The following is a 115,343-nucleotide window of genomic DNA, read 5'->3' on the forward strand; positions in this document are numbered from 1 at the left end:
ATATGTTCTAAATTCCTGCTTTCCGTCAACAAAATCATATTGCGGAAAGATAGAGTAATCTACCGTTTTAATTTGCTTGTCCTTTATCCCCATTTGATTTAATGCCCGCTTAATTTTCGTAATCAACTCAGCATTTTCTTCCTGAGCTAGCTTTAATGTTTTACTCTCGGTTGAAGCTCCCAATGTTACTTTAGCGTGATCAGGCTGAACAGAAACTTTTCCTTCTCCAATCACTTGAATGATCTCTTTTTTGTTTTCAAGAATTGTATTTGGGTATCGATAAGATTGATAATGCAAAATTGCCCCCCACTTTCAGTTATTTATTAATATGTACGGATGTTTTAAAAGAAAGATACAGGGAATGTGAAATTTAAATTAAAAGAAATTGTGGTGGGTACTAAGACCTAATTCGATTGACACTTTAATCCAGTAATGTTAGCATGTTAAAAAATAATTAACACTAAACCTATCGGAATTATAAAGAAAACAGAAAAAAACAAGTATATATCGCTATGAGATTAACAATCTAACTATTGACTATTGACGTAATATTATTTAGAATTCGAATAAACTGATAATATATTATCATATAGTAATAATGGATTATCTATATATGAGAAATAGAGGAGGGGCGGAAGTGGAACGAATTACGGCATTTCGCGGGACACAATTACGTTGCAAAGGATGGCGCCAAGAAGCATTGCTTCGTATGCTTGAAAATGTTTTGGAAAACGGAGAAAACCAAAAGGAATTGGTCGTATATGCTGCACTCGGAAAGGCAGCAAGGAATTGGGATGCTTATCATGCAATTGTGGATGCCCTTAAAAATATTGAAGAGGATGAGACTTTAGTCATTCAATCAGGAAAGCCGATTGGAATTTTGAAAACCCATGCATTTGCTCCTATTGTCATCATGGCTAACTGCAATATGGTCGGGAAATGGGCGACTAGTGATAACTTTTACGATTTGCAGGAAAAAGGTCTGATTATGTGGGGAGGTTTAACTGCGGCTGCATGGCAATATATCGGGTCGCAAGGTGTGATTCAAGGTACATATGAAATTTTTGCTGCTATTGCAAATAAGCATTTTAACGGGAGCTTGGCAGGAAAATTTATTTTAACAGCAGGACTAGGTGGAATGGGAGGCGCGCAACCTCTAGCGGGTGTGATGGTAGGTGCCGCTATTCTCGCAGTAGAAATGGATGAAGCTCGTGTCGATAAAAGAATTTCGGATGGTTATTTACAAAAGAAAGCCCATCATCTTGATGAGGCATTGGCTTGGATTAGAGAAGCAGTTTCAAAAGGAGAAAGTGTAAGTGTCGGCCTATTCGGAAATGCGGCTGATGTTTACCCAGAGCTTGTAAAACGGGACATCACTCCGGATATTGTAACTGACCAAACTTCTGCGCATGACTTGTTATATGGGTACATTCCGTCTCACTATACACTCGAAGATGTAAAACGTGTTCGTGAAAGCAATCCTAGCAAACTGGAGCAAGATGCAAGAGCGTCCATCGCACTGGAAGTTGCTGCTATGCTTACATTTAAAAAACGCGGTGCTGTTGTTTTTGATAATGGAAATAACATTCGAACCCAAGCATATCAATATGGAATTAAAGATGCGTTTGAGATTGATATTTTTACAGAAGCATATTTAAGGCCACTCTTCAGCCGTGCGATCGGTCCTTTTCGTTGGATTGCACTAACTGGAGAGCCAAATGATATTCATGCGATTGATCACTATATATTGGAAAATTTTAAGGAAAACAAAATTGCTACGAATTGGATTTCATTAGCAAATAAATATGTGCCGTTTCAAGGTTTGCCGGCACGAATAGGCTGGTTTGGGCATGGAGAGAGAACTCGTCTTGCTTTAGCGGTTAATGAAATGGTGAGAAATGGTACGTTGAGTGGGCCAATTGCGTTTTCAAGAGACCACCTCGATGCGGGTGCGATGACACACCCTAATATTATGACTGAGCGGATGAAGGACGGAAGTGATGCGATTTCTGACTGGCCACTTCTCAATGCTATGTTAAGTTGCTCATCGATGGCGGATTTAACAGCGATTCACTCTGGTGGAGGCGGTTATTCAGGGTATATGACAAGTGCCGGAATAACGCTTGTTGCAGATGGGACAGCTGAAGCAGATATACGGTTAAAACATGCGTTAGACAATGATACAAGCCTAGGTGTACTAAGATATGCAGATGCTGGATATGAAGAATCCTTCGATGAAATTGAGAAAAAGGGAATTCGACGAATCGAACTGTAAAAGAGAGGAGAAATCATATGCGTGTACTTACGATGGAAGATGTGAAAGCTGCTGTAGCAGGTGGTTCTGTTTATGCCTCTGGCGGCGGTGGATGGGTAGATCATGGGTTGGAAATTGGAGGAACTGCGGTTACTATTGGCCAGCCAAAACTAGTGTCGGTCGATGAACTTCCTGATGATGCGATTATTATTACGTGTACGGCGATTGGTGCACCAGCTGGAAAGACGGATTGGCAAATGCTAGGTGTAGATTATATAAAAGCTGTTAAATTACTAATGGAAAATTATGAAGGGAAAGTAGTCGGTGTCATGACTCCGCAAAATGGCATGTCCAGTTCCATTAATGGCTGGTTGCCTGCTGCGATGCTCGACTTAGTCGTTGTCGATGCTACTGGAGATATTCGCGCTCATCCAACTGGAAAGATGGGACAAATGGGAGTGGCAGCTGATCCGAATTTTGAAACAATCCAGGTTGTTGTCGGGGGAAAAAAGGAAACAGGTTCATATATTGAGCTTGTTGTAAAAGGTTCTCCTGGTAAAACTTCTAATATTTTGCGTACCGCGTCTGATATGTCGGGTGGCTTTATTGCAGCTGCTAGGCTCCCGCTTCCTGCTAGCTATATTAAAAAGCATGCAGCTATAGGCGGCATCTCAATCGCTATTAATCTTGGAAAAGCGATTATTGAGGCGGAACCAAATGGAGCCGAAGCGGTTATACAAACTATTTGTGAGCATACGAAAGGTGAAATATTGGGAAGAGGGAAAGTTGTCTCAACAACGGTTGAGTATTCCGGTGCCTTTGATTTTGGAAAAGTAGTTGTCGATGTAGGTGACAAATCATTAACGATGCATGTCATGAATGAATTTATGGCAGTGGATGATTCACAAGGCAATCGCCTGACAACTTATCCAGATGTCATTACTGCTATTTCGACTGAAACAGGTAAACCGTTGAGTGCAGGGGCACTAGAGCCAGGTATGGAAATTGCCGTATTCAGAATTCATAAAAACCATATTCCACTAAGCTCTAGTGTTAAAGATGCATCTGTATACCCAGAGGTTGAAGCTGCATTAGGCATTCAAATTGCCGACTATGCATTAAGTGAGTAAGTCTATCATATTAGTAAAACTGGCTTATTACGTTGTTAATTTTGATACGGAGTTGATTGGAGCGGAAATCAACATTCAATTTTAGCAAAGCCAAAATCATAAGGAGGGAGGGGTCGGATGGAGCTATTAATGAAAGCATATGATTATTTAATTGAAAACCATGTGCGATTTTTAGAGGAGCTGCAAGTTCACATCACTTTGAGTTTATCCGCTTTATTCCTTGGTTTGGTCATTTGTATTCCATTAGGCATTTGGTGTGCTAAAAATCAAAAAGTTGCCGCCACCATCATGAATACGGTCAATTCGATTCGCGTCATTCCGAGTCTAGCAATCTTAGTTATTATGTTGCCGTTAATAGGAACAGGATTTTGGCCGGCGTTAGTAGCACTAACGGTACTAGCATGCCCTCCGATCCTCATCAATACTTTTCTGGGGTTTCGAGGAATTGATCCTGCGATTCTTGAATCTGCTAATGGAATGGGGATGAGTCAGAAAGCGGTTCTCCGAAAAATCGAGTTTCCGCTTGCCATGCCACTTATGATTGCTGGTGCAAAAACAGCGAGTGTCGAAGTGCTTGCCAGCGCCTCTCTAGCGGCTTTTATAGGAGGCGGCGGACTTGGAACCTTTATCATTAACGGATTGAGCATGTATAAATTTCAAGTTTTACTCGTAGGTGCTATTCCAATTGCACTTTTGACTATTTTTTCTGAAGTAATATTTTCATTTGTTGAGAGAAAGACTACGAGGTATCAAAGAGATTCATAGAATCATTAAATAAACTTTTTGGGGGAATTAAGTTGAAAAGAAAATCATTTCTTGTTTTATCTATCTTGCTTGTTTTTTCAGTGCTTCTAAGTGCGTGCGGTGGTTCTTCAAAAATAAAGGTTGGCTCGAAGAACTTTACCGAATCCTTAATTTTAGGAGAAATGTATGCCTTGGCTTTGGAGGATGCTGGTTTTAAAGTAGAGCGAAAACTTAATCTTAACGGTACGCTTGTAGCACATGAAGCTCTTAAAAAGGGTGATATTGACGTGTATCCTGAGTATACAGGCACTGGGCTTCTAAATATTATGGAAGAAAAGCCTATCTCTGACCCGCAGCAAGTGTATGATATGGTATCAGATTTTTATAAAAAGAAATTTGATCTTGTTTGGTTGACGCCATCGAATGCCAACAATACCCAAGCGATTGCGGTTTCTAAAAAAGCTTCTGACGAATATGGAATCAAAACACTTTCTGACCTTCAAAAGAATGCCGCAAACATCGATTTTGCAGCTGTCCCTGAATTCGAGGAACGTGAAGATGGGCTGCTTGGTATGAATAAAGTGTATGGTGATTTTAATTTTAAAAGCTTAAAGCTTTATGACTATGGTGTAAAATATCGTGCTGTATTAAATGATGAAGTACAAGGTACAGTGGCTTTTGGAACAGATGGAGATTTGACGAATCCTGATCTCGTCCTTTTGGAAGATGATAAGCATTTATGGCCTCCATATTTCGTTGCACCTGTTATTCGCCAAGAAACATTGGATAAAGATGAGAAGATTAGACAGAAGTTAGATGAAATCTCTGCAAAGCTAGACAATGAAACGATGCAAAAGCTAAATGCTGAAGTAGACTTAAATCAGCGTGAATATGAAGATGTAGCAAAAGAATTCTTGAAAAACGAAGGTATTATTAAGTAATAAAGACGATGCTTTTCCCGATTTGATATCGGGAAAAGTCTATTTTTACAAGTAAAGCAAAAAGTAAAAAATTATGAAAGTGTCTAGCTCCAGCGCCTATCGACTAGCAAACTTCCTGTCCTTTTCCCTACGATAAGTCAACATCAATTCGCCTTGCAGGCTCATTGTGTTTCCTTTATCTCAGTCAAAGGCCCTGAAGTTTGTACGTCGATGAGCAAGGCGCTTACGCTTTTCTAATGAATTGAAGGTGAACGGTTTGACGAAAAACGCTATTGTTTTTGAAGACGTATCTAAACAGTTTCCTAAAGCGCCGAAACCGTCCGTGTATCCGACGAATCTCATAATTGAGGAAGGTAGCTTTGTCACTATATTAGGGGCTTCAGGTTGTGGAAAAACGACTTTGCTGAAAATGGTGAACCGTATTTATGATATGACATCTGGCAGGATTTTGGTTCATGGTCAAGATATAAAAAAGATGCCTGTAACAGAACTAAGAAGAAACATAGGCTATGTCATACAGCAAATTGGTTTATTCCCTCATATGACGATCGCTGAAAATATAGCGACAGTACCGAAAGAATTAGGTTGGGATTCGAAGGAAATTGATGAAAGAATAGATTTTCTGCTAGAGCTGGTTCACTTGCCTCCAAAAGACTATCGAAATCGTTATCCAAGACAGCTATCTGGCGGTCAGCAGCAGAGGATTGGGTTGGCACGAGCATTAGCAGGCAATCCTTCCATTATGTTAATGGACGAACCATTTGGTGCAATAGATGCGATTACACGAAGCTCCTTGCAAGATGAAATGATTCGTATTCAGCGCAAGCTCAATAAAACGATATTATTTGTGACCCATGATATCGACGAAGCATTAAAATTAGGAGATAAAATCGTTATTATGAATGAAGGTGTCATTCAGCAATTTGACACTCCTTTAAATATTATTACGAATCCAGCCAATTCTTTTGTCAGTCAGCTTGTACACTCAGAAGATATTGTGCAGCATTTAAGTTTGTTAAGGGCCGACCATGTAATGGAACCTCTTACGGATGAGCCGGTAGATGAAGAAGTAAAAGTAAAGCATGCCGAGAATTTAAAAAATGTTTTAACACATATTTTACAAGGACATGGCGATTCAGTCATTGTAACAGATGATGAGGATACTCCGATTGGAAGAGTTACTTTGTCTGGTTTAAAAGGTTATATTGCAGGGATTGGTTGATGATTGATTCTGCTTCTTAAAGCGGAGGTGAGGCTTAGACATGTTTTCATTTCTAATAAACTATTACGATCGTATATTAATGTTATTCTTTCAACACCTTATGCTAACTGCTGTTTCTTTAAGCTTAGCGTTGTTGATTGCATTGCCGATTGGGGTTTTTTTATCAAGATATAAAAAAATTTCCGTCCCGGTATTATCCATCCTTGGAATTCTTTATTCCATACCGAGCTTAGCGATGTTTGCATTCCTCATACCGTTTGTCGGATTAGGATTAAAACCCGCAATAATTGCATTAATTGCCTATAGTCAACTTATCCTCGTTCGAAATGTGATGGTCGGTTTTCAATCCATCGATCCTTCTATTATCGAGGCGGGAAGAGGAATGGGGTTAGGACCGTTTCGATTATTTTGGAAAATCGAATTTCCACTTGCATTACCTGTCATTTTAGGCGGAGTTAGGATTGCCACCATTTCCATTATAGGGATTGCAACGATTGCAGCCTGGATCAATGCTGGGGGATTAGGTGTTATTTTGTTTGAAGGACTTTATCAAAATCACACTCCTAAAATGATTTGGGGCACCATTTTTGTATCCTTGCTAGCCATCGTTTCCAATCAGCTATTATTAGCTTTAGAGAAGAGAGCAGCGTTGAAAGTTAGAGGAGAACTCGCAGCTAAATAATTGATTTTACATCGAATGAGGTAGATTGAAGTGACCGTTAATAAGAATCAGACGATCGAGAGAGCTTTGGATATTATTTTTTCATTATCCGAAGCGGAGTCTAATTTGACAGTGGGTGAGATTGCAGCAAAAGTAGATATTCCTGAAAGTACGGCCTATCGCCTCATTCAAACATTGGAACAGTATGGGATGGTCGAAAGGAAATCAGTAGGACAAATTAGATTGGGTATGCGCATATTAGATTTGGCTAGAAGCTTACAACAGCAGTTGGACCGAGAATTACTAACAATCGCCCGACCTATTATGGAAGAATTAACAGAAAAATATAATGAGACTTCCATTCTTTGTGTGAGGTCAGCATCACAAGTCATATGTGTGCAAAGTGTTGAAACACAAAGGATGCTGCGCCTCTCAGTAGAAATTGGGAAAATAATGCCACTCGACAGGGGAGCATCTGGCAAAGCCATACTAGCCTTTGAACAAAGACAAACAATGGATCAACTGATTAAATCAATTCCGGAAGCCAAGCTTAGACAAAGCATAGAAAAGGAAATAGACACAATAAGAGAACAAGGCTATTGTTTGACATTTGGTGAAGTTGACACGAATATTTTTGGATTGGCGGTTCCTATTTATGATATCAACAAGCGAGTCATTGCTTCGTTGACAGTGGCTGGACCAACGGAGCGTTGGGATCAGGAAAACGGTGAGGAATTTATCAAAGCAGTCGTTTCTTCAGCACATGAAATTACAAAGAAGCTTTCTCATATTTCCTAGACGGAGGAGAATGAATGAAAACACTTGATTTGCTTGTGAAAGGCAATGTTGTTTTGCCTGACCGGGTCGTTTACGATGCGACTATCGCTGTATCAAATGGAAAAATAAGCGGCATTTATGAAGGGGACAGCGGTCTATCTGTACAGGAAATCGTTGATGCGACTGGCTGTTATATCCTTCCAGGTGCAATTGATGCACATGTTCATTGTTTTAGCTCGCTGGATGAAGGTTTTACAAACGCTGGTCTTTCCGCTGCGGCGGGGGGCGTTACGACTATGATTGAAATGCCTTATGATGCAACAGGTATGGTTTGCACTGAAAAAATGTTTTTAGAAAAAATAGCTCGTTTGGAAAAAGAGTCCGTTGTCGACACTGCCCTTTTAGCAACCATTCAAAAAGAGGATGGATTGGATGAAATTGCAAAACTAACAGATGCTGGTGCATGTGGATTTAAAGTGTCAATGTTTAATACAGACTCTTTTCGATTTCCACGAATTGATGAAGGTCAATTATTAGATGCTTTCTCAACGATTGCCCAAACAGGTTGTCCCGTCGGTGTTCATGCTGAAAATGATGATATCGTTAGGCGTTATATTCAAAAATATGAACATCAAGGTAAAGAGGATCCGCGTACTCATGCATATAGTCGTCCAAAAGTGGCAGAATCCGTTGCTGCTTTAACCGCACTGGAGTTAGCATTTTATACTGGAGTCACATTGCATTTATATCACAGTACGTTTCAACGCGTATTCGATATGGTTGACTTTTATCGTACCCAAGGTGTTCAAGTAACAGCTGAAACATGTACCCATTATCTCACTTTAAGTGAAGATGATATGTTGGAGCTCGGCGCCAGAGGGAAAATAAATCCTCCGCTTCGTAAAAAGGAAGATATAGCTGATTTGTGGGAGCTCATCGTAAAAGGAAAAATTGATATGGTCACCTCGGATCATGCACCGTGGACACTGGATCGGAAAGAAAATGAAGATATTTTTCAAAATGCTTCTGGGGCACCTGGCGTAGAAACATTATTGCCCATCATGTATAGCGAAGGTGTAGCTACAGGTAAAATTACGATTCTAGATCTTGTGCGCATTCTTTCAGAAAGACCAGCCCAAACATTTGGTTTGGATTATTGTAAAGGGAGTATAGAAATAGGAATGGATGCGGATTTAGTCGTTTTAAATCCGAACCAGACATATATGCTCGACGAAGCCACTTTACATTCTAATGCGAAGTGGAGTCCGTATCATAATCGCAAAATGCTTGGGAAAATTACTCATACTTTTGTTCGTGGGAAAATTGTATACAAAGAAGACGGACATTTACTAGGAGAACCTAGTTTTGGACGCTTTGTAAAAGCGAGGCATACAATAGGTAAGGAGTGTTTGCCTTGAAGCCGTTATTTACTCTTCACCCTAATGAAGAACGGATTCGCAACAATATTGAAACGCTTGCATCGATGGTGGACGAGACGAAACCTGGATGGACGAGGAGACCATTTACTCCTTGGTACAAAGAAGGGCGCTCTTGGTTAAAACAACAGATGGAACAAGCAGGATTGCAAGTCAGTACCGATGCAGGTGGAAATTTAATAGGAAAGATAGCAGGAAAAAATGATGACCTCAAACCAATTATGATTGGATCTCATACAGATACGGTTATAGGCGGGGGGAGGTTTGACGGCATTATTGGGGTTATTGCCGGCATCGAAATTTCCCGGCGTTTACAGGAAACAGGAATGACCTTGAATCATCCTCTCGAAATCGTTGACTTTACGGGGGAAGAGCCAAGTGAATTTGGCATATCGACGATTGGAAGTCGAGCAATGGTAGGGAATCTGACACCTGAAATGTTAAACCGTACCGACCAAACTGGTCTAGTATTGGCAGATGGAATACGAATGATTGGTGGAAATCCTGACACGATAAAAGAACTTGCCCGAAAAAAAGGCGACATCAGCTTATATTTGGAGTTGCATATTGAACAAGGTCCAGTTTTGGAACAGAAAAATAAACGGCTTGGAGTTGTAACTGGAATCGTCGGCATTCATCGTTATCGAGTAATAGTAGAAGGAAAACCTAATCATGCTGGGACAACTCCGATGGATATGCGATTTGATGCGTTGACAGGGGCGTCTGAATTAATATTGGAACTCGAAAGATTATGTAAGGAATCTTACGCGGATCCAGTAGTTGGGACGGTCGGGAAATTTATAAATGAGCCAAACGGAGCAAATGTCATTCCTGGACGAACAATGTTTGAATTAGAAGTTAGATCGATAGATACAGAGATTATTGAAAAGATTATGAATAAGTTTTCTGATTTTGCTAATCTAATTGCTTCCGAACGATCACTTAACATCAGCTTGGATAACTTATCAAAGTCAGATGCCATACGCGTCCTTCCGGAAGTGCAGGACGAAATTGCTGCTGCTTGTTCTGCTACGGGCGAAACCCATTATTTGCCGAGCGGAGCGGGACATGATGCCAATCAACTCGCAAACATTGCCCCAGTGGGAATGATTTTTGTTCCTAGCCGAGACGGAAGAAGCCATTGTCCTGAAGAGTGGACGGATTTTGAAGATGTCGGAAAAGGGATAGAGGCTTTGGCTAGAGCAGTTATTCATTTTGATCAAAAAAATACCAATTAATTGATAGAAGGTGAAAGCCGGTGACTTGCGAATCTAAGAACCTCATTCTCGATGGATATTCTTTATCATATGACAAAATAGTAGAATTTATAGAATGTCCAAGCATACAAGTCGCATTATCGGCAGCAGCCATAGAGAGAGTAAAACATTATCGTTCTGCTGTTGATCAATGGTTGTTAGAAGATAAGAAAGCTATTTATGGGGTAACGACAGGGTTAGGGAAATTAAAGGATTATGTTGTTGATGAACATGACCAAAATGCTTTTCAACATAATATTTTTCTTTCCCACGCTGTTGGCCTCGGTCCCGATTTCCCTGAACAAATCGTACGCCTCGCTATGCTGTTAAGGGCAAATGTACTTGCACGCGGTCATTCTGGTGTCAGAGTCGAAATGATTGAAAGGTTATTATTACTGTTGAACAAAGGTGTCATTCCATGTGTTCCTCAAATCGGATCTTTAGGGGTTGGGGATTTACAGCCAATGGCACATATCGGTTTATGTATGGTTGGAGCGCCTGAAGGAAGGGCGTGTTACAAAGGGGAAGAAGGAAGAAGCAATGCCTTATTAAAAAAAGCTAATATTAATCCGGTTCAATTTAAGATGAAGGCAAAAGAAGCATTAGCTTTAATAGATGGAAGTACGATGGTATTGGCATCTTCTTTATTTGAATATTATCAAGTTGAGAAACTTATCAGTATAGCTGATATGGCGGCTGCAATGACAATAGAAGCAACTCGTGGAGAATTGGATGCACTCGATTCAAGGATTCATGAGGCAAATAATCTTTTCGCGGAACAAGAAACGGCCCAAATATTAGCTGAATTTTTAAAAGGAACCGAGTGGTGTACTCCAGAAGGAAGACAACGTTTAGGAGAATTTTCACCCCGTGTCCAGGATGCTGTAAGTATTCGTTCGACCGCCCAGGTTCATGGAGCGATCAAAGATGTCTTACAATACGTAAAATCTATATTAGTAAGAGAGATGAATGCATCAAAAGATAATCCGCTTATTTTTACTGATGGAGTGAAGTTTGAGAGCTTAAGTGGGGGCAATTATCACGCTGCCCACCTTTCCTATGCACTAGATTTTATGGGCATTGTGCTTACAGATATGGCCATTATTTCAGAAAGAAGATCTGCTCGTTTACTCGATCCTATTATGAGTTATGGTCTTCCAGCTAATTTAATTGCTGGGGCAGGACTAAACACTGGCTTTGCACTTGTTCACGCAAACGCTACTGCCTTGGTGAGCGAAATGAGAATATTAACTACTCCTGCTAGTGTAGGTTCAATTCCTTCTAAAGGAAATCAAGAAGACCACAATAGTATGGCAATGACTGGGGTTCGCAAGCTGATGAACATGATTGATTATGCCCATCAAGTTTTAGCGATTGAACTCCTATTATCTGCACAAGCAATTGATTTAATTGCTGAAAATATGGATGGGCTAGCGATGGGAAAAGGAACGACAATCCTCCACCGATGGATAAGGCAATCGATAGAGCCAATGTGGGAAGATCGTTATATTTTAGCGGATCTACAAAAAATGATTAGTTTTGTAGAAAGTGGAGAAATTTTAAAACAGTTTAAAATTGTCTCCCCGGTGTAAAACAAGAGCACATAAATGTAAAAGACCATTCAGGTGCTCTTGCTTATGTCTGATTTTGTTTTTGGATTTTTTTTCTTCCTATTTCTAAACAAAGCAATAAGCAGTAATAGAAATGGAAGAATTGTTTGTACAAAGAGAGCAAAGGGTGGAAAAACAATCATATTAACCATAACAAATCTCATTGCACTTGGAATCGACCAGAAGGTAAATTCTATAAGTAAAAGTCCGATTGGCCAAATGATCAGTTTGTAATCTGATAGATTAAGCCACTGTGCCGTTCCTAGCACAACAGCATAATAAAATACGGATATTTTCATAAAAGCCCCAACAATCCATACTGCCATTATAACGGATTCCAAGTTTTCAAAAAAATCGGCGTAGCTTATATAACGTCCCACGTTCATTAAAGGGTATACTTTAGTAGCAGTTACTATTCCAAGTACAAAAAGTACAGTGAGGTTTACGATTACTAAAGTAATCATGATTGAAAAAACATTAATTAAACTGTATTTTAATCCCTTTTTTTCATCTTTTAAAAATGGAAGAAGAAAAATGATAAGAAAAAATTCCGTAAACCATCCACCAAGTACAATAGAACCTTTTAGAGGTGGACCTATGCCGTTTTCTAATATTGGTAGGATATTCCCTACATCATAATTTGGAATTAATAAGATGCATAAAATGAGGAGTGGAAAGACAAAAAGTGGAAAAAACAATTGTGCAAGCCTACCTAATACTTCCAATCCTGCATGAACAGCCGCTGCACAAAGCAGAACCATCGACCCAACGATGACGACCATCGGGGTTTTAAATAAAAAAGAGCCAATGATGAATTCACTATAATCCCTAATAATTTGCCCAGTTGTTTGTATATAGAAAAATAAAATAATAAAGCTGATTATTTTACCTGGAATCTTCCCTATTATTTTTTCTATGGATTGAATTATTGTTTCTTTCGGGTAAAGTTTATAAAGCTTATATGCAATTAATACAGTTACAAAGCCAACTATCGACGAAAACATAGGTGAAATCCATAAGTCATGTGGAGCATACATTGCTGTTATGCTTGGAACTGAAAGGATAGCAGTAGCTACAATTGTAGGATACATCAACAAAGCCATCTGAAGAGATGAAATTCTTCCTTTCTCCATAACGAATGCTCCTTTCGTTAAAAAATATGTAGGATAACTTATTTTCTCATGAACTTTCCAATGTTGGGTCTAATAGTCTTTTAAATATTGAATTTGGTCCACTGCAAAATCAATGAAAATTCAGTCATTCATGTGCTCTTGCTAGTATTGGATGTTGTTTGCGTCTTCTTTTTCTTCCTATTCCTAAACAAAGCAATTAGAAGTAAAAAGAATGGGAGAATCGTTTGCATAAAGATTGAATAAGGTGCATACACGATAATAGCAATCATGAAATTCCTCATTGTGTTTGGGAGAGACCAGAAGCTAAATTCTACAAGTATTATTGCGATTGGCCATATGATGAGCTTGTAGTCAGAAAGATTCAGCCACTGTGCCGTTCCTATAACAAGGGCATAGTAAGCAACAGAAATTTTAATAAAAGCTCCGACAATCCATACCGCCATAATAACGGATTCTAAGTTTTCGAAGAAATCACCGTAGCTTATGTAACGTCCAACATTCATTAACGGGTATACTTTAGACGCAGTTGTAATTCCTAGTACAAAAAGAACTGTTAGATTCACCAAAACTAACGTAACCATGATGCCAAGAACATTCGTAAAATTGTGTTTTAATACCTTTTTTTCATCTTTCAAAAAGGGAAGAAAAAAAATCATAAGAAAAAATTCCGAAAACCAACCTCCCAGTACGATAGATCCTTTAAGAGGAGGGACAATGCCATGTTCTAAAATTGGAAATATATTCCCTACATCATAATTAGGAATTAATAAAAGAAACAATAAGAAAAGAGGTATTACAAACAACGGAAAAAATAATTGTGCTAGTCTTCCCAAAACTTCCACACCCGCATATATAGTTGCTGCACAAAGCAGAACCATCGTCCCAGTGATTACAACCATTGGGGTCTTAAACAAAAAAGATCCAACGATGAATGAACTATAATCTCTTAATATTTCTCCAGTAGTCATTATATAAAAAAATAAAATGAAAAAACCGATTATTTTCCCCGGAACCTTGCCGATTATTTTTTCTACGGATTGGATGATGGTTTCTTTTGGATAAAGCTTATAAAGTTTATATGAAATCAATACCGTGGCAAAGCCAACTATGGAAGAAAAAATGGGGGACATCCATAAGTCGTGTGGAGCGTAGTGTGCTGTAATGCTAGGAACAGAAAGGATAGCGGTGGCTACGATTGTTGGATAGATAAGCATAGCCAGTTGAAGAGACGAAATCCTTCCTTTCTCCATCACCATTTCTCCTTCCGATTTTAAAGAATTTAGTAGAAACGCTTATCTTCTCATGAATTTACCAAAGGTTGGGTCTAACAGTTTTTCAAGTATTGAATTTGGTCCTTCAATATATTGCAGATTAAATAAAGATAAACCCCAAGCAATGAAAAGAAGGATAAAAAATGCCCATTTATCTTTTTTGGGAGCTTGTTTCATTTTTTTCCATGTAATAAAGATGATAAAAACGATTATTCCAGCCACTATAAAGAAAGTTCCCCATCTCACAATTAATCACTCTTCTTTCTTCCAGCTGATTCATTTATATAACCCTGTCTTTTTATATGGGCTTTTACATCAATCACAACATCCACCTCTGGAAATTTTTCATTCCAGCGTTTTTCTACCCTTTCCCATTCTTTTGGATATTTGCGATGAAAATCTTTGGCAAAGTCTACAATATCGGCATTTAGCTTATTTTGTATTAAATCAATCGCTAACTGTACTCTTCCTTGAATTTTTTTTTCGTACGCTTTTTCTATTATTTTGATTGCTTTTTCACTTGTAATATCTAAATTTGTTGTGTTTAGTACGATAGAACCTTCCGTTTCTATTTTTACTTTCATGGTCCATTTATTATTTTGTATTTTAGGGATTAAATTGATGTTTGCAAATACAGGACTTAATGAAATTTCTCCATGGTCATCATTTACTCGAATCGTTACAGTGTAATCTTTTAATTCGTCTTTAAGCCAAAGTATGCCTCTTGTTTCTTTCTCTGACATTTTTCCAATCATTTTGTCATTTTTAAAAACAGCAGTTCCATAAATATGAGCATATTTACTAGTTTGTCCTTGCATTTGCTTTTCTTTAGAAATTTTCAAATAAGGGAGGGATGCAGCACTTGAATTTCCTATCAGCATTTCCTCAAGATCTTGCAAAGTTACTTTAATACCTGTGGTTAGTTTTGATTGCTCTTTGATTCTTTCTGATGAATAGCGCTCCAGCACAGCAGGCATTTCAAGGACTTCTTTTGCTTTACTCGCTACAAACATTAATGCTCTTTCTCTAGGTTGGGGTTGGCGCAGTAGATAGTCGATATGATTTTGTATGCCTCGTTTAGCTACTTTTTCGCCAAATATAAAAACTTTACATTGCCCCCAGAAAAGTTTGCGTGATAGCTTGCCTTGAATCTTAGATAATGCATCTGCAATATTATAGCCCTTTTGAGAAGTGATGAAGGTAACGGGACCAGCACTTCCTGGACCACCTGAACCACCAGTAGAAAAAGACTTTGGTATAAAAATCTGTAATGTGAGTTCGATTTTACCATTCTCTTCTATGTCAAAAGCTGCTGCCGTGATAATAGCCTGATCATTAATTTCAATTCTATCCCAACATCCAGTTAATAAAACGAGCATTCCCATGAAAAGTATTGAATGCAGTATTATCTTCATATTCCTCAATCAATCCCTTACGGATATCTTTAAGATTCCCCTCCCTTTTCGGGTCCAGGTTTCAGATTTTGTACTTGTCGGTACTTATTGTAACTTCCAGTGAGATGTGGCCGTTTGTCCATCTTCCAGAAAGGGGATCTCCATAAAACAGAATGCACCTCACTTTTTTGGATAGGAGCAAGCGGCGTTAAATAAGGAACTCCGAGAGAACGGAGACTGCAAAGATGAATGGCAATGGCAATTACTCCTAGCATGATCCCTAGTAATCCTAAAGAGCTTCCTAGTAAAATGATAGGAAAGCGTAGCATTCTAATGGCAATTCCGGCAACATATCTAGGGATTAAAAATGACGCAATTCCTGTAATCGCCACGACTATAACCATGGGAGCTGATACTAACCCCGCTTGAACAGCAGACTGCCCAATTACGAGTGCTCCAACGATACTGATAGCGGAACCAATTTGTTTCGGTAAGCGAATCCCCGCTTCCCTTAGCGCTTCAAAAGTTATTTCCATTAAAAGAACCTCAACGATTGCAGGAAAAGGGACTGTTTCTCTTGCAGAGGCAATACTAAACAACAATGTCCCTGGAATCATTTCTTGGTGAAAAGTCGTTATAGCTACATAAATTGCAGGAAGAAAAAGAGATATCCCTGTGAATAAATAACGTAACCAACGAATTAAAGAACTGATTATGTATCTTTGATAATAATCTTCTGGTGTTTGAAGCAAGGAAAAGAACGTAATGGGAGCAATGATAGAAAAAGGAGTTCCCTCAACTAAGATGGCTATACGTCCTTCTAATAAATTGCTGCACACTACATCAGGGCGTTCTGTTGAAAGAAACTGTGGAAAAGGTGAATAAGGGTTGTCTTCTATTAATTCCTCAATGTATTCACTCTCTAGAATCGCGTCTACATTTATTCGTTTTAGGCGATTTTCAACTTCCGTAACCAATGTTTGATCAACAAGTCCTTCAACGTAGGTAATAGCGACGGTTGTTGTTGTATACTTGCCAATTTTCATTGTTTTGATTTTCAATGCAGGACTTTTAATGATACGACGTATTAAAGATGTGTTAACCCCGAGCGATTCCACAAAACCTTCCCGTGGTCCTTTAATGACTGATTCACTCTCAGGTTCTTCTACTGCTCTCTTTTCGGATTTTGCTAACCCTAAAGATAATGCATAATTTTGCCCGTCAATTAGAATGATGGGATTGCCGCTTGAGATGGATTCTATGCAGTCCGCAAATAATTGTATTTTTTTAATTTTGCTGACGGGTAATTTATTAAAAACGAGTTCATTGAAAGGTTCATCTTTCGTTTGATTTTTCGTTAGTGGAGTCAATACATATTCTTCAATCCCCTCTACGTCGGAAAGACCTTCAATATATATAATTACGGCGAGATTTTTTTCAAATATAAGAAACGAGCGAATTACAACGTCATAGCAGTTATTGTAAATTTCACGAAACTTCACGAGGTTTTCATCCATGTTGTTTAGCAGGGCATCTTGCGGCTTGGGAGGTTGTTGCTTTTCCTTCTTTGTCTTTTTAAATAATCCATTAACATTGCGAATCAAGCAAAAAACCTCCTGTTTCTACAAATTGATATTTACCATTTTTATAATTCTTCTTTAAGGAAATTTTATACAGGCGTAAGGGATTTATATTTTCTTAATGTTCCAGATAAGTGCATCTACTCCTTGAGAATAGTGAAAAATGGGAGTTTCATTCTCAAAGTCAAAATTAAAAGGTCTACAAAGATCGTTTGAATGTATGGTAGCCTCTGCTCTTTGCAGAGGCCATGGATGATGGTGAATGTCTAGACAATAGACATTCGATTTTTGATTATGACTAAAAAAGCAATACCGTTCCGTTAGCCAATGGTCGAGCGTCATATTTTCAGGGTAAAAGATTTCCGATTTAGGAGTATAAGATCCTTTACAGATAATAGGGATATGATGATTTCGATTACTTTCAAAATGATAGGACTGTTCTATTTTCTGAAAAGATATTTTCGCTGGATGATAAGGCACATGAAGCCATCTTTTTGCCAGGCTACAGGAAGTCCAATCGTCAACATCTAAGGACAAAAAATAAATGCCCGGTTTATCATTGCATCTTACATAGGTTCGCAGATTGATTTCTGGAAATGCCGGACGTATAGAAACAGGCGGAAATCCACGCGGGAAAATACCATCAATTTTAAAAACAATCACACCTAACCAAGCATAGTCTTCGAAAGTGTCTATTTCTACAGCAGAAGGAATATATGGCTGTAATTTTTCAGGTTTGATAGGAAGATGCATGAACAACACATCTCTCCACTTCTGCCGCATGATCCAATATTTGGATGGAATCGGATAAGGACGATGTTCCGTTATTTTTAAGACATCCATGAAGATGTACTCCTTTTTTCCATAGTCTTTTCTCAGCCATACGTTTTATACGGCATAGACATATTTTTCCTGAGTACGGAAATAATAGGAGAAAAATATTGTGGAGAACAAACAATGAATACGTTTTTACTATTTGTGTTATTAGGGTTAGTTACGATCATGTTTTTGTTTTTCCTTTTTATGCTTTTCGGATGGCGTTGGATGATGAAAAAAATGGTAAAGAAAATCGGGAAAATTATTTTATCCGATAGCTACCAAGAAAACCTTATAGAAATGATTCCAGGGTTTAGGCATATCGGAATTCAAAATGTACTAGAAAACAACCTAAGAGCCGCATCAGGTGATTTACTTCATCGTCCTTTAGGATCATCTAAAACTTGGCCGAATTTTGATTCGATAACGTTTTTACCGGCACAAACATCTCCTTTTGCAGTTGATGGCGAAGATGAGGTCGATTTGAAAGTAACGATTGGCCCGAATGCCAAAAAACCAATGGACATTGAAATCCCACTTATGATTAGTGGAATGGGGTATGGGGTTGCCTTAAGTGAAGAGGTTCGCCTTTCTCTCGCAGAAGCGGCAAGTAATGTCGGAACAGCCATTAATTCCGGCGAGGGCGGTGTTATGCCGGAAGAACTTGAAAAAGCAGGGAAATATATTTTACAGTTTGGAAAAACGGAATGGGCAAAAGAAGAAGATTTAATCAAACAAGCTGATATGGTTGAAATTAAACTCGGTCAAGGCGCTATGATGGCGATGGGATTAAAGATTTCCCCTAAAAACTTAACTGGGAATGCCCGTAAAGTGATGGGATTAAAAGAAAATGAAACAGCTGTTATTCATGAGCATTTTTTTGAAAACCAAACATTAAAAGATATTAAGGAGCTTGTCGATGAACTTCGAAGTGTAACTGGCGGAGTGCCGATTGGAGTCAAAATGGGGGCTGGTGGAAAAATTGAAGAAGATATCGACCATTTGATTGAGATAGGTGTCGATTTCATTGCAATTGATGGGGCTCAAGCAGCTACTTTAGGCGCAGCGCCTATTCTATCAGATGATTTTGGGATTCCTACGTTGTATGCAGTTGTTAGGGCAATAAACCATCTAGAAAAAAGAAAAATGAAAGGTAAAATCAGCTTGATTGTGTCAGGGGGATTATTTGTACCAGGACATTTTTTAAAAGTACTGACGCTAGGGGCGGATGCTGTTTATATAGGATCTGCTATTTTGTTCGCCGTTGCACACGCTCAAATTTTTCATTCAGTTCCTTTTGAGCCTCCGACGCAGGTTGTGTGGAATGAAGGGAAATTCAAAGATGAGTTTAAAGTAGAGGATGGAGTGAAGGCGGCTGAGAAATATCTGACAGCTTGCACGGAAGAAATTAAAACAGCCTTAAGGGCAATGGGAAAGCGTTCCTTAAAGGATCTATCGAAAAAAGATATTGTTTCTTATGATGAAACGATTGCAAAATATGTCGGCATCCCATTTTCATTTGAGCCTTGGACGGATAAAACAAAAAGCAAATAAAAAGCCAGCTTTTTAGGCTGGCTTTCGCACACTGCTTTTAATCACAATGTAAAAATATAAAAGGATAGAACAAAGTACAGATATTGCAGCGACACTATAAATTGAGCTATAACCTAACCAATGGCCGATTTGTCCAAAAGCAATTGCTCCAATTCCAACACCTAAATCAAAAAACGAGAAGAAGGTTGCATTTGCCATCCCGCGGCGATTTGCAGATGATTCTTTTACAGACCATGCTTGCAGTGCTGGTTGCACCGTTCCAAAGCCCAATCCGTAAAGGATAGCTGCAGTGAAAAGAATCAAACTGTTCGGCAACCAAGAAAGGAGCAACATGGAAATGAGAATCAATAATGTGCCCGGTAGGAATACTGCCTTATGTCCTCTTGTATCGTACAATTTTCCGGCAAAGGTACGTGTGATCATTAATGCTGCAGCGTAAAGTAAAAAGTACCATTGAATCCCCTCAATTCCTTTTTGAGCTGAATATAGAGGTAAAAAGGATGCAATACCACCAAAAGTGACAGTGATGAAAAATAACAACAATGATGGCGGCAAGGCAGTTTTTTCGTAAAAATCCCATTTTTTCACCGGCGGAGTAGCTTTCGCTTCCACCTTTTTGAAGCGGATTCTAGAGGATAATAAAAAAGCTAATAAGCCAAGCAGAGCACAAATTAAAAATAATTGTGTAAACGAAATAACACCTACTAAAGCAAGTCCTAAAGAGGGACCGAATGCAAGCGCAATATTCCCTGAAAGACCATAATATCCCATGCCTTCCCCGCGTTTATTAGCGGGAATAAGGTCAGTGGCGATCGTTCCGGAGGCTGTCGTCGAAAAGCCCCATCCTAATCCTTGAATAATTCTCATAATAAATAAGAAAAGCAGACTTTTTACAAATCCGAAAGAACCGACCGAAAATATAAATATACCTAGTCCAGTTAAAAAAACGAAACGTCTGCCTTTCGTTTCTAAAGAATGTCCAGCGCTCGGTCGAATGAGAAGCGCAGAAAAGGTAAAAATACCAACAACGATTCCAATTAGCTGATCATTCCCACCTAGCTCTTCAACAAATAAAGGAAGAGTGGGTAATGTCATTTGAAACCCAAGAAAAACAAAAAAATTGGACAGACAGATCAATATAAAATCCCTAGTCCATATTTTATCGGAACTCTCACTCTGACGAGGAGCTTCCTTAGCGAGTGGACTACCCAAAACAATCTCCTCCTAATATTTAGTCTCCCGAAACATAGTTAATATTCTACACGACTTAACGTGAAAATAGAAATTATTTTTTCTGAGATTTTTTTTGATTTAACAGGTAAATATTCAGGTGGTAGGCTATAGTCCTTCATATAGTGTTTATTGCCGTTCTGGGATGCTCTATACCTGTTCATGGTGGATTCTATTGTCGCTCAAAAGGACTGTATTCCTGTTCGGGACGACTCTATTCCCGTTCAAGCGGATGCTATTCTCGTTCACCTTTATCTTACCTAGCTCTCAGAAAACGTGATGACCTTTCAGCGTCATTGGTGAAAAGTGTCCATTCAACTATAAACAAAAAGGAGCAATCTAAATTATGATTGCTCCAACAGTTTAGCGGTCCACGTTTCTCTATTTAAATAAAGATCACAATCAAATTCTGCATATGACTGAATCAGCTTTGTTTTCTCATCAAAAGTTAAGGTTTTTGTAACGTCATTTGGGATAATCAAACAGTTGATTCCAGCTCGAATCGCTGCTAATGACCCGTTTACAGAATCCTCGACTGCGACGGCTTCATCCGGTTTAATCCCTAGAGCTCCAATCGCTTTAATATATAGAGCTGGGTTTGGCTTTACTTCATCGACATCATCCGCCGAACAAATAATTGGGAAATACTCGGTCAAATTGTACTTTTCGAGAAATCCGACAATCCATTCACGGTGGGAACTACTGGCGATAGCAAGTTTGAGACCAGCATCTTGAATACGATGTAAAGTATCTAAAAATCCTTCTCTTAGTGGAAGTTCGTTTTTAATCTTTAAATAGTGAGCATGCGTTTTTTCCTTAAAAAGCTTGCGGTCCATTGGCTCATCGAGTGTACTGTCAATTAAATCAAATAACGTACCATTGGTTGTTCCTACAATTTTTACAAATTCTTCCAATGTAAGATCGAAGTTATAATCTTCTTTTAATACAGTCTGATAAATTTTAAACCATGGGGTTTCAGTATCAATGATCGTGCCATCGAAATCGAATATAACTGCTTTAATCATTTATTTCTCCTTTAAAAAGATAGTCTCTTTAAGTGTAACATATTAAGCACTTGCCTTGTCATCTGTCTTAAATATCATTTTCATCATAGGAGGGGTCACGATGGTTGTCACTAAAATAACGACTACTACAACAGCGAACATATCTTGCGTCAATAACATAGAATCTAAACCAATGGCCGCAAGTATTAATGCTACTTCTCCACGTGAAATCATTGCGGAACCTATTCCGAGAGAGCTCCTCCAACCAAAACCCGATAACTTTGCTCCAAATGCAGCACCGACCAGTTTTGTTACAATCGCTAAAATACTAAGTCCAACAATTAAACCTAGGTTTTGTGTGATTCCATTGAATTGCGCCATGACCCCAATTGAAGTAAAAAAGACAGGGACAAAAATGGAGTAGCTGATCGTTTCAACTTTTTCAAAAATCTCATGCTTAAACCCTGTAACACTGATGGCTACCCCTGCAATATAAGCTCCTATAATAGCAGCAACACCAGTATATTCTGCAAAATAAGCAAAAACAAAACAAATGATGAGAGCCGATGAAATGACGGTTTCCGTTACTTTTAATTTTGAAAACTTATTTATAAACCACGGAACAACCTTCCAGCCAACTAGGATAGCTCCAGCGAAAAACACTACTTTTTTCAAAATGACCACTGAAATATTTACATCCCCGCCGGCAAAACTCATTAAGAATGCAAGCGCGATAATAACTACGACATCATCAATGACAGCCGCACCTAAAATCGTTGTTCCTTCGCGGCTTTTTAATTTATTCATTTCTTTCAGAGCCTGAACAGAAATACTGACACTTGTTGCAGAAAGGAGAAGGCCTAAAAATAAAGCTTCAAATGTAGTAAGGCCTAAGACGATTCCTGCAGCGTACCCGAGTGCAAGTGGCGCAATAATTCCACCAAACCCTACATACGTCGCAGCTTTTCCAGTTCGCTTAAACTCATCAATATCTGTTTCCAGACCGGCGATAAACATAAGTAGAATAACACCAATTTGGCTAAGTGCTTGTAATGTATCTGTATTGGTCACTAAACCTAATACAGAGGGACCAAGTACAATTCCAATAAGGAGCTTGCCTAATACAGCAGGTTGTCCAAGTCTTACACTTATACTTCCTGCGACTTTCGAGGCCACCAAAATAATGGCAAGTTGAAGAATTAATATCATGTTATTTCCACCTTTCTTTTTTTAAAAACAAAAAGAGCCTGTCAACCAAAGGACATAGATATCCCTTGGTGACAGACTCCTCCAAGAACATTAATATTTGATTAAAAATATCATAACATATTTTTTAGGTTTTGTGTTATTTTTTTAGATAGAGGTGACGCTTAATGGATTTACCTAAGGATTTTTTAGTAAAAATGAAGGATCTTTTAAAAGATGAATATGAAGAATTTTATAAAAGTTATCATGAGCCAAAGAAGCAGGGGCTACGTGTTAATACTTTAAAAGTATCGATAGATGAATTTTTGGAAAAAAGTCCGTTTACTTTAGAAAAGATTCCTTGGGTTAAGGAAGGTTTTTTCTATAATGACGAGGAGCGACCAGGTAAGCACCCTTATCATGAGGCGGGTTTGTATTATATACAGGAGCCGAGTGCCATGGCGGTTGGAGAATTGTTGGATGCAAAACCTGGGGAAAAGGTACTGGATTTATGTGCGGCACCCGGAGGAAAAACAACGCATATCGCTGCAAGAATGAATCAAGAAGGATTCCTGCTCGCGAACGAAATTCATCCGGCGCGTGCTAAAATTCTTTCGCAAAACATTGAACGAATGGGTATTAAAATTGCCATAGTCACAAATGAAACACCAGCCAGGCTGGCGGAAAGATTCCCGACTTATTTTGATCGAATTTTAGTCGATGCTCCGTGTTCAGGGGAAGGGATGTTTAGAAAAGATCCAAATGCTTGTGCTGAATGGAGTCTGGAAAATGTAGCGTTATGCGCGAGTCGGCAAATCGATATTTTGGCGCATGCCGCAACGATGCTGAAGCCGGGTGGCAGGCTCGTTTATTCCACTTGTACTTTTTCGCCGGAAGAGAACGAAGGGGTTATCAGTCAATTTCTAAAGGAAGATACACGTTTTACGATTGAGAGCGTTATAGCTTATGAAGGTTTTAGAAAAGGACAGAAAGATTGGATTGTGGAAGCTGCATCGGATATAGATAAAACGTTTCGGCTATGGCCCCATAAATTACAGGGGGAAGGGCACTATGTAGCTGTTTTAACTAAAATAGACGGTGAAGTCGTTGATAGAAGGAAATTTGCAGAAGTTTTAAAGGACCAAAAAGTGTTGAAGGATTATACTCAGTTTGCAAAGGAGACGTTTATCAATCCGCCTAAAGGGAATTTCATCTTATTCGGCGACCAATTATATTTAGTTCCGGATGGCATGCTTACATTGAAAAATTTGAAAGTCCTTCGTCCTGGATTACATTTAGGGACGAAAAAAAAGAATCGCTTCGAACCTTCGCATGCACTGGCGTTGGCTTTAAAAGAAGATGAAGTGATCCATACGTGGAATGCTGGGAAAGATTCAGATGAAATTAAATCTTATTTAAGAGGGGAATTATTAGCTGGAAAGGGTCCAAAAGGCTGGTACTTAGTAGAGGTGGACGGGTTCTCTATTGGATGGGGCAAGCTCGCGGGAGATGTGTTGAAAAATCATTATCCGAAAGGTTTAAGGTGGGCAGGGAAGTAGGCTCCATTCCATGACTGCAGTAAATGTTTACATCTATTAAAATATCGAGGCTTACATTTTCAAAAGCTGGATTGAGACCATTCATCATTAATAAAAGATGCTTGAATGGTCTCAAGGTAACTTCTATGCTAAAAACTTTCCCACTTTTAATGTGTCGTCCCGCCGACTTCACGAATATCTTCATTCTCGTTCGCAGCAATCACAGCTGCCGTTTTAAGACCTTCTACGATTGCGTCAAGGGATAAACTTGGAGCATTATCTCCGAGGGTTTGCTCCGGAATGAATGGAATATGGATAAATCCACCCCGAATGTGAGGGGCGTTTTTTTCTAAATAATGCATGACTCCATAAAACAAATGATTGCATACGAACGTTCCCGCTGAATTAGAAACCGCAGCCGGAACTCCTGCTACTTTCATTTCATGGACGATTCGTTTGATTGGTAATGTCGTCCAATACGCTGCTGGTCCATCCTTGTAAATGGGTTCATCGATGGGCTGATTGTCTTTATTATCAGGAATTCGTGCATCGTCGATATTAATGGCGACACGTTCAGGAGTAACTTGAGTGCGCCCACCAGCTTGTCCAACGCAAATAACAACATCGGGTTTATGCTGTTCTATCGCATTAATTACAACTTTGATCGATTCATGAAAAACAGTTGGAACCTCTTGTGCAACGATTTCAACATCCTCAATGACTTTGCCATCTAATTGCTTAACCGCTTCAAGAGCAGGATTTATTTTTTCTCCACCAAAAGGATCAAAACCAGTGATTAGAACTTTTTTCTCCATTGATCATACCTCCATATCAAAACAAAGACTAAATCTCATTATATGGGAGAAAATAACTTCAAACAATATGGAGGAGTTGTCTTTTATGAAGGAAAATGATAAGGAAGTCCATCAAGATACATTTACCATTGCTGGGACAAACATTGATGCGGTTAAAAGAGCTAACGAGCGTTCGGGCTTGTCTTATAATCAAGTTAAAGAGTTGCTCGCAAAGACCACTGGAGGACGCGGAACGTGGATTTACAGTGATACTAATGTCGAGGAAGTCAAAAGAAAAAATCAGCAATCGATGCAGACGGATGATTAATAATATGAAATCAAATGACATCAATCAGAAGGTGTCATTTATCTTTATTTTCAACTAGAGTATTTACTTTTAGCTAAAGTATAAGAATAATATAGTTATGTAAGCGCTTCATTTACGAGGTAAGTATTTCAGAAAAGTAGAATACAAAATTTCCAATGTAAAGGATTTAGGGGGTGAGAATGTGAAAGAAGAAACAATGAAAGCACTTGTCTATGAGGGTCCAGAAATCATGAATATTTGGGAGGTGCCTGTCCCCTTTCCAAACCCAAACGAGGTACTGATTCGGGTAGAATGTGTAGGAATATGTGGTTCAGAATTAAGCGGCTTTTTGGGACATAATTCTCTCCGTGTTCCTCCTCTTATTATGGGACACGAATTTTCTGGTGTAATTGCTGAAACAGGTTCAGCTGTTTCAAGATTGAAGGTAGGATGTCGTGTGGCGGTTAACCCCCTCATCACTTGTGGAGAATGCAACTACTGTGTTACGGGATTCCCACAGTTATGCCCAAAAAGAAGTCTGCTTGGAGCGCATCGACCAGGCGCTTTTGCCGAATACATAAGTGTTCCTGAAAAAAATGTTTATGTACTTGAGGATCATATTTCATCCGAAGAAGGTGCATTGGCTGAACCTTTAGCAGTTGCAATCCATTTGTGTCGACTGCTAAAACTCGATCCAACATATAAATTCCTCATCTTAGGAGCGGGGCCAATTGGACTGCTCATCTTACAAGTAGCCCAAATTTATGGCTTGAAAACCATCGTTGTCGTAGACCTAAATGAAGACCGATTGGAAATTGTTCAGGAGCTTGGGGGTTCTTCAACTACAAGTTTAATAGATTACGAAAAGGGATCATTTGATGCTGTTATTGATGCAGTGGGAGTTGAAACAACACGTGCTCAATGCATCGAATACGTTAGACCTGGGGGAAGCGTTATATTTTCAGGTCTTCATCAGAATGAAACCAATCTTCCCATTAACGATGTCATCAGAAACGAAATTAAAATGTTTGGTGCATTTTCCAATAACCCAATCGACTTTGAAACGGCATTGCAATGGATTAGTGAAGGCAGAGTAAATCTAATGCCTTGGACCGTTCAGGCTCCTCTTAAGAATGGCTCGGACTGTTTTAAAAAGCTAATTAGTAATCCAGGAAAAATAGCAAAAATGATTTTAACATTACGATAGCTTAATTCTATAAAAATAATATCGAGAGAGGGTGTCTACATGAAGCGATTTGAGGACAAGATTGCTTTTGTAACAGGTGCTTCCCGTGGAATTGGAAAAGCAATTGCCAAACGATTTGCATCTGAAGGAGCAAAGATAGCACTAATTTCAAACCATGAAGATGATTTGAACGAAACGGAAAAAGAGTTTGGAGCATTGGGATATGGGGTATTGTCCATTTTAGCGGACGTTTCTAATGCCAATCACGTTGAAAGAGCTGTAGAATATACAGTCTCCAAGTGGGGGCGTATTGATATATTGGCAAATAATGCAGGAATTGCGTGGGAAGAGGATTTTTTAGAGTTAAAGGATGAAAACTGGCGTAAAATGCTTGATGTTAACTTAAATGGAATGTTTTATACTGCGCAACGCGTTTCTCGTCAAATGGTTAAACAAGGAGAAGGTGCGATCATTAATATGGCTTCGACGAACGGACTCGTTGGTGAGGTAAGATTTGCTCACTATAACGCATCAAAAGGTGGAGTCGTTCTTTTGACAAAGACCATGGCGCTTGAGTTAGGTAAATACAACATTCGAGTAAACTCGGTTTGCCCTGGTTATATTCGAACACCAATGTCAGAAGCAATTGATGACGAAGAATTTGTTCAAGAATATGTAAGAACAAAAATCTCCATTGGCAGGGTCGGCCAACCACAAGATGTTGCGGGTGTTTTTGCATTTTTGGCTTCCGATGATGCGGCATTTATAACAGGGACGGAAATTGTAGTTGATGGAGGGCAACTAGCCCAATAAAAATATTATTTGCGATTGATTAAATGTGAATACTTTACAACGGTTAAGGGTATATTATTGAAAAAAATGTAAAATCGGCATAAAATAAAAATAACTAAATAGTTATCTAGAGTGGCCGAGAGATCTGGCTTGAGGACGCCACAGCAACCTGCTTAAAAAAGTAAGGTGCTAATACCAGCAAAGCAATGGCTTTGGATGATAAAACGGAGTTTAGAACCCTTTTGTATCCAATTGCAAAAGGGTTTTTTCATTCCGGGAAGGAGGACAGCAATGGAATTTAACAACAGTGAAAATGTGGAAAAAACATCAACAGGTAAAAAACCCCCAATTACTGAAGTAATAAAAGCAATGTCTCCAGAAGAATTAGAGGCGTTCAAGAGGGAACGTTATAAGAAGTTTATTAAACCGTTCTTGGATCGAGATGATTCAAGGGTCTTTAAGAAAAATAAAACGTAGCCATGCTATAAATTAGCGATTCAAAAAGCCCTTAATTGAGAATTAAGGGCTTTTTGAAAACACTACACGATCCTCTTCCTAATATATCCCGACAATAGATCTATGACCGAAACCATCACAATAATTCCTAACAAAATGATGCCGACACGTTCCCAATCTCTTGATGTTAAAGCAAAAATTAATGGTGTGCCAATTCCTCCTGCCCCAATCATCCCAAGAATGGCTGCAGATCGAACATTGATTTCAAAACGATACAAAGTATACGAGATAAAACCAGGCATTACTTGTGGGAGGACTGCAAACCAAAGTATTTGTAATCGATTTGCTCCAGTTGCTATCAATGCTTCAGAAGGACCTGGGTCAACACTTTCAATTTCCTCTGAAAAAAGCTTTCCCAACATCCCTATGGAGTGCAGGCCTAAGGCGAGTACACCTGCAAATGAACCAGGACCGACTGCTTTAATAAACATGATGGCCATGACGATTTCCGGAAAAGTCCGGATCAAACTGAGTAGGAACTTTCCTGTGTTTGTTGTAGCTTTTCCTTTACTCATATTGGATGCTGCCCAAAAAGCGAAAGGTATGCAAAGGAAAGCAGAAATGAATGTACCCAGAATAGAAATTGCCAAAGTATCAAGGAGACCACGTAATAAATCTTCCCCATCTGGCAAGTACACATAATCCCAATCCGGACTAAAAATTCCGGAGAAAATGGCTTTAGATATTTGACCAGCCGTTTCTTTTACACCTGTAATCGGCATCCCGGAAAATGCCCAAATATATATGAGAGCGAGAGCTACATAAATCACCCAAAGACGGTTATTTTTTTTTCGCGGTTTGATGAATGTTATTTGTGCATTATTCATATGAGCTTCTCCCGTAAAGTAGTACTGATGTAATCAACGAGCAAGACAACGACTAATGTGAAAATGATTATGGAGCTTGTTTTGTCATATTCAAAGAATCCGAGCGTACGGTCGTAATAAAGTCCAATTCCACCTGCTCCGACTAATCCAAGAACAGCGGCAGCCCGAATATTAACTTCAAACGTGTAAAGCACGTATGAAATATAATGTGCCATCACTTGTGGAACGACTCCGAAAAAAATCCACTGCACTTTATTTGCACCTACTGCTGTCATTGCCTCTAATGGACCAGGATCAATCGCTTCAATCGCTTCATACGTTAGTTTGGCGACTAGTCCAATTGAGAAAATGGTTAAAGCAAGTATTCCCGGCAAAGGTCCCAATCCGAAAATAGCAACAAAAATCGCGGCTAAAAGCAGATCAGGAATGGTCCTGATAAGATTTAGAACAGCTCTTACTGGGTAATGGAGCCAAGTGCTTTTAATGATATTACTCGCAGAAAAAATTGCAATTGGAATGGCAATAATAGCTCCAAATGTTGTTCCTAATAAAGCCATTCGTATCGTCTCAAGCATAGCAGGAACAATTTTTCCGAAATAGGATAAGTTAGGTGGAAACATTTGCACGAGCAAATCAAGCATATTTGGAATGCCAATCATTAGTTCTGTTAATGAAGAACTTGTTTTTATCGCACTGCCAAAAAACAGAACAATCATAAATAGTATTGTTAAATACAATTTCTGCTTGCTCGGGGGAGTGGGTATTATTTTCTCTTGCTGTTTGATCATGCTTCCACTCCTAGCAGCTCTTCTTTTTTAATAGGACGTCCGTATATTTCCGAAAATATATCATCTGTTGCTTCTTCTACTGGACCATCAAAAACAACTTCGCCAGCCCGGAGCCCGATGATTCTCGTTGCGTATTCTCTTGCCAAATCAATAAAGTGTAGGTTTACAATCGTTGTAATCCCTAACTCCTGATTAATTCTTTTCAAATCATCCATTACTTGTTTTGTCGTTAAAGGATCCAGAGAGGCAACTGGTTCATCCGCCAATATAATTTTTGCCTCTTGTGCAAGAGCGCGAGCAATGGAAACACGCTGTTGCTGTCCACCAGAAAGCTCTGTGGCCCGGGAATATGCTTTTTCAAGAATATTAACTCGATCTAAAGCATCGAATGCTAGATTCATATCTTCCTTAGGAAATAAACCTAAAACCGTCCGCCAAGTAGAATGGTAGCCAACACGTCCTGACAGTACGTTACGTAAGACAGTGGAGCGCTTAACAAGATTAAAACTTTGAAAAATCATCCCGATGTCTCTGCGGAGTCTTCTTAATTGTCTTCCTTTGGCCTCAGTGATTGATTTCCCTTCGATAAGAATATTCCCATTTGAAATTTCAATCAGTCGATTGATGGAACGCAAAAGAGTGGATTTACCAGCTCCTGATAAGCCGACAATTACGACAAACTCCCCTTTTTCGATTGTGAGATTTATATTATTTAACCCTTTAACTCCATTAGGGTATGTTTTTGTAACATTTGTGAATTCTATCACTACGATTCCACCTTCTTTTATGATTAAAAAATGCCAAACCAGTTTACCTGGCTGGCATTATATATTAAATGGGGGGATTTAATATCAAAATAACTACTCTGTTTTCACTCTTTTAGCATACTCGCGAACAATATCAAACACTTTATCTTCTGAAGCTGTATAACCTTCATGTGAATAAATATCTTTTATGATCTCGTGTCCTTTTTCGTCCTTACCAATTTCAATGAATGCCTCTTGAATCTTCTTAGACCATTCCTCATTCATATCTGAACGAATAGAAATAGTATCGTTAGGGATTGCTTCAGTGAAATGTAGAACTCTAGTGTCTTCGAATACTGACGGATAGTCACCTTTTACAACATTACGTGCATCTTGGAAAATGACCGCTGCATCAACATCACCATTTAACAATGCAATCACTGCTTGGTCATGACCTTTTACGGTAATTCCTTCAACATCCGTAAGCGGGTCAATTTTTTTATCCATTAAAGCAGCTGCTGGCCACACGTATCCTGCCGAAGAAGTAACATCTTGGAAAGCAATTTTTTTACCTTTTAAATCTTCTATTTTATTAATATTTGAATCCTTTTTTACGATAAACATAGATTTATAAAAATCAACTAGCTTATCATTAGGCTGTCCTGTTTCATCGTCAACACCAAAGCGTTGTGCTTGGAGGATGACATTTGCAGCATCTTTTTCATGGGCTTGTACATACGCTGTTGGAGGCAAAAACCCAACATCAACTTTCTTTGATGCCATAGCTTCCACGATTGTGTTATAGTTTGTCGATACGCTGACAGTTACTGGAATGCCGAGTTTTTCCTTTAATAATCCCTCTAAAGGTTTTGCTTTTGCTTCCAATGTATCAGCATTTTGCGATGGAACAAATTGAACCGTCAAGCTTTCAGGTACATAATCTCCTCCAGATGCTTTGGTGGAGTTACATCCACTTAAAATGCCGACAGCTAATGCTGATGACAGTCCAATTGCTGCCAATTTCTTAAACATAGGGTTACCTCCAAATAAGTAAAATAGTTTTGCTTACATGTCGAATTATAGCAGTGAAATTTCATGATTCTGTTAATGATAGGTTAAGTTATGTTAAGGATATGTATAGATTTTGTGTGATCCATTTTGCCTATTAAAAAACAGGTCTATAATCATATTTACATCGGAGTGAAAGGGTGGGGCAAATGCAGGAAAAAGATGAACAGTGTACGTTAGTGATTCTAGAAACGAGCGATCTGCATGGGCATGTATTTCCAAAACAGTATCGAAATCATGAAGAAGTGAATAGTGGCTTAGCTAAGGTTGCCACAATTATTAAAGATGAACACGAAAAAAATAATTATTCATTATTGATTGATAACGGCGATGTCATCCAAGGGACACCGCTCACGTATTATTATGCAAAATTTATGCATGAGGAAAAAAACCCGCTCATTAGTATCATGAATGAATTAGAATACGACTGTGCAGTATTAGGGAATCATGAATTTAACTATGGAGACGAACTGTTACAAAGAGCCATTGACCAATCTGCGTTTAATTGCCTATCGGCCAATATATTAAAGGAAGAAACGATGGAACCTGTATTTGGACCTCCATATCTCGTCAAGGAATTTGATAATGGCTTAAAAGTGATTATATTAGGCGTGACGACACATTTTATTCCGAACTGGGAGCAGCCAAGCAACATAAAAGGACTAGTTTTTGAAGATGCCTTATCGAGTGCGAAAAAGTGGATCGAATACATTCAAGAACATGAAAAATATGATTTATTAGTCGTCTCTTATCACGGAGGATTTGAACGAGATTTACACTCTGGAGAAGAAACCGAAGCTTTAACAGGGGAAAATCAGGCATATGAAATGTGTCAAACATTAACTGGGATTGATGTATTGCTGACTGGACATCAGCATCGGATGATCGCAGATAAAGTCAATGAAGTTACGGTCATCCAACCAGGATGCCACGGGGAAGCTGTAGGCAAAGTTGCCGTTACATTTGAAAAAGTTAACGGAAAATGGGTTGTTAAAGAAAGTTCTCCTCAGCTGATAAAAGTGAGCGACGATGTAAAAGCCGATCCACATATTATGAAACTGACTAAAGAGTACGAAGAAGCAACTCAAACATGGTTGGACCAACCAATTTGCACCATTATAGGAAATATGACAATAGAAAATCCATTTGAAGTTAGAATAAGTGACCACCCACTCATTGAATTTCTTAATCAAGTGCAAATGGAGGCTTCTGGAGCAAAGATATCCTGTACAGCACTTTTTGACAATGATTCACGAGGTTTTGGTGAGCATATAACAATGAGAGACATTGTATCAACTTACGTATACCCAAATACACTTAAGGTCATCCGGATCACGGGAGAGGCAATGAAAGATGCTCTCGAGAAAAGTGCTTCCTATTTCATGATGGATGGAAATGGAGACATCTCCGTAAATCCTGAATTCACAGAGCCCAAACCACAGCACTATAACTATGATATGTGGGAAGGTGTAGACTATCTTTTGGATATAAGGAATCCAATCGGCTCGCGGGTTGCTTATTTAAAAATAGGAGAGAAACCTGTTCAGATGGACGAAGAATATGATGTGGTTATGAATAATTACCGAGCAGCGGGAGGCGGTGGTTACACCATGTTCAGAAATATGCCTGTCATCAAAGAAATTCAAATCGACATGACCGAGCTAATCGCAAACTACATGTTGAAGAGGAAGACAATCCACGCTAGTTGTAATGGGAATTGGAAGGTTATATGGTAAATGTTTTAAAGGCATGAATCCGAAAGAAGGTTTTGTGCCTTATCTTTTATAAAAAATAGAGAACGTTCTTTCTCTTTTAATACCTACTTTCCTTGACTTAGAAGGAATTAGAGTCGTAAACGGCGTACTTTAATATAAGCATGAAAGCATTGAACTAAACAGTTGCCAAGAAAAGACGAACGAGTGCTGGCGATTTTACTTTATACAAATGGGAGTTATTTGATTCATTAGTTTTTCAGATTGATGAGTAGTAGGATGAAGGCTACATTGTTAGTCTTTTTTATATTTTCGTTAAATCAATAAATACGAAAAGAGGTATTAAAATGTTAAACAATGAACTTACAAAGCTTTTGAACATAGACTATCCCATTATTCAAGCACCTATGGCTGGAGGAATATCGACAACAGCATTAGTATCTTCCGTTTCCAATTATGGAGGTCTTGGAATGATTGGAGCTGGGTATTTGAATCCTTCTCAAACTCGTGAACAAATTAGGGAAGTAAGGCAATCAACGACCAATCATTTTGGAGTGAATTTATTTGTTCCAACTGCTTTTCAGCGTTCAGATGAAAAAATACGTTTAGTGAATGATTTATTAGGCCCGATACATGATCTACTAGAAATTGAAAAAAATGAAATCCCCTCTCCAACTTATGAAAGTCTTGTAGAATCATTCAATGCACAAGTAGCTGTAGTTATAGAAGAAAAAGTCCCTACTTGTTCTTTTACGTTTGGAATACCGAGTATAGAAATTATCGATATTTTAAAAAAGCATAATATTACGGTAATTGGAACAGCCACTACAGTTAAAGAAGCTGTGGAAATTGAAAAAGCCGGAATGGATATTGTGGTGGTTCAAGGAAGTGAAGCTGGCGGTCATCGTGGAACGTTCATCCATGATCATCAGGAAAGTTTAGTCGGCTTAATGTCTCTAATTCCACAAGTTGTTGATAATGTTATGATTCCTGTGATTGCCGCGGGAGGAATTATGGACGGTAGAGGGTTGATGGCGTCACTCTGTTTAGGGGCTAAAGGAGTGCAAATGGGTACTGCTTTTTTGACTTGTGTGGAAAGTGGAGCACATCCATTACATAAAGAAGCGATTCTTCAATCAACCGAAGACCAAACCATTTTAACGCGTGCATTTTCAGGTAAATGGGCGAGAGGCATTAATAATAAATTTATCGAGGATTTACATGAACACGAAACATCATTACCGGACTTTCCAGTTCAAAATTCTTTAACCCAAGGTATTAGAAAAGCTGCGTCCATACAAAACAATTCTGATTTCATGTCATTATGGTCAGGGCAAAGTCCGAGACTGGCTAAAAATCAAACAGTCGAAATGTTAATGAAAAAAATAGTTGATGAAGCAAAAATTATAAAAAAAAATTAATAACATTTTCATCAAAATTTCATTTTTACAACTTATACTAGCAATGAATTAATTTCATATGCTAGGGGAATTAGAAATGACGTCAAAGATGAGTGCCCATAAAAAAACTCTTTTATCCAGCTATATTCCAAACCCAAAGGAACGGAAAAACATAGTTTTCAGTTTAATAATTACTGTTTTTTTATTGTTGATAGCGCTTTTTCTCATATCTATTAATCAACATCAACTCATGATGCAGGAGTATAAACATTATAAGGGATTTCTTAAACAATTTGGATCGATTTCAAGAATCGTTTACTTTGTCGTTTTGTCTATTTACCCTGTGTTTCTTTTGCTAAAGTGGAAACGTCTGAAAACGATAGAGTGGGGGAAATATCAATTAAAAAGCTTTATTCAATTTCTCGGAAAATTAATGAGAAAATGGCATGTACCCCTCGCGATAGTGTCAACTGGGATAGCATTGCTTCATGGCTATTTAGCGATAATCAGGGGATTTAAATGGGACTTTACAAATATTAGCGGCATCTTTGCGATAATCATCTTATTTTTTTTACTATTAATGGGACTTAAAAGATTCAAGCGAAAAGATAAGAACTGGCATTTCAAACTTGCCATTACATTTCTCGTACTATTTATGCTACATGCGTCATTTTAATTATAATAAAAGAGAGTCTCTCATAAGGATTAATCGTATGTGATACTCTCTTTTTCATGCCCTTTACGATAACGTCTTTACCAGATAATGATAGAAATGATGGTTAATCGTAATTCTTTTCTTAAAAATAAAACCAAGTCGTTCATACAGTTGACGTGCTTTATGATTCGATTCCTCTACATTCAAAGAAAAAGTAGAATATCCCTGTTCTTTTGCAAAGTTACTCATCGATTGGATTAGTTCTGTCCCAAATCCTTGTCCGCCAAATTCCGGGTTCACACTTAATGTATCTAAATAGAAATCTGTTTCATCAGCTTCTTGATCAAAAAGTGGTTTCTGTCCTGTCTTTTCCTTAATGTGAGTGCGAATAGGCTCGTCAAGCTCATAAGCATCTCTCCCGTGATAAGCAACGATAATGCCAACAGGAACCTCATCAACTGTTTTCACTAGACAATTACGATAACTTAAACGATTTTTTTCTTGGCAAAAATAGTTTCCTAACTGCTTCAGCACTTTCTCCTTTTCATGTTCTCCAGTCAAAGCTTCCGCTATATCGAGAATCGCATCATAAATGAGGATGGCTGCTTTTTTATAGTCTTCTTTTCGAGCCTGTCTAATCATAGGTGATGGCACTTCCTTTTTTACAATTTATAGCGTAATTATATCAAAATTAAAAAAAGGCGCTCTGCTAGAGTTGGCAGCAAAATAAAAAACTATCAAGCATCTAGCCGATAGCTAATTTTAGTTCATCAGTGTGTAAATCACAAATACAATAGGAAATTTTTCTAGGGGGTCAATTTGAGTGGGCTAAGTAGTAATGTTTCGCAGTTTTCTCTCGTGTTGTAAGTTCTTGCTTGCTAAAAAGTCGACTGTTTCTTGAGTTTCTTGTAATTCAATTCGGAAGACGTCTAGCTTTTTCTCCAAGCGATCGAATCGATCTTCGAATTTAGCTTCCATGTTGTCCATACGTCCATTAAATTTTGCCCCCAAGTTATCCATTCGTCCGTTCAATTTTGCTTCCAAGTTGTCCATGCGGCCATTCAATGTAGCTCCCAATTTATCCATACGAGAGTCTAGTTTGTCCATACGTCCGTTAAGGCCATCTTCCATTTTCTCCAATTTTACATCAATTTGCTGAGAATATAGCTTTAACGCATTCAAAATTTCTTGGATTCCAGATTTCTCCACTTTTTTCACCACCTTTCGCATTATTGATATTATACCATGATGCTCGTACGAAAAATTGTTAATAAAAAGGATTTCTAATACTTTCATTGAAATAAGTACATAAATGATAAAACGGAGAGTGAGATCATGGAACATACATTTCAAAAAGCAAGTGATTGGATTAAACGAAATGCACGTCCATTAGAGGTGGCGAGATGGGAATATGTATTTGAAGGTGGTTCACGCGATAACGTCATTCGTTATTTAGCGGCTTATCAAAATGAAGATGGAGGCTTTGGACATGGAATTGAGCCTGATTTTTGGCTGCCATCCTCTTCTCCAATGGCTACCTGGACAGCAGGACAAATGTTAGTAGAAATTGGTGCAAACGAAAACGAAGAAATCATTGGAAAGATGATAAAGTATTTAGTAAATACTGCTGATAATGTAACGGGCATGTGGCAATCAGCATTACCGGAAAATAATCAATATCCGCATGCACCATGGTGGCATTGGAATGAAGGGGTACAAGAGAATTGGATGTTTAATCCTGGCGTTGAATTGGCAGCGTTTCTTGTACAATGGTCGCCTGAACATGACGAAGCTTCACAAATTGCCTGGAATTCAATAGAAAAAGCAGTTGAACGATTGATGAATGCTAGCGAAATGGACAGGCACGAAGTTAACAATTACCAACAATTTTTAAAGATTATGCAAGCTCATAAGGAAATGTTTCATACACATACAGATTACGAGTTTGATGCGGTATCGGATAAAATTATGTCGTTTGCGGAAGAATGCATTGAACATAATACTTCGGAATGGTCATCAGGTTATAAGGTTCTTCCTTTGGATATAATCGACAGCCCAGAACATCCACTTTATCCGAAATTTAAAGAATTGGTAGAGCAAAACTTGAAGTTTTTCATGGAAGAGGTTTCTGACGAAGGTATTTGGGAAATCCCTTGGAGCTGGGGGAGTTATCCAGAGGAGTTTCCGATTGCAAGGAGATACTGGCAAGGGATACTTGCAGTAAATAGATACAAGATATTACAGACTTTTGGTTATTTATAAAACCCCCTAAGAAGGGGGAATATACTTTTAAAATTAAAAGAACTTAGTTAGTCCGAGAATCAAATTGATCAATACGCCGATATGCATTATATCAAATAGCACCATAATAGACTTAAGTTGGGAACGCATTTCATCGTTCAGTCCTTTGCCCTCCTCTAAATTGCTATTTAACTGCTTTCCTATTTTACCCATGCGCGGACCGATAAATAAGAAAAAGCCTAAGAGAGCGATAAGCATAATATATTGCTTTAAGCCTAGCCATGACCAACTTAGGAAAGTGTAATGGTGCATAATCGTCATGATGATTCCGGTTATGAGAATCGTTAATACTGCCGTTAAAAAGAAAGGAACCGTACTTAACATCAATTTTAACATCGGTGCTTCCAACTCAGTCCCTTTTGCCTTATGAATACCAGCTACAATAAAGAAGCGTTCGTATAATGCTCCTCCAAGCCAACAACAAACTGCAATTAGATGAAGAATTAATAAAAACGTAAACATAGGTCTTCCCTCCTAATGTGAAATAACATTATTTATATATGAATGATATGAGTAAGTTAGAAGCATGATGGGAGGGTAATTGGAAATAAACTTTTGGGGAAATGGTATTTTTATCCTAAGTCGTTCGCAATAAAATTGCTGCTGTATTGGTTGGAATGTATTTAAATTTGCCTTATTTAAGTGTAAAATAATATTAAAATAATTTATCTAGAGTGGTTGAGAGAACTGGGTCAAAAGCATCATGTAACCTGCTAAAACTATAAATAAACACATGCTTTAGATGATAAAACAAAGATAGAACCCCTTTAGGCATTCCATGCGTAGAGGGGTTAAAAATTTTTATATTCGAAGACTTATAACGCGTTGAAGTTAATGAGGATGAAGATGGCCTGCCAAGAGAAATGATTAGTGTTCATAAAAAAGGGGTGGATGAGATGAGTAATCTCGTATTTGTTTACGGTACGTTAAGAAAAAATGAAAGAAACCATCATTTGTTGAGTGGAGCAACACGCATCGCAGAACAGGCCTGGACAAACGGGACCTTGTTCAATACAGATAGTGGGTTTCCTATTTTAAAAAACTCCATAGATATAGATGTTGTATATGGTGAACTTTATGAGGTGAATGAGAGCCAATTGGCTAGATTAGATGAATTGGAAGGCTACTACGGAGAAGGACATCAAAATTTTTATGATAGAGTAGTGAAAACTATTTTTACAGATAAAGAGATATATCATGCATTTGTGTATGTCATGACGGAACAACAGGCCCCAATGCTTCGTAGAAAAGTAGAATATGGTGACTGGAGAGTACAGCATTTTATTAAGAAAAATAACTACTTATATTATGCGTATGGAAGCTGTATGGATCACAAACGGTTTGAAATAGCTGGAGTAGACCAACATTTTCAAAAAGTGGTTGGCTGCGGAGTTTTGGATGGATATACTCTAGGCTTTACAGTGCAGCTTTCCGATGGAGGCCGGGCGGATATATTGGAAACAGGAGGCGTTGTGGAAGGAAAAGCATACGACATTACTCCTGACGTTATTCCATATCTTTTCGAAAGAGAAGGGGTTGCTAGCCGTTTGTACCGTCCAGCTATTATAGATATAAAACTAAATGGAGCGGTAAAAGAAGCATTGACCTTTATCGTCGTGCAAAAGGAAGAAGAACTGACACCTCCTGATCATTATTCCGAGGAAATACTTAGGGGTGGTGAAGGTACGTTAAGCCCTGAGTATTTGGAAAAGATAAAAGAAAAAGTGGAAATCTTAAAAAGCAAGGAAACGATTGTTTAGCCTATATCTATCTAGCCAAAACTAATGGAATTATATGGATATCCATTAGTTTTGGTTTTTATTTTAATGTTTTTGGTAATCCAAAAATGATAGGTAAACAATGATTTGAAATTCGGCTTTTCCCCGGGGCTATACACGGAAAATGGTCCTTTCCCATCATTCTGCTTTCCATCAACGTGACGCAAATTTCGGTATACTAATTGCTAGAGAGCTGACTAAAGCATCCATTGGCCTAAGAAGAAACAATAAATTTACTCATCACAATGTCATCTAAATATTCATTTACATCCAATTTAACTTGTTTTTTAAATCGTCCTTCTTCAGTAAATCCAAGCTTTTTGTATAAATGAATGGCCCTTTCATTATTTGAAAAAACTTCAAGAGAAATCTTTTCTACCCTTTGATCTGTTTTAGCCCATGCTAATAGCTCTCTTATTAAAGAACTGCCAATCCCATTATTTGCAAATTCCTCTTGAACACTCATTCCAAAAATACCTTGATGACTTAATCTTTTCAAAGGTGATAAATGAAAACTAAGTATTCCAATTATCTTACTGTTCACTTCAGCAACTAAAAGTAGTCCTTGTGTATTATGGGAGTTTATCCATTCCTTTTCTTCATCAAGAGAAGGATTAAATTCGCCCAAAGTAATTCCCGTTACATGGGGATTTTCTATTAAAACCTTTTTTGTATGAATAAGAATTTGTTGAGCGTCATTCTCAGTCGCTCTGCGAATTATATAATTATTACCCAATTAGGAGTCCCTCCCAAAAACCTTTTATAAAGTTTATTCATTCTAATCCTTTTAAACTACACTTCCCCCCACATAGTCTTGCCAGTCGATTAAGAGTCTGCGGTCTTTTTGTAAGCATCTTTATTTTTATATTTTCATCAGCATGAATTTCATATCGATTGAATAATCCTTTTATAGGCAATTGCATTTCACACCTTTTTATTTTGAAAGAATGTTGTCCAAAAATGGATGAAAGGAGATATTCAATTGGCAGATAAGACCATTATTCAGATATATGATGTGCAAATACGGTCAATGGATCGGGGATCTTTCGTTGATATGGCTGGGAGTATCCAGGATGGCAACCATGTTTTCAACCATCGAAGTGAGGGATTTGGTGAGCAAAGTGGTGATCGCGTCATAAAGAACTTTCCTGTTACTTTCGTTGATGATTCCGATTTTATTGATTTCTTTAATACAAAGAGTAGATCCTCAATTTGACTATCCGTTCGCTCAGTTAGAATGAGGGTCCCAACGGGCTTTCCCAGTATCAGAGCGCAAGTTAATTTAAAAAAACAGTACAAAGAAATATTTTTTTATCGTTTTATATGTATTAATAAGGTGTTCCAATCATTACACTGATTCATCGCAGGGAACAAATGGATTTCTTTATGTTTCGCCTCATAAAGATTAGGACTTTGTAATATAATCACTAAAAGAGGGAGGAGGATGACATGGTTTTTGGACCAATAGTTATAAACGTGTTGGGTTTTAAAGTAAATGCTATGGACCGGAACGCCTCACTAAACTTTGCAGCTTCTCCGCGTATAGATACCTTTTTGACGAATAAACAAAACTACGGTTTTGGGGAAGAAAATGGGGATTTTAACCTTAATAATGTTCCGCTTAGTCTTGTCAATGACATGGATGTTAATGATACTAATTCACAGAAGACAAGTATAGTGTAAATTAGCCCTCCTCCCACTAAACTTGGGAAAAGGAGAATCTGTACCTTACTAAACAGTTTTAAAGATTACAAAAAAATTGGCTCTCCCAAACCTGTGTAGAAATATTCTATACAGGTTTTTATAATTTGGTGGTGAATCATAAGATTACTAGGTAAGAAGAAATAAATACTACATATGTTATAAAATGCGTATTCGTGAGGGTTTAGACGATACGTCCACGATACGTGGACAAAAAGAAATAGAAAAACAAAAACAAAAACAACTACTATGTGATCATCGTGGTCAGGGATAAATTAATAAAATTTTTAATACGGTATCCTTATGCGCTACTTTCTCCTATATAGAAGGTGAAAGGGGGGTGAAGCAAATGGCACAAGGATATTTAAAGTCAAGCAATTTAAAGATTGTTTTTGACTACGGAGTGGACGAGCATAACAAGCCAATTTTTAAAGCTAAGACTTTCAATCGTATTAGTAAAGATTCAACAGCTGATGAACTTTACAGCGCTGCTACTGCTATTGGTTCCTTATCAAGTGAACCAATTTGGGCAGTTGAAAGAAATGATAGCTACGATATTGGCGAATAAAAAACCTGAATTGGTAGAAAGTGAGGTGAGAGATAATGAAGGTACTAGAGCTTAACTTTACAACGGAAGAAGGGAAAACTTCTAAATTGACTATTGACCAGCCACTTGAGCCAGTTGAACCTGCACAAGTAAAAGCCGCAATGGCAAACATTATTGCTTCCAACGTTTTCCTCGACTCAGACGGCAACTCTTTTGTCGAACCTAAGTCAGCACGACTCGTCGAAAGAAACGTTGAGGAGATTGACATAGATATTGAATAAGAAAAATAGGCTGACTCATGTCCGGGTCAGCCTGTTTTTTCTATCACATATTGAATGAAAGGAGTGGAAGCAAAGTGGAACAAATTCTCCCGTTTCTAAGTGAGGTTGGTTTTCCGGCACTTGTAACCTTCTACTTACTGTACCGGATCGAAACAAAACTGGAAGCCGTCCTTCAATCCCTGCAAAGCTTGCCAGAGCGAATGCGGAATGGGGAGTGAGTTATTGGGATGAGACAGCCTGCTGTGGTGTAGGGCAGGCTGTAAATTAATTACAATACTGCTAATCATCCTTATAGTAGCCTCATGCTGCAGTTTATTAAGCATCAGAACACAATTTATAATCAAATAGGAGTCGCCCATTGGCACACTCCTTCATGAATCCTAAACCTTTAGCTTATTCGGAATCTTGCCAGACATGAAACCTATTACCATCTGGATCTTTAAACCAAAATTTCAAACCACATCCGCCAAAATCTTCAATAGGTTCAACGCATATTCCACTCAAAGTTAAGGATTGATGCAATGCAGCAATATCATCCGTTTCAAAAGTAAATGGGGATATCACGCTTCCATCTCCTCCTACGAAATTCGAAGTTTGCCCAGGAGAAATGGAAAGGAACATCCACATTCCATTACCAAGTAACATAACATCTCCTCTAGGACTCACCCTGTTCAAACCCAAATATTTTTCATACCAATCCGCTGCTTTGTGGGGATCAGCAACGGGGATGTAAATACAATTGACTGCTTTTAATAATGGTTGCATAACAATTTTCTCTTCTACTGCTTCTTCCTTTTCACCCATTTCGCTTTTCCCCATTTCTTTTGGAATCTAATTATTCGATATTCGAAAACATTACTTTAGCGGCAAATCGTATGATGAAATATTAATCATATTAATGCAACGGCTTCTTATTTTCATCCACTGCACTCTTGTTACCCGTTACTTAAACAATTAAGGTTGCCATATTTCCCACATGTTCCCATCAGGATCGGCGAATGTAACATTTGGGCCACAAGTCACCCGTTCACCAATAATGTTCACTCCATTTTCCTTAAAACGTTCGAAAAGTTCTTGGATATGTGGGGTAATGAAACAGCCAACGGCGTGTCGTTTACCTCCGTCCTGTGTCCATGAAAAGCCCAACCGAATCGTACACGTAGCTGGGTCTGAAGTGTTTCCATCTGGTTCGAAAAACCTCAAGATGGACATTTTCATCCCAGGTTCAACTTTATGGTTGTCTGCAGGTTGGCATCCTAAATTTTTCTGATACCATTTAACGGACTCATAGACGTCACTGACTGGAACATAAATACAAGTCATTCCTGTAATATCTCGTAGTCTTTTTTCCACTTTGGTTTCTTCATTTGTTTGCATATTCCATCTCCTCTCCGTAATGTGGTAAATAAATTACTATTATCTTCTGTTTCCAAAAAACGTTTTCCAGCTATTTTTAAAAAAATCGATGATTACTGTGAGTTTTCTTAAGTATATTTCTTTACAATCTTTTATCCGGTTAATACATATCCAATTTAGTTTCGGTAAAAAGCCAGAAAAAGGTCGCTTATGTACAAAACGAGAACCTCTCTTTTAACCTCCTAAACCACTATATTGTATAACCAAGATTTACCACTAAACAGAAATGTATGTTCTTGTTTTGTTGTATTCTATGTTTTATTATTCGTCAAATGTATTAATAAAAGTGGTCCAACTAAAATGCTTTTACCATTGCCCTGCTGTCGAAAGAACAATACAATTATATTAATTTAATGGAAATGATTGGATTATCACAGTTTTAGGTGGTGAGTGAGTTGAAAGAAGGTATTTACGAGGAACTAATTAATGAAAGAGTTCGACAAGAATTGTCGGATCTGTCAATAGATGAATACTCGGTTGATACAGAAAAGCTCGACGTTGAAGAAGCAAAGAAGTTGTTGGCCTCTTATATCACGGAAGTAACTCGTAGAGCATTAACTTATATTCGTGAGGATACTAATAAAAGCGATGGAGATGTGTTGCTAATGCAAATTCGTACTTGTAATGAAATTATTAATGTTTTAAGTGAATTACTCGGTGATGATGAGTTACATTCTATGAGATTGGTAGAACAAGGTGAGGTCTTAACTTCCGTTTATCGAAAACTAAATACAGTTCGTTCTATTCGGGAGGATAAGCCTTTACGTCCGGTTACATCATTAACCCAAAGTTCGCTTTTCACTGGATCCCATTCAGAACCTAATATGCTTGAGGAACTAAAAAAAGAGATTGCTACATCTGATAGAATTGACTGGCTTGTTTCTTTTATTAAGTGGTCAGGCTTGCGCTGTATTATAGAAGAACTGCGTTATTTTACAGAAGAAAAGGGCGGACATTTAAGAGTCATAACGACATCCTATATGGAAGCAACAGACTATAAGGCCATTGAAGAATTAAGTAAACTGCCAAACACAGAGATCAAAGTCTCATTTGATAAAAATAGAACACGATTGCATGCTAAAGCTTATTTATTTAAAAGGGAGACAGGCTTTAGCACAGCCTATATTGGATCTTCAAATCTTTCAAATCCCGCATTGACTTCGGGGTTAGAATGGAATTTAAAAGTAACGGAAAAGGATTCTGTAGATATCATTAGGAAGTTTGAGGCTACATTTGAAAGCTACTGGAATGATGAAGAATTCAAATCGCTAACAGCAAATCATTCTTCCATTTGGGAGATTCTTAAATTTTCTTTAACAAAACAAGTTGTCGGAGAATCAACTGAAGAGTACTATATGGACATTCGTCCGTATCATTATCAAAAGGAAATATTAGATCAATTACAAGCTGAGCGTGTGACTCATGGGCGTATGCGTAATCTAGTTGTTGCGGCAACTGGAGTAGGGAAAACGGTCATTTCGGCGTTTGATTTCAAACGTTTTTTAAACGAAAGGCCTAATGCAAAACTATTATTTATTGCCCATCGTGAAGAAATATTACGTCAAAGTCTTATGACTTTTCGTTACATATTAAAAGATATGAATTTCGGAGAATTATTCGTTGGAAGTTCTCGTCCTAATTCATTTAATCATCTTTTCATGAGTATCCAAAGCTGGAATAGCAAAAAAATGTGGGTAAATACTAGTAGTGACTTTTACGATTTTATTATTGTTGATGAGTTTCACCATGCCGCTGCACCTTCATATCGTGCTTTGATAGATTACTATCGACCTGTTATTTTATTAGGTTTGACGGCAACGCCTGAGAGAATGGACGGACAAAATGTCCTTACATATTTTGATGATACTATTGCATCGGAAATGAGGTTGACTGAAGCAATTGATCGTAAGTTGTTAAGTCCATTTCATTATTTTTGTGTAACTGATACGGTAAATTTAGAAGATATCAAATGGTCTAGAAAAGGATATGATATAGAACAGCTCTCTAATTTGTATACACACAATCGTATTAGAAGTGAACATATTATTCGCAGCATAAAAAAATATGTTACGAATATGGAAGAAGTAAAAGGACTTGGTTTTTGCGTTTCTGTTGAGCATGCCGAATATATGGCGGATTTTTTTAATCAAAAAGGTATTCCATCCATTGCATTACATGGAGGTTCAAATTCCGAGGAAAGAAGCTCCGCGCAAAGAAAGCTAGTTAGCGGAGAGATTCGCTATATTTTTGTCGTAGATTTATATAATGAGGGTGTCGATATCCCTGAAGTTAATACAATTATATTTCTGCGTCCAACGGAGAGCTTAACGATCTTTATGCAACAATTGGGTAGGGGCCTTCGTTTAGCCGAAAATAAAGAATGCTTAACCGTTCTTGATTTCGTTGGACAAGCTCATAAGGAGTATTCATTTGAGGAAAAATTTAGAGCATTAGTCGGCAGAACAAAACATTCTATTCGCAATTATGTTGAAAATGGGTTCTTTCATTTGCCGAAAGGTTGTTTTTTGCAACTTGAGAAACAAGCAAAAGAATATATTTTACGAAATATCAAAGCTGTAAAAAATTCAAAGCAGAGCATAGTTTCAAAAATGAAGTACTTTGAAGAAGATACGGGAAAAACTTTGACTTTATTTAATTTTATGGAATACCATCAATTATCTCTTGCCGATATATACGGTTCTGGGGGAAATCGCCTTTTTGAACGTATGAAGGTAGAGGCGAGAATAGCTGAAGATTTTTCAACACCATATGAAGAATTACTTATGAAAAGGATACATACTCTCTTTCATTTAGATTCAGCGGATTTGCTAAGATTTTATTTAAGGTTTTTAGAGAATCCTACTACTAGTAATGAGCAAGAGCAGAGAATGATAGGAATGCTTTATTACTCATTGTTTACTAGCGCGCCAGCGGAACATGAATTTACCTCAATGCTGGATGGGATTAATGCGATTTTAAGTTATCCTAGGTTAAAACAAGAAATACGGGAAGTATTGCAGGCAAAATATGAAATGTTAGATTTCGTTGAGATTAAACAGGACTATCATTTTGAAAATCCTTTACGGGTGCATGCACAATATAGAACGGAGCAAGTGCTAGCCGCGTTTGGGTATTACAATGATGAGAAATGTCCGTCATTTCGTGAAGGCGTGAAATATTTTGAGAACGAAAAAATTGATATTTTTTTCATCACATTAAATAAATCGGATAAGGACTTTTCCCCATCTACTCTTTATGAAGATTATGCGATTAATGATCAGCTTTTTCATTGGCAGTCACAAAGTAGAACATCTGATACAAGCCCTACAGCGAGTCGATATTTCAATCATAAGAAACAAAATCACCAAATCGCATTGTTTGTTAGGGAATATAAGAAGGAATCTGGATACACTTCTCCATTCGTCTTTCTTGGGAAGGCAGATTATGTGAGCCATTCAGGAAGTAAACCGATTAGTATAGTTTGGAGATTGCATGAACCAATGCCGCCAAAGCTTGTGCCGAAAGCGAATAAGAATATTATTTAATCGAGTTTGAAATATTTAATTCTATAAGAAAAAATCAGATTCATTATAAATAAAGAAAAAATGTTAGGTGATGGTAATCCCTTAAATAGGTTGTGTTTTTAAACTAAATTTAATCATCGACTTCGATAAGAAAGACTCGCTTATTAAAACTACCACGTTTTTCAGCCTTTATTTGTCGAAGAGATTCAATTTCGCTGAAGTCAGCTCCGTGTATAGACGCCGCTGCATGAATTAATTCTAATAAATCGGCGAGTTCTTCTAAAGCGTATTTATTTGTATTAGCTGATTCGTATTCTTTTAATTCTTCATGCAATTTTTTGCGAATTTCATTATGAAATTCATGTTCATCAAGAATTCGGCTTTTTAACGCCTTACCTCTCTCTTCTATTATTTCGGGGATTCGGTCGCGAACAAGTTTGTTATAAATTGGCATTTACTTATCTCCTTTTATGTTGTTAAAACAATTTTACCAAAATTCTTGAATGTTCTATAAGATAGATTCGCATAGTCACAATAAAAAGTTGGGTTGTAGTTAAGAGAGAGGGTTAAATCCAAATAAGAAATCAAATTCCTTTTGTAAGGTAGCTTCAATTGATTTTGAAACTAAAAAAAATTACCAATTGATTAGTGATATTGGAGAAACTAAAATGACACAAACTAATAATGAAGCTATAGAAGAAATCAAAAAAGCCTATAAACCTGGCTTAGTTATCCCTATTTGTACAACCTTAATTTGTATAGCACCATACCTTCATCTACTTTTAGACATAATCGATAAAAATTATAATAGATTGCTATTGTTAGTAATAATTTCCGCACCGCTTATTGCTTATATCAGCATCGTTTGGACAAAATATTTTTATCATATGAGTAAGTATAAAGCTGAAGTGAATTCCTAAAAAGTATATTTGGTAAGCCGAAAAAGGACTGATTTACAATGAAAAAAGATATACATGTTGTTGGTGCAGTTATTATAGATAACGGGAAAATCTTGTGTGCGCAAAGAAATCCTCATAAAGCTCTTCCTCTAAAATGGGAGTTTCCGGGTGGAAAGATTGAAGAAGATGAGACGCCTCAGGAGGCTTTGAAGCGGGAAATTAACGAGGAGATGCTTTGTACAATCGAAGTAGGCGAGCAAATTGAGCATACAGTTTATGAGTATGATTTTGGAATCGTTCATTTAACAACATACTTTTGCAAGCTTATAGAAGGGAAACCAAAATTAACAGAACACGTAGCGATAAAGTGGTTGCCACTAGAAGAATTACAAACATTAGACTGGGCACCTGCAGATATTCCTACAATAGAAAAATTAGCATATTGGGCATTGCTTAAGTAAAGGGATTGCATTCATGACTTTGTATAGATATAAATTCCCATTTTATAAAGGGAGCACCAAATCAATTGATTTATTTGATGAACAACAAGAGATAGTTGGTTCGTTTCAAAGATATTATCGTGGTATATTTCAAAACGTGCTGGATTGGATAATTGGTTCTGATTTTATAATAAACGTTCGAGTTAAGGATGCCACTAATGAATTGTGTTGTGAACTGAAGGAAAATATGAATTTGAAGTCGTGGCTTCGGACTAGTTGGAGCGGGCATTCTAGTAATCTAGGTGATTTTTCGCTTATAGATAAATCCAAAATTAAAACCGAACCTCGCATGGAATTACATACAAGTAGTGGAGGTAAGTATTTTATTCGTAAACATTTTAGCGATAGGAGAACTTTCATTTTAAATGAAACGGGAGTAACATTAGCTGAAATTTCATATGATAAACTGCTGCCTCCTCAAACTATAATGATTGAGCTGAAGACGGAGGAGTTACATGTTCTTGAGGTTGCTGCTATATATTATCTTTTCACTATGAAGTACTAATCAAATTTAGAAGAAAAGATTAGAAATATTCTTGGATTTGTTCCTCTTGAATAAGGAGTGTCTTTGACGCAAAAGTATATTGTTCAGGAGAGACACTCGTAACTTTAACAGTGTTAGGAAGAACCATGCGAGGAAAGAAAATCGATATGAAGGTCTGGTATATTATGGAATTATAACTAAATAGAATCGTAGATTTTATATTACAATAGGCATCATTTTAGACTCCTATAAGAAAAAGGGGCTTTTCAGGACACGCGAAAATTGTACATATTACTTACTAGTTATTATGTAAGGAGATGGTTTTAATGAAAAGTATTCCACTGAAAATGGTGAGAAATAATTTGTTGAATATTCCTAAATATTCACTTCCAGATGGATTTCAAATTAGATTGTTTGAAAGAGGTGACGAACAAAATTGGGCTAGAATTGAAGCGAGTGTAGATGAATTTATAAATGAAGAGGCTGCACTAGAACACTTTATTAAAGAATTTGGCTCAGGCATTGATGAAATTTCAAAGCGTTGTCTATTTATTGAGAATAAACATGGAGAAGCTATCGCAACAACAACAGCTTGGTATGGCGACTTAAATGGCAATGGCGAAATATCAGGTAGAATACATTGGGTAAGTGTTGTTCCGGAATATCAAGGAAAGAATCTTTCAAAACCGTTACTAAGTGCGGCTATGAACATTTTGGCCCATCACCATTCAAAAGCCTATTTAACATCCCAAACTACGAGTTACAAAGCTATTAATATGTACTTAAACTACGGATTTGAACCTTACATTACAGATCCAAGCTGTTATGAAGCTTGGGAGTTGATGGAAACTACTTTAAACAGACGAATATTTATGTAGATTTAAATTAAATAATGTCTGATAAAATAATGTCCGAGTTCGAATGATTACAACTATGTTTAGGTTTAAATAAATTTCTTATTCTATGTCACAAAACTCTCTCCTCATTCGTTTTGATTACAGAACGATATATAGGAGGGATTTTTTTATGTTGAAATACGATGTTGCTGTTGTAGGTGGAGGATTAGCAGGATTAACCGCTGCTAATTTTTTGGCTAGGGAAGGAAAGAAGGTTGTTGTTTTGGAAAAATCAAATCGCCTTGGTGGCAGGGGGATGACGAATGATAAAAATGGCGTTCTTATGAATTTAGGAGCGCATGCTTTATATCTATCTGGAGATGCCATGACGATTTTAACTGAACTTGGATTATCCATTCCTGGTGGAAATGCTTCAAAGTCCGTTCAGATCTATGGCATTCTAAATAATGCAGTTCAAATCATTCCAACAGATTTTTCATCCATTATGTCGTCCTCACTTTTATCATGGAAATCTAAGTTTGTGCTCGGTAAATTAATGTTAAAGTTAATGAAATTAAATATTGATTCTATTCCAGAAGTTAGCTTGGCAGAGTGGGCTAATACAGAAATAAGCGATCCGATGGTAAGACATATTTTTTATGCGATCTGTCGGTTGACGACTTATACACATGCTTCTACCCTACAGCTTGCTAAGCCAGTTTTGAGGCAAGTGCAACGTTCTTTGAAAGATGGAGTTTTGTATGTTGATGGAGGTTGGGGAACAATTGTGGAGAAACTTAGGCAGCAGGCAATAGCGTCGGGAGTTGAAGTATTTACGAGTAAAAATGTCATATCCATTGAACATCAAGAGAACGATCAAATCATACAATGTTCGAACGGGACGAATTTTGAAGTTACAGAATGTATCGTTGCCGCTCCTCCAAAAGAAGCGTTAAAAATAATAAAGGGTGCAGAACAAACCTCGTTGCGACTATGGAATGAACAGGCGATTCCTGTTACGGCAAGCTGTATTGATTTAGGTTTGAAAAAGTTGCCTAATCCACAACACCAATTTGCAATCGGTCTTGATCAATCTTTATTTTTCACAAACCAGTCAAGAGCGGCGAAGTTAAGTGATGATGGAACTGTCGTTGTCAGTCTCGCAAAATACCATGATCCGCTGGAAGATATTAACGTATATACGGATAAGCAACAATTAGAGTCAGTAATGGATATGCTTCATCCAGGCTGGAGAAAAGAAGTGGTCGTACAGCAATTTTTACCGAAACTAACAGTATCTTATGATTTCCCACATTTGAAACGAAAAGAAAATCCGGGGCCGAGCATACCGGAAATGAAAGGGCTCTATATTGCAGGAGATTGGGCAGGTCATGAAGAAGTATTAGCTGATGCTGCCGTAGCGAGTGGGAAGCGTGCAGCGCAAGAAATATTAAAGGCCAGTGAAATGATTTTAGTAAAGGAAGGTTAATCGTTTGGAAACGGAACAGTTGTATGAGACGTATAAACCTTTGTTGTTTTCAATTGCCTATCGAATGACGGGAAGTGTTGCGGATGCCGAAGATCTTGTACATGAGGCATTCTTGACGTATGACCGTGTAAGCGACGAAAAAGTTATTGAGAACGAAAGAGCTTATTTATGCAAAATTGTGATGAATAGCTCAATAGATAAAATGCGTTCGGCTACAAGCAGGCGCGAGGTTTATGTTGGTGAGTGGCTGCCGGAACCATTGGTCGATGAAGTGGGAGACCCCTCACATTCTTATTTAATGAAGGAATCCATTTCGACTGCATATCTTTTGCTTTTGCAGCAATTATCCGAGGTCGAACGCGGTGTCTTTTTGTTAAGGGAAGTTTTTCAATACAGTTATGAAGAGATTGCGTCGATTATGGAAAAATCACCATCAAACTGCAGACAGATTTTTCATAGAGCGAAAAAGGGCATGGTGAATCGTCCGAATATCCCTACGTTAGATTTCTATTCTATGAAAAGCAGTGTAGAGCAATTTACGATTGCCCTTCAACAAGGGAATATAGATAAAATGTTGGAGTTATTGAAAGCAGATGCCGTGCATATTGCAGATGGAGGCGGCAAGACTCCAGCTGCAATGAGACCAATATACTCTGCAGAACGAATCATCTTTTTGTTTACAAGCGTAATGAAAAAGCTGCCTGAAAACACAAAGTTCGATTTCAAAGATGTAAATGGATATCCTGGCGTTGTTATTACAATCAATGGCAATGTTGCCTATGTGATTTCAATTGAATTCATGGACGATAAAATTTTCCGCATTTATATGGCGGCCAATCCGGATAAATTGATGCACTTGCAAAATTAATATAACGTCAATAATTTTTACCTCTTAAAACCATACTATTTTTTGAGGTGAAAATTACATGTATAAACTGTTGTCCCATAATGATTTGGATGGAGTCGGATGTGGAATTATAGCAAAGCTTGCTTTTGGAAAAGAGGTGAAGGTTCGCTATAATTCCGTTTCGGGTCTGGATCGTGAAGTAGAATGGTTTTTTGATAATGAGAATAAAGATACATTTTTATTTATTACTGACTTGTCGGTTAATGAAGAAAATGAAAAAAGACTCGATGAATTTTATCAAAGAGGCGGAAGGGTTCAACTGCTTGATCATCATAAAACTTCGGATCATTTTAACCAATATGATTGGAGTAGAGTCGTTGTTGAGGACGAAGATGGAAAATTAACGTCGGCAACTTCGTTATTTTACGAGTATCTTATTGCTCATCAATTAATGGAATCATCTTCTGCGGTTGATGAATTTGTAGAGCTTGTCAGGCAGTATGACACATGGGAATGGGAAAAAAATGAAAACCATCAAGCTCACCGACTCAATGCTCTCTTTTTCTTAGTTTCGATTGAGGAATTTGAAGAGAAGATGATTCATCGACTTAAAACAAGTGATCATTTTGATTTTAGTGAATTCGAGGCAAAGATTTTAGAGATGGAAGAACATAAAATCGAGCGCTATATTAGTAGAAAAAAACGCGAAATCGTTCAAACTGAAGTAGGCGGCCTTTATGCAGGAGTTGTTTATGCAGAATCTTACCATTCAGAGCTTGGAAATGAACTAGGTAAAGAGTTCCCGCATCTTGATTACATCGCTATTTTAAATATGGGAGGAAAGCGAATGGGGTTTCGAACGATTCATGACCATATTGATGTATCTGAGGTAGCTGGCCATTTTGGTGGGGGAGGGCATGCCAAGGCTTCTGGCTGCTCTTTAGTGGATGAAGCTTATAAGGAATTTGTAGTGGAGACATTCCACCTAGAGCCATTACGAGAAGATGCAAAACGAAATAGATATAATCTCAAACGATCTTTATTCGGTTCACTATATAAAAATCGAATGGAGGAGATTTTTCTTATCTATCCTTTAAACGAATGTGATTGGGCCATAGATCAATATAAAACAAAAATGGATCAGACTTTTTCTAGCTTTGATGAAGCGGAAACGTTTTTAAAAAGGAATTATGGAGCGTGGCTTGTAAGAGATGATACGTTTGTCAATTATTTGATGGAAGAAGTAAAAAGTATTAGAAACGATTGAGTTTGAAATTTTTGTCAAACACAGGCCTTCTTTCCTGCACTCCTTGCAACTGCTCCTCGAAAAAAATTTTTTAAAACCCGTATCTTTTGATCCACCTTCATTCGTTTAAAAGGTAGAGAGGTGTTAAAAGGAGTGGAAATGAATGTACACCAAGCTTAGGGATTATATCAAAGATGATAATCATATTGAAGACAAGATTGAACAGCTATACCCTAGATTAGAACAATACTGCTATTTTCTTGCGCAAAATAAATGGGATGGAGACGATATTGCCCAGGAATCAATGGTAAAGGCCATTCTTAAGTACGGACATACACAACACGAAATAACACCAGCATTGTTAAACAAAATTGCCTATCATTGCTGGGTCGATATGGTCAGGAAAAGAAAGCATGAAAAGCTTGAATCAGATAACGAGTTCATTGAAAATGAATCATCAAACAATGCAGCAGGTATTGTAGATAGAATGGATATCATTCAGCATATAAGTAAGCATCTTACACCAAAACAAGCTGTCATCTTTTTGTTAAAAGAAGCGTTTCAATACCAAGCGAAGGAAATTGCAGAGATCTTAAATACGACGGAAATAGCAGTTAAGTCAATCGTTTCTCGAACAAAAAAACGATTAGAAAAAAGCCATCAAGATGAAGCCGGTTTTTCCGTTGAACCGTTTTGGCGTGAGGAAGATCAAGAATTATTATCTGATTTATTTTATCAAGCATTGAATGCTCAAGACCCCAATGAGTTGATAAAAGCAATCCCGTCCTTCCATTCTCTAGAAAGTGAAGCTGTTATTCCTAAGCTGGTAGTTAGTACAAATCATCCACATACCACACACTCTCCTTCAAGCCAGTTCTGTATGGCTGCATAGTGAAAACGAATTGGAGGAGTATAGATGAATACAATCCCTTATGTAATTGAACAATCAAGTCGTGGTGAGCGGTCTTATGATATTTATTCAAGGCTGCTAAAAGATCGGATTATTATCATAGGTGACGAGATAAATGATCAAGTAGCCAATAGTGTCGTAGCCCAATTGTTATTTTTAGCTGCTGACGATCCTGATAAAGACATTTCAATATATATAAATAGTCCTGGAGGATCTACTTCTGCAGGTTTTGCGATCTTTGATACGATGGAATATATCAAGCCAGATGTGAGGACAATTTGTACTGGAATGGCTGCTTCTTTTGGGGCAATGTTGCTTATAGCTGGTAAAAAAGGAAAAAGGATGGCACTGCCTAATAGCGAAATTATGATTCACCAACCACTAGGTGGGGCAAGAGGGCAAGCAACAGAAATAGAAATATCTGCAAAACGGATTTTAAAATTACGAGAGCATGTGAATAAAATTATCGCTGACAGAACGGGACAGTCTATAGAGAAAATAGAAAGAGACACTGACCGTGATTACTACATGAGTGCAGAAGAAGCGAAAGAATACGGAATTATCGACGAGATTATTTATCCGAATAAATAACTCGAAAAAGAGGATGTTTTCAAGAAGTTTCTTAAAACCCTTTACAACATCGAATTCTTATTCAATGTTGGACATTATAAGTATATAAATTAAAAAGGATAGATGATTAGGATAAAATATCCTCTATCTATCCTTTTTTTGCACTACAAATGATCACTTTAATAAAGAATAAACATTCGTATCATTCGGTATATCATTTTGATACAAATACTTTTTTAGAGTACCTTCCTTTGTAAAACCTAATTTTATTAATAATTTAATCGAAGCTTTATTTTCAACAAAAACAATTGCACCTATTCGTTTTAAGCCAAGCTCTTGAAACCCATAGGAAATAGCTTTTTCAACAGCTTCAGTAGCATATCCATTGCCCCATTTTTCAGGTAGAAGTGCATAACTTATGTTTGCTCTTTTATGTTCAAAAGACCACTCTTGCAAACCAATAGATCCAATAATAGCACCTGTTTCCTTTAGTTCAATCCCCCATTTTATTCCACTTTTTTCTTTGAATTGTCCTTTGAAATTCTTAATGATTTGTTTTACCTGTTCAATACTTGTTAGTGGTTTTTGACCGTAATAACGTAATAAAACATCATTAGAAAAACAGTTTAATATAGCTTGGGCGTCATCTTCAACTAGTTCCCTTAATACTAACCGCTTCGTTTCAAGCACTGGAAACATTCTACCACCCCTTAAATAAAGATTGATTAAACCTATATACATTGTATTTAAGTCGTTCCATGGGAAGAGATAATTGTTGTAGCCGCGAATAATAATCATCATAGGTTTGTTGTAGTAATAAATATCCGTGTACGTAAATGTATTCACTGTCGATCTTCAAAAAATAATACGAAAAACGAATGGAAAGAAAAAATAAACGAAAATATAGTACCATTTTGTTTTTGCAAATACCTACGAAGTGTTCACAACTGCTGAAATGAGAGGGGGGTATTATACATGAAGGATAAGATTCCTTATTTGGCAGTAAATAAGATAAGTAAGTTTGCAGTTGCTTATATTGTATTCCTTCTCGCTATTTTTTACTATTCAACTGTGGCCGCTTATTCTGATAGTTTTAAAGAGGAAAATATTCAGTTTCATAGCTCTAATTTAGTAATGAACGGGACTCTTTTAATTCCTGATGGACCTGGTCCGCATCCTACAATCATACTTATTCATGGTGCGGGAGCGCATACACGTGAAGAATACAGGGCGGAAGCAGAGATATTTGCAAATTCTGGAATTGCAGCTTTTATTTATGATAAAAGAACGGAAGGATATAGTGCAACGGGGATAGGTGAAAAGTCAAGATCGCAATTCTTATTGGCAAAGGATGTACTTGCAGCAGTAAATGCCCTTAAGTTGAGAGCAGATATAGAACCTAGCCAAATTGGTTTATGGGGTCTTAGTGAAGGGGGAGGGGTGGCACCTTTAGCAGCGGCACAAACAAAAGATATAGCTTTTGTCATTTCGGTCAGTGCCAGTGGGGTGCCTCCAATCCAACAAACATCGTGGGCAATAGAAAATCAACTTCGACACAAAGATATTCAGGCACACTCGATTATTCATTCATTCACTCGAAATGGAATGCGTTTCCTCTTAGCTGCAGAATTTTTTGCGGAAGCAACTTACAACCCGATTCCACCATTTGAGCAAGTAAAACAGCCAATTTTGGCGATATGGGGAGAAAATGATCGTACAGCCCCAGCATTTGAAAGCTATAAGATTGTTAAAAAAGCTTTAGAACTTGGAGGAAACGAACATTATACAATTCAGTTCATACCCCAAGCTAATCATGATATGCGATTTTCAGTAGATGGATTTAATGAGTATGAAAAATTTGCCCCCGGATACACTGAATCGATGACAACTTGGATTGCTAACGTTATAAATGGTGATATTCCAAAGCCGCAAATAATTGGACAAATTCCGAAACAAGATCGAAATTCACCAACTGAAATCATGGAATTATCTTGGTTTGATTCAGCATGGCTTCATCTCATTTATATGATAGTGCTTCTAATTCTCTTTTCTTGTTACTTTGGAATATTATTTATTAAGTTGCTACAAAAACGTAAATTATATAATAAAAAAACGAGCATCAATGCATATGCTCGAATTCTAGGTGTATTTGGTATTGTTACAACTCTTGGATTCTTTGGATATTTTGGTAATACAATGATTACAAATGAATATGGTCCAGTAATAATTGGACGTCCGCTTCCCTGGCTTATATTACAGTGCATGTCCTTTTTAATCTTTTTGCTTACGATTCTTATTGCCATTTCTTTTTGTAAACGGAGAACCACCTTCATTTTTAATGAAAAACTTCGACTCATTCTACTTATTTCAGGTGGGGTTTTATTCATCCCTTGGGCTTTTTATTGGCAATTACTTTTGCCGTTCTAAATACTGACGTTTAAATCTAGCCCTTAATTCCTTAGAGATTATTCTCAACACGATATTAATCTATTTCTAGTATTGATGAAGTGGAATCGTTTTTAAAGAGAAATTATGGTGCAGGCTTGTCAGGAATGATACGTTTGTTAATTATTTGATGGAAGAAGTAAAGAGCGCAAAAGCAGCTTTTTTTCTAAAGAAAAACGGAGCAAAAGCTTTACACTCTTGCTCCTTCATCTTTTATTGTTTCTTCTTTCGCTTCTTATTGTTTTGTTTTTGAGCAGCTGTTAACGGCTCATTCGCAAATTCTTCTTTCATATTTGCTCCGAAGTCAGGTCCTTTTTCAGGATTTTGACCTGCAATATTACTGGCTGTTCTCTTTGTTTTTGGCATCATGTTCACCTCCATCGTTTATTCTGTGTTGTGAGTATGTAAAATATCCGATACATTGAAACTTCAAATTTTTTTACGTTTATTTTAATGTCTCTGTGATATATAACAAGTACAGGCTTGTCATCATACTTCGGAGGTGGAAAACATGGCCGATCGTTATAAAACAGGTGAAAATGCTCCAGAAAGCGGAAAGTATAAAGTGGATGGTTACGTACATGAAGATTCGGAACACGAAGATACGTCCATTGATATGGAGGAAGGGAATCAGTTTCCGCCATCTCCTACTACCCATAAGGCTGTTTATTGGGTAAAAGCGTAAATCAAAAAATGGAGATATATGAAAGAAAGTTAAAATATAGTAATTTAATGATCCAAAAAGGGTTGAATTCCGTGATATCAACCCTTTTTTGTTGCAAAAATATCCTTTATTACCGAAGTATAGTGTCTTTCTTTTTCTTGTATGAAGAAGGATTTTAATAGGCTGTAGAGTATTAATACATTAATAGAAAAAGTGAAAGGAAGTGTTTTCAGTTTGTTAAGAGTTGGAATCCAACTGTATTCTGTTCGTAATTCACTAAAAGCAGAACCGTTTAAAACATTGGAGAAAATTGCTGACGCCGGATACAAGTATGTGGAAGCAGCCAACCATAACGCACTAGAGGATGATGGGGTAGGATTCGGCCTCTCAGCAAAAGATATGAAAAAAGCGTTAGATGATCTAGGATTATCGATTATAGGTTGTCATATCAATCCGCTGAATCTGGATCGACTTCCCGCGGTGCTAGATTACCATCATGAATTGGGAAATAAACAAATTGGCTGCGACATTGAGTTTTTCCCTTATGAAGATATGGATTATTTACAACGAAGATGTGAGTTGTTTAATAAAGTAGGGGAAATGTGTAAGGAACGAGGTATGCGCTACTATTATCACAACCACTACCAAGAGTTTCAAAGATTCGGTGAAAAAACAGTGTATGATTTGATCATGAAAAATACCGATCCGGACTTGGTTTTTATCGAAATGGATACATATTGGATCATGCGGGGAGGGCAAGATCCATTAAAGTTAATTGACAAATATCAGGATCGACTCATTCTCCTTCATCAAAAAGATTTTCCTAAAGATTCTCCCCAGCCAGTGAACATGTTTGATGGAATGATCAATGACAAAGAAACAATTTCTTTTCCTTTATTCGAAGAAACAAAGGATCCTCATTGCTTTACGGAAATTGGAACGGGAAAAATGCCGATACAGGATATTATCAGTTTTGCTTCAAAAGCGCCTAATTTAGAATACATTATATTGGAGCAGGATCATACGAATCTTGATGAAATTGAGTCGATAAAGGTGAGTATGGAGGCCTTTAAAAAATATTCCGGAACTATTTGGGAGTAATAGATTACTTATTTTTTAAAAAAGGTGCCTTCATTTTGGAAGGCACCTTTTCAATGTCAGTTAGTTTTCTTTCCTATATAATTTAAACTTTCCACAGACGCTCCATCCAAACTTCCATTTAAAATGGACTGAACATCTTTTAGCGTATCAGCAAGACTAACCTTTTCTCCTTTTCTGCCTGAAAAGGGTTCTGCAACGAAAAACGGTTGTGTGAGATACGCTTCTAGGCGTTCACCACGTTGGTATGTTTGTATTTCGGAAGCTGGGATTCCTTCCTCTCCTTTTACACTAACTAAGGAACGCAGCTCCCGATATCTCCGTAATAGTTTTTTTGCACGTTGTTGGATACTAACATGAGACTCGTCTAGATGAACTCCCTCTAATACTGTAGATGTTGAATAAATCGGGTTGACGGCTGGGTATTTGTGTCTGGCAACAAGATCTACGTCAAAATACCAAAATGTTTCGAGTGGACCGTAAGGAATATTTTCATCTACGACTTCACCTTTTAGGTCTACGAGAAACGTTGTTACGTTATTAATTCCTTCAGCTTGTAATTTTTCTTGAAGGTCAAAGATTTCACCGGTCAAGACATGTTCGCGGTCTGTCGCAAAGACAATATCTTTTTGTTGATCTGTTTCTTTCACTTTTACATACGTTTCTTCAATGAAGTTCGTTACGATATCAACTTCTTCAATCATTTCATTTAATTCAGGATATTCTCCATTAGGTTTGAGAAGCATCGTGACATATCCTTCTTTTTTTAGGTTGCGGAATAATTCATCTAAAATAGCGAGCTGTCCCATACCAGGTCTTGCCACTAAACCGACTGTTCCTCCTTTTGTAATTGGTGCAAATAAATCCAGCACTTTAATCTTCGTTTCAATCATTTCGACTGATTCGTCTCTTAAAATTAATTCGTCTAAACTACATTTTGCTAAAGAGGCAAGCGCGACAATCGTTTTTACTTCTGCACGCCCTACAGGGATTTTTCCAGTACATAAATTTGAAACCGTTGCGGGACGCAACCCAATGGCACGTGCTGCACTCGTAAGGTTTGGCACTCGTTTTTTTAATAACGATACGTTAAGTCGTAAATTATCCATTTTAAACACCCTTTTTATTTTTTTATCAGAGATTATCTTTGAATCTCGATCGAAATGCGAATCCTAATATCTAATAACTTCTTTGCCGATACAAGTGTATTTTTTACATGCCTTTTGGGCTTTCTCTCTGGTAGCATCCAAGCTATGTCAGCATTTCGTTGTCTTTCTTTTTCTTCTAGCTCCATCTTTTTTTCCACTGTATACAGGTCGATCATTTTGATTTCCTCCTTGGTCGATCGAATTTATACCCCATCATCTTCATAGTTCAATCAAGGAGTGTTCGAAAACATTAGTTGTTTGATGACGGCAGGCTCATTGTTTGCATCATGGTGAATATCTTTTTAATTATTTACTTTATATAGTAATTAAAATTACTCTTAATGTCAATTAATGTTTACGTTTAAAAGTAAAAATAATTACAAGAGATTTTTTGTAAGAAAGCACTTTACAAAATAATGGTAATGATCTATGGTGTATATCATACGATATATAACAAATGATATACATTAAAGGAGAATCCAAATGGCACCTAAGAAGAAGTTTTCCAAAGAACAAATTATTGATGCAGCATTTGAAATAGCGAAAACAGATGGAATGGACAGCATTTCAATCCGTAAGGTGGCAGAAAAATTAGGGAGTTCAATCGCTCCAATCTACGTGAATTTTAGCGAAGTCGATGAGCTTAAGAAGGAGGTTATGAAAAAAATCATTGAATTAAGTAATCAGCTGTTAAGTGAACAAAATTCTGGTCATCCATTTCGAGATATTGGTGTAGCTAGCCTACGTTTTGCAAGGGAGTATAGTGTCCTTTTTCGCGACCTTGTCATGAAACAAAACGAGTATATGGATAGTTACGACGATGATATGGGTCATGGACTTGTTGAAATGATGAAAGGTGATTCGAATTTGGCAGGATTTTCGCAAGAAGAACTAATGACTATTTTTTTTAAAATGCGTGTATTTACAGTCGGCTTATCAGTTATGGTTGCAAACGGCTTGCTTCCAAAAGAATTCAATGAGGAAAAAGGTGTTGAATTTTTAAACAGTACAGCCACTGATGTAATCACAACGGCTCGTCTTAACAAAGGGATGGATTAACAAAGGTGGCTATTTTACTCAATAGTTGTTGTTCCTCTATTTTTTGCTTTAGATATTACTAATAAAGATTTGAGAAAAATGTCTTAATCATGTTATCTTGTTTTTTGCTTAACACCTCGTGTTATATAAATTGGAATTAATATTGGTAGATTAAAACCTTGGAGGGAAATTTTTTTAAACAAGGTTTTTCTTTTTGAAAATTTGATGTGATTGTAACGGACTGGAAACTAGGTTATGGTTTAATTGTAAAACAATTCAAAAAACGGGAGGGTGTAATATGAGATTTTTAATTTTGCTAGCTCCAGGTGAGAAATGGAGAGAGGATGTTGTTTTGCATAATCAACCTTTTATGCCAGAACACGCAGTTTATGTTCAAGAAGCTTATAATCAAGGAAAAATCATTCTAGCTGGTCCATATGAAGACTTAACGGGTGGAGCTATTGTCATTGATGTTAAGAATAAAGATGAGGTGCAAGACTTTGTTGAAAATGATCCTACAATAAAAAATGGCATTTTTACGTATCAAATAAAACGTTGGGGCGAAGGTATGAGTAAATTTGAAAATATTAGTCCTAATTTTGACCAAGGCTATGTTGCATATAAACGTAAAGTCCAGCAAGAGTTAAATATTATCTAACACTAGTGAGGAAATTGCTTGGGATGGATTTTATGTAGGGAATCGCTGGGTTTGCAAATAATGATATTAGGAAAAGGGAAAGCAATCTGTTCATTAAGGTTAATCGATTTTTGATTTTGCGATAGCATTTTAATTTTTTACATTAAAGATTCTAACTTTTTTTAAAAAAAGGAACTAACCATTAAAAGTGACAAAGTCGTGTATTCATAGACATTATTATTTACTGTTTTTTTCCTTTTAGTATAATCAAATTAGAACAACCGTTCAAATTAGGAAAGGAGCTTCTTTGTGTCTAAAAGACGTTACGACAGCGAGAAAACAAAAAATGAAATTATGGAAAAGGCAAAAATGGTATTTTGTGAAAAGGGGTACAATCAAACTTCTGTTCAAGATATTTCATTAGCATCAGGGTGCAGCAAGGGTCATATTTATTATCATTTTCAGAACAAAGAGAAGCTGTTTGTTCTTTTAGCACAACAAACAATGCAAGAATGGTACGAAAAATGGCGAGTAAATGAACGTAATTATACTTCAGCGACGGAAAAATTGTATGGTATCGCCATTCATGTTCTTTACAATTACCAAACACCCTTACTGAAATCTGGGCAGGAATTGGCTGCAAACCCCAATTCAAATCCTGAATCAGTTAGACAATTGTACAAGTTAGCAATTGTGCCCATGAGTGTATATCGTTCAATACTTCAAGAAGGAATTGATAATGGAGAATTTAAACCGGGAAATGTTGAAGAATGGACGACACTCTTAGGAACATGGCTCGGTGGGCTGTGCCAATTGACAAATACTCATGAATTACGGTCATTGGAACCACTTTTTACACATGCCATCGATATCTTTCTAGGATCTATAAAAAAATAACAAGGGAGGACCACCATGAAAGTTGCTCTTATTGGAGATAGTTTAACGGAAGGCAGGCCGGGAGTTTCATTTGCCCATATTCTTCAACAAAAATATGAAAATATCGGATTTCAAAACCTTGGCAAACCAGGAGAAACGGTTAAAAGCTTGAATAAAAGACTAACAGAAACAAAGATAGAAGAATCATATGATCTGACTTTTCTATGGATTGGGGTAAACGATGTATTTTCCAAATTACTCAAAGTTCAAGCCCAGCCAGTTGTACAAAATAATGAGGAATTTAAAGAATGTTATGAGAATGTTTTAGAGTCGGTGCTTCATTTTTCAAAACAGGTTGTTGCCGTATCCCCTTCGTTAGTTGGAGAAAATCCAAAGAATACCACTAATAATAAATTACAGGAATTTACTGATATGATACAAGCTTTGGTTAGAAAATACCCTAATGTCTCGTTTATAAATATGCAATCTGTATTCTTAAACAAGCTTGAGACTATCAAAAGCTCTGATTATATTGGTACGAGTGTAATGAAAATGATGGTTGAAACTCTTTTTTTAAAATCACACTCGAAGATTGATGTTTTATCAAAAAAGCGTGGATTGCATTTAACGCTAGATGGAGTTCATTTTAACAGTAAAGGGGCAACTATAGTTGCAGATGAATATTCATCCATCATAGATAATCATTTAAAGAAATTAGTCGAGGGGAGATAATGCCTCATATCACTTAAGGCATCTGGAATTGGAAAAGCACTCTGTCCTGAGCTTGTTTCTTAAGGCAGCTCTGTGAAAATTGCGGATATTAATGAAAACATTCTACGTGAATAGAAGATGCTTATACGTGAATGGAAACGAGCATAGGTTACATGCCTCTGCTCATTTATCATACTTATCTTTCTATCAAGTTCGTTACCAACACATCAAACTCATTTTCCGGCTCGTCTAAATGAAACACTCTTGCTGTATCGTTCTGATCATCCACTCGCTGAATGTACACTGGTTTTCCGTTATACGTAACATGTTTCATATCAGGTGATTCCGCAATTTCCGCCGCTCGTTGTTTGTTCACTTATGTAACCTCCTTTACATTATGGACCCAATTCAACTAAACCTTCTAAATCTACAACCTGCCTATTTTTCATTTCATCAAGAGGAAAAATGGTTACGGTATTGTTTTGAGCATGTACTTCTTCCAGATAAACAGGTATCCCATGATAATTTACATTGATCATTGTCTGTGAGTTAATTATTTCTTGAACTCGTCGAATGTCCAAATTCCATACCTCCTTTCAAATGATATTTTTGCTAAATACTTTACATTTATACTTCTTTATCTTAAATGCATTAAAGAAGGTGAATTGGTCCAATAAAATAGGAAGTTTTATTTATGGAGGAGAATTAACAAAAGATATGAAAATCCCGAGGAGGAACGAAGCGAGTACTAAAGCTTCAAATTCATATTACGAAAGAGGACTAAAACAAAGTATTAGGCAAGGAAAGAATAATGTATAAAGCATATGGTTTATAAAATGTTGCAAAAAGGGATCTCTGAAAAACAACTTTCAGAAATATCTAACCTAAGCAGATGAAAAGAAAATTGAACGAATCCAAAATAATAACCCCCATAAAAGAGAAACTAACGAAAAACAGTCGGAGGCGGTCATGAGAAAAATCCTTTTCGTTATGTTTCTTATTTTGATTTTTGGAAGTACTATTACAATTTCCAAAGCTACCGCAGCACCCAAATTACCTTTCAGTTTAATTTTAGAACCGGTAAATATACAAGATGACAATGCTAAAGGAGTTGCCCTTCTTTACAAAGTAAAATTAACGCCAAGTTTTCCTCGAACGAGTCTCAGCATTCACGCTCTTCATTTACCGAAACCATCATCATTAGGTAATTATGATACATATGAAGGCTTTGCTTTTATCAAAAATGAAATCAGCTGGCGTTTTGAACTTTACCCAACTCCAGAAGTGGACAGTCCAACGTGGGCAGGAAGAATTGATGATATTACAGCAACAATGAATGGTGTTGAAATACAGGTAAGACCATCTAACTCAAAAACAGAAAAACTTGGCCCGCCGATTCTAAGTAACCATATTAATAAATGTAAGTAAAAAATGGGCTGCTGAATATACTTCCAGCAGCCATTTGTTATGTTTAACGATACCCAGTATTAGCTTTCACTTTTACCTCTGCATAACGTTTCGCGTCTCTACTACTAGATAAAACTGTTCCGATCGCTGCCCCGATGAAGCCAATTGGAACTGAAAGCAAGGCAGGATTGGTCAATGGAAAAATCGGATCTCCTGTGAAAAAGGCGGCACCTTCTACCGGAGAAATAACATTCGGGCTTATGGCAACAAGAATGAGGGAAGATATTAATCCTGCTAACATCCCACTCATCGCACCTGTTGTATTAAAGCGCTTCCAGTAAATTGTATAGACAATGACGGGAAGATTGGCACTGGCAGCCACGCAAAAGGCTAATGAAACGAGAAATGCTACGTTTAAATTTTGAGCGAATAATGCAAGTAAGATGGATAGAACAGAAACACCAAGAGCAGCAAATTTGGCAGCCTTCATTTGTTGTTTCTCAGTTGCGTTTCCTTTTTTAATGATTTGGCCGTAAATATCGTGGGCGAAAGCGGAAGCTCCCGACAATACGAGCCCTGCGACAACGGCTAATATAGTAGCGAAAGCAACTGCGGATACAAAGGACATTAATACATCTCCGCCGAGAACCTGAGCTAGCAATGGTGCCGCCATATTCCCCGCAGCATTACTGCTTTTAATTGCTTCAGATCCAACAAAAGCGGCAGCCCCAAAGCCAAGGAATATTGTCATTACGTAAAAAATTCCAACGATCCAAGTTGCCCAAATAACAGAACTACGGGCTGTTTTCGCATCTTTTACAGTGAAAAATCTCATTAAAATATGAGGAAGGCCTGCTGTTCCAAGTAGAAGTGCAATCATGAGTGAAATGGTATCCAATGGGACTGTGTACTTCACTCCCGGATTTAAATAGGCTTTTCCTAAAGGTGTTGCACTTTTCATGGTGCTGAACATTTCCAAAATATTAAAATGAAAGCGTGAAAGGACTAAGAATGAAATAATAATCGTACCTAGCATAAGTAAAATAGCCTTAATAATTTGCACCCAGCTTGTCGCAGTCATGCCGCCGAACAAGACATAAATGGTCATCATGACTCCGACAATTAAAACAGCAATCCAATAATCAATTTTAAATAATAATTGAATTAATGCACCAGCTCCAACTAGTTGTGCAATCATATAAAAAATAACAATTGTAACCGTATTCAAAGCAGCGGTTGCTCTTACTTTTTTCGCATCAAAACGCGAGTTGATCATATCGGCAAGCGTATATTTTCCGAGATTTCTAAGTGGTTCCGCAACAATGAACATGACAACAAGATAAGCAACAAGATAACCGATACTAAATAAAAAGCCGTCAAAGCCAGTTAATGCTATCGCTCCAGCAATTCCTAGAAAAGATGCAGCTGATAAATAATCACCAGCGATTGCCAATCCATTTTGATATCCCTTTAGCCCACCGCCTGCTGTATAAAATTCATTTGCTGTTTTTGTCCTCTTCGCGGCGTAGTACGTTATCCAAAGAGTCATGGCCACAATGATTAGAAATAGGACGATAACGGTAGGATTCATTGGACTTTCCTCCCCTCATTCGGTTCTTTCCACACATCTTCTGCCATTTTGTCGAATGATTCAGCTTTTTTCATATAAATAGTAGCCAAAACCCATGTCATGACAAAAAGAAAAAAAGCATAAATCCATGCCCATGAAATATCTCCAATCGCAGGTCCATCCATTATGTCGGTATAGGAAATCAGTATTGGAAAAAGTAAATAGAGAGCAACGAATAGTATAATGGACGGAACTAAAAATTTCTTTTTCGCCTTTAGTAATTCTTGAAACGGAGTACTCCTTTCAATTAATTCAAAATCTACTACCTTATTCGGCTTTTTTCTTTCAAAAGCAGTTTTTGCCACTTTTCTCATCCTCCTTTTTTCGGCTATTTCAAAATAATGTAAATATAACTAAAACTTAATAGAAGGTGATTGTTACTGTCAATTTGAAAATAAAAATTCGTTCTTTAGTCATTTTTCGTTACGAACCCAAATAATTAATAGAAAACCTTATATGTCTTTGATTTACGAGATTATCATAAAATTAGCAAGCGATTCTCTATAGGAATTATGGATTATATGTAAGTAGTCCAAAAGTTCTGATTGATAAAAATAGTCAAATAATAATCATATTACACTTTTTTCATATGGTATAATCCGAATTAGTAGATACATAGTTCGGTTTGTAAGCGCTTTAAATAATCTATATATTATTTTTTAAGGTGGGAATAGGATGCAAAAGGGGAAGTATGCAAAAGTTTTCTCAGTTGTTATTATCGTGGCAATGATGCTGACGTTGTTTCCGAATCATCAGCATGCCAAAATTCCTGATGATGCAGTCATGTTCCAAGATTTTGAAGGAACGGATGTGCAGTTCACTGCTGCTCAAGGTGCAACAGGAGCTTTAGCTGCGGACGAAGCATATGACGGAAAGCAATCACTTAAGTATGGAGTATTAGCGAGTGGAGATCCAAGTGTAAGTAAAGGAAGCATCAGAATTAAATCAATGGGGCAACCAGTTGATGCGACGGGAATGGAGTATTTTGTGTTTTACATAAAAGATACACAAGGTTCGAATACGATTAAAATTTCTCTGACAGACAGTCACGGCAAGTCAACGGACTTTGGCTGGAAGGCGATGAGCACGAAGAAAAATGAGTGGGTTCGATATGAAGTTCCGATGAGCAGTTTTTCAGGAATTGATTTTGCAAGTATTAGCGAAGTTCGAATTGGTCAATGGAATGAGGGTGTTTACTATATTGATCAGCTATTTTTTGCGAAAAATCTACCTCCAATTCCGCCCGACCAGCCGACAGCTTATCACCCATCGGGAGAATACGATAATTTTGTCGTCGTTGAGTTGCGCACGTATTCTGTTGGGGCAGACATTTACTATACGACAGATGGCACGATTCCAACGAAAGAATCTTCTCTTTATAAAGGCCCTTTAAGATTGGAGTCAAGTACAACCGTTAAGGCTGTGGCGTACAATCCTAAAGGCGATATTTATAGTGAGGTAAGTTCTTTCGACTATGTGATTCACCAGAAGGAAGATTTGGCGAAACCGAAGGCATCTCCGGCTGCGGGAACGTATGCGGTTGCTCAATCCGTTGAGTTTTCAGCTTCTGAAGGTGCGACGATTTATTATACGACTGACGGGAAAAACCCAACTACCGCGTCTAAGAGATATTCACAGCCAATAAAAGTTTCTAAAAACTCGGTTATCAAAGCCATTGCTGTTAAGGATCAACACCAAAGTGAAATCACTGTAAATGAATATACGATTGATAAAAATCCTACACCATTTTTAAAAGCTGACGGAAAGAAAATGCGTGGAAATTATGGCTCAGGAGATGAAGTGGTCCTTCGTGGAACGAACGCTGGCGGCTGGCTCGTGATGGAGAGTTGGATGTCACCGACGAATTCTCCTGATCAGAAAACAACTATTAAAACATTAACAGAACGATTTGGCGAAAAGACTGCCTGGGAGCTCATCAATCTTTATCAAGACAACTATTGGAATGAGGACGATTTTGATAATATCAAGCAGGCTGGTATGAATGTCGTTCGTTTACCTTTTTCATATTTTGAAATGCTTAACGCTGAAGGCAGCTTAAAGTCGACAGCATTTGATCGAATGGATTGGTTTATTAAAGAAGCGGCAAAACGAGAATTGTATGTCATTTTAGACATGCATGGAGCACCTGGTTCGCAAAATGGAAAAGACCACTCAGGTGATACAGATCGTCCGGATAAGGGAAATCTATTTGGAAACAAAGAAAACATGAATAAAACCATCTTCCTTTGGGAAGAAATTGCTAAACGATATAAGGACGAAAAATGGTTGGCTGGCTATGATTTATTAAATGAGCCAGGCGGTGCAACTGGAATTGAGCAATTTGATTTTTATGATCAGCTGTATAAAGCAGTAAGAGAGAAAGATAAAAATCATATGATGTTCATTGAAGCGATTTGGGAGCCGTATCATCTGCCGAATCCTGACTTGTATGGTTGGGAAAATGTTGTCTATTCCTATCATTTTTATGGATGGGATAATATAGACAGTTTTCCTTCCCAAAAGCGATTCACGAATTCTAAAATTCCGATGGTCAATGAGATGACGAATTATAATGTTCCATTGCTTGTTGGAGAATTTACGTTGTTTAATAATCTGCAAAGCTGGGATTATGCGTTAAACGTATACGAACAACAAGGATGGAGTTTTACAACATGGTCATATAAGGTTACGGGAGAAGGAAGTAGCTGGGGGATGTATACTGGAAATCCTCCAAAAGTGAATATTCAAAATGATAGTGAAGAGGTAATAAGGAGTAAGTGGAGTCAAGTTGGAACAGATGCATCATTTAAACGAAATGATTATTTCGTAGATGTAATTCGTAATTATGCAAACCCTGATTTTAGAAAGAAAGATGAAAGAACATGGATTGAGAATTTTGAAGGGCTAGATAAGAGCACTACGTTTGAAACGGGAAACAGGGCCGCAGCTTCATTGGATTTTGAGAATAAAGCTAGTGGAGAAGCCTCACTTAAATTGGTTGTGAATAACGATGGAAATAAAGATGTCGCAAAGCAATATGTGAGTATAAAGACTTCAGTTAATTTAGCTGATGGGGCGAATAAATACCCTAAATATCTACTTTTAGATGTATTTAATGGAACTGGAAAAGAGAGCAATGTTACGGTGACGTTAATCGATAAGAATGGAAAGCAAGCTACTGCAAAGACTCATGCATCGACAAAAGCATTAGCAAGCGCATGGTCGAGAGTTCCGTTATTATTAAAATCAATTAGCGGTGATATTGATAAAACATCAATTGTTGAAATACGTTTAGCGATGGAAGATCCAGGGACGTATAACTTTGACAATATTTTTGTAGGACAGTCATTTTCAAATCATTTGCCGATGGAATTAGATCTTCATACAGTAAGGGATCTAGTTGAAAAAGCTGATATTCAACCTACAGGAATACGGAATGCGTTGCTCGTTCAATTAGATAATGCTGAGCGGGATTTTGAAAAGGCAAATTCTTTTATCCAGCAAGGTAAGGAAAAACAGGCTGAGCAAGCTAGAGAAAATGGTTACAAAACTCTTGAAAGTCTAAAAGATTTTGTATCCAAACATTCGGGCAAGCATATTCGTGAAGAAGATGCTGAAAAAATCATTTGGGCACTAGAAAATGGGTATTTTTATTAAGAAACTCGTGCTGCTACTTAAATCGTTTGAATACCAAAAATCATTATACTTTTAAATAGACAAAACTATAGGGTGTACATTTTTATTGCCACATGCCGCACAAGGTATGTGGCATGCTTGATGCTGGAGAACGTGGATAATCTTCCGCCCCATGCAAGGATTCTCATTCATTGTTCCGATGTCACAAATCAGAGTCATACATTGTTATATGTATGAAACGTTAAAAAGGAGCTGAGGAATGATGAACGACTTGACATGCATAATCATTGGAGGAGGCTATGTAGGTCTTGCCGCGCTTAAAGCAATAAAGGAAAAGACCAAAGGCATGGCGAATGGGCGGCGGATTCGGTTTGTTCTGATCGACAAGGAGCCCGGACATTTGCGCAAATTTAGGTTGTTTCGCCCGACCACGGTTGAGGAAGAAATTATGATTCCTTGGAAAGATTTAGTTTTAGATGGATTCGAATTTGTGCAAGGCACAGTTACAACCGTGGATAGTGGGGAAAAACTGCTTCGATATACAGATGCGCAAGGAAATGATGCTCAAATTCATTACGACCTTTTAGTCGTGGCGGTAGGCAGCAGCGTAAGGAGACCAGAGCCCTATCAAGGTGGTATCGCCTTAATCGACCCACAAGCGGCGGCGGATATCAGGAATCGCTGGCGTGCCAATCTGCGGAAGGCGGCTCACGAGACGAACCCTGAAGAACGAAAGCGGCTGACATCAATCGCGATTGTAGGAGCGGGAATCAGTGGCATTGAGACGTCCGCAGAACTAGCTCTCGCCATGAAGAAGGAAGCAACGGCACTCGGACTGAATTCATCCGATACCTCTGTCTATTTACTGAATTCACAGGAACGCCTGCTCCCGGAAGTGTCGGAGAAATTTAGACGGAAGCTGGTTCAGGAACTCAGTAAATGTGGAGTGACAGTGCTTAACAATCGCAAGGTGTTACGGGAGGAAGCAGGAGTAGTATTGTTTAGTAATGGCGACAGTCTGCCAGTCGGTATCTGTATATGGATGATTGGTCTGATACCGAATCCGGCCCTGCCCGCCATGGGCTTGCCGCTGACTTCTGATGGTCGAGTACTGGTAGATGGATCTTATCGCGTCAAAGGAGCGCCGAGTGTATACAGCATTGGCGACTGTGCGAGAATTGTGGATCCGAAAACCGGCGAGGAAGACCAGATGACGTGCTTTGAAGGTTCGTTTCAGGCGCTTCGACTTGCGAAAATCGTGATGGCCGACCTGGAGGGCCGTCCAGCGCCAATTCACCAATCGTCCAAACCGAATATGGATAATGCCTTCAATATCGGTCTGGGTCAAGAAGGGGTATTTTGGATACGAAAATGGGGACTTGACATGGTTATGACAGGAAAGCTTCCGGGTAAAATCAAGAAGTTCGTAGAGGACAAAACTAGTATGCTTCGATAAAAACGAAGAGAGTAAGATGCAATAGTTCTAACAGCCCGGAAAAGGAGATATAGCGATGGAAGAACTATATGATCAATATAAAGCGCTACTTTTTACGCTGGCTTATCAGTTGACGGGCTCCGTTGCAGACGCGGAAGATGTTGTACAGGACGTATTTTTTAAGGCGTACGAAGTACATGTCGAACGTCTGGAGGAGCCAAAGGCATATTTGTGCAAAATGGTAACCAATCGCTGCCTCAATCTGCAGAAGTCGGCACGAAAAAGGAGGGAAATATACGTCGGTCCATGGCTCCCCGAACCGATTCGGACGCCGCAGGAGGATACGATCGAGACGACGGTCGTCCACCGCGATTTGTTGTCTTACGCTATGCTCGTACTGTTGGAGAGGCTGACGCCTACAGAGCGGGCAGTTTTCGTCCTACGTGAGGCGCTAGGCTTCGATTATACTGAAATAGCCGAACTGCTCGACAAGCGAGAGGCGAATTGCCGCAAGCTGATGAGTCGTGCAAAAAGCAAGATAGGACTATCAGAGGAGGAGACGGTCGAGACTGAAACGGTCGAATTGGAATGGGTTAGCCGGTTCCTTACATCCCTTGAGCAAGGTAACTTAGATCTTATGCTGTCTCTGCTGACTGAAGACGTCATGCTTGTCTCTGATGGAGGCGGAAAAGTAAAAGCGCTTAAGCGTTCGATACAAACTCGCGATCACGTGGCACGAGTCCTCCTCATTGGAATTGGAAACATCGCGGCCCATTATCAGGAAAATCTTCAGATCGATGTTACCCCTCTTAACGGTGAGACTGGTATAGTACTCCGTTCTGGTGATGAACCAATAGCTGCTCTATTTGTACAACTCCGAGGCGGAAAGTTTGCCAGAATCTACATCGTACAAAATCCGGATAAGCTTACTAGGGTCTAGGAAGTCGACTGCGTGCCTTGGACGTGGAATAATATTTCAAACTATGAATCAATATGGACGATTTAGAAAAGTTTAACCAACGTGTACTGGAACGAAGCCTAATATTTCAGCATTGCGATAACAAGTAAGATTTTTAAGGGAAGTCTTTTTAATGAGTAATTTTAATGAAGTGAGCTTGGGACTCCAAGCTCTTTTATTTGTGAATTGATATGAGAATTTTTGTGAGAATCTTGCGATGTACTCTGTTTATTGTTGTAATTTACAATTTTGCACTTCAAAAGTTAACCCGATAATTGCCATAACGAAGGTTATTTTTCGATAATGTACCTATTCTTTCCTGCCCATCGTTCTATTGCAGTTTTAGAAGATGAGCTGGGCGTATCTTTGTTTGAAAGAAACGGTCGTAACATTTTCTTAAACCAATATGGGAGAATATTTCTGGAACGTGCGACAGCAGCATTGAATGAAATTGAGAAAGGGAAACAAGAAATCACGAGTATGATTAATCCATCTTCGGGTGTCATCTCATTGGGTTTCTTACACATGCTTGGAGTCGATCTTATCCCTTCTTTATTGAGTTCATTTCGGAAACAATATCCAGACATACAATTTGAATTACAACAGTGCACGAATCATGAACTAATGGCTCATATCTTAAATGGGGATCACGATTTTGGCATTACCACTCCGGAGCTTGTGACCAACTCTTGTTTATGGCACTTATTGTTGAAAGCAGATCTTTTCCTTGCAGTTCCTAATAATCATAAATGGGCTGAAAAATCGTCTATAAGCCTAGATGAAATTCATAATGAATCTTATATTGGATTAAAACAATCTTGTGGAATTGGCTTCACGGTTAACAAATTATTCGAAGACAAACAAATTAAACCTGATATCGTGCTCCAAGCTGATGAATTAGATACGGTAGCTGGATTAGTGTCTGCTGGATTTGGAGTCGCTTTATTGCCAAAAACTCGAGCTCTTCTAAATCACCCATTAGTATGGTTAAAAGTAACCGAACCAGCTTGTGAAGTATCTATTGGATTAGTTTGGAAGGAGGAGAGACCGTTAACACCCGTTGCAAAATCATTTCTCGAATTTATTCGCAACCAGTACCCATTAATCGATAACAATTAAGCATTATATTCATGCAAATTATCAATTGGAATATTAATACGAGTGATGATATCCTTGGCATTAATTGGAACACTCGTTTTTTTTTGTGCAAATAAAACATAAGCTTACGTTAGGATCAGTAATAATTTCTAGTAACCACTTAAAACTTTTTGACTGGAAATGGGGAGGCTTAGAAAGATGGGAAATAGTGATGCTAAAAAACATGTCCATACATTAGTGATTGGTTCGGGTCCTGGAGGATATACAGTAGCGGCTGAAGTAGCTAAAACAGGAAAAAGTGTAGCTATTGTGGAACGTGATCAAATCGGTGGTGTGTGCACGAATACCGGATGCATACCATCAAAAGCACTGATTGCCGAATCCCATAAATATGAGCAAGCATTTAATTACAGCAAACAGTATATGGAAAGTAGTTTGTTCATTTTACCAAATTTCAAAGAGGTTCAAAAAGTAAAGGAAACTGTTGTGGAAAAACAATCCACTGGAGTTAAAACTTTGTTATCAATGTCGGGTGTTGAAATAATAAGAGGTGAAGCAAGGTTCAATACAGATACAGAAGTAAGTATTCATCAAGCTAATAGTGTTACAACAATCAAGTTTGACAATTGTGTAATAGCAACGGGATCACGATCAATCAGTCTAAAAAATATGCCTTTCACTCGCCGAATTCTTTCATCAAAAGAAGCATTATCATTGGAGGAAATTCCAGAAAGGCTAGTGGTTGTTGGCGGCGGATATATCGGTATCGAATTGGGACAAATGTATGCCAAAATGGGTAGTCAAGTGACTATATTGGAGGCAGGGAGGAGCATACTTCCAGAGTTTGATTCTGATTTAATAAAACCTGTTGAGAAAAAGCTACTTGAAAAAAAGGTAGATATACAAACCAATGCATTTGTACAAGAAATAGTAGAAAAGCAAAATCAAATAGAAGTTTACTATAAGGTTGATGGAGAGGAGAAACGTATTTTCGCTGACTTTGCGTTAATTACAATTGGACGAAGACCAAATACGGACGGATCAATTGGCCTGGATAAAATCGGCATTTCATTGACTGACAGAGGGCATGTCCAAGTTGATTCACAATATAAAACATCATTACCGCATATATTTGCGATTGGAGATATTGTTGAAGGCCCTGCCCTTGCGCATAAAGCAACTTATGAAGCCAACATCGTCGCGGGTGTAATAAATGGTAAGAACAGTATAGCGGATTATCAAGCAATACCACTTGTTGTATTCTCTGATCCTGAGATTGCAAGTGTCGGAGAAAATGAAGCAATCCTAAAATCTAAAGGGATAGAAATTGTTACGGGAAAATCAAGATTTATGATTAACGGTCGTGCATCGGCTCTGCAGGCAACAGAGGGATTTGTTAAATTGGTCGCTGGAAAAAAATCGGGTACATTGTTAGCTGCATCCATTGTGTGTGTGGAAGCATCAAGTTTAATCTCTGAGTTGGCACTTGCTGTAGAAATGGGTGCTACTGTTGAAGATATTATTCTAACTATTCATCCACATCCTACATTAAGTGAGGTAGTTGTTGAGGCTGCCAAAATGACATTTGCAAGGATTGAAAAAGCTTAACTATAAACAAACACTCCGAAGTAAAAAGGAGTGTTTATTTTTTTGATTTTTAAAGAAAGTATAAACTTTATAGGTTTCTATTTAATAAATCAAGGTTGTAATGTCTAGCTACAGCGCCTATCGACTAGCAAACTTCTTGTCCTTTTCCCTACGATAAGTCAACATCGATTCGTCCTATCGGACTCCTCGTGTTTCCTTTATCTCAGTCAAAGGCTCTGAAGTTTGTACGTCGATGAGCAAGGCGCTTCCGCTTTTCTTATAAACTAGCCTAAATTTCCTTTTTTTAGAGTCAAAACGGTTTTTCCCACGTCTAATTATTTGAAAGTGGCATTTTTAATAAAGATTCGTATATTAATAATTTCGATGTCATCTTTTCATGAATATTTTGTGAGGAGGGTACAATATTTGATTTTGAGAAAATTATCCATTTTTCTTGCTGCATTGTTGCTAACTTTAACACCATTAGGAAACGAAACATTCCATTTAAGTGGTTCCAGTGTAGTTTTTGCCGCAAACGAGAACTATCAAACGACGGCCAATCTAAATTTGCGAGCCGGTGCAGGTACAACGTACAAAGTATTAACGGTCATCCCGAAAGGAAAGCAAGTGACGCTTATCTCCAAAAACGGAACGTGGTACAAAGTCAGCTATTCAGGTAAAACAGGATATGTCAGTTCAACGTATTTAAAACAAATCACACCAACTTCAACACCAAAACCACAAACAGTTAAATACTCCACGACCGCAAACTTAAACTTACGAGCAGGTGCAGGCACAACGTACAAAGTAGTAACAGTAATCCCAAAAGGAAAGCAAGTGACTTTTATTTCGAAACATGGGGCCTGGTATAAAGTCAATTATTCAGGCAAAACAGGATATGTCAGTTCCGCTTATCTAAAACAAATCACAACTACTACAACACCGAAAACAAATCCTCAATCAGTCCTATACACAACCACAGACAATTTAAATTTACGAACAGGTGCAGGAACAAATTATAAAGTGATAATAGTGATTCCAAAAGGAAATCAAGTTTCATTTATTTCAAAACAAGGAGTTTGGTATAAAGTAAATTACGCCGGAAAGACAGGGTACGTAAGCTCGCAATATTTAAAGCTACTTACGAGCGATAATCCCAAATTAACTGTTAAAAACGGGATCACGTACGTCGATGGAGCAATTGTTGTCAATAAACGATATTCTCTTCCATCAACGTATAATCCGGGTGAAAGTAAGGAGGCGCGAGCTGCATTCAATAAAATGCTTGCCGATGCCAAAAAGAAAAATATCAGTTTCCAAGTAATCAGTGGATTCCGATCATACGAATATCAGAAAAACTTATATAGTCGTTATGTGAAGACATATGGGGAAGCAGAAGCCTCAAGATTCAGTGCGAAAGCCGGACATAGTGAACATCAAACAGGGTTGACGTTTGATATTGGAGGACCGAATCAAGCTCATTGGTTAAAAGAATCCTTTGATGAAACAGCAGAAGGAAAATGGTTAGCAGCAAACGCTTACCGATTCGGATTCATCTTACGCTATCCAAATGGAAAAGAATCTATAACAGGTTACATGTATGAACCGTGGCATTTCCGCTATGTTGGGGTAGAACGCGCCACAAAAATATACAATAGTGGAAAAACAATGGAGGAATACTACGGTTTTCTAGGGAAATAGATTCATATAGAAAAATGTGTGGGTGACTGTCACCCGAACAATTTTATAGAGAGGCTGGTATAAGTGAAAGTAAGCCAAAAAATCTATATTTATTCGGGATGTATCTGGTGTGTTCTTTTTGGATTCATGAGTTTTTATTGGGCGCTTGGCGGAATGATTGGCGTCAAAACGTTAGGAGGCACTATTCTTAAACATGCGATGGAAAGGGATTCTTCCTTTATTCTTATTGTTTGGATTACAGGATTTCTAAAGCTAGGTGGAGGTCTTTTTTTGCTTTTACTTTTAAAGAGTTGGCCGCAAAAAGTACATCGCATCATATATTTTATAGCTTTAATTGGGGGCCTTTTTTTATTTCTGTATGGTCTAGCTAACTTTATAACTCTCTTGCTTGCTTTTATCGGACAATTATCAATGGAAATTGAAGGCTATGCGCTTAAGTGGAGATTGTTTTTTTGGGAACCATTTTGGATGTTAGGCGGAGTTTTGTTTATCTTATCTAGTTCTAAATTTAAACAAGGAATTTCGAATGACTACGGATAAAAATGGTGCTAGGAGCTGATAAAGTGAAGATTAATACTTTTCGGGTTTCAGAAATACTGCTTGGTTTGATTTTTTTAAGTGCTGGGCTGAATGGGTATATCGTTTTGTTCGGATTCAATCCTCTGTTTCCAACTAGTCCAAAGGCAATGGAGTTTCTGGGAACAGGTTATTTACTCGCTTTGGAAAAAACACCAGAAATTGTTTGTGGGCTCCTTCTAATAACTCGTCGTTTGGTACCATTAGCATTAACGATTTTAGCACCAATCATCATTAATATTCTTGCGTTTCATATTTTTGTAGATTACGCATTTCTACCGTTAGCGTTACTGATTTCTTTACTTGAGGTAATGTTAATATGGAAATACAGAAAGAATTTTATGTGCTTAATTAATTAGTGCCTTGCACCCACCTTCCATACTAGGCACTAAGGAATATTTACTTTTTCAAATTTACCAGCTACCATAAGGGTCGACAATAAAAACTGCATAAAGGTTTGTTGCACTAGGGGAGCCGCAAAGGCTGAGAAGAACGAGGAGGAGCGTTCTAATCCCTCATTACCCGATCTGGATAATGCCAGCGTGGGGAAGTGTGGCTTTATGACGGTATTCTTTTTGTAATTCCGTACATTGCTGCATCTTCCATTAAGGTGCAGTTTTTTTATTGTAAAGGCTCTTTTCCCAAACAATGTTGCATTTAGATGTAAATCTCAATAATGAGAAATAAATTTTTTATCCTTGGAACTGATATTAAATTGGGAAAAGAGCTACTGGCTTAATAAGAACCGTTAAACTTCCTTATTAGGCGTAAAAGCCGGCTCTTGGGCTTTTACAAAAACAACAAACTTTAAGAAAATAGCCATTGTAAAAAAAACAAAACAGGAGGAATGCGTGTTGTCTCAATCTATTTGTGGTAAAAGTGGTATTGTTGGTCTCAGGTTCTCACTCTATCCAATGAGTGATCAGTTTGTTGATGTAATCAAGGGTGCTTTAAACGAGGCAGATACAGCAAAAGTTTGGTTGAAAACGGATGATATTAGTACGTGTATTCGTGGGAAGGCTGCACATGTATTCGATGTCGCAAAGGCGGTCTTCCTCCATGCGGCGAAAACGGGGTTGCATGTAGTGTTGAACGGGACTTTTTCAATTGGCTGTCCTGGAGATTCAGAAGGGGATTCGTATATGAATGTAGATGATGTGCTAAGCAACGAAGCGGTTTTGTCTGAGTTAAAAATTGATGCGCCGACACAGTTTGCACTGTATCCGATGAATGATTCAAGCTATATGGATTTGATTGCAGATGTGGTAGAGATTGCGAAGAATAAAGGAACGTTTTCGGGAGGTATTCACTACGCCAGCAGGCTTGATGGAGATACTCACGAGGTGTTTGCAACATTGGAAGATTCATTTATGGTCACCCAAGAAAAAGTAAGCCACGTTACGATGACGGTCAATATCGCCGCTAATAGTCCATCAAGAAAGAACGTATAAGGTCAGTCAGATAAGGAGAAACGGAATGCCGCGTGAAATTGAAGTCATCTCAATGTGGGCATTTGTCTTTGCTATTATCTATTTATTGTACTTCTAGGTGGGAAATATCATGGTTGGCTTGATGGGACCGCTTGGGTATGAGCCGATTTCAAAGGACTTATTGTTTCCATCATCTCAGCCTATATAATCAACAAACCAGGCGCTGCATTTCTTTTGAAAACCATTGCTGCTTTTGGTGAGGTTTAATAGGAAATGTCAATGGACAGTCTGGAATGGTTCAAGGATTGGGTGAGGAATTCATATAGAAATTAATGAGGAAACGTGACTGGTGGCATACTCTAAACCAATAAGTGGTATAGGTGTTATAATATGTTTAATCACTTGAAAATGAGGTATTCTTTTTGAAAAAATACGTAACGATTGTAGGTTTAATGATTGTTATCTTAGCTATTCCTTTATTTATATGGTTATGGATTCCGGGTACGTCTTACCAGGTAATGATCATGGATAAATCCGAACCAACGGAAAAACTCCCGCAGCATTCGGGAATCGTTTGGTTATTGAATCATTATAAGTTAAAAAAGGAAAATGGAGATTCATATCAATCGGACTTAGATTATTATGGAGCCATGCGAGATAAAAAAGGTGATAATGTTGAACTACGACACTTTCCATCAGATTTAAAGAATGCCAAACTAGTCTATCTGGCAGATGCGTCAGGTTTTACAACGTCTGATCAGCGGTTAGATGGAGGTATTAGCAACGAGGAATGGAACTCAATAACGGAACATATGCAAACCAATGAAAGTACCTTAATTACGGAATATAATGTGATATCTTCACCTAAAGAAGCGGCAGTGCAAAAAGAAATAACCGATCTTTATCGAATCCAATGGAGTGGGTGGACAGGTCGTTATTTTGAGGATCTCACAAAGGAAAATAGCGATATCCCTAAACCTATTATCCAAACCTATGAAAATAATATAGGGGAATGGAACTTTGATGGTGAAGGTTATATTTTGGTTAATGAAAGTGAAGATAACGTTGTTGTGTTAGATAAAAAACACGGTGAAATTGGTGATGGAAAACTCCAGCTTTCCTTTTCTAGTTTAGGAGAGTCTAATTTTGATATGAAAGCTAGTCCTTCTTTTTATGGTTGGTTTGAAATCGTTGAAACCCACAATGAGGAGAATGTGCTTGCCTCATTTTCATGGAACTTAACAGAAAAAGGGAAAGAAACGGTAAATAAATATCATATCCCAATATCATTTCCTGCCATTATTCATAAACAGGTAAAGGATTCAGATGCCTTTTACTTTGCAGGTGATTTTAGCTATTTACAAGATGCTCCTGCCACTTATTCTTATGCAGGCTTGGCAAAGATAAAATCTTTGTTTACTCTTGAAACGTTTTTTCCAGAAAGCAGTTTTTTTTGGAAGACATATGTCCCTATGATGAACAAAATAATGAAAGAAGGCGTCAGTATTCATAAAGAAGAGCGTCCATTGGCTTATGTAAAAAAGGACAATGTTTCTTATCGAAGTCGAATTCATAACGATGCTTTTGAAGTGTATGTTGAGGATAAATGGGAGCCTTTAATAATAAAAGGTGTCAATCTTGGCATGGGGAAGCCAGGTTATTTTCCTGGAGAGGCTGCTATTACTGAAGAGGAATATTATCGATGGTTTGAAGAAATAGGAGAAATGAACGCAAATACTATAAGGGTGTACACTCTTCATCCACCTGATTTCTATCGAGCTTTAAAACGCTATAATGAATCCCATGAAAACCCATTATATGTGTTACATGGTGTCTGGATTGATGAGGGACCTCTCGAGGAAACATTGGATGCGTATACCCCCGAGATTGTAGAAGAATTTCAAGCAGAATATAAAAAAATCGTTGATGTCATTCATGGCAACAAGGTGGTTGCTCAAAAACCTGGTCATGCTTACGGAAAATATCAAGCAGATATCTCACCATATGTGATTGGATGGATCATTGGGATTGAATGGTATCCGTACATGGTTGACAAGATGACAGCCAAATATAAAACTCAACCAGATTTCAATGGCTCTTACGTATATACTAAAGATGGAAATGGTATGGAGCAATGGCTTGCATGGCAGCTTGATGAATTATCAAAATATGAGATGGAGCACTACAAGACAATGCGACCAATTAGCTTTACGAACTGGGTATCAACCGATTTATTAAATCATCCAGCTGAGCCGTCAATTATGGAAGATAAGGCAACCGTGAATCCAAATCATTTAAAAACAAAAAGTATCGTTAATGAGGTGGGAATGTTTGCTTCCTATCATGTATACCCATATTACCCTGATTTTCTTAATTTAGAGGAAAAATACACTTCCTATATTGATCACCGTGGGCAAAAAAACAACTATGCTGGCTATCTACATGATTTAAAAAAAGCTCATGATATGCCTATCCTGATTGCTGAATTCGGCCTTCCTGCTTCCCGTGGACTCACCCATGTGAATCCTTTTGGTTGGAATCAAGGCTTTCTTACAGAAAAGGAGCAAGGTGAGTATCTTGTCCATCTTTATGAAGATATTATGGAAGAGGGAATGCTGGGCGGATTGATTTTTACCTGGCAGGATGAATGGTTTAAAAAAACGTGGAATACGATGAATTATGATAATCCAGACCGTAGACCGTATTGGTCGAATGCACAAACAAATGAGCAGCAATTCGGACTGTTAAGCTTCGACCAATTAAAAGTAAAAATCGATGGTGATGTTTCGGATTGGGACGGAATGAAGCCTGTCTATTCAAATAAAGACCAGCAATTACAGCAAGTTTTTATGAATCATGATGAAAAATATGTATATATCCGAATGGATATAGAAAAGTTTGATGATTCATCAATCGTACTATTATTTGATGTGGACAATGAGCAAGGGAATAGGAAGATTTCATCTATCCCACAAATTAATCTATCATTCGGGGCGGACTTCCTTCTAAAAATGGAAGGGAAAGAAAAAGGGGAGCTTCTCGTAAACAGTTATTACGACGCCTTTTTATATCAGTACGGCATCGATTTAAAGATGCTTGATCCTTTGCCTAAACAACCAATCGATAATAGCGGTGTATTCAATCCAATTCGTTACGCACTAAACAAAAAGATGGTTAGACCTGACACGAAAGAAGTTCTACCATTCAAATCATATGAAACTGGTAAATTGCGTCATGGAAATGGAAATCCAGATTCTAAGGAATATGATTCATTGGCAGATTATTATATCAATGAGGAGAAGGGGATTATCGAGATTCGCATCCCATGGCTGTTATTAAATGTAAAGGATCCAAGTCAACGAGAGGTGATGGGAGACCTCTATAAAATAGGAATGGAAGGATCGAAGGAGACAGATGGTATTTCAATTTCTGCCCTCCTATTGGACCAGAATAACCAATTGAAAGAATCATTTCCACAAATTGATCCTAGTACGAAAACCATTTCTGATCCTTATAAGTATGAATGGGAGAAATGGGACATGCCCGTTTCACAGGAAAGATTAAAACAATCATACGACATCGTTAAAAAATTCTTTTCTCCAATCAATTAAACAAACAACCACAAGTCGATTCTGACTTGTGGTTGTTTGTTATCCTACTCACTATCCAATTTTGGAAAAAGAACTTCCCCTTTACCTCCAGAGATGCTGGCATTAACAATGGCATCAATGGCTTCAGATAGCTGGCCAGGAGGATACGGTTTTGTTAAATATTTTTCTATTTTATATAGTTTCATATTTTTTTCATCTATATCAAGAGCAGAGGAAATGATAATAGGTATATTTTTGGTTTTATCTGTACTCTTTAATTTCCTGATGAGATCCCAGCCATTCATGTCATCCCCTAACATTAAATCAATGACAAAGCCAACAAGCGGCAATTTTAGAGCTTCTTGATAGGCCATTTTTGGATTATAATGATGGATAACATTAAATCCTTTCCTTTTTAATTCATCTGATAAAAGGAGGGCAATACTCGAATCATCTTCAACCATAATAACATTCAGACCAGTATAATTCGGTTCGAATTCATCCTTTTGTTCAGTTTGGCGCTCGACTACTGGTAATGTGATAAATACGGTGGTACCTTTCCTTTCTTTGGACTCAATCCAGATTTTTCCTCCGTGCTGTTCGATAATTTCCTTGGAAATAGCAAGTCCCAAACCCGTACCGCCTATTTTTCTTCGTTCACTATTATCGATGCGTTTAAACTTCTGAAACAGTGTATGAATATCTTTTTCAGAAATACCTAATCCTTCATCTCTAACGGATATGACAAGATTGTTATGATTGTTTCTTAACGTAACTTCTACAGTTCCTCCATCTGGAGAAAACTTAATAGCGTTGCTTACTAAATTAGTTAATACTTGAACTAAACGCTCTTTATCACAAAGTATAAAATCATTCACTGATTCATCAACAAGATAGATGGAATGTTTTTTCTCATGGATAAACTGACTAATCACATCGAGAGTGATCTCACCCATTCGGCAATTCGCCATTTCGTATTGTTGTTTACCAGATTCCATACGTTGAATATCGAGAAAATTATTAATTAAATTTGTCAGACGCTGAGCTTCTTTTTGAATCGTAGAAAGATATTTGTGCTGACGCTCAGGGGTGATTTTTTTGTTGAGCAATAATTCTGTAAATCCAAGTACACTTGATAAAGGAGTACGGAGTTCATGGCTGACAGTGCTCACCAATTCTGATTTCATCTGATCTACTTCATGCTCTTTTGTAATATCACGGTGTACGAAAATAGTTCCGACTCTTTCATTATTCCTACACACTGGAGATGCATAGACATTTAGGAATGTTTCCTTCCCTTGATTAATGGAATAACATACATTCATTACTTCTGTTGTTTTTTCTGACATGGCTTCATTAAAAAATTCCTCTAGTTCCTCTTTGTTATCAGCGATATCAATGAAAGTTTCCATCCACTCGTGAACGGGAATTTCCTTGTTATGCGACCAATTCGTCTGAAGTATATCGATTAATTTTTCATTAAATTGAATCATCGTTCCATTCATGTCAACGAACTGTATTCCTTCATTTACATGGTTTACAATATCCTGATTTAGCTTACGGGAACTTTCTATCTGCTTAAATACTAATATTCGTCCGATTGAGAGAGAGACCCGCTGAAGAATACCAATTAATTCTTCAATTTCGTCTTCGTGAATAGGTATCCCTAATCTTGTCGCACAAAAAACAGCTAGTAATTCATCATTTGAATCAAATACTCCACTATACAAGTCGTAGGCATAAAAAGGTTGTTCAGCAATTCCCATTTCTTCATTTGTTATAGTGCGTGTAATTACATATGCTCTTTCTTGTTTTAATCGTGCTTTATTTATAACAGCATTTTTGTGTACAATACGTTTTACTGTTTCTTCCGACAACCCATGCGATGCATAGATTTTTTCATCGGTAGTCCAAAAAATGCTCGCATCAAAAGGATATAAATCCTGTAAATACTGCTGGATAGAGTTAATAAGTTTTTGTTGGTCTAATGTAAAAGTTAAATCATGGTTTAGCTTATTTAAGCGTTCAAGACGATTTGTTGTTTTCTCTTGTAGAGTTAAGGACGTTTGTAATTTTTGTTGATGTTCTTCAAGCTCAAGCTGCTGGGCATGCAGTTCTTCGTTTTGTGTCATCAGCTCTTCTTCTTTGGATTGTAAAGTTATTGCCATTTCCGAGAAGGAATTCATTAACTTACCAATTTCATTTTTGGGGTTTACTTTGGATGTAAAAGAAATTGGTTTACCTAAAGTTAATTGTTGTGAAGCTGCATCCAATTCTTCAATAGGTTTAATAATTCGATTTAAGATAATCCACATGGCAATAGACAATGCGATAAATCCTAGACTAAACAAAAAGGCTGCTGTAAGAGTATAGCTATTTGATTTTTTCATTATTTCTTCATTAGCATTTTTTACTTTGCTAATATTCTCATCTTTATACGTTTTAATTCTCAACAAAAATTCATTTATTAAATCACCGGCTTCACCTTGTGATGATTTTTGCAGAGCATTGTAATCATTGGCATTTGCAAGCTCTATTCCTCTTGGTAGTATTTCAAAACGAAATTTTTGATAAAAAGTTTCTAATTCCAAGGCTAAATTGCGTTCCTCTTGATCTACTGCCATTTTGGACAATTGATTAATCTGTTCCTCTAAACTATCTAAATGGTCATTTAACAAAACAAGTTCATAATCATTTTTGAAAGCAAAATAACCACGAGCTCGAAGGAGAACCTCATATAAAGAATCACCTAATTCATCCGCAACCGTCGTTTTTTTTTCAAGGTACTCTTGATCATCCATTAATTTATCTTGAAGATTATCAATATACAAACCTAAAAGAATGGATAAAAAAATCATGATTCCAGAAATGATGAGGATTAGTCTTAATGAATCTTTGCGAATGCCTTGATTGTGTCTATTCATTGAAGGATCTCCTCGACAACCGACATTAAATCTAGAGGACTAAAAGGCTTTGCCATAAAAAAATCTGTTCCAGCCTTCAGCATTTCCTGTTTGTCTTTTTCTTGTGTTTTTGCCGTCAGCATTAAAACTTTCATTTTCTCCCTGACTGCAGAGGGGATATGAGTCAGAACTTCTATGCCTGTCATAGAGGGCATCATATAATCTAAAATCATTAGATCATAGTTCTCTTTTTGTAGTTGTTCTAGAGCCGCCAAACCATCTGGGGCTTCGTGAATGATAAAATCCAAATCTTCCAATGTATCGACAATTAACATTCTTAAAATCTCTTCATCATCCACTACAAGTATTTTTTTCATAATGAGACACACCTCTCAGTTGATTAATCGGTTGAAATTCCTTTTCGCTCCATTTCGCCCCATGTCTTTTTCTTTTTAAATGCAGAGAACATTCCTTCTATTTTTGCACCTAGTAAAAGGGGACGATACCAGAAGCTTTCTGTAAGTGCCCAAACATATAATTTCAATAAATGGGAGATTTTTGGATATTTATGAAAAGTCCATTCTTCCAAAAGAACAGACAAGACTGAAATAAGAGATCCATAGATAATGGTAACCCCAAACATAAACAGGGCAATTTTCGTATCAATAAAAGAAAAAAGCAAACCGAAAATAATGATCAAATAGCCAAGAGCTTCTATTAATCCACTACATAATTCAACAATAAGAAAGTAGGGTAAAGAAATCATTCCAATTCCTTTATATTTAGGGTTAAAGATCATTTTTCTATGAATGAACAATGTCTCGGCTAAACCTCTTTGCCAGCGTAGACGTTGGCGATGAAGGACGCTAAATGTGGACGGAGCTTCTGTCCAGCAAACTGGATCAGGTATATACTCAATACGTTCCTTCGACTTTTCTTCCTGTAACAGCCGATGAATTCTGACGACAAGCTCCATATCTTCACCGAGAGTACGAGTATTATATCCGCCAGCTCTTATCACGCGGTCTTTATTAAAAATGCCAAAAGCACCGGATATGATGAGGAGAATATTAAGGCGGCTTAATCCAATGCGGCCAATTAAGAAACCACGGAAATATTCGATAATTTGCATGATGACAATAGGTTGTTTGGGTAGGTTAATTTCTTCAACTTTACTTTTTGATATTTTGCAACCATTGGCGATGCGAATACTTCCACCCGCTACAATGACCGACCCATTTGACTCTACTATGGGCTTCATCGTTTTTATTAATGAGTCAGATTCTAGTATGGAATCCCCATCAATCGCACAAAAATATGGATATTTAGAAACATTTATCCCTGCATTTAATGCATCCGCTTTTCCGCCATTTCGTTTTCTAACAAGTATAACATCATCAAAAATAGTGGATTGATAGACAGCCAGAATTTCCTTTGTTTCAAGATGTGTTCGAATCGCAGGATAAATCCTTTTCATTTGAAAGGTGTCAATCATGGCTTCTGCTGTTCGATCAGAAGAACCGTCATCAACAACGATGACTTCAAAATCGGGATAGTTCAACGATAATAATGAACGTACTGTACTTGTTACTCCCAGTTCTTCATTATAAGCAGGTACAATGATGGAAACTGGATAGGTTCTTTGTTTGTCTTTAAGCTCATTCGTATAAAGATCCTTATTTAAATCTTTCTCTTTTTCTACTTTTTTGATTGCAATGAGAAACAATAATATATAACTAAATCCCACGGACATCATATAAATCGTTACTAATATAGTCAAAAAATAAATTACTTTTTCCATTAGTCTATTTGGTTCCTCCCATCCAGTGTTGACATCCATTGCTTAGCCATATCCCTTGCATAACGATCTGGATGTTGTTCGGCAATAAACTGAAGTAACAGTTCCCCGTCTTGCAACAGACTAATAGCTTGACCGGCGTAATAACGCACCCACCAAACTTGATCACCTATTAATTGATTTAACATAGGCTTAAAACGATTGAGTTTACATTTTGCACATATTTTCACCGCCAGCATACGCTCCTGCCATATTGGTGAAGAAAGAAAAGGAGCAATTTCACTCGGATCTACCAATTGGTGCATCTCTTCAAAGGCCTGCAATACTCTTAATCTCGTTTCTCCATCTTTGCTTAATAAATGCTGGCGCACAAATGGGAATGCGTTTTGGTAATGATGGCTACTTATTACCTGTATGAGAGCACGGAGGATACGTTCATCATGTGAATTTGAAATTATTTTAATGATTGAATCGATATGCATTACTTCATAACGAATCAAAATATCAAATAATACTCTTTCAGGGATTCCGTCTTTTTTCACTAAAAAATCGATTAATCCTAATTCCTGCAGTGAAGCAACAGTCTTCATCGTTTGAATTATTTCTTCGTCCATCTTGTTCGTGTTGTTTATTTTTTCTAATAGCGGGTGGATAAATGCTTCTAGTTTAAAAATCTCAATTAACGATAAAGTGTTCATTCTTGTAGACCATTTTCGACTTCGCAATGCTCTTCTATATTTTTCGGTAAATAATAAGGCTGCCAAATGCTTGATACGAATAATGTCGTCATTTCTATTAACATTTCGTAAATAACTGATAAGGATTTTCTCAATGATGGCTAAATCATCATTCCGCTTCACCATTTCTTCGATATCATGCTCTGAACTTGCCATTACATATTCAAGATAAATAGGCATGAGAGTTTCATATTTTTTATTTGCATACAGCTGATACCTATTATTCTTGTACTTTCTAATTATTAAGTAACAGATGATGAGCAGTTGAGCAGCTGCAATAATCAACATGATATAGAAGAGAACCGTTGTATTCATTTACAACAGCATCCTTTGAACGAGGCGCCCTAATCTTGCGACAACCTCTGGAATATTAAAAGGCTTCAGCATATAATCGTCTGCTCCTTTTTCTAGTGCTTGTATAATGTTTTTCTCACCTGACCGTGCCGATAACATGGAAATAACAATGTTTTGGTCAGGATAATCATTTCTAATTTTAGTTAATATTTCAATCCCATCCATTTTCGGCATAATTCCATCCAATAAAATAATATATTTGTCATTTTCGTCATACCAGTGTGAGTTTAAAAATTGTGTTCCATCTTCAAAAGAGTGAACAATCACAGCTATATTACGGTCGAATACGACAGAGGTAAGGCTCTTTTCTAGAATCGTTCTCACCATATAATCATCGTCTACTATAATAAAGTGTAATTTTTTGATTATCGAAGATTTATAATGCTGAGAATAAATGGTGGCTTTATTACGACCATTTGCTTTACTTTCCCTTAAGGCTTTATTCGCTTCGTCCAAAATGTCGTCTTTTTCACTGTTTTTTTCATTTGCATCAACAATGCCTGAAGAGAAAGTAGCAGAAAATGTATCGTTCCCGTATTCAAACTTCTTTTCGTTAAAGGTCGTCGAAATACGATTAATCAATAACATTGCTTTTTCTGCATTCGTATCAGGCATGTAAAGTAAAAATTGATCTCCGGCAATTCGAAATAGTAAGTCTGATTCTCGCTTTGACTGGATTATCGTAGTAGCTAATGTTTTTAATATTTCATCACCAAATAGATGACCATACTGTTGATTAATTTGTTTAAATTGATCAACATCAAGGATACAAATGGAGAAGATACGTTGGTTTCGAATGAATGATTTCAAAGCTTGTTCCAAAGTGCCCATCAAATGGTTTCGATTATAAACACCTGTCAATTCATCAATAATGACAGCTTGTTGTATTTCCTGCTGTGTATTCATTCGATTGAGAATAAATGGGATGAATAACTCATTATGAATGGGCTTTGAAATAAAATCAGTCGCTCCGATAGAATAGGCCATGATTCGGTTTTCAAGAGTATTTTCTTTACTTACGATGACAATTGGCGTAAAAGATTTTCTAGCTACAGAAACCATTTTTTTTAAGATGGAAGTTTCATGAGTTTGCTGGATATTGAAATCCAGCATGACAAAGTTTGGCATTAAAGTATAAAATAGCTCAAGCCCTCTATCAATATTCAAGGCGATCATCACGTGAAATCCTTGAGTTTCGATCTCGTCCTTAATCAATGTAATAAAGTCCACATCTTCATCAATAAGCAAAATGGTTTTATCTATCATTTTATCATCGGTTTTCTTGTTTACCTCATCAGCGATAACAATCTTTGGAGCTGAGGATTCATCTATTGCGATTTGAAATAATTCTTCCATGAAACTTATCCATTTTTCTGTTTCCCACTCATCTAAGCTAGATTCTGATACGTGTTTTAACTTTTCACTAGCGATATTGGAGATCTGTTCCAAACCAATCGTTCCAGCGGTCCCTTTTATAGTATGGAGAAATAAGTAGATTTCTTTTTCTGTAATTTCATCTCTACTCATCCATTGCTGGAATGTATTGCGAATTCGCTCTTTCATAAGAGAGTAGTATTTATCAAAATGTAGCATATTTACTATCTACTCCTAGCGTTTTTTATATTATGATTAATATCATAATGTTCTTTGTTTTTAATTTCTTTCACTTATTATCTAGGAAATTTTAGGAAAACCCTAGCGATTTGTTTCAGTTGTATAAAGTTAGGTAAAAGGATTTAGGTCGTTAGAAGGGATTGTAAGATTATTTTAAGATAATGAAAGGAAAGAGAAATTATGGAAAATGTAAAAGTTCTCCTGAGAAATCTTAAAGTATTGAAAGGTTCATTAGACGATTTTAATACAAACGATGTACCTGAAACTCCACACGAGTTATTTCTAGAATGGCTGCACATAGCAATTCGTAATGAGGTTCCAGAACCTCACGCTATGACAATTTCTACTGTTGATAGCGAAGGTAATCCAGATGCTCGGGTCTTAATTTTAAAAAATATTGATGAAAATGGATGGTATTTTGCCACTAGTGCTGAAAGTAGTAAAGGAAAACAAATATCCGAAGTAGCAAAGGTTGCCTTAACCTTTTATTGGCCAGCACTCGGAAAACAGGTTCGTATACGAGGCACCGCCATCGACATGGGAAGGGAAAGGAGTGCTACAGATTTTTTAGAAAGAAGTGAAGTTGCACGTGCTGGTGCGTTAATTGGAAAACAAAGCAATTCTCTTTTGAATCGCGAAATATTAGATCAGGCATTAATAGAAAAACTTGAGGACGTGAAAGAAACCCCGGATTTGATCTATTCGCAATGGAAACTTTATTGTGTGCAAGCAAATCAAGTTGAATTTTGGCAAGGGAACGTAGATCGTAAACATATTAGATTAAAATACCGACTTCATGAAAATCAATGGGTACCTGAACTCTTATGGCCGTAAATGTGGAAACTTGAAACCAAGGAGAATTAAATGAAAATCAAATATTCAAACCAGATCCCCAACGTTGAAGAATTATACAGGTTATACGATTTTGATGGCTGGAATGATTTCTTGAAGCTTCCGAAAGGAGATTTACACCGAGCGATAATTCAAAGTTGGTTAGTCATATAGGCTTATGATGAAGATCGATTAATAGGCACCGGGCGCGTTATATCGGATGGAGTTATTAATGCTATATATGCGGTTTGATCGTTCATCCGGATTATCGTCGTAAAGGAACAGGGAACGAAATCATGCGAAAGTTAGTTGAGGAATACCAAAAAGCAAATATACATATTGAATTGTTTAGCGAACATAATAATGCTTCCTACTATGAAAATATTGGGTTTAAAGAATTTGCAATCGGCATGAAATATAATAAGTAGCCTCATTATCGAAATTTTAAATGGAGGGATATCTATGCAAACATTGTTCCATTACAATTGGCAGGTCAGGGAAGATTCGTATCGTTTGTGTGAAGAGATTGCTGAAGAGGAACTGCTTCTTAAAAGAACTGGTGGAGTAGGAGGAATATTGGAAACGCTTTTCCATATTGTTGATGTAGAGTGGAGCTGGATTAGAGTACTTCAAGGAAAATCGGATTTTCAGGAGAATTTTGAAGAATTTAATAGCTTAAAAAGGGTAAGGGAGCTTGATGCAAAATTTAAACCTGAAGTGGAAGAGTTTGTACTAAATTGGGATGAGAGTATGGAGAATAACTTGCTTCACGATACATTGCCAGACGGACGAATTGTTACAGATACGTGGGGCGAAGTTATGAGACATGTGATCGCTCATGAAATTCACCATATTGGTCAATTGTCCATTTGGGCTAGGGAATTAGGTATAAAACCTGTATCCGCCAATTTGATAGGGCGAGGTCTTGCACCTATACCTCAAAAAAAATAAAGATATCAATTCAAAGGGCCTGCTAAGCGCCCTTTTTTTAATTGTAAATATTTTTGTTAAAAGTTTCACGTTCATAAATTTGACATCAACTGAGATATACCAAGGGGAGGAGCCTTTTTTAGGATGTACTTTCCTTATTCAGAGGAAAAGTTTCTATTGCCACATCGTCTTTAGAGGTGTATATTCATTTGTGAAGTATATAACTTACATATGTAAAGACAGGGGTATGGATGATGGTAAAGTTAACAAAATCTCACTCTACTATTTCAAGAAATAAACTACTTGGGATTGCTGGTCTTGGTTGGGCATTCGATGCAATGGACGTAGGAATCTTATCATTTGTCATTGCAGCACTTGCGATAGATTGGAATTTGACACCTAGCGAAATGGGTTGGATTGGCAGTATAAATTCAATCGGTATGGTGGTTGGTGCGTTAGTATTTGGAAGCATCGCTGACAAGATTGGACGAAAAAATGTCTTCATGCTAACGTTGATCATCTTTTCATTAGCAAGTGGATTGTCTGCCTTTACAACAACATTGGTAGCATTTATGATTTTGCGTTTCTTCGTCGGTGCCGGACTTGGAGGAGAACTTCCAGTTGCATCAACTTTAGTTTCTGAAAGTGTTGAAGCGAAGGAGCGCGGACGTGTTGTTGTTCTTTTAGAAAGTTTTTGGGCCGTTGGATGGTTAGTGGCAGCATTAATATCCTATTTTGTCATCCCTGAATATGGCTGGAGAGTAGCACTTATTTTAACAGCTTTGCCGGCATTTTATGCTATTTACTTGCGTTTGAAGCTGCCAGACTCACCGCAGTTTTCAGCTAAAAAAGAATTGACGCAATCGATTGGGCAAAACATGCGTAATGTCTGGTCCAAAAAATATGCAAAAGCTACCATTATGTTGTGGGTTGTTTGGTTTATGGTTGTATTTTCATACTATGGCATGTTCTTATGGCTTCCGAGTGTGATGGTGATGAAAGGCTTCAGTCTAATCAAAAGTTTCGAATATGTCCTTATTATGACAATCGCACAGCTTCCTGGTTATTTTTCTGCCGCCTGGATTATTGAAAAGGTAGGGAGAAAATTCGTGCTTGCTACGTATTTACTCGGAACTGCTCTTAGTGCATTAATATTTGGAAATGCTGATACCACAGTGGTACTTCTCATCTCAGGGATATTCTTATCATTTTTTAACTTAGGAGCTTGGGGAGCACTTTACGCATATACACCCGAGCAATATCCGACCATCATCCGCGCGACGGGAACAGGAATGGCTGCAGCGGCCGGTCGAGTAGGTGGGGTGTTGGGACCGTTATTAGTAGGTTCTCTTGTTGCAGCAAAAATTGATATTGGCATTGTTTTCGGGATTTTCTGCATCGCTATAGTTATTGGCGTACTTGCAGTCATATTTTTAGGTAAAGAAACAAAACAAATCGAATTGGAATGAGTTACATGAAAGAGGTTGTTCTTTAAGTTTTTGAAACTTATAGAACAACCCCATTTTAATTACTGAAATATTGGAGCTACATACGGCATTGTTTTTGCTAATATCCAAACTAAGAAAAGTACCACTGGAGCGTGGAAAATCAATTGCAACATAGAATATCCAGCGAGATCTTTAGCTTTAACGCCTAAGACACCTAGTAAAGGTAACATAAAGAACGGATTAACCATGTTAGGAAGTGCTTCAGAGGCATTGTATACTTGTACAATCCAGGCCATGCTAACATTTAATTCTTTTGCAGCTTCGAGTAAGTATGGTGCTTCCACGATCCACTTTCCACCGCCTGAAGGAAGGAAAAGCCCTAGTATAGCTGAATAGACTCCCGAGACGAGTGGAAATGTATTTTCAGTTGAAATGGAAAGAAAGAATTTCACCAATATATCATTCAGTCCGGAGTTCATTAAGATTCCGAAAATCCCTGCATATAGAGGAAATTGAATGAGAACACCCCCAATAGCTGGCACTGAATTAGAGACTGAGTTTAAGAAATTTCTAGGTGTCCAATGTAATAGTAATCCAATCATTAATAGCATAAAATTATAATTATTAAGATTAAGTGCGGCGATTGCTCCTGTTTTAGAAATCACATTTATTATATAAATTAATCCGATAGCAACTAATAAGAGATTTAAGATTGGGCTATATTCTAACCATTCTCCTGGCCTTTGAGCTTTCTTCCTTTCCTCGAGAGATCCAATTCTCCCATAATCAATCCCAGCCATTTCAGCTGTTTTCGCTTTGTCTTTATTCGGGGCAGATACATAAGCAATCCATACAGATAAGGCGATAAGAACAACGATCATGACCAAGTTTTGCCAAGTAAAAATGGTTTGTGACATTGAGATTGTACCACTAATTTCGTATAATTCGGCAGGAATGGAAGCTTTCGTTGCCATTAACAAAGCTGCTGAAGAGGAAAGTCCTAATGCCCAAACACTACCAAGTCCAAGGAATCCTGCCGCCCCCAATGCTCGGTAGTCGACCCCTTTTACCCGGCTACTAATTTCCTTAATTAGGATACCACTAAACACTAAGCTAAAGCCCCAGCTTAAGAGAGATGTAAACATGGAAAAAAAAGCTACAAATGCTACTGCACTTTTTCCTGTTTTAGGAATTTCAGCAAGCTTTATAATTAGTTTATGAACTGGTTTAGAGGAAGCTACTACATAACCTGTAATAATGATAAAGGCCATTTGCATTGTAAAAGGAATCAGATCCCAATAGTGAGTTCCAAAGTCGACCCCAATTTCGACAGGTGTCCTTCCCATTAATAAGGCAATAATTGCAATCAAAACAACTGCAACCGCAGCAAATATATAGGCATCTGGGAACCACTTTTCACTCCAATTTGCTAGTGAAAAACCCATGCGGGCTAAAAGACCCTCTTGCTTTTCATTTACTGACAGTCTTTTTTGCTCTTCATGTACTTTTTTTACCTCCATATAACACACGCCTTCCATTCAAATATGGTTTTATTTTTCGAATAAACTAGATAATATTTTTCATAGTATGATTTCAATAAGTTAAAAGGCTTGAAGTTTGTACATTGATGGGTAGGCGCTTGCGCTTTTGTTCTTATTTCTTTACTTCAATCATAATCGCATCACCTTGTCCGCTGCCTGAGCAAATTGCGGCAATACCGACACCACCTCCACGCCGGCGTAATTCATAGGCAAGTGTAAGAATAATGCGTGCACCGCTTGCCCCAATCGGATGTCCGAATGCAACGGCACCACCATTTACATTCACTTTTTCTGGATCGATATTGGCTATTTTATTGCTAGCAAGGGCAACAGCCGCAAATGCTTCGTTAATTTCAAACAAATCGATATCTTCGACGGATTTACCCGTTTTCTTTAAAAGTTCATTTATTACAAGACCCGGTGTTTGGGGGAAATTCTCTGCTTCCACTGCTACTTCAGCATGAGAGATAATTGTTGCGAGTACGCTTTTTCCTTCTTTTTCTGCATGTTTATCACTCATCAACACGAGAGCCGCCGCTCCGTCATTTACTCCAGGAGCATTTCCAGCTGTAATGGTGCCTTCTTCGCCGAATGCAGGACGTAATTTCGCAAGTACATCCTTTGTTGTGTCTTTACGCGGGGCTTCATCTGTGTCAACCACGATTGGCTCGCCTTTTCGCTGTGGTACTTCTACTGCGACAATTTCTTCCGATATCGTTCCGTTTTCAATAGCAGTAAGGGCCCGCTCGTGGCTGCGCACTGCCCATAAGTCCTGTTCTTCGCGCGTAAGGTCAAGCTCTGCCGCTGTCCTATTTCCGTAGGTGCCCATGTGAACACCAGTAAAGCTGCATGATAAACCATCGTGAATCATTAAATCAACCATTGGTGTATCACCCATTCGCAAACCCCATCTTGCTTTAAACATTGCATAAGGTGCATTCGACATCGATTCCATTCCGCCTGCTAAAATGATCTCTTCGTCACCGGCACGAATAATTTGATCCGCTAATGTAACACTTCGAAGGCCGGAAGCACATACTTTATTAACTGTTTCCGTTTTAATATTCCACGGAATACCTGCTTTTCGTGCTGCTTGACGTGATGGAATTTGCCCTTGGCCCGCTTGAAGTACATTTCCAAAAATGACTTCATCTAAATCTTCAGGACTTACTTCTGCACGTTGCATCGCTTCTTTCATTGCGATTCCACCTAGCTCTGCTGCTGTTAAAGAAGAGAGGGCACCGCCAAATTTTCCAAATGGAGTACGGGCACCTTCAACAATGACTGTTTTGACCATTTATTTCACCTCCTCGAGTTCAGGTAAAACTGTAAAGCTTGCTTCTGTTTTCTCTTTTACTTCATCGACCGTTACACCTTCTGCCACCTCCATTAGTACCATGCCGTTTTCAGTGAAATCGAATACAGCCAAATCCGTAATTAAACGGTGTACAACTCCTGTACCAGTGAGTGGCAAGGAACATTCTTTTTTTATTTTTGGTTCACCGTATTTATTTACATGTTCCATCACGACAACGACACGTTTGGCTCCATTTACAAGGTCCATTGCGCCGCCCATTCCTTTGACCATTTTTCCTGGAATCATCCAGTTTGCTAGATCCCCATTTTCTGAGACTTCCATGCCACCAAGTATGGCTAGGTCGATATGTCCACCGCGAATCATAGCAAAAGACTCGGCACTATCAAAAAATGAGGAGCCCGGAACCGTCGTAATTGTTTCTTTACCAGCATTAATTAAATCTGGATCTTCTTCGCCTTCCACCGGATAGGGACCGATACCAAGTAAGCCGTTTTCTGATTGCAATAAGACGTTAAAATCAGCTGGTATTTCGTTGGCCACAAGTGTCGGCATCCCAATGCCCAAATTCACATTCATACCATCTTTAATTTCTTGTACCGCTCGTTTCACAATTGTTAAACGCGTATCCCTCATCATCATCCGCTCCTTCATATGTCTTGGGAAAGCAGTCATTTATTTTTCGTATTTCTGAGAAGTTCATTTTAATTTTCTCGTCAAAGTCTTTGTAGACTTAACGGAGATATCAATACATTCGTGTCTTTTTTTTACGCCTTGGTCACTGTCCTGCGTTCAATTCGTTTTTGATAATCTGTTCCCACGATTAGGCGTTGTACATAAATGCCTGGTGTATGGATTTCATCCGGATTCAGTTCGCCTGGCTCGACAATTTCCTCAACTTCTGCAATCGTGATTTTGCCTGCCATTGCCGCAAGGGGGTTAAAGTTGCGAGATGTTTTTCGGTATATTAGGTTTCCGAGAGTATCAGCTTTCCATGCTTTTACTAGGGCAAAATCCCCAACGATTCCTTCTTCAAGTAAATATGTTTTTCCGTTAAATACCTTTGTTTCTTTTCCTTCTGCAATTGGCGTCCCGACACCAGTTGCGGTATAAAAACCAGGGATTCCTGCTCCTCCAGCTCTCATACGCTCAGCAAGAGTTCCTTGTGGAGTCAGCTCTACTTCAAGTTCGCCGCTTAAATATTGATGTTCAAAAATTTTATTTTCACCAACATACGAGGCAATCATCTTTTTAATCTGTTTATTTGCTAACAGAAGGCCGAGCCCCCAATCATCTATACCGCAATTATTACTGTAAACTGTAAGGTCTTTTGTCCCTTGTTGACGAAGTGCTTCAATCGTCTTCTCAGGTATGCCGCATAAACCAAATCCGCCAACAATAAGTGTTGCACCGTTTTGAATATCTGAAATCGCTTCCAAAGCAGTATTCATCACTTTGCTCACATCATTACCTCCTCATGCTGTTTATCATGTAAGAGTTTACATTTTGTTTGAATATATGTAAAATTCATAATTGGAATGCATTTTATTCTAAATTAGAATAATAGGGAGATTTTTTACATGGAGCTCCGTGATATAAAGTCTTTTATTGAAGTAGCAAATCACCGAAGTTTCACGAAAGCAGCGGAGAATACATATATATCACAGCCTTCGTTAAGCAAGGCAGTGAAAAAGTTGGAACAAGAATTACAAGTTGAACTTTTTGATCGTTCATCACGGGATCTTCAATTGACTGATGCTGGAAAAATAGTATACAAACAAGGGCAACTAGCCTTTTCATCCTTGAATGAAATGCATAATTTGTTGAAGGAGTTAGTTGATGTAGCAGTGGGAGAAATAAAATTTGGAATACCACCGCTCATTGGAACACTTTTTCTTCCGCATATTGCTAGTACTTTCAAAGAGAAATATCCGAATGTGAGACTTGAACTTGTAGAACTGGGAGCAAAATTGATCGAGCAGCTTGTTGAAGAAGGAAAGATTGACCTTGGATTAATTGTTCTGCCAGTTGACGAATCTATTTTTAATATTTACCCTTTTTTCAGTGATGAATTTGTATTGTGTATTCATCGTGAACACCCGCTTGCCATAAGAGAATCTGTTGCGTTACATGAATTAAAAGACGAACAATTTATTATTTTTTCAAAAAATTTCACCTTACATAATTTTATTATTAATGCATGTAAAGCAGCGGGATTTAACCCGTCCATTTCTTATAAGAGTTCACAGTGGGATCTAATTTTAGAGCTGGTCGCTTCCAAACTTGGAATAACCTTATTACCCAAAATCCTTTTTGAAAGGCAAGGTAACCCAACTATCAAAACGATTCCGTTAGAATCACCTACTCTTCTATGGAATTTAGGCTTAGTAACAAAAAAAGGAGCCTATCATTCGTTTGCTTTGAGAAAGTTTCTGGGACTTTTTTCTACTGGTAGGAGTTAGTAAGCTTTGAAAAATAGCATTTAATTTTTTGAGGGAACGGTAAAAATTCCTACATGAAAACCTGAATATTGTACCCACTCCAAACACCCAGCGCATAGGATAATACAATCCATGCACAAAAGGGGTGAAAGCGGAGTGGGCTTATTTATTAATAATAGTGAACATCCAGAGGTTTTTAAAAATAATAAAAAGATCCAAGCGCCGAATCAAAAGATTTTTAAGGCAGACTACTTGTCAGACTTGATTATACAACAGAGAGAAGCAAATGAGGCATTAACTCATTCCTTCCTCGATTTAAAAATTTTATATGAACAACAAGGAAAGACAAATACAGATCAGTGGACTGAAATCGGAAACCAACTGGATGAACTGCGAGATATTCACTTAAAACACGAAAAATTCGAAGGTGATGTAATTGAATGGCTTTCGAAACTGAATGATAAAAGTGCTAAAGAGAAAGAAGATGAATTTGCTTTAAAGCAAGAATGGCTGAAACAGATGAGGAAATTAATAGAAATGAATGGCGAAATCCTCAATCGTTTGAAAAAATCAGAATCGGCCAATGAACAACTTACGTTAAAGATGAAAGAGCAGATGGAATTACAAAAACATATGAAGGACGAACTTTCGGAACAAAAGGAGATTCAGGGGCAAGTATCTAGCAGACTAGAAAATCAAGAGGCATTAACGGAAAAAATGTTAAGAGAAATAAATCATCTTCGCTCAGTTTTATTTGAACGTGCCAGCTATTTAGCTGAAAGAATTGAAAATGGATTCAAGCTGACGTCTGCGTATGTATACAGGTTAATGCATGGAAATGACCAATCATTAACTATGTTGATGGATCCCGAAAAGAAAGACTTCAAAAAACAAGAAAGGTGATGCCCCTATCGGCATCACCTTTTTAGCTGTATACTTTTTCTGTATTATTTTGCGATGTCTTTATTGGATAGAGGCAAAGAAATCACTTTTCCACCAATTTGGACATGAATATTATCTTTGAAAATAGCTTTCACAATTCCTTTTAAGGAGATGGATGAATTAACAGTTATCGTTTGCTTATCCAGATTTTCTGCAGTCATACCATTTCACGCCTTCCTTTTTATCTTTGTGAGAGTGATAAACAAAAATCTTATATAAAGTTTATTAAATAATTTTTAATTATTATAGCATGAAACTTAGCTCAAGTATTATTATTTGCTTAAAAAATTCATTTAAAAATTTGGAAAAACTTAATGCCTATGTAGCAAAAGTATAGACAATGGTTAAAATAAACATACATGGAAGATTAAATAAAGTTTCACGGAAAAAAATATTGTCGCATATGTAAAGTACAACATCATATTTAATGTTTATGATTTCTTTTCTAGGGTATACAGCAGTAAAAACGATGTTAAGGAAGGATATGAAAGTAATTTTAATGAAAAGTATTTATAACATGGCCAGAGGTTACTCAATCAAGGTATATACTCTTATACACTACAAATAGTCGTTTGTAATGATTTCAAAATCCCCGTACCATTATTTATAGGCTGCTGTTCAACTACTCTAGACATCAAACCATTTTCTTCAGATTGCTCCTACCTTAAAGCTGTAATGTTTATTCTTAATAATTGCCTGCTTACATGTTCAACAAAAAATATGAGAAAAAGAGAGGTTTATTTGTCATGCGTAAATTTTATATTTTATTGTTTACTAGTATGCTATTTTTGCTTGCTGCATGTAGCAGTGGAGCAAGTAAAGATAGCATTAAAGTAATAAAATTTGCCGATGCGGGATGGGATAGCATTCGTGTCCACAACAGCATCGCGCAGCTTATTATAGAGGATGGATATGGATACGACACGGATGTAACGGTCGGTACAACTGCAGCAACAGTTCAGGCGCTGGAGCAAGGCGATATCAATGTTTATATGGAATTATGGACTGACAACATTAAGGAAGTATATGATAAAGCAATTGAAAAAGGGAGTATCATTAAAGCTTCAACGAATTTTGATGATAACGCCCAAGGTTTGTACGTCCCAACGTATGTGATTGAGGGGGATGCAGAGCGGGGAATTGAGCCAATTGCTCCTGATTTAAAAACAGTAGAAGACTTAGCAAAATATCCAGAGATTTTTAAAGATCCTGAAGATCCGAGTAAGGGACGGATTGTTGGTGCTCCTTCGAGCTGGGTAGTAAGTGAACATTTGGAAACAAAAATAAAAACATATGGATTAGATGAAACATATAATTACTTGGCTCCGGGCTCGGATTCGGCTATTGTTGCGTCACTTGCAGGGGCATATAAAAAAGGTGAACCTTGGGTTGGATATTACTGGTCGCCTACATGGGTGACAGCAGGATATGACTTAACACTATTGGAAGATAATCCATATGATGGAGCAGTATGGGAGGAAAATAAAGGAACAGAGTTTCCTCCGAATGATGTGGTCGTTGCGGTTCATAAAGATTTCCCAACGCAGGCAAAGGAAGTTTATGAGTTTTTACAAAACTATAAAACAAGCAATGAACTGACAGAAGATGCACTCAATTATATGGAAGAAAATGATGCAGAGGCTGACGAAGCTGCAAAGTGGTGGATGAATGAACATGAAGATGTTTGGACTAAATGGGTTCCTGAAGATGTAGCCGATAAAGTAAAAAAAGCTTTAAAGTAAGAGATTCGTAAGTTTTGAGGAAAGAACTGCATAGGAATGCAGTTCTCCTCTTTTTTAAAGGCATATTTTTAAATTTAATAGAAGGGTGTTGGATTGGCTGCTCCATTGCAGCCTGTGATTATGGGTGAATTTCCTGATATTCGTATACCAATTGGTCAAGGTGTAGAAACGTTTATTGATTTTTTAGCAGATAATTTCAAAGCATTTTTTGATTTTATTTTTGTTATCGCATCCACATCGATTAAAGGACTAGAAACAGCTTTACTTGTAATTCCATGGTGGGTTTTTATTATCATTATCTTTCTACTTGGATGGTATTTTACGAATTTATATGGCGGGTTATTATTTTCATTTTTCATTTTTTTAGTTGGATCTTTCAATCTATGGCCGGAAATGATGACGACTGTCGCGATCATATTAATCTCCGTCCTGCTTTCTTTAATAATCGGAATCCCACTTGGAATTTTAATGGCGTTTAATAAAGTGTTATCGGCGGCAATGCGACCTATACTGGATGCAATGCAGACAATGCCAAGCTTTGTATATCTAATTCCTGTAATCTTCTTTTTCCCACTTGGAAACGTTCCGGCTGTGATTGCAACAGTAATTTATGCACTCCCACCTGTTAGTCGTTTAACGGAACTTGGAATACGAAATGTTAATAAGGAAGTTGTTGAATCGGCACAGTCATTCGGATCTTCAACGATGCAAATGTTAGTCAAAGTTCAGCTTCCCCAAGCACTGCCGACGATGATGGCAGGTATTAACCAAACGACAATGATGGCACTTGCCATGGCTGTGGTTGGTTCAATGGTTGGGGCGCAAGGACTTGGTGAACGCGTTTTATATGCGATAAATCGTACTGATATCACCTTAGGTTTTGAAGCAGGAATCAGCATCGTCTTCTTAGCGATCATTATAGATCGAATAACAGGTGGAATTGCTGAACGTCTTCAGAAGCATAGGAGGGAAGACAAATGACTGTTAAAATGAAACTTGAAAATGTATCAAAAATATTTGGAAAAAGACCAAAAAAGATAATTCCATTAATAGAAAAGGGCAAATCTAAAAGTGAGATTTTAGAAAAAACAGGGCATACCGTAGGCGTTTACAATGCATCCATGGAAATTATGGAAGGAGAAACCTTTGTAATTATGGGACTTTCTGGAAGTGGGAAATCTACATTGATCCGATGCTTGAATATGTTGAATCGACCTACGGCAGGTGCCATTTATGTGGATGGAGAAAATATCGTTGAATATAATGCACAGCAGTTAAAAAACTATCGACAAAATAAAATTGCAATGGTGTTCCAGCATTTTGGCCTTTTCAGTCACCGTACAGTGCTCGGAAATATTGAATATGGATTGGAAGTGCGAGGTTTAGAGAAAGAAAAGCGCAGGGAAATTGCACAAAAACATTTAGAAGTTGTTGGGTTGAAAGGTTATGAGGATAAGTATCCCGATGAACTTTCTGGCGGAATGCAGCAACGAGTCGGCATTGCAAGGGCACTTGCGAATGACCCTGATATTTTATTAATGGATGAGCCATTCAGCGCGCTGGACCCATTAATACGCAGAGAAATGCAGCTAGAGCTTCTTGATATTCAAAATAGGCTGAAGAAAACGATCATTTTTATTACACATGATGTAAATGAGGCGTTTAAAATTGGTGATCGCGTCGCAGTCATGAAAGATGGGTTCGTCGAACAAATCGGAACTCCGGAAGAGATTTTAGAGCAGCCTGCTAACGAATATATTTCTGAATTTATAAAAGACATCGATCGCTCTAAAATTCTTCAAGCTGAACACATTATGGTGAAGCCATTCGGATTAGTTTCGTTAAAAGATGGATTGAACGTAGCGGTTAAGGTGATGCGAGAAAATGGAATTTCCAGTGCCTTTGTCGTCGATCGAGAGCGTAAGCTGCAAGGACTCGTGACAATTGATGGTGCGATTGAAGGATTAAAACAAAAGAAAACATTACAAGAAGTTTTGGACTTGGACGTCAACACAGTAGAACCTGCTGAGTATGTGCAAGATATTATTCCAAAAGCACTCGAATCCAAATATCCAATTGTTGTCGTCGATGAAGAAAGACATATAAAAGGGATTATTTTAAGAGTGCATGTGTTGGCAAGTTTGATTAGCGAGAACGGTAATGGTGATGAGAATGGGGCGGAAGATGAAGAAACCGTAAGTGTATAGAAGAATGCAGGGGACGGGCACGAGACTCTAACGAGTCAATTGTGCCCGTTTTTTCTTTTTTATCGATGGATTGGTAACGAAGAGGAAAGTATCGTTACCTCTTCGTCGATCTTTTCAAAGGAACGGTCACGATGAACGCTTCAATGTGCCCTTTTTGTCGTTTTATTCGAAAGTAAGGTCACGATGAACACGTTTATTTAAATATCCCAAACTCTTTTATCCCTGTTGACAGTCTATCAATAGTCTTTTTAATATTTGTTCTGCTGTCCGGCATTAAGGGAATATTCGATTTCCGGGCAATCGTTTCTACGACCTCATCAATTGACATGGTGTCTGTATATAGGTGTTCCTGAAAAAGATCCTTCGATAAACTTTCGAGTCGTTCTGCCATTTGTTTGTGTGCCCATGAATTTTTTCCTTCAAGTCTTTTCTTAAGTCTTTTTTCAATTGTTTCCTTCGAAGCGGATAAAGTAAAATGCCTTATTTCAATTCCATCTAATCTTAAACGTCCAACGATTTGGTTGAAATAAACCTCATTCGTAAGCGTCATCGGTACAATAATGACTCCTGAATATTGTTCGGCGATTTGTTTTAACAGCTTATAGTTTGCTTCACGCCACAACGGATAATCTTGAAAATCACCTTTTGCTATCTCCCTAGGAACATTTCTCATCAAAACATAGCCAAATCTCTCAGGATCATATACATGTGAGTTCTTTATTCTACGTTGCAATTCATATGCAGTAGTTGACTTTCCCGAACCAAAAGTTCCGTTAATCCATATAATCAAAAACGCCACTCCTTTTGCCAGGGACCGCGATTGTACCGGTCCCTGGCAATCATTCAATTTTGCTATAGTAATCTTTTTCGAGTATTTTCGTTGAGTAGTAGAATTTTGCTTCGACGATAGAAGAAATATATTTAATATAATCTTCGTCAGCTTGTTCTCCGTTATTAGCTGCAAATGTCCGAGTAGTGGCATTATACATTCCCTTGTCCGTTATAAAACTTTTATTTGAAAATAGAACAAGGGGGTCAGAATCAGAAAAAATATCCCTTCCCATAAGTAACCTTGAATCATAATCAAGTCCAAGCAAATTAGAAAGTGTAGGTAAAATATCTAAACTAGAAGCTGGTTTTGAAATAACTTCCGGTTTCATTCCTTTTGTATAAAGAATAAATGAATTTTTATAAAGCTCAAAGTTTCTTTCAACAGGATGACCTGCCAGTTCATTAATCGTTTTATCATTAAGGCCATATGGATAGTGATCAGCACTTAGAGCTATCAAAGTTCGATCTGCAATTCCTGCCTTTTCCAATTCAACTAACAAAAATTCTAAGGCACGATCCAGTTCAAGCTGCGCTGCAATATAGGCCTTAGCTTGCTCAGAGTAAGGTAAGCTCTCAACATATTTTTTATTTTTCCAAGCAATATAATTACCAGTAAATGAATATTGCATATGTCCACTTACAGACATGTAATACGTATGGAATGGCTTGTCGTTAATGTATTCCGGCACAGTTTTCTCCATCATTTCCAAGTCAGATTCTGGCCATGTTTCTTTCACATTAAGCCCATTTCCTAATCCCTTATAATCATATCCTAAATTAGGATGAGAAATATTTCTTCCATAATACGTATACGTATGATTATGGTAAGCCCTCGTTGGATAGTTCAATTTTTTAAATTGATTGCCAAGGACAAACGGTAGACTATTTTTACCGGATTCTTGAAAACTCCAAACTCCACTTTTCGGAATCAAGCCTTGAAGGGCGACGTACTCTCCATCCGATGTGCTTACTCCCCATATTGGAGTATAGAAATTAGTAAATTGGTATCCTTCATTTGCCATTTTATATAAAGTTGGAGTTACATTCTCATCAATGGCAAAGGGCGAAAAACTTTCCGCTGTAATGAGAATGAGGTTATATCCTTTATATTTGCCAGTTAAATCATTTTTTGCAGTCGGTTGAACGCTTTCAAAATACTTGTGCAAATCTTTTATGACTGGATCCTTTTCTTCCGATATGAGTTTGGCAAAATCTATATCCATTGTATTGTATTCTACTATTTTTTCATCTTCTTTCTCATCTTTTTGATCCTTCCTGTTCTTTTTAGTAGGAGGGATAGTAGGCTCACCTATAACTGGCGCCTTTACATCAGGAGACCAATGAGTTACAAGCCGTTGAAAATCGAGCCGCATTGTAGTAAGCAATCCAAGGTGTTCGACGGAAAGAAGTGGAGAACTGTTTTTGTAATACAAATCATAGGCTGAGTTTTGCTCTTTTCCACTTGCATATACTGAAATAATTCCTGTGGAATAACACATTAAAAATAAACAGAGCAATACACACCGTTTAATCCAACTGACCTTATTTAAAGAAAACATTTTTTTGCCAAAAGCAACAAACATTAAGATAGGAAAAAATAATAATAGAAATAAGAGTAAATGTTCAAATAAATAATGGGAAATGTCCTTCCAAAATTCAAAAATTTGAGCTCCTTTTCCTAATGAATAAATACTGTAAAAAGTTTTAAAAAACTGGAAATAAATAAGTTGAGAAATATATAGTACAACGACAATAGCAAAAAGAAGACTGGTAAGTATCAATCTTGCTGTATCTTGAACGAAACTGCATATTAAATAAATGATCAAGGAGTAAGCAGTTAGAAAATAAAAGGAAATCACTAAGTCTGTATAGGAAAAATTATTGATTGTCGTCAAGCGAAAAATAACATCGATGAAACAGACTGACAGTAACAAATAAATTAGAAGTAAGTCTTCTTCCAGTATTGCTTTCATCCATTCACCTCCATGGTTCATCTTATTGTGTTAGACGATTTTTTGAATGAGTCGTTACAATATGAAAAAAAATATGTGGTATTTATATATTTATGATTAAAGAGGTAAGTGTATGAAGGCTTGTCATAGTCTTATATTTTAATACGTTTCCTAAAAGGTTAGTGGAAAAGTGGGGTAGACGTTGAACCGCTTTTTGATCATAGCTGCTGTGGATTACATTTTATTTTTAAAGGTTTAGATGGAAACAAGTTTAATGGGGGAAGGTCCGAATAACCCAAAAGGTCGATTCTGTTTGAATGAGGGATATTATTTACTCAAACTTCGCAGAGTGGAATCTTGCCGGGAAGACCTCACGAAATGCGATAAATTATTTGGCGTCTTGGCGATATGGGATAATTTAGCAGGACGTTTTTTCATACAGAGTTTTGGGTTCAAATGTTATCTTTGTGGACAGGACATACTGCTGCTGATTGCGTACCAGCAGGAGGAATCGCAGGATGTGCCGAAAGTGATATTGAATAACATCAGTAAAGAACCAGGGGTTAAAATCCCCCTGGATTTCATTCAGGTAATTCCAATTCAACAGATTCCCCGGACTTCTTCCGGGAAGATCAATTACGCTAGCTTTGGGTTTTAGTTAGATCAAAAATCATTGTTCAAGTGAGGTGGAATGAAATCCATGAATGCAAATCAAAATCAGAGAATTCTCTATGCGTTTTTCGAGAATGAAGTTCAATTACCGATTCTGGATATTACTCATCCTCTTTTCAACGCATGTATTGATGAACAGGCGTATCATTTGAGCTGTCTCAAGTCAGCCCGGAGCATTGAATCATTAAAGAAGATGCCTAGCTTTATCAGGAACATCTTTGTGAAAATGTCTAATGTTGACAATTCCTATCTTAGCGGCATGCGTACGTTGCTGTACAAACTTGGCCCCGAATTAAGCCGGGGCATAAAATTAGGTTTCCGAGACAAGTGGGCGGTGAAGCAAACCTCTTTCATGGGACTTCGGATAAGGTTGAGGGATCATTGCCGGCGACAGTCGGAAATTTTGCTACCACAGCTCAAGCAATTTCCTGAACGGAACCTTTGTTTCTTCAATATTGCTGGGGGGGCCGCTACCGACAGTATCAACACCCTGATTCTAATTCAGGAATCGGACCCGGAATTACTCAAGGGACGGAAGATTGAGATCGACATTTTAGATATCGATACCTCCGGCCCCAATTTCGCAAAACGATGCATCAATGTTTTGAAACAGCCTGGGGAACGCTTCCATGGCCTGGACATTACCCTCAATAGTATTCATTATGACTGGAGCCAACCGAAGGCATTAGAAAAGATGAGTTTGGAACGTTCTGGCTGGATACAGCTTTGTTTATCGGAGGGCGGTCTTTTTGAGTACGGTTCGGATTCAGACATCATTGAAAATTTGAACCATTTTTATACCAACTCCCCGGCTGATGCTCGGGTCACGGGTTCATTAATTTTCGACCGGGCGCATGTAAATCCGGGATACCTGGGATTTACAGAGTTTATTGGCGTGCAAATCCGATATCTTGGGATGGAGGGGTTGCAGAGAATTTTAACCCAAACCTCATGGGTTTTGGAAGAATCTCATGAAATTGATACGATATATATTCTGTTTTCATTGAAGAAAGGGTGACTTAAGCCAACGGTTTAGACAATCACATGCTAATCCAAGATGTTTGAAGCTCTAATTCGCTGAATACCATTTTTAATTCGTTTGGTAGTCTATTCTCGGCAAATCGACTATTCCAAAAAATGAGGTGTTTAAGTATTTATAAAGCTTTTTGTCAAGGAACATAATGAAATCTAGATAAAATTAACATGATTCAACCACTGAACCAAATTATTTAGGTGCGAAGTTTGAGTTTTTTAATAAAGGGGAGCCGTTCAGTAAACTAAATAGAGACTAAAGAATTTAAGATGACCTAGTCAATTTATCCAAATATTTTTAGGCGACTCCCGCGTAGAGACGCCTAAAAATATTTGGATAGATATTAATGTCTAAGCTTCCATCAGTTAATTTCCTAATTCAAGGCATTTCGTCTTCTTTAATACGATTTTTAAAGGCTTCATGGGTGGCGATGTTTTCCATTTGTTCAGTTTGACGAGTATGTTCTTTCTCTTCGCTAAAACTATTTTTTGGAAAGTTACCCGGATGTCCCTTTTCTTTATGGTTAAACCCTTTGCCACGACTCATTTTTTTCGCTCCTTTCTATTTTCTACATTAGTTTGTACGATTGCAAGGAATTTATTAGAAAAGACAACAAAAAACCGCCTCTCAGTGATTGAGAGACGGTCTTTACAACAAAGAAAACTGTTACGACCCTATAGAGGAATGCAACGAATATTGCAGATGATTATTTAAAAGTTGAAGGGCTAGATTTTTATTTTTATCTTTAATCGCATCAACAATTAATTGATGCTCTGTAACCGTTTTATTTCGATTCTCTTCATCCATAACACGGGACACGCCTGAAAAATATTGTACGATGACATCGGTTAATTGTGAAAAAAGTACGTTGTTCGTTGCTTTAATTAACTCTTTATGAAATTCAATATCTAGTTCTTTGAATTCATCAGAGTCTGTTGTTTGGGTCATTTTATCGATGATGGTTTCCAATCCTGTCAAATGCTCTATATCGGAACTAATAATTATTTGTTCAACCGCTGTTTTTTCAAGCAATTTTCTTAGTTCAAAAAGCTCTTCAATCCGAGCATTATTCATTTTCCAGAAAAAAAGCAAGTGATTCAATATGACACTTGTATCATCCGTATTTACGAAAGCACCTTCTCCGTGGCGGATCACAATAATTCCAGTTGATTCCAGCGCACGTAATGCTTCTCTTACAATGACCCTGCTGACATTTAACATCGCAGCGAGATCACGTTCAGAGGGTAGTTTATCGCCTGTTTTCAATTGATGATCGATAATATATTGTCTTAAATTATCACTAACAATCTTACTTAATGTATATCTTTCTTTATCTTCAATCGGTTTCATGTAAATCACAGCCTTAATATGTTTTAATCTTCTTCCCAATCATTAAGTAAATCATATAAATGACATAGATGTTCCTCCATAGCTTGCTTTGCTTTTTCTGCATCTTTATTGAGAATACAATCAATGACTGACTGATGTTCCTTATAAGAGGCGACATACTGTTCTAAATCCACAATTTCTTCCAGATGATTCATATTAAAATATTCCGAGATTATGGAGGAAACTTGTATATATGTTTCATTACCAGTCGCTTTCATTAATGAACGATGGAAATTTAAGTCTTCTGTTTTTGGTTTTTCACCTTTTTTCGCTTTTTCTAATAGAGCTTCATTCCAATAGGACATTTGCTTGATTTTATCTAAATCATAATGATTAATTGCAAGATTGATTGCACCAAGTTCTAATATTATTCTCGTATCAATGACTTCTTTAAATTTGACTTTATCGATCGTTAGGAAAGGGGATATATTTCGGAAGATGCTTTGAATCTTAATTTCCTTTACAAATATGCCCAGCCCCTGTTTAATTTCAATTATACCTTGTGATTGCAAGGTCTTTAATGCTTCCCGTACAATGGTTCTGCTTACCCCAAGCATTTCTATTATTTCTTTTTCGGTAGGCAAGCGATCACCTGGCTGGCATTTGTTTTCAGAAATATATGATTTGATTCTTGCACTTACAACTTCTGATAATGTCTGTTTACGTTGTACTAACAATTTCGTTCGCCCCTGTCTAATTCAAATGGAATTAGGGAATTCTTATTATCTATTATAACGATTGTGCAACAAGTATAACTACCAAAATATTATTTTATTAGAGAAGTGGAAGCACGCGTGCCCATCTACGAACTTGCCCGTGGAATGTTTATCCATTGGCAAGACATAAGGACGTGGTGATGGTAGTCGCCATCCCTCTTTCAGCCTCTGGGTCCGGTAAGACGAATCGATGCTGAAATACCATAGGGAAGAGGTAAAGAGATTACTTGACTATTGCTAGATTGAGAAAGTCAATTTTCAAATCTATGCGTATTAATAAATTTATAAGTACCTATCTTTTTAAAAAAAAATGATTGACATTTATTGTGGAAGCGATTAATTTTATATTACAAGCTTCAAGTGGTCAGACCATATGATGAACTTCAAGTTAATCTTACACGTTGGAAAAATTTTAATCAACTGGTAGATTTCGGTGGATATAAAATATATTCTTTGTAACTGGTAGGACCATAGTATGATAACTATTGATACATACTATAACACAATAAATAGAAATGGGTTGAATTTATGACGGCATGGGATTTGGACAAGTATAAAGGTGTTTTTGTAGCTATGTATTCTGCTTACAATGAGGCAGGAGAGGTTAGCCCTGATCGGGTAAAGAAGCTAGCTAGATATTATGTAAATTCCGGAGTTAAAGGATTATACGTCGGTGGTAGCTCTGGTGAAGGTATTTTACAGAATGTAGAGGAAAGAAAAGCAGTTTTGAAAGCGGTTATGGAAGAAGTTGGACAAGAACTGACAATCATTGTGCACATCGGTGCTAACTCTACTAAAGAAAGCAAAGAATTAGCCATTCATGCGGAAGCTTTAGGTGCTCATGCCGTATCAGCAGTACCTGCAATTTATTATCGCTTATCTGAGAAAGCGGTTGAAAGACATTGGCAAGAAATGATTGATAGTTCATCACTACCTTTCATTATTTACAATATTCCTCAAACAACAGGCTTCAACTTAACTCAATCATTATTTAAGAAAATGGTAGCGCTAGATAAAGTAGTTGGAATTAAAATGTCTGGTGAGAGTGTGTTTGAACTTCAGCAGTTTAAAGCAAATAGTGGAAAAGAGTTTTTAGTATATAACGGCCCAGATGAACAATATTTAGGTGGACGAATCATGGGAGCAGACGGAGGAATTGGTGGTACATATGGGGTCATGCCTGAATTGTTCTGTCAATTGGAAACGTTCTACCAAAATGGGGCGATTGAAAAAGCTCAAGATCTGCAAAATAAAATTAACGCTATCATTACTAAATTGCTAAGCTTCCCTTCCTTATATGGAGCTACTAAAGCAATTTTAAGTTTAAGAGGTATTGAAACAGGTTCGCCTCGATTACCTCTATTGCCAGTACAAGAAAATGATTGGGAAGCATTGAGAGAGCTTAATCAAGAGATTGAGAGTTTAATACAGATTTACGCTTAATGTTCTGATTTTTATGTAAAGGAGGAGAATAAATGAAAGCGAATACCAACATTACACAAAAAACAGTGGAAATAAAAAGCCCCAAAAAATCTACGTGGGAACAAATGAAAAGAATGAAATTGCTTTATCTTATGCTTTTATTTCCAGCAATCATGTTATTTATATTCAACTACCTCCCAATGTATGGAGTCATTATTGCCTTCAAGAATTTTTCTCCCGGTCTTGGTATTTGGGATAGCCCTTGGAATGATTTTGAACACTTTAAAAGATTATTTACGGACTTCATGTTTTTACGGGCATTAAAAAATACGTTAATCATTAGTATTCTGAAGATCGTCATCGCATTTCCGGCACCTATTATATTTGCCATTTTGCTTAATGAAATCCGTAATCAAAAGTTCTTAAAAGTAACTCAATCGATTTCCTACTTACCACATTTCATGTCTTGGGTTATATTGTCGGCCATGATTATAGAAGTGTTTTCACCGCAAAGAGGAATTATCAACTTTATCATTACGGCATTCGGTGGAGATCCCGTAAACTTCTTGGCTAGTAAAGTATTTTTTATCCCAGTCCTTTTACTAACTGATATTTGGAAGGAAATTGGGTATGGAGCAATCATTTATTTGGCAACGATTGCATCGATTGATCCAGCATTATATGAAGCCGCGGAAATGGACGGAGCAGGCAGATTTAAAAAAATGATTCATATTACACTTCCTTCGATTATGCCAATGGTCATTATCCTATTCATCCTTCGACTTGGTGGAATCTTGAATGCAGGCTTTGACCAAATCTTGAACTTATACAATCCACTTGTTTATGAAGTCGCAGATATTATCGATACGTATGTATATCGAAGCGGTTTAGAACAATTCCAGTTTGATTATGCAACCGCAGTCGGTTTGTTTAAAAACGTAATCGGCATCATCTTCATTCTGGGAGCTAATGCTATTATTCGTCGGAAAAGTGAACATGGAATTTGGTAGAAAGGGGATGATTTAAGTGAAGAAAAAGTTTTCTATATTTGAGTTATGTTTAATCATTGGATTTACATTCTTCTCAATCATAGTTTTATATCCTTTCTGGCAAACAATTGTCATTTCCTTTTCTGATCCGAAACAAGTTTCAGGACTTGGAATGAATCTGTGGCCAGAACATTGGATAACAGATGCTTACCAATTTGTATTTACTTACGGAAACACGATGAAAGCATATGCCAATACAATTTTACGTACTGTATCCGGAACATTTTTAATTGTAGCTTTCACAATGTTGGCGGCTTATCCTTTATCAAAAAAAGATTTGCCATTCCGGAATACGATTACCATCTTTTTTCTGATTGCTATGTTTTTCTCAGGTGGAATCATTCCAGATTATTTATTGATAAAAAATTTAGGATTGATTGATACAAGATGGGCGTTAATTTTACCATCTGCTGTAAACGTTTTTTACATCATAATCATGAGGAACTACTTCATGACGATTGATAAAGGAATTGAAGAGTCCGCCGTTATGGACGGTGCAGGATATTTTACGATTTTAACAAAAATTATATTGCCATTATCCAAACCAGTAATTGCAACGATTGCCTTATGGGCAGCTGTTTTCCATTGGAATGAATGGTTCCATGCTCTTGTGTATATACAAGACGATGCCAAGAGTGTATTGCAAATCGTTGTTCGAAAAATGTTGACCGCGATGGATGCATCACAATCAGAAAACGCGGCTGCCATAGGAGCAGGTGGGGGTTCATCCCAAAACTTGTTATTAGCTAATGTGCGTGCTGCGACGGTTATTATTTCAATCGGTCCGATTGTTTTGGTATATCCATTCGTTCAAAAATATTTTATAAAGGGAATCATGATTGGATCCCTTAAAGGGTAACCCAATCAAAGGAGGAAAAAGAATGAAGAGAATGAAGAAAGCTTTGCTAGTGGGATTCATGGCAACAACCCTCATTGTTTCTGGATGTGGTTCGAAGGCTGGCAACAAGTCGGAAGAAATTGATGTCTCTAAACTGCCTGATGCTGGTGATTTCTCAAAAGAACTAACATTAAAACTCTCAGGCTCATTTACGAGAGGAAAAGTTGAAGAAGGAAGCTATGTTCAAAAACGATTAGAAAAGCAATTTAACGTAAAGATCGTTAACACGAAAGTAGATACATGGGATGCGGAGCAAACAAACTTAATGGTTGCTTCTGGGGACTTGCCTGATACCTTTTCATTCACTGCAGGTGGTCAAACACCTCAAGAAATGTTTGATTCGGGTTTAACGAGAACAATCCCTAAAGAAATGCTAGAAAAATATGCACCTCGTTATATGAAAATGTTAGAAGATAACCAACCAGGACCTATTATGAACTTAAAAAAGGGCACCGATAATGAATATTTACAATTGGTTGGGCAATATGCACACGTAGATGGTATGGCTTGGGGACCAACTTTACGTCTAGATTGGCTTGAAAAGTTAGGCTACGAAATCCCTAGCGATGTAAAACCAGTAGGTCCAAGCGGCGGACGTGAGAAAATTTTCTTTACTGAACATGGATATACTTTAGAAGAGTTAGAGCAAATTTTAAAAGATTTCACTTTTAAAGATCCAGATGGAAACGGTAAAAATGATACTTATGGTCTATTACCTGCTAACAATAATCTAAACTGGGCAGCTACTCTATTAGGAGCTTTCCAATTAGGTAACGGATACAATTTTATTGAAAACGATAAATTAACTCGTATGGAAGTATCTGAAAAGTATAAAGACTTCTTGAAACTTATGGCAAAATGGTACAAAGAAGGAATTATTGACCCAGAATTTACAACATTAGATGAAAAAATGACTTGGGAAAAATACAAAACTGGAAAAATTGGTTACTTTATTGCCCAACCTTCTTACTTGGCAATGGATGACTGGGCAAGAGGCCGTGCTCCACAAAATATCGTTGAAACACCTGACTCAACAGCAAAAGTTCTTGCAACTGCACCTGAAATTGGTCCAAATGGACAACAAGGGATTTCAGCATATTTACCAGTAGTTAACTTAGCAGATAGTTTCTATATTTCGAAAAAAGTAACAGATGAGCAATTAGCACGTATTCTTCAAATCTTTGATTATATTAACTTTGACAATGATGCAAGATGGACACTATACGGAGAAATTGGTGAGCATTCAGATTGGGAAGGCGAGCCTGATAAATCAGCGATTAAAGTTCGTCCAGAATTTTCTTTAGAAGAAGGTAACTCTGGATTCTGGGCTTATAACTTCCGTACGTATGATAAAGAAAGAGTACAATGGATTAACTCTGAATACACTTTGAAATTAAAAGATGAGTGGTATGCTCGCGAAGATATTAAAGAAAAAATGTTAATCCGTCCTTATAAATGGGATCTTTTAAATGAAACAAATTTAAGAGAACTTGATAAGCGATATGGTGGACAACTTAATACAATTGTTGACGAGTTCAGAATGAAAGCTATTGTCGGTGAAGTTGATATCGATAAAGAGTGGGATAAATACGTTGACAGCTGGATGAAAAATGGTGGTAAAGAAGTTCTTGAAGAATTAGATAAAGCACCTTTAGTTTCTGACCTTTTACAAGGTAAAAAATAAAATAAAGGTTGTCCCGCGGTGCTAGTCACTTGCGGGACTTGCTTATAATTCTAAAGTAAAATATGTAATGGCATTCTGTTTAAGTTGTATGTTGATTACTGAGCTGTTTTCCAACCTTTTCAACATCAATGGCCCAAGTCGACAATGAACTTTAACTGCCTATTACATAGTAGATTGTAGGGTATAACAAGCAGCCATCAACTAGCAAACCTAGTCTCTTTCATTCGATAATTTCAAAGGTATTATAGTTTGCAAGTTGATGAGCAAGACTCATGTACTTTTCGAAATAAGCTAGGCTTTACACCAATTTATCAAATATAGGGAGATTTGCGACATGCCAAATATTCAAGCAGAAGCAATTTATTATCCAGAT

The 115,343-nt window shown here is 37.5% G+C and carries 114 protein-coding genes and 2 riboswitches (2 of these 116 cut by a window edge); of the genes, 69 read left to right on the forward strand and 45 right to left on the reverse strand.

From position 1 onward, the window contains the following. Positions 1 to 297, reverse strand: the start of a protein-coding gene (locus KHA97_RS18490; RefSeq protein WP_233713623.1) for an SIMPL domain-containing protein. 372 nt of this gene lie to the left of the window's left edge; 297 of the gene's 669 nt are visible here — the first part of the coding sequence; its start codon is at positions 295 to 297; its stop codon lies beyond the left edge, outside the window. A 316-nt stretch (positions 298 to 613) separates the two neighbouring features. Between KHA97_RS18490 and KHA97_RS18495 the strand changes: the two genes are divergently transcribed. From KHA97_RS18495 to KHA97_RS18540, 10 genes are all read left to right on the forward strand, one after another. Further along, a complete protein-coding gene (locus KHA97_RS18495) occupies positions 614 to 2,275 on the forward strand; it encodes a urocanate hydratase (protein WP_213126237.1) in 1,662 nt (553 codons plus the stop codon). A 17-nt stretch (positions 2,276 to 2,292) separates the two neighbouring features. After that, positions 2,293 to 3,384: a DUF917 domain-containing protein gene (locus KHA97_RS18500; protein WP_233713624.1), complete on the forward strand. Its 1,092-nt coding sequence runs from the start codon at positions 2,293 to 2,295 to the stop codon at positions 3,382 to 3,384. A gap of 117 nt (positions 3,385 to 3,501) precedes the next feature. Continuing rightward, on the forward strand, positions 3,502 to 4,149 hold the full coding sequence (locus KHA97_RS18505) for an ABC transporter permease (protein ID WP_213126238.1): 648 nt from the start codon (positions 3,502 to 3,504) through the stop codon (positions 4,147 to 4,149). Between the two features lie 32 nt (positions 4,150 to 4,181). Beyond that, positions 4,182 to 5,069 (forward strand): ABC transporter substrate-binding protein, encoded by an 888-nt coding sequence (locus KHA97_RS18510; protein ID WP_213126239.1) that lies wholly within the window; start codon positions 4,182 to 4,184, stop codon positions 5,067 to 5,069. Positions 5,070 to 5,325: 256 nt separating this feature from the next. Continuing rightward, entirely contained in the window at positions 5,326 to 6,291 is a 966-nt protein-coding gene (locus KHA97_RS18515) for an ABC transporter ATP-binding protein (RefSeq protein ID WP_213126240.1), read from the forward strand. A 40-nt stretch (positions 6,292 to 6,331) separates the two neighbouring features. After that, complete coding sequence (locus KHA97_RS18520) at positions 6,332 to 6,973, forward strand: ABC transporter permease (protein ID WP_213126241.1); 642 nt, start codon at positions 6,332 to 6,334, stop codon at positions 6,971 to 6,973. 30 nt (positions 6,974 to 7,003) lie between these two features. Continuing rightward, complete coding sequence (locus tag KHA97_RS24525) at positions 7,004 to 7,750, forward strand: IclR family transcriptional regulator (RefSeq protein ID WP_213126242.1); 747 nt, start codon at positions 7,004 to 7,006, stop codon at positions 7,748 to 7,750. Positions 7,751 to 7,764: 14 nt separating this feature from the next. After that, positions 7,765 to 9,147 carry a dihydroorotase gene (locus KHA97_RS18530; protein ID WP_213126243.1) on the forward strand — a complete coding sequence of 461 codons (1,383 nt, stop codon included), beginning with the start codon at positions 7,765 to 7,767 and terminating at the stop codon, positions 9,145 to 9,147. Continuing rightward, positions 9,144 to 10,403 carry a Zn-dependent hydrolase gene (locus tag KHA97_RS18535; RefSeq protein WP_233713625.1) on the forward strand — a complete coding sequence of 420 codons (1,260 nt, stop codon included), beginning with the start codon at positions 9,144 to 9,146 and terminating at the stop codon, positions 10,401 to 10,403. The genes KHA97_RS18530 and KHA97_RS18535 overlap by 4 nt, the downstream gene beginning before the upstream one ends. Positions 10,404 to 10,423: 20 nt before the next feature. Next, complete coding sequence (locus tag KHA97_RS18540; protein ID WP_213126244.1) at positions 10,424 to 12,013, forward strand: HAL/PAL/TAL family ammonia-lyase; 1,590 nt, start codon at positions 10,424 to 10,426, stop codon at positions 12,011 to 12,013. Positions 12,014 to 12,042: 29 nt separating this feature from the next. On the opposite strand, the gene KHA97_RS18545 is transcribed toward KHA97_RS18540, so the two are convergent. From KHA97_RS18545 to KHA97_RS18570, 6 genes are all read right to left on the reverse strand, one after another. After that, positions 12,043 to 13,164 carry a GerAB/ArcD/ProY family transporter gene (locus KHA97_RS18545; RefSeq protein ID WP_213126245.1) on the reverse strand — a complete coding sequence of 374 codons (1,122 nt, stop codon included), beginning with the start codon at positions 13,162 to 13,164 and terminating at the stop codon, positions 12,043 to 12,045. A gap of 128 nt (positions 13,165 to 13,292) precedes the next feature. Next, positions 13,293 to 14,414, reverse strand: coding sequence for a GerAB/ArcD/ProY family transporter (locus KHA97_RS18550; RefSeq protein ID WP_213126246.1), 1,122 nt, complete (start codon positions 14,412 to 14,414; stop codon positions 13,293 to 13,295). A gap of 42 nt (positions 14,415 to 14,456) precedes the next feature. Beyond that, positions 14,457 to 14,681: a hypothetical protein gene (locus KHA97_RS18555; protein ID WP_213126247.1), complete on the reverse strand. Its 225-nt coding sequence runs from the start codon at positions 14,679 to 14,681 to the stop codon at positions 14,457 to 14,459. 2 nt (positions 14,682 to 14,683) lie between these two features. Then, positions 14,684 to 15,850 (reverse strand): Ger(x)C family spore germination protein, encoded by a 1,167-nt coding sequence (locus KHA97_RS18560; protein WP_213126248.1) that lies wholly within the window; start codon positions 15,848 to 15,850, stop codon positions 14,684 to 14,686. A gap of 29 nt (positions 15,851 to 15,879) precedes the next feature. Then, positions 15,880 to 17,346, reverse strand: a complete 1,467-nt coding sequence (locus KHA97_RS18565) for a spore germination protein (RefSeq protein WP_213126475.1) — start codon at positions 17,344 to 17,346, stop codon at positions 15,880 to 15,882. A gap of 171 nt (positions 17,347 to 17,517) precedes the next feature. Continuing rightward, positions 17,518 to 18,252 (reverse strand): YqjF family protein, encoded by a 735-nt coding sequence (locus tag KHA97_RS18570; protein WP_213126249.1) that lies wholly within the window; start codon positions 18,250 to 18,252, stop codon positions 17,518 to 17,520. 114 nt (positions 18,253 to 18,366) lie between these two features. On the opposite strand from KHA97_RS18570, the gene KHA97_RS18575 reads away from it, so the two are divergent. Beyond that, positions 18,367 to 19,779 (forward strand): FMN-binding glutamate synthase family protein, encoded by a 1,413-nt coding sequence (locus tag KHA97_RS18575; RefSeq protein ID WP_213126250.1) that lies wholly within the window; start codon positions 18,367 to 18,369, stop codon positions 19,777 to 19,779. Positions 19,780 to 19,791: 12 nt separating this feature from the next. Here the strand turns inward: KHA97_RS18575 and KHA97_RS18580 are convergent, their stop codons facing one another. The 3 genes from KHA97_RS18580 to KHA97_RS18590 form a co-directional block, all read right to left on the reverse strand. Continuing rightward, positions 19,792 to 20,991 carry an MFS transporter gene (locus KHA97_RS18580; protein WP_213126251.1) on the reverse strand — a complete coding sequence of 400 codons (1,200 nt, stop codon included), beginning with the start codon at positions 20,989 to 20,991 and terminating at the stop codon, positions 19,792 to 19,794. Positions 20,992 to 21,353: 362 nt separating this feature from the next. Continuing rightward, on the reverse strand, positions 21,354 to 22,034 hold the full coding sequence (locus KHA97_RS18585; RefSeq protein ID WP_213126252.1) for an HAD family hydrolase: 681 nt from the start codon (positions 22,032 to 22,034) through the stop codon (positions 21,354 to 21,356). Positions 22,035 to 22,076: 42 nt separating this feature from the next. Further along, on the reverse strand, positions 22,077 to 23,219 hold the full coding sequence (locus KHA97_RS18590; protein WP_213126476.1) for a cation:proton antiporter: 1,143 nt from the start codon (positions 23,217 to 23,219) through the stop codon (positions 22,077 to 22,079). A 167-nt stretch (positions 23,220 to 23,386) separates the two neighbouring features. Here KHA97_RS18590 and KHA97_RS18595 point away from each other — a divergent pair, with 167 nt between their 5' ends. Next, complete coding sequence (locus KHA97_RS18595; RefSeq protein WP_213126253.1) at positions 23,387 to 24,757, forward strand: RsmB/NOP family class I SAM-dependent RNA methyltransferase; 1,371 nt, start codon at positions 23,387 to 23,389, stop codon at positions 24,755 to 24,757. Positions 24,758 to 24,903: 146 nt separating this feature from the next. Here the strand turns inward: KHA97_RS18595 and pcp are convergent, their stop codons facing one another. Next, a complete protein-coding gene (gene pcp / locus KHA97_RS18600; protein WP_213126254.1) occupies positions 24,904 to 25,551 on the reverse strand; it encodes a pyroglutamyl-peptidase I in 648 nt (215 codons plus the stop codon). A gap of 85 nt (positions 25,552 to 25,636) precedes the next feature. On the opposite strand from pcp, the gene KHA97_RS18605 reads away from it, so the two are divergent. The 4 genes from KHA97_RS18605 to KHA97_RS18620 all read left to right on the forward strand — a co-directional run bounded on the left by KHA97_RS18605 (position 25,637) and on the right by KHA97_RS18620 (position 28,292). Continuing rightward, the gene (locus KHA97_RS18605) at positions 25,637 to 25,858 is read left to right on the forward strand and encodes a gamma-type small acid-soluble spore protein (protein ID WP_213126255.1); all 222 of its coding nucleotides are present in this window, start codon (positions 25,637 to 25,639) and stop codon (positions 25,856 to 25,858) included. 181 nt (positions 25,859 to 26,039) lie between these two features. Beyond that, positions 26,040 to 27,044, forward strand: coding sequence for a galactitol-1-phosphate 5-dehydrogenase (locus tag KHA97_RS18610; RefSeq protein WP_325167495.1), 1,005 nt, complete (start codon positions 26,040 to 26,042; stop codon positions 27,042 to 27,044). Positions 27,045 to 27,083: 39 nt separating this feature from the next. After that, positions 27,084 to 27,836 carry an SDR family NAD(P)-dependent oxidoreductase gene (locus KHA97_RS18615; RefSeq protein WP_213126256.1) on the forward strand — a complete coding sequence of 251 codons (753 nt, stop codon included), beginning with the start codon at positions 27,084 to 27,086 and terminating at the stop codon, positions 27,834 to 27,836. Between the two features lie 99 nt (positions 27,837 to 27,935). Then, positions 27,936 to 28,041: riboswitch (SAM riboswitch) on the forward strand. Positions 28,042 to 28,106: 65 nt separating this feature from the next. Beyond that, positions 28,107 to 28,292: a hypothetical protein gene (locus tag KHA97_RS18620; protein ID WP_213126257.1), complete on the forward strand. Its 186-nt coding sequence runs from the start codon at positions 28,107 to 28,109 to the stop codon at positions 28,290 to 28,292. A gap of 62 nt (positions 28,293 to 28,354) precedes the next feature. On the opposite strand, the gene phnE (KHA97_RS18625) is transcribed toward KHA97_RS18620, so the two are convergent. From phnE (KHA97_RS18625) to KHA97_RS18640, 4 genes are all read right to left on the reverse strand, one after another. Further along, positions 28,355 to 29,158: a phosphonate ABC transporter, permease protein PhnE gene (gene phnE / locus KHA97_RS18625; RefSeq protein WP_213126258.1), complete on the reverse strand. Its 804-nt coding sequence runs from the start codon at positions 29,156 to 29,158 to the stop codon at positions 28,355 to 28,357. Then, positions 29,155 to 29,946 (reverse strand): phosphonate ABC transporter, permease protein PhnE, encoded by a 792-nt coding sequence (gene phnE, locus KHA97_RS18630; RefSeq protein WP_213126259.1) that lies wholly within the window; start codon positions 29,944 to 29,946, stop codon positions 29,155 to 29,157. The genes phnE (KHA97_RS18625) and phnE (KHA97_RS18630) overlap by 4 nt, the downstream gene beginning before the upstream one ends. Then, positions 29,943 to 30,713, reverse strand: a complete 771-nt coding sequence (gene phnC / locus KHA97_RS18635) for a phosphonate ABC transporter ATP-binding protein (protein WP_213126260.1) — start codon at positions 30,711 to 30,713, stop codon at positions 29,943 to 29,945. The genes phnE (KHA97_RS18630) and phnC overlap by 4 nt, the downstream gene beginning before the upstream one ends. A gap of 93 nt (positions 30,714 to 30,806) precedes the next feature. Beyond that, on the reverse strand, positions 30,807 to 31,724 hold the full coding sequence (locus KHA97_RS18640; protein WP_213126261.1) for a phosphate/phosphite/phosphonate ABC transporter substrate-binding protein: 918 nt from the start codon (positions 31,722 to 31,724) through the stop codon (positions 30,807 to 30,809). Positions 31,725 to 31,909: 185 nt separating this feature from the next. On the opposite strand from KHA97_RS18640, the gene KHA97_RS18645 reads away from it, so the two are divergent. From KHA97_RS18645 to KHA97_RS18655, 3 genes are all read left to right on the forward strand, one after another. Beyond that, positions 31,910 to 33,496: a bifunctional metallophosphatase/5'-nucleotidase gene (locus KHA97_RS18645; RefSeq protein WP_213126262.1), complete on the forward strand. Its 1,587-nt coding sequence runs from the start codon at positions 31,910 to 31,912 to the stop codon at positions 33,494 to 33,496. Between the two features lie 323 nt (positions 33,497 to 33,819). Continuing rightward, on the forward strand, positions 33,820 to 34,893 hold the full coding sequence (locus KHA97_RS18650; protein ID WP_213126263.1) for an NAD(P)H-dependent flavin oxidoreductase: 1,074 nt from the start codon (positions 33,820 to 33,822) through the stop codon (positions 34,891 to 34,893). A gap of 76 nt (positions 34,894 to 34,969) precedes the next feature. Next, positions 34,970 to 35,548 carry a hypothetical protein gene (locus tag KHA97_RS18655; RefSeq protein WP_213126264.1) on the forward strand — a complete coding sequence of 193 codons (579 nt, stop codon included), beginning with the start codon at positions 34,970 to 34,972 and terminating at the stop codon, positions 35,546 to 35,548. 63 nt (positions 35,549 to 35,611) lie between these two features. Here KHA97_RS18655 and KHA97_RS18660 read toward each other — a convergent pair whose 3' ends face one another. Both KHA97_RS18660 and KHA97_RS18665 read right to left on the reverse strand, forming a co-directional pair. Further along, complete coding sequence (locus KHA97_RS18660) at positions 35,612 to 36,169, reverse strand: GNAT family N-acetyltransferase (RefSeq protein ID WP_213126265.1); 558 nt, start codon at positions 36,167 to 36,169, stop codon at positions 35,612 to 35,614. A 186-nt stretch (positions 36,170 to 36,355) separates the two neighbouring features. Then, complete coding sequence (locus KHA97_RS18665; protein WP_213126266.1) at positions 36,356 to 36,736, reverse strand: hypothetical protein; 381 nt, start codon at positions 36,734 to 36,736, stop codon at positions 36,356 to 36,358. Between the two features lie 126 nt (positions 36,737 to 36,862). On the opposite strand from KHA97_RS18665, the gene KHA97_RS18670 reads away from it, so the two are divergent. Next, complete coding sequence (locus KHA97_RS18670) at positions 36,863 to 37,789, forward strand: hypothetical protein (RefSeq protein WP_213126267.1); 927 nt, start codon at positions 36,863 to 36,865, stop codon at positions 37,787 to 37,789. A gap of 33 nt (positions 37,790 to 37,822) precedes the next feature. Here the strand turns inward: KHA97_RS18670 and KHA97_RS18675 are convergent, their stop codons facing one another. Next, entirely contained in the window at positions 37,823 to 38,290 is a 468-nt protein-coding gene (locus KHA97_RS18675; RefSeq protein WP_213126268.1) for a DUF2269 family protein, read from the reverse strand. Between the two features lie 434 nt (positions 38,291 to 38,724). Between KHA97_RS18675 and KHA97_RS18680 the strand changes: the two genes are divergently transcribed. After that, entirely contained in the window at positions 38,725 to 39,588 is an 864-nt protein-coding gene (locus KHA97_RS18680; RefSeq protein WP_213126269.1) for a gamma-glutamylcyclotransferase, read from the forward strand. 232 nt (positions 39,589 to 39,820) lie between these two features. On the opposite strand, the gene KHA97_RS18685 is transcribed toward KHA97_RS18680, so the two are convergent. Next, a complete protein-coding gene (locus KHA97_RS18685) occupies positions 39,821 to 40,342 on the reverse strand; it encodes a GNAT family N-acetyltransferase (protein WP_213126270.1) in 522 nt (173 codons plus the stop codon). 246 nt (positions 40,343 to 40,588) lie between these two features. Between KHA97_RS18685 and KHA97_RS18690 the strand changes: the two genes are divergently transcribed. The 5 genes from KHA97_RS18690 (at position 40,589) to KHA97_RS18710 (ending at position 42,353) form a co-directional block, all read left to right on the forward strand. Next, positions 40,589 to 40,822, forward strand: coding sequence for a hypothetical protein (locus KHA97_RS18690; RefSeq protein WP_213126271.1), 234 nt, complete (start codon positions 40,589 to 40,591; stop codon positions 40,820 to 40,822). 233 nt (positions 40,823 to 41,055) lie between these two features. Then, on the forward strand, positions 41,056 to 41,289 hold the full coding sequence (locus tag KHA97_RS18695) for a hypothetical protein (protein WP_213126272.1): 234 nt from the start codon (positions 41,056 to 41,058) through the stop codon (positions 41,287 to 41,289). A gap of 367 nt (positions 41,290 to 41,656) precedes the next feature. Beyond that, positions 41,657 to 41,875 (forward strand): DUF1659 domain-containing protein, encoded by a 219-nt coding sequence (locus KHA97_RS18700; protein ID WP_213126273.1) that lies wholly within the window; start codon positions 41,657 to 41,659, stop codon positions 41,873 to 41,875. Positions 41,876 to 41,910: 35 nt separating this feature from the next. Next, positions 41,911 to 42,135: a DUF2922 domain-containing protein gene (locus KHA97_RS18705; protein WP_213126274.1), complete on the forward strand. Its 225-nt coding sequence runs from the start codon at positions 41,911 to 41,913 to the stop codon at positions 42,133 to 42,135. A 17-nt stretch (positions 42,136 to 42,152) separates the two neighbouring features. Next, complete coding sequence (locus KHA97_RS18710) at positions 42,153 to 42,353, forward strand: YvrJ family protein (protein ID WP_325167496.1); 201 nt, start codon at positions 42,153 to 42,155, stop codon at positions 42,351 to 42,353. Positions 42,354 to 42,528: 175 nt separating this feature from the next. Here KHA97_RS18710 and KHA97_RS18715 read toward each other — a convergent pair whose 3' ends face one another. Both KHA97_RS18715 and KHA97_RS18720 read right to left on the reverse strand, forming a co-directional pair. Continuing rightward, positions 42,529 to 42,939: a VOC family protein gene (locus KHA97_RS18715; RefSeq protein WP_233713627.1), complete on the reverse strand. Its 411-nt coding sequence runs from the start codon at positions 42,937 to 42,939 to the stop codon at positions 42,529 to 42,531. A 150-nt stretch (positions 42,940 to 43,089) separates the two neighbouring features. Beyond that, complete coding sequence (locus KHA97_RS18720) at positions 43,090 to 43,512, reverse strand: VOC family protein (protein WP_213126276.1); 423 nt, start codon at positions 43,510 to 43,512, stop codon at positions 43,090 to 43,092. Between the two features lie 434 nt (positions 43,513 to 43,946). On the opposite strand from KHA97_RS18720, the gene KHA97_RS18725 reads away from it, so the two are divergent. Beyond that, complete coding sequence (locus tag KHA97_RS18725) at positions 43,947 to 47,096, forward strand: DUF3427 domain-containing protein (RefSeq protein WP_213126277.1); 3,150 nt, start codon at positions 43,947 to 43,949, stop codon at positions 47,094 to 47,096. 109 nt (positions 47,097 to 47,205) lie between these two features. Here the strand turns inward: KHA97_RS18725 and KHA97_RS18730 are convergent, their stop codons facing one another. Next, positions 47,206 to 47,529: a nucleoside triphosphate pyrophosphohydrolase gene (locus KHA97_RS18730; RefSeq protein WP_213126278.1), complete on the reverse strand. Its 324-nt coding sequence runs from the start codon at positions 47,527 to 47,529 to the stop codon at positions 47,206 to 47,208. Positions 47,530 to 47,743: 214 nt separating this feature from the next. Here KHA97_RS18730 and KHA97_RS18735 point away from each other — a divergent pair, with 214 nt between their 5' ends. From KHA97_RS18735 to clpP, 9 genes are all read left to right on the forward strand, one after another. Further along, positions 47,744 to 47,995, forward strand: coding sequence for a hypothetical protein (locus tag KHA97_RS18735; RefSeq protein WP_213126279.1), 252 nt, complete (start codon positions 47,744 to 47,746; stop codon positions 47,993 to 47,995). 38 nt (positions 47,996 to 48,033) lie between these two features. Beyond that, entirely contained in the window at positions 48,034 to 48,435 is a 402-nt protein-coding gene (locus tag KHA97_RS18740; RefSeq protein WP_213126280.1) for a (deoxy)nucleoside triphosphate pyrophosphohydrolase, read from the forward strand. A 13-nt stretch (positions 48,436 to 48,448) separates the two neighbouring features. Beyond that, positions 48,449 to 48,979, forward strand: coding sequence for a tubby C-terminal domain-like protein (locus tag KHA97_RS18745; RefSeq protein ID WP_213126281.1), 531 nt, complete (start codon positions 48,449 to 48,451; stop codon positions 48,977 to 48,979). Between the two features lie 305 nt (positions 48,980 to 49,284). Beyond that, entirely contained in the window at positions 49,285 to 49,836 is a 552-nt protein-coding gene (locus tag KHA97_RS18750; protein ID WP_213126282.1) for a GNAT family N-acetyltransferase, read from the forward strand. 148 nt (positions 49,837 to 49,984) lie between these two features. Beyond that, positions 49,985 to 51,283, forward strand: coding sequence for a phytoene desaturase family protein (locus tag KHA97_RS18755; protein WP_213126283.1), 1,299 nt, complete (start codon positions 49,985 to 49,987; stop codon positions 51,281 to 51,283). A 4-nt stretch (positions 51,284 to 51,287) separates the two neighbouring features. After that, entirely contained in the window at positions 51,288 to 52,151 is an 864-nt protein-coding gene (locus tag KHA97_RS18760; protein ID WP_213126284.1) for an RNA polymerase sigma-70 factor, read from the forward strand. A gap of 58 nt (positions 52,152 to 52,209) precedes the next feature. Then, on the forward strand, positions 52,210 to 53,397 hold the full coding sequence (locus tag KHA97_RS18765) for a DHH family phosphoesterase (RefSeq protein WP_213126285.1): 1,188 nt from the start codon (positions 52,210 to 52,212) through the stop codon (positions 53,395 to 53,397). A gap of 142 nt (positions 53,398 to 53,539) precedes the next feature. Then, on the forward strand, positions 53,540 to 54,268 hold the full coding sequence (locus KHA97_RS18770) for a sigma factor-like helix-turn-helix DNA-binding protein (protein WP_213126286.1): 729 nt from the start codon (positions 53,540 to 53,542) through the stop codon (positions 54,266 to 54,268). 24 nt (positions 54,269 to 54,292) lie between these two features. Beyond that, entirely contained in the window at positions 54,293 to 54,877 is a 585-nt protein-coding gene (gene clpP, locus KHA97_RS18775; protein ID WP_213126287.1) for an ATP-dependent Clp endopeptidase proteolytic subunit ClpP, read from the forward strand. Between the two features lie 153 nt (positions 54,878 to 55,030). Here the strand turns inward: clpP and KHA97_RS18780 are convergent, their stop codons facing one another. Beyond that, a complete protein-coding gene (locus KHA97_RS18780; RefSeq protein ID WP_213126479.1) occupies positions 55,031 to 55,555 on the reverse strand; it encodes a GNAT family N-acetyltransferase in 525 nt (174 codons plus the stop codon). A gap of 276 nt (positions 55,556 to 55,831) precedes the next feature. Between KHA97_RS18780 and KHA97_RS18785 the strand changes: the two genes are divergently transcribed. After that, entirely contained in the window at positions 55,832 to 57,283 is a 1,452-nt protein-coding gene (locus tag KHA97_RS18785) for an alpha/beta hydrolase family protein (RefSeq protein WP_213126288.1), read from the forward strand. 231 nt (positions 57,284 to 57,514) lie between these two features. Here the strand turns inward: KHA97_RS18785 and sspO are convergent, their stop codons facing one another. Beyond that, positions 57,515 to 57,667, reverse strand: coding sequence for a small acid-soluble spore protein O (gene sspO, locus KHA97_RS18790; protein WP_213126289.1), 153 nt, complete (start codon positions 57,665 to 57,667; stop codon positions 57,515 to 57,517). A 145-nt stretch (positions 57,668 to 57,812) separates the two neighbouring features. Here sspO and KHA97_RS18795 point away from each other — a divergent pair, with 145 nt between their 5' ends. After that, positions 57,813 to 57,986 (forward strand): YjzC family protein, encoded by a 174-nt coding sequence (locus KHA97_RS18795; protein ID WP_213126290.1) that lies wholly within the window; start codon positions 57,813 to 57,815, stop codon positions 57,984 to 57,986. A 213-nt stretch (positions 57,987 to 58,199) separates the two neighbouring features. Then, complete coding sequence (locus KHA97_RS18800) at positions 58,200 to 59,066, forward strand: sugar phosphate isomerase/epimerase family protein (RefSeq protein ID WP_213126291.1); 867 nt, start codon at positions 58,200 to 58,202, stop codon at positions 59,064 to 59,066. A gap of 56 nt (positions 59,067 to 59,122) precedes the next feature. Here KHA97_RS18800 and KHA97_RS18805 read toward each other — a convergent pair whose 3' ends face one another. Beyond that, entirely contained in the window at positions 59,123 to 60,172 is a 1,050-nt protein-coding gene (locus KHA97_RS18805; RefSeq protein WP_213126292.1) for an ATP synthase beta subunit C-terminal domain-containing protein, read from the reverse strand. A 32-nt stretch (positions 60,173 to 60,204) separates the two neighbouring features. Beyond that, positions 60,205 to 60,387 (reverse strand): hypothetical protein, encoded by a 183-nt coding sequence (locus KHA97_RS18810; protein WP_213126293.1) that lies wholly within the window; start codon positions 60,385 to 60,387, stop codon positions 60,205 to 60,207. A 307-nt stretch (positions 60,388 to 60,694) separates the two neighbouring features. Here KHA97_RS18810 and KHA97_RS18815 point away from each other — a divergent pair, with 307 nt between their 5' ends. The 4 genes from KHA97_RS18815 (at position 60,695) to KHA97_RS18830 (ending at position 63,494) form a co-directional block, all read left to right on the forward strand. After that, entirely contained in the window at positions 60,695 to 61,270 is a 576-nt protein-coding gene (locus KHA97_RS18815; RefSeq protein WP_213126294.1) for a TetR/AcrR family transcriptional regulator, read from the forward strand. Positions 61,271 to 61,547: 277 nt separating this feature from the next. Beyond that, the gene (locus KHA97_RS18820) at positions 61,548 to 61,907 is read left to right on the forward strand and encodes a YciI family protein (RefSeq protein ID WP_213126295.1); all 360 of its coding nucleotides are present in this window, start codon (positions 61,548 to 61,550) and stop codon (positions 61,905 to 61,907) included. 288 nt (positions 61,908 to 62,195) lie between these two features. Further along, on the forward strand, positions 62,196 to 62,783 hold the full coding sequence (locus tag KHA97_RS18825) for a TetR/AcrR family transcriptional regulator (RefSeq protein ID WP_213126296.1): 588 nt from the start codon (positions 62,196 to 62,198) through the stop codon (positions 62,781 to 62,783). A 15-nt stretch (positions 62,784 to 62,798) separates the two neighbouring features. Then, on the forward strand, positions 62,799 to 63,494 hold the full coding sequence (locus KHA97_RS18830; protein ID WP_213126297.1) for an SGNH/GDSL hydrolase family protein: 696 nt from the start codon (positions 62,799 to 62,801) through the stop codon (positions 63,492 to 63,494). A 175-nt stretch (positions 63,495 to 63,669) separates the two neighbouring features. Here KHA97_RS18830 and KHA97_RS18835 read toward each other — a convergent pair whose 3' ends face one another. Together KHA97_RS18835 and KHA97_RS18840 are read right to left on the reverse strand one after the other, a co-directional pair. Beyond that, the gene (locus tag KHA97_RS18835) at positions 63,670 to 63,849 is read right to left on the reverse strand and encodes an H-type small acid-soluble spore protein (RefSeq protein WP_213126298.1); all 180 of its coding nucleotides are present in this window, start codon (positions 63,847 to 63,849) and stop codon (positions 63,670 to 63,672) included. A 19-nt stretch (positions 63,850 to 63,868) separates the two neighbouring features. Then, entirely contained in the window at positions 63,869 to 64,054 is a 186-nt protein-coding gene (locus KHA97_RS18840) for an H-type small acid-soluble spore protein (protein WP_213126299.1), read from the reverse strand. A gap of 388 nt (positions 64,055 to 64,442) precedes the next feature. On the opposite strand from KHA97_RS18840, the gene KHA97_RS18845 reads away from it, so the two are divergent. Continuing rightward, complete coding sequence (locus KHA97_RS18845) at positions 64,443 to 64,901, forward strand: hypothetical protein (protein ID WP_213126300.1); 459 nt, start codon at positions 64,443 to 64,445, stop codon at positions 64,899 to 64,901. Between the two features lie 43 nt (positions 64,902 to 64,944). On the opposite strand, the gene KHA97_RS18850 is transcribed toward KHA97_RS18845, so the two are convergent. Together KHA97_RS18850 and KHA97_RS18855 are read right to left on the reverse strand one after the other, a co-directional pair. Continuing rightward, the gene (locus tag KHA97_RS18850; protein WP_213126301.1) at positions 64,945 to 66,471 is read right to left on the reverse strand and encodes a solute symporter family protein; all 1,527 of its coding nucleotides are present in this window, start codon (positions 66,469 to 66,471) and stop codon (positions 64,945 to 64,947) included. Continuing rightward, a complete protein-coding gene (locus tag KHA97_RS18855) occupies positions 66,468 to 66,824 on the reverse strand; it encodes a DUF485 domain-containing protein (RefSeq protein WP_213126302.1) in 357 nt (118 codons plus the stop codon). The genes KHA97_RS18850 and KHA97_RS18855 overlap by 4 nt, the downstream gene beginning before the upstream one ends. Before the next feature lie 361 nt (positions 66,825 to 67,185). Here KHA97_RS18855 and KHA97_RS18860 point away from each other — a divergent pair, with 361 nt between their 5' ends. The 10 genes from KHA97_RS18860 (at position 67,186) to KHA97_RS18910 (ending at position 82,542) form a co-directional block, all read left to right on the forward strand. Beyond that, a complete protein-coding gene (locus KHA97_RS18860) occupies positions 67,186 to 70,167 on the forward strand; it encodes a chitobiase/beta-hexosaminidase C-terminal domain-containing protein (RefSeq protein ID WP_213126303.1) in 2,982 nt (993 codons plus the stop codon). A gap of 238 nt (positions 70,168 to 70,405) precedes the next feature. After that, a complete protein-coding gene (locus KHA97_RS18865) occupies positions 70,406 to 71,602 on the forward strand; it encodes an NAD(P)/FAD-dependent oxidoreductase (RefSeq protein ID WP_233713628.1) in 1,197 nt (398 codons plus the stop codon). A 55-nt stretch (positions 71,603 to 71,657) separates the two neighbouring features. Further along, entirely contained in the window at positions 71,658 to 72,521 is an 864-nt protein-coding gene (sigJ, locus tag KHA97_RS18870; RefSeq protein ID WP_213126304.1) for an RNA polymerase sigma factor SigJ, read from the forward strand. A 321-nt stretch (positions 72,522 to 72,842) separates the two neighbouring features. Next, positions 72,843 to 73,658, forward strand: a complete 816-nt coding sequence (locus KHA97_RS18875) for a LysR substrate-binding domain-containing protein (protein ID WP_213126305.1) — start codon at positions 72,843 to 72,845, stop codon at positions 73,656 to 73,658. A gap of 177 nt (positions 73,659 to 73,835) precedes the next feature. Continuing rightward, entirely contained in the window at positions 73,836 to 75,245 is a 1,410-nt protein-coding gene (gene lpdA, locus KHA97_RS18880; RefSeq protein WP_213126306.1) for a dihydrolipoyl dehydrogenase, read from the forward strand. 405 nt (positions 75,246 to 75,650) lie between these two features. After that, the gene (locus KHA97_RS18885; RefSeq protein WP_213126307.1) at positions 75,651 to 76,925 is read left to right on the forward strand and encodes an SH3 domain-containing protein; all 1,275 of its coding nucleotides are present in this window, start codon (positions 75,651 to 75,653) and stop codon (positions 76,923 to 76,925) included. Between the two features lie 63 nt (positions 76,926 to 76,988). Beyond that, the gene (locus tag KHA97_RS18890) at positions 76,989 to 77,465 is read left to right on the forward strand and encodes a DUF3995 domain-containing protein (protein WP_213126308.1); all 477 of its coding nucleotides are present in this window, start codon (positions 76,989 to 76,991) and stop codon (positions 77,463 to 77,465) included. A 23-nt stretch (positions 77,466 to 77,488) separates the two neighbouring features. Next, positions 77,489 to 77,860: a hypothetical protein gene (locus tag KHA97_RS18895; protein WP_325167499.1), complete on the forward strand. Its 372-nt coding sequence runs from the start codon at positions 77,489 to 77,491 to the stop codon at positions 77,858 to 77,860. A 98-nt stretch (positions 77,861 to 77,958) separates the two neighbouring features. After that, a riboswitch (TPP riboswitch) is annotated at positions 77,959 to 78,067 on the forward strand. A gap of 288 nt (positions 78,068 to 78,355) precedes the next feature. Then, entirely contained in the window at positions 78,356 to 78,952 is a 597-nt protein-coding gene (locus KHA97_RS18900) for a Ykof family thiamine-binding protein (protein WP_213126310.1), read from the forward strand. A 401-nt stretch (positions 78,953 to 79,353) separates the two neighbouring features. Then, complete coding sequence (locus tag KHA97_RS18910) at positions 79,354 to 82,542, forward strand: hypothetical protein (RefSeq protein WP_325167500.1); 3,189 nt, start codon at positions 79,354 to 79,356, stop codon at positions 82,540 to 82,542. 44 nt (positions 82,543 to 82,586) lie between these two features. Here KHA97_RS18910 and KHA97_RS18915 read toward each other — a convergent pair whose 3' ends face one another. The 5 genes from KHA97_RS18915 to KHA97_RS18935 are packed head-to-tail and all read right to left on the reverse strand — an operon-like array spanning position 82,587 to position 89,906. Next, positions 82,587 to 85,445, reverse strand: a complete 2,859-nt coding sequence (locus KHA97_RS18915; RefSeq protein WP_213126311.1) for an ATP-binding protein — start codon at positions 85,443 to 85,445, stop codon at positions 82,587 to 82,589. Further along, positions 85,442 to 85,801 (reverse strand): response regulator transcription factor, encoded by a 360-nt coding sequence (locus KHA97_RS18920; RefSeq protein WP_213126312.1) that lies wholly within the window; start codon positions 85,799 to 85,801, stop codon positions 85,442 to 85,444. Before KHA97_RS18920 ends, KHA97_RS18915 begins: the two co-directional genes overlap by 4 nt. A 23-nt stretch (positions 85,802 to 85,824) precedes the next feature. Further along, positions 85,825 to 87,225 carry a glycosyltransferase family 2 protein gene (locus KHA97_RS18925; RefSeq protein ID WP_233713629.1) on the reverse strand — a complete coding sequence of 467 codons (1,401 nt, stop codon included), beginning with the start codon at positions 87,223 to 87,225 and terminating at the stop codon, positions 85,825 to 85,827. Then, positions 87,225 to 88,274 carry a HEAT repeat domain-containing protein gene (locus KHA97_RS18930; RefSeq protein WP_213126313.1) on the reverse strand — a complete coding sequence of 350 codons (1,050 nt, stop codon included), beginning with the start codon at positions 88,272 to 88,274 and terminating at the stop codon, positions 87,225 to 87,227. The genes KHA97_RS18925 and KHA97_RS18930 overlap by 1 nt, the downstream gene beginning before the upstream one ends. Continuing rightward, entirely contained in the window at positions 88,275 to 89,906 is a 1,632-nt protein-coding gene (locus KHA97_RS18935) for a diguanylate cyclase (protein WP_213126314.1), read from the reverse strand. A 201-nt stretch (positions 89,907 to 90,107) separates the two neighbouring features. Between KHA97_RS18935 and KHA97_RS18940 the strand changes: the two genes are divergently transcribed. The 4 genes from KHA97_RS18940 (at position 90,108) to KHA97_RS18955 (ending at position 93,157) form a co-directional block, all read left to right on the forward strand. Further along, complete coding sequence (locus KHA97_RS18940) at positions 90,108 to 90,761, forward strand: pyridoxine/pyridoxamine 5'-phosphate oxidase (protein WP_213126315.1); 654 nt, start codon at positions 90,108 to 90,110, stop codon at positions 90,759 to 90,761. Between the two features lie 245 nt (positions 90,762 to 91,006). Beyond that, the gene (locus KHA97_RS24530; protein WP_325167501.1) at positions 91,007 to 91,186 is read left to right on the forward strand and encodes a GNAT family N-acetyltransferase; all 180 of its coding nucleotides are present in this window, start codon (positions 91,007 to 91,009) and stop codon (positions 91,184 to 91,186) included. Positions 91,187 to 91,220: 34 nt separating this feature from the next. Next, a complete protein-coding gene (locus tag KHA97_RS18950) occupies positions 91,221 to 91,709 on the forward strand; it encodes a DinB family protein (RefSeq protein WP_213126316.1) in 489 nt (162 codons plus the stop codon). A 233-nt stretch (positions 91,710 to 91,942) separates the two neighbouring features. After that, positions 91,943 to 93,157, forward strand: coding sequence for an MFS transporter (locus tag KHA97_RS18955; protein ID WP_213126317.1), 1,215 nt, complete (start codon positions 91,943 to 91,945; stop codon positions 93,155 to 93,157). Between the two features lie 59 nt (positions 93,158 to 93,216). Here the strand turns inward: KHA97_RS18955 and KHA97_RS18960 are convergent, their stop codons facing one another. The 4 genes from KHA97_RS18960 to KHA97_RS18975 all read right to left on the reverse strand — a co-directional run bounded on the left by KHA97_RS18960 (position 93,217) and on the right by KHA97_RS18975 (position 97,443). After that, complete coding sequence (locus KHA97_RS18960) at positions 93,217 to 94,656, reverse strand: short-chain fatty acid transporter (RefSeq protein ID WP_213126318.1); 1,440 nt, start codon at positions 94,654 to 94,656, stop codon at positions 93,217 to 93,219. Between the two features lie 133 nt (positions 94,657 to 94,789). Beyond that, positions 94,790 to 95,974 carry an acetyl-CoA C-acetyltransferase gene (locus tag KHA97_RS18965; RefSeq protein WP_213126319.1) on the reverse strand — a complete coding sequence of 395 codons (1,185 nt, stop codon included), beginning with the start codon at positions 95,972 to 95,974 and terminating at the stop codon, positions 94,790 to 94,792. Further along, the gene (locus tag KHA97_RS18970) at positions 95,975 to 96,628 is read right to left on the reverse strand and encodes a CoA transferase subunit B (RefSeq protein ID WP_213126484.1); all 654 of its coding nucleotides are present in this window, start codon (positions 96,626 to 96,628) and stop codon (positions 95,975 to 95,977) included. A gap of 131 nt (positions 96,629 to 96,759) precedes the next feature. Next, a complete protein-coding gene (locus KHA97_RS18975) occupies positions 96,760 to 97,443 on the reverse strand; it encodes a CoA transferase subunit A (protein ID WP_233713670.1) in 684 nt (227 codons plus the stop codon). 129 nt (positions 97,444 to 97,572) lie between these two features. Between KHA97_RS18975 and KHA97_RS18980 the strand changes: the two genes are divergently transcribed. Beyond that, positions 97,573 to 98,454, forward strand: coding sequence for a LysR family transcriptional regulator (locus KHA97_RS18980; protein WP_213126321.1), 882 nt, complete (start codon positions 97,573 to 97,575; stop codon positions 98,452 to 98,454). Between the two features lie 135 nt (positions 98,455 to 98,589). Beyond that, positions 98,590 to 99,336, forward strand: coding sequence for a hypothetical protein (locus KHA97_RS18985; RefSeq protein WP_213126322.1), 747 nt, complete (start codon positions 98,590 to 98,592; stop codon positions 99,334 to 99,336). A gap of 44 nt (positions 99,337 to 99,380) precedes the next feature. On the opposite strand, the gene KHA97_RS18990 is transcribed toward KHA97_RS18985, so the two are convergent. Continuing rightward, positions 99,381 to 99,536 (reverse strand): hypothetical protein, encoded by a 156-nt coding sequence (locus KHA97_RS18990; RefSeq protein ID WP_213126323.1) that lies wholly within the window; start codon positions 99,534 to 99,536, stop codon positions 99,381 to 99,383. A 585-nt stretch (positions 99,537 to 100,121) separates the two neighbouring features. Here KHA97_RS18990 and KHA97_RS18995 point away from each other — a divergent pair. The 3 genes from KHA97_RS18995 (at position 100,122) to KHA97_RS19005 (ending at position 103,324) form a co-directional block, all read left to right on the forward strand. Beyond that, positions 100,122 to 101,117: an ABC transporter substrate-binding protein gene (locus tag KHA97_RS18995; RefSeq protein ID WP_213126324.1), complete on the forward strand. Its 996-nt coding sequence runs from the start codon at positions 100,122 to 100,124 to the stop codon at positions 101,115 to 101,117. A gap of 93 nt (positions 101,118 to 101,210) precedes the next feature. After that, a complete protein-coding gene (locus KHA97_RS19000) occupies positions 101,211 to 102,098 on the forward strand; it encodes an ABC transporter permease (RefSeq protein ID WP_325167502.1) in 888 nt (295 codons plus the stop codon). Beyond that, entirely contained in the window at positions 102,095 to 103,324 is a 1,230-nt protein-coding gene (locus KHA97_RS19005; RefSeq protein ID WP_213126325.1) for a quaternary amine ABC transporter ATP-binding protein, read from the forward strand. Before KHA97_RS19000 ends, KHA97_RS19005 begins: the two co-directional genes overlap by 4 nt. Positions 103,325 to 103,517: 193 nt before the next feature. Here KHA97_RS19005 and KHA97_RS19010 read toward each other — a convergent pair whose 3' ends face one another. Both KHA97_RS19010 and KHA97_RS19015 read right to left on the reverse strand, forming a co-directional pair. After that, positions 103,518 to 104,114: an AAA family ATPase gene (locus tag KHA97_RS19010; RefSeq protein ID WP_213126326.1), complete on the reverse strand. Its 597-nt coding sequence runs from the start codon at positions 104,112 to 104,114 to the stop codon at positions 103,518 to 103,520. Positions 104,115 to 104,163: 49 nt separating this feature from the next. Continuing rightward, positions 104,164 to 106,128 (reverse strand): LTA synthase family protein, encoded by a 1,965-nt coding sequence (locus KHA97_RS19015; RefSeq protein WP_213126327.1) that lies wholly within the window; start codon positions 106,126 to 106,128, stop codon positions 104,164 to 104,166. 679 nt (positions 106,129 to 106,807) lie between these two features. Here KHA97_RS19015 and KHA97_RS19020 point away from each other — a divergent pair. Beyond that, positions 106,808 to 107,797 (forward strand): hypothetical protein, encoded by a 990-nt coding sequence (locus KHA97_RS19020; RefSeq protein WP_213126328.1) that lies wholly within the window; start codon positions 106,808 to 106,810, stop codon positions 107,795 to 107,797. Between the two features lie 393 nt (positions 107,798 to 108,190). Here the strand turns inward: KHA97_RS19020 and KHA97_RS19025 are convergent, their stop codons facing one another. The 3 genes from KHA97_RS19025 to KHA97_RS19035 all read right to left on the reverse strand — a co-directional run bounded on the left by KHA97_RS19025 (position 108,191) and on the right by KHA97_RS19035 (position 109,878). Beyond that, positions 108,191 to 108,358: a hypothetical protein gene (locus KHA97_RS19025; protein ID WP_213126329.1), complete on the reverse strand. Its 168-nt coding sequence runs from the start codon at positions 108,356 to 108,358 to the stop codon at positions 108,191 to 108,193. 120 nt (positions 108,359 to 108,478) lie between these two features. Beyond that, positions 108,479 to 109,162 carry a FadR/GntR family transcriptional regulator gene (locus KHA97_RS19030; RefSeq protein WP_213126330.1) on the reverse strand — a complete coding sequence of 228 codons (684 nt, stop codon included), beginning with the start codon at positions 109,160 to 109,162 and terminating at the stop codon, positions 108,479 to 108,481. A gap of 23 nt (positions 109,163 to 109,185) precedes the next feature. Further along, positions 109,186 to 109,878: a FadR/GntR family transcriptional regulator gene (locus KHA97_RS19035; protein WP_213126331.1), complete on the reverse strand. Its 693-nt coding sequence runs from the start codon at positions 109,876 to 109,878 to the stop codon at positions 109,186 to 109,188. Positions 109,879 to 110,445: 567 nt separating this feature from the next. On the opposite strand from KHA97_RS19035, the gene KHA97_RS19040 reads away from it, so the two are divergent. The 5 genes from KHA97_RS19040 to KHA97_RS19060 form a co-directional block, all read left to right on the forward strand. Beyond that, positions 110,446 to 111,360, forward strand: coding sequence for a dihydrodipicolinate synthase family protein (locus KHA97_RS19040; protein ID WP_213126332.1), 915 nt, complete (start codon positions 110,446 to 110,448; stop codon positions 111,358 to 111,360). A gap of 32 nt (positions 111,361 to 111,392) precedes the next feature. Continuing rightward, positions 111,393 to 112,349, forward strand: coding sequence for an ABC transporter permease (locus tag KHA97_RS19045; protein WP_233713630.1), 957 nt, complete (start codon positions 111,393 to 111,395; stop codon positions 112,347 to 112,349). A gap of 16 nt (positions 112,350 to 112,365) precedes the next feature. Beyond that, complete coding sequence (locus KHA97_RS19050; RefSeq protein WP_213126333.1) at positions 112,366 to 113,247, forward strand: carbohydrate ABC transporter permease; 882 nt, start codon at positions 112,366 to 112,368, stop codon at positions 113,245 to 113,247. A 22-nt stretch (positions 113,248 to 113,269) separates the two neighbouring features. Next, positions 113,270 to 114,970, forward strand: a complete 1,701-nt coding sequence (locus KHA97_RS19055) for a type 2 periplasmic-binding domain-containing protein (RefSeq protein WP_213126334.1) — start codon at positions 113,270 to 113,272, stop codon at positions 114,968 to 114,970. Positions 114,971 to 115,304: 334 nt separating this feature from the next. Beyond that, positions 115,305 to 115,343: the 5' portion of a sialidase family protein gene (locus tag KHA97_RS19060; protein WP_213126335.1), read on the forward strand. Its footprint extends 1,305 nt past the window's final position; 39 of the gene's 1,344 nt are visible here — the first part of the coding sequence; its start codon is at positions 115,305 to 115,307; the stop codon falls past the right edge of the window.

Source organism: Lederbergia citri (assembly GCF_018343625.1).
Classification (GTDB): Bacteria; Bacillota; Bacilli; order Bacillales; family Bacillaceae_C; genus Lederbergia; species Lederbergia citri.

Bases quoted from the DNA above. Each gene is read 5' to 3' on its own strand.
- KHA97_RS18495 (WP_213126237.1), top strand. From the start codon at position 614: ATGAGAAATAGAGGAGGGGCGGAAGTGGAACGAATTACGGCATTTCGC.
- KHA97_RS18500 (WP_233713624.1), top strand. From the start codon at position 2,293: ATGCGTGTACTTACGATGGAAGATGTGAAAGCTGCTGTAGCAGGTGGT.
- KHA97_RS18505 (WP_213126238.1), top strand. From the start codon at position 3,502: ATGGAGCTATTAATGAAAGCATATGATTATTTAATTGAAAACCATGTG.
- KHA97_RS18520 (WP_213126241.1), top strand. From the start codon at position 6,332: ATGTTTTCATTTCTAATAAACTATTACGATCGTATATTAATGTTATTC.
- KHA97_RS18530 (WP_213126243.1), top strand. From the start codon at position 7,765: ATGAAAACACTTGATTTGCTTGTGAAAGGCAATGTTGTTTTGCCTGAC.
- KHA97_RS18545 (WP_213126245.1), bottom strand. From the start codon at position 13,164: ATGGAGAAAGGAAGAATTTCATCTCTTCAGATGGCTTTGTTGATGTAT.
- KHA97_RS18550 (WP_213126246.1), bottom strand. From the start codon at position 14,414: ATGGAGAAAGGAAGGATTTCGTCTCTTCAACTGGCTATGCTTATCTAT.
- KHA97_RS18560 (WP_213126248.1), bottom strand. From the start codon at position 15,850: ATGAAGATAATACTGCATTCAATACTTTTCATGGGAATGCTCGTTTTA.
- KHA97_RS18565 (WP_213126475.1), bottom strand. From the start codon at position 17,346: ATGGATGAAAACCTCGTGAAGTTTCGTGAAATTTACAATAACTGCTAT.
- KHA97_RS18570 (WP_213126249.1), bottom strand. From the start codon at position 18,252: ATGGATGTCTTAAAAATAACGGAACATCGTCCTTATCCGATTCCATCC.
- KHA97_RS18575 (WP_213126250.1), top strand. From the start codon at position 18,367: ATGAATACGTTTTTACTATTTGTGTTATTAGGGTTAGTTACGATCATG.
- KHA97_RS18585 (WP_213126252.1), bottom strand. From the start codon at position 22,034: ATGATTAAAGCAGTTATATTCGATTTCGATGGCACGATCATTGATACT.
- KHA97_RS18595 (WP_213126253.1), top strand. From the start codon at position 23,387: ATGGATTTACCTAAGGATTTTTTAGTAAAAATGAAGGATCTTTTAAAA.
- pcp (WP_213126254.1), bottom strand. From the start codon at position 25,551: ATGGAGAAAAAAGTTCTAATCACTGGTTTTGATCCTTTTGGTGGAGAA.
- KHA97_RS18605 (WP_213126255.1), top strand. From the start codon at position 25,637: ATGAAGGAAAATGATAAGGAAGTCCATCAAGATACATTTACCATTGCT.
- KHA97_RS18615 (WP_213126256.1), top strand. From the start codon at position 27,084: ATGAAGCGATTTGAGGACAAGATTGCTTTTGTAACAGGTGCTTCCCGT.
- KHA97_RS18620 (WP_213126257.1), top strand. From the start codon at position 28,107: ATGGAATTTAACAACAGTGAAAATGTGGAAAAAACATCAACAGGTAAA.
- phnE (WP_213126258.1), bottom strand. From the start codon at position 29,158: ATGAATAATGCACAAATAACATTCATCAAACCGCGAAAAAAAAATAAC.
- phnE (WP_213126259.1), bottom strand. From the start codon at position 29,946: ATGATCAAACAGCAAGAGAAAATAATACCCACTCCCCCGAGCAAGCAG.
- KHA97_RS18640 (WP_213126261.1), bottom strand. From the start codon at position 31,724: ATGTTTAAGAAATTGGCAGCAATTGGACTGTCATCAGCATTAGCTGTC.
- KHA97_RS18645 (WP_213126262.1), top strand. From the start codon at position 31,910: ATGCAGGAAAAAGATGAACAGTGTACGTTAGTGATTCTAGAAACGAGC.
- KHA97_RS18650 (WP_213126263.1), top strand. From the start codon at position 33,820: ATGTTAAACAATGAACTTACAAAGCTTTTGAACATAGACTATCCCATT.
- KHA97_RS18655 (WP_213126264.1), top strand. From the start codon at position 34,970: ATGACGTCAAAGATGAGTGCCCATAAAAAAACTCTTTTATCCAGCTAT.
- KHA97_RS18660 (WP_213126265.1), bottom strand. From the start codon at position 36,169: ATGATTAGACAGGCTCGAAAAGAAGACTATAAAAAAGCAGCCATCCTC.
- KHA97_RS18670 (WP_213126267.1), top strand. From the start codon at position 36,863: ATGGAACATACATTTCAAAAAGCAAGTGATTGGATTAAACGAAATGCA.
- KHA97_RS18675 (WP_213126268.1), bottom strand. From the start codon at position 38,290: ATGTTTACGTTTTTATTAATTCTTCATCTAATTGCAGTTTGTTGTTGG.
- KHA97_RS18680 (WP_213126269.1), top strand. From the start codon at position 38,725: ATGAGTAATCTCGTATTTGTTTACGGTACGTTAAGAAAAAATGAAAGA.
- KHA97_RS18695 (WP_213126272.1), top strand. From the start codon at position 41,056: ATGGTTTTTGGACCAATAGTTATAAACGTGTTGGGTTTTAAAGTAAAT.
- KHA97_RS18700 (WP_213126273.1), top strand. From the start codon at position 41,657: ATGGCACAAGGATATTTAAAGTCAAGCAATTTAAAGATTGTTTTTGAC.
- KHA97_RS18705 (WP_213126274.1), top strand. From the start codon at position 41,911: ATGAAGGTACTAGAGCTTAACTTTACAACGGAAGAAGGGAAAACTTCT.
- KHA97_RS18710 (WP_325167496.1), top strand. From the start codon at position 42,153: ATGTCCGGGTCAGCCTGTTTTTTCTATCACATATTGAATGAAAGGAGT.
- KHA97_RS18715 (WP_233713627.1), bottom strand. From the start codon at position 42,939: ATGGGTGAAAAGGAAGAAGCAGTAGAAGAGAAAATTGTTATGCAACCA.
- KHA97_RS18720 (WP_213126276.1), bottom strand. From the start codon at position 43,512: ATGCAAACAAATGAAGAAACCAAAGTGGAAAAAAGACTACGAGATATT.
- KHA97_RS18730 (WP_213126278.1), bottom strand. From the start codon at position 47,529: ATGCCAATTTATAACAAACTTGTTCGCGACCGAATCCCCGAAATAATA.
- KHA97_RS18735 (WP_213126279.1), top strand. From the start codon at position 47,744: ATGACACAAACTAATAATGAAGCTATAGAAGAAATCAAAAAAGCCTAT.
- KHA97_RS18740 (WP_213126280.1), top strand. From the start codon at position 48,034: ATGAAAAAAGATATACATGTTGTTGGTGCAGTTATTATAGATAACGGG.
- KHA97_RS18745 (WP_213126281.1), top strand. From the start codon at position 48,449: ATGACTTTGTATAGATATAAATTCCCATTTTATAAAGGGAGCACCAAA.
- KHA97_RS18750 (WP_213126282.1), top strand. From the start codon at position 49,285: ATGAAAAGTATTCCACTGAAAATGGTGAGAAATAATTTGTTGAATATT.
- KHA97_RS18755 (WP_213126283.1), top strand. From the start codon at position 49,985: ATGTTGAAATACGATGTTGCTGTTGTAGGTGGAGGATTAGCAGGATTA.
- KHA97_RS18765 (WP_213126285.1), top strand. From the start codon at position 52,210: ATGTATAAACTGTTGTCCCATAATGATTTGGATGGAGTCGGATGTGGA.
- KHA97_RS18770 (WP_213126286.1), top strand. From the start codon at position 53,540: ATGTACACCAAGCTTAGGGATTATATCAAAGATGATAATCATATTGAA.
- clpP (WP_213126287.1), top strand. From the start codon at position 54,293: ATGAATACAATCCCTTATGTAATTGAACAATCAAGTCGTGGTGAGCGG.
- KHA97_RS18780 (WP_213126479.1), bottom strand. From the start codon at position 55,555: ATGTTTCCAGTGCTTGAAACGAAGCGGTTAGTATTAAGGGAACTAGTT.
- KHA97_RS18785 (WP_213126288.1), top strand. From the start codon at position 55,832: ATGAAGGATAAGATTCCTTATTTGGCAGTAAATAAGATAAGTAAGTTT.
- sspO (WP_213126289.1), bottom strand. From the start codon at position 57,667: ATGCCAAAAACAAAGAGAACAGCCAGTAATATTGCAGGTCAAAATCCT.
- KHA97_RS18795 (WP_213126290.1), top strand. From the start codon at position 57,813: ATGGCCGATCGTTATAAAACAGGTGAAAATGCTCCAGAAAGCGGAAAG.
- KHA97_RS18805 (WP_213126292.1), bottom strand. From the start codon at position 60,172: ATGGATAATTTACGACTTAACGTATCGTTATTAAAAAAACGAGTGCCA.
- KHA97_RS18810 (WP_213126293.1), bottom strand. From the start codon at position 60,387: ATGATCGACCTGTATACAGTGGAAAAAAAGATGGAGCTAGAAGAAAAA.
- KHA97_RS18815 (WP_213126294.1), top strand. From the start codon at position 60,695: ATGGCACCTAAGAAGAAGTTTTCCAAAGAACAAATTATTGATGCAGCA.
- KHA97_RS18820 (WP_213126295.1), top strand. From the start codon at position 61,548: ATGAGATTTTTAATTTTGCTAGCTCCAGGTGAGAAATGGAGAGAGGAT.
- KHA97_RS18830 (WP_213126297.1), top strand. From the start codon at position 62,799: ATGAAAGTTGCTCTTATTGGAGATAGTTTAACGGAAGGCAGGCCGGGA.
- KHA97_RS18845 (WP_213126300.1), top strand. From the start codon at position 64,443: ATGAGAAAAATCCTTTTCGTTATGTTTCTTATTTTGATTTTTGGAAGT.
- KHA97_RS18850 (WP_213126301.1), bottom strand. From the start codon at position 66,471: ATGAATCCTACCGTTATCGTCCTATTTCTAATCATTGTGGCCATGACT.
- KHA97_RS18855 (WP_213126302.1), bottom strand. From the start codon at position 66,824: ATGAGAAAAGTGGCAAAAACTGCTTTTGAAAGAAAAAAGCCGAATAAG.
- KHA97_RS18860 (WP_213126303.1), top strand. From the start codon at position 67,186: ATGCAAAAGGGGAAGTATGCAAAAGTTTTCTCAGTTGTTATTATCGTG.
- KHA97_RS18865 (WP_233713628.1), top strand. From the start codon at position 70,406: ATGATGAACGACTTGACATGCATAATCATTGGAGGAGGCTATGTAGGT.
- sigJ (WP_213126304.1), top strand. From the start codon at position 71,658: ATGGAAGAACTATATGATCAATATAAAGCGCTACTTTTTACGCTGGCT.
- KHA97_RS18875 (WP_213126305.1), top strand. From the start codon at position 72,843: ATGTACCTATTCTTTCCTGCCCATCGTTCTATTGCAGTTTTAGAAGAT.
- lpdA (WP_213126306.1), top strand. From the start codon at position 73,836: ATGGGAAATAGTGATGCTAAAAAACATGTCCATACATTAGTGATTGGT.
- KHA97_RS18915 (WP_213126311.1), bottom strand. From the start codon at position 85,445: ATGAATAGACACAATCAAGGCATTCGCAAAGATTCATTAAGACTAATC.
- KHA97_RS18920 (WP_213126312.1), bottom strand. From the start codon at position 85,801: ATGAAAAAAATACTTGTAGTGGATGATGAAGAGATTTTAAGAATGTTA.
- KHA97_RS18925 (WP_233713629.1), bottom strand. From the start codon at position 87,225: ATGGAAAAAGTAATTTATTTTTTGACTATATTAGTAACGATTTATATG.
- KHA97_RS18930 (WP_213126313.1), bottom strand. From the start codon at position 88,274: ATGAATACAACGGTTCTCTTCTATATCATGTTGATTATTGCAGCTGCT.
- KHA97_RS18935 (WP_213126314.1), bottom strand. From the start codon at position 89,906: ATGCTACATTTTGATAAATACTACTCTCTTATGAAAGAGCGAATTCGC.
- KHA97_RS18940 (WP_213126315.1), top strand. From the start codon at position 90,108: ATGGAAAATGTAAAAGTTCTCCTGAGAAATCTTAAAGTATTGAAAGGT.
- KHA97_RS18950 (WP_213126316.1), top strand. From the start codon at position 91,221: ATGCAAACATTGTTCCATTACAATTGGCAGGTCAGGGAAGATTCGTAT.
- KHA97_RS18955 (WP_213126317.1), top strand. From the start codon at position 91,943: ATGGTAAAGTTAACAAAATCTCACTCTACTATTTCAAGAAATAAACTA.
- KHA97_RS18960 (WP_213126318.1), bottom strand. From the start codon at position 94,656: ATGGAGGTAAAAAAAGTACATGAAGAGCAAAAAAGACTGTCAGTAAAT.
- KHA97_RS18965 (WP_213126319.1), bottom strand. From the start codon at position 95,974: ATGGTCAAAACAGTCATTGTTGAAGGTGCCCGTACTCCATTTGGAAAA.
- KHA97_RS18970 (WP_213126484.1), bottom strand. From the start codon at position 96,628: ATGAGGGATACGCGTTTAACAATTGTGAAACGAGCGGTACAAGAAATT.
- KHA97_RS18975 (WP_233713670.1), bottom strand. From the start codon at position 97,443: ATGAATACTGCTTTGGAAGCGATTTCAGATATTCAAAACGGTGCAACA.
- KHA97_RS18980 (WP_213126321.1), top strand. From the start codon at position 97,573: ATGGAGCTCCGTGATATAAAGTCTTTTATTGAAGTAGCAAATCACCGA.
- KHA97_RS18990 (WP_213126323.1), bottom strand. From the start codon at position 99,536: ATGACTGCAGAAAATCTGGATAAGCAAACGATAACTGTTAATTCATCC.
- KHA97_RS18995 (WP_213126324.1), top strand. From the start codon at position 100,122: ATGCGTAAATTTTATATTTTATTGTTTACTAGTATGCTATTTTTGCTT.
- KHA97_RS19005 (WP_213126325.1), top strand. From the start codon at position 102,095: ATGACTGTTAAAATGAAACTTGAAAATGTATCAAAAATATTTGGAAAA.
- KHA97_RS19015 (WP_213126327.1), bottom strand. From the start codon at position 106,128: ATGAAAGCAATACTGGAAGAAGACTTACTTCTAATTTATTTGTTACTG.
- KHA97_RS19020 (WP_213126328.1), top strand. From the start codon at position 106,808: ATGAATGCAAATCAAAATCAGAGAATTCTCTATGCGTTTTTCGAGAAT.
- KHA97_RS19025 (WP_213126329.1), bottom strand. From the start codon at position 108,358: ATGAGTCGTGGCAAAGGGTTTAACCATAAAGAAAAGGGACATCCGGGT.
- KHA97_RS19030 (WP_213126330.1), bottom strand. From the start codon at position 109,162: ATGAAACCGATTGAAGATAAAGAAAGATATACATTAAGTAAGATTGTT.
- KHA97_RS19040 (WP_213126332.1), top strand. From the start codon at position 110,446: ATGACGGCATGGGATTTGGACAAGTATAAAGGTGTTTTTGTAGCTATG.
- KHA97_RS19045 (WP_233713630.1), top strand. From the start codon at position 111,393: ATGAAAGCGAATACCAACATTACACAAAAAACAGTGGAAATAAAAAGC.
- KHA97_RS19055 (WP_213126334.1), top strand. From the start codon at position 113,270: ATGAAGAGAATGAAGAAAGCTTTGCTAGTGGGATTCATGGCAACAACC.